Consider the following 111,355-nt stretch of genomic DNA (forward strand, 5'->3'; position numbering starts at 1 on the left):
AGAGAAACCTGCTTCGACCCATGCTCCCTCACGGTCTCGTAACCAAAGGGAACCACGGTCTGAAGCAGGTTGAATTTAGCTTACAAGGGGACCCGAAGCGAAGCGCAGGGCCCAGGTGGGGGCTAGACCTTTTGGGTACTTTTGGGGCAATGCCAAAAGTGCCTCGCGCGTAAGGCGCGAAACAAAAAAGCTCAGCGCACGCGGTAATGTAGAAAAGCAAAACCTCAAAGGCAAAAGCGCTGTGTTGGCTTTCGGCTCAATGGTGTTTCTTCTTTACCGCGTGCGCTAGGCGTTTTATTTCGCGCCTTACGCGCGACTAACTTTTGGCATTGCCCCAAAAGTCAGCAAAAGGTCTAGCCCCCGGCATACGGCCTTCCGCTGCGCTCCAGGTACCCTCGCTCCGGCACTGCTCCGGGGGCACGCCACGACGGGCCGTCCCTGGCCCATCGTGGCTCTCGCGGCGTCCCTGCCGCTCAACCCCCTGCGCAGCACCTCCACTCGGCCTCCTGAAGGGGCGAGGTAGATCAACAGCCAGATCAAGATCACAAGCAGATCACAAGCAGATCAAAAACCTCGCTGTTGCTGGGGCATCCGGCCTTACGTCAAAAAGTCCTGTAACCAAACCTGCACAATCACCGTAATGGCACTACGCTCAAACAGGGTGCCTGTTCTGGCACCTGCAGCAAACGCTCTATGTCGCAGCAAGCAAATGCAGCAAGCCTCAGGTGATGGGCCTTCGGGTCTGTCGCGACGTCAGTGCAGTCAGCTGGCAGCAGCAATGGGAAAGCGGTCAATCCATCCATCGCATGTGAGGGGGTCGCATCATGAGCACAGCAAGCCCAAACGACATCAGCAGTAATGTTCTGCGCCGGATGAAAGAGGGCGGCTTCGATTTCGCCCGTATCCACCCGATCGAGTTCTACGCCATTTTTCCCGATGAGGAGCGGGCCCGTGAGGTGGCGAAGAAATTCCGCAGTGAAGTATTGAATGCTCAGGTGAGCGTACGTGATGACGGCGCCTGGCACGTGTTGATCAGCAAGGTGATGTACGCCACCTACGACGGTATTGGTGCGTTCGAGCACGACCTGGAGTCCATGGTCGCCCCCTTGGGTGGCGTTCTCGACGGCTGGGGTGTTACGCAGGAACTCAAAGGGTTGCGGGTCTGACCCGGCGTAAAACTGGCGCCAAACCTCGGATGCGTCGGCTGGTCCTCAGGCTGGCCGGCGCTCTGTAGGGTTTTTCTGTAGAGCTGCCCCGACCTCGGCACGGCGTTTGCCTCAAGAGGTTGAAAAAAAGAGGCGGTTCAGTAATGAGCGATATTCTGATACTCACCCATGTCGACTATTGCCCGGCCGGCCATCTGGCCCGGGTGCTGGATGAGCGACAGCTGGATTTCACCGTCTTGCGTGTGGACCTTGGCGAACTCGACGGTTACGACCTCGACCGGCCCAAGGCCGTGGCGATCATGGGTGGGCCCATGAGCGTCAACGACCCCTTGCCCTGGATTGGGGCGGAGGTCGACGCCCTGCGGTATTTCATCGAGCGCGACATTCCCTTGCTCGGCCATTGCCTGGGCGGCCAGCTGTTGGCCAAGGCCTTGGGTGCAGCGGTGCACCGCATGCCGTACCGGGAAATCGGTTGGCAACCGCTGTGGCAGGCCAGCCAGGCCGAAGGCAACCCGTGGTTGGAACACCTGCCGGACGAATTCCCGATCTACCAATGGCACGGCGACACCTTCGATATTCCCCCCGGCGCGCAGCGTCTGCTGTCCAGCCCCTGGTGCCCGAACCAGGCGTTTGCCTGGGGCGACAAAGTGCTTGGTCTGCAAGGCCATCCGGAAATGACCGAAGAACTGGTGCGTTTGTGGCTGACCGACTGGGCGCACCTGCTGGACGAAACCCAGCCGAGCCAGCAGTCGATGCGCAAGATGCTGGATGAGTTGCCTGAAAAGGTGGCGGCGTTGAACCAGGTGGCGGAGGGGTTTTATCGGCGCTGGTTGGAACTCGCGGCCCTCTAACCAAAACACCGTCGCACTAAAACCCCGTCGTCCCAGCGCAGGCTGGGACCCAGAATTGGCCAGGTAACGGTGTTCGTCACAAGAGTCTGGGTCCCAGCCTTCGCTGGGATGACGGCGGCAGAGAACGAAAGGGTGGAACCACCGGCGGCACAGAACGAGAACCGTGGAGCGGCACAAAAAAACGACCGCCTTGTGAGCGGTCGGGAGCGGGTGGCCGTAAGGGGAGTCGGCCAAGGACAGGAGCAATATCGCAGGCCTTGTGGGCCGTGGGCTACAGCACTGGCGGGCAGCTTCAAGGAAGATGCCCGGCGGCGTGATGGGCGCAATTATCTGGGGCACAAGCATTTTGTTGAAATCAACCCTGACTATGCTGGTCATAGGGAAACAGGTTGCCTTGGCGTTTCGCTTGAGGCTCGGCCAGCAGTTGCCGCGCAACAGGGCGTGGCCGCGTACAGCGGCAGATGGAATGCGCGTTATTGGTGCGTAAGGCTTGTGTCTTATTTACAAGTAACTGATTTATAACGAATAAGACGGATGGCTCGGGCTTTGCAATGGCTATGCACGTCCGGGTGACAAGGAGTACGGCATGACCCGCACCTTTTATGACGAGATGTACCTGGCGAACGGCGAATGTCGTCCGCATTACCGAGAATTCGCCCGTTGGCTGGCGGATACCCCGGATGAGTTACTGGCCCAGCGCCGCCGCGAAGCCGACCTGTTGTTCCATCGGGCCGGTATCACCTTCACCCTGTACGGCGACGACCAGGGCACCGAGCGTCTTATTCCCTTCGATATCATCCCGCGCAGCATTCCGGCCAGTGAGTGGCGGATTGTCGAGCGTGGCTGCATCCAGCGGGTGCAGGCGTTGAACATGTTCCTCGCGGACCTCTATCACGACCAGCGCATCATCAAGGCGGGCATTATTCCGGCTGAGCAGGTGCTGGCCAACGAGGGCTACCAACTGGCGATGCAGGGCTTGAACTTGCACCGCGATCTGTATGCGCATATCTCCGGGGTCGACCTGGTGCGCGACGGTGACGGCAGTTACTACGTACTCGAAGACAACCTGCGTACGCCCAGCGGTGTGAGCTACATGCTCGAAGACCGCAAGATGATGATGCGTCTGTTCCCGGAGCTGTTCGCCGCGCAGCGCGTGTTGCCCATCGACCACTACCCGAGCCTGCTGCTCGACACTCTGAAAAGCTCCAGCCCGTTGGACAACCCGACGGTAGTGGTGCTGACGCCAGGGCGTTACAACAGCGCGTATTTCGAACACGCCTTCCTGGCGCGCGAGATGGGCGTGGAGTTGGTGGAGGGCGCCGACCTGTTCGTGCGTGACGACAAAGTCTTTATGCGCACCACCGCCGGGGCCAAACCGGTGGACGTGATCTACCGCCGCCTTGACGACGCTTTCCTCGATCCGCTGGCGTTCAACCCGGACTCCATGCTCGGCGTGCCGGGCCTGCTGTCGACCTACCGCAGCGGCAATGTGGTGCTGGCCAACGCGATCGGCACCGGCGTGGCGGATGACAAATCGATCTATCCCTATGTCGGCGAGATGATCCGCTTCTACCTCGACGAAGAACCGATTCTGAAAAACGTGCCGACCTTCCAGTGCCGCAAACCGGTGGAACTGCAGCACGTGCTGGCCAACCTCGAGCACCTGGTGGTCAAGGAAACCCAAGGCTCCGGCGGCTACGGCATGTTGGTGGGGCCAGCGGCGAGCAAGGCGGAAATCGAAACCTTCCGCGCCCGCCTGATTGCCCGTCCGGAAGCGTATATCGCGCAACCGACCCTGTGCCTGTCGACCTGCCCGACCTTCGTGGAAAACGGCATCGCCCCGCGCCATATCGATTTGCGCCCCTTCGTGCTCTCCGGCAAAGACACCCGAGTGGTTCCAGGCGGCTTGACCCGCGTGGCGTTGCGAGAGGGGTCGCTGGTGGTGAACTCGTCGCAAGGCGGTGGCACCAAAGACACCTGGGTGGTGGAGGACTAATTATGCTGAGCCGCACTGCCTCTGACCTGTACTGGATGTCCCGTTACCTGGAGCGCGCCGAGAACCTCGCGCGCATGCTGGAAGTGAGTTACTCGCTGTCGCTGATGCCCCAGGACGGGCGCGGCAATGGCCTGGAAGAGCTGGCGTTGCCGCTGTTGATCACCGGCACCCTGGACGAATACCTGGAGCGCCACGGCCCGCTGCATGCCGAGCGCATGCTGCACTTTTTTGCCCTGGATGCGGAAAACCCGGCGAGCATCTATTGCTGCCTGCAAGCGGCGCGCACCAACGCCCATGCCGTGCGAGGGCGGATCACCGCCGACATGTGGGAAAACATCAACGCCACCTGGCTGGAGATTCGCGGCATTGCCGAGCAGGGCCTGGGCCGCTACGGCATCAGTCGTTTCTGCGAGTGGGCCAAGGAGCGTAACCACCTGTTCCGCGGCGCCACCTTCGGCACCATCATGCGTGGCGACCCGTACCGCTTTATCCGCCTGGGCACCTTTATCGAACGTGCCGACAACACCCTGCGTCTGCTCGATGCCCGCTACGAAATGCTCGGCGAAGACATCGACGAAAATGATGGTCGCCCGGCGCGCAGTTACTACCAGTGGACCGCCTTGCTGCGGGCACTTTCGTCGTACGAGGCATTTGCCGAGATCTACCGTGGCTCGCCCAACACCCGCAAGGTGGCCGAGCTGTTGTTGCTGCGCGCTGAAGTGCCGCGTTCGCTGCGCTCGTGCATGGACGAACTGAACCTGATGCTCTCCAGCCTGCCGGGTGATAACGGTCGTCCGGCCCAGCGCCTGGCGGCAGAGCTGGAAGCGCGCCTGCGCTATACCAGCATTAATGAAGTACTCGATGAGGGCCTGCATGGCTGGCTCACCGATTTCATCCTGCTGGTGCGCCAGCTAGGCCAAGCCATTCAAACGTCTTACCTGGAGGTCGCATGAGACTCTCAATCAGCCATGACACCACCTATCACTACGAAGATCAGGTGCGTAACAGCATCCAGTACCTGCGCATGACCCCGCACGACAGTGAGCGTCAGCAGGTGATCAGCTGGGAACTCAACCTGCCGCGCCCGGTGCGCGCCCAGGTCGACCCCTACGGCAATATCCTCCATGTGCTGACGTTGGACGAACCGCACGAAAGCATCATTCTCGGTGCCCGTGGCCAGGTGGAAATCGACGAGCAACGCGAGTGCGAGCACGAAGACCAGTCGCCGCTGCCGTTCCTGCGTACCACCCGGTTGACCGAGGCCGACCAGGCGCTGCGTGATTTCGCCCAAAGCGAATGCGCCAGCCGCCGTGATCGCTCGTGCATGATCGATTTGATGAACCGCCTCAACGCCCATATTCGCTATCAAGCCGACGTCACCGACGTCAAGACCAGTGCTGCTGAAGCCTTCGCCAGTGGCAAGGGTGTGTGCCAGGACCAGACGCACGCCTTTATCGCCTGTGCGCGCAGCCTCGGTGTGCCGGCGCGTTATGTGTCGGGCTACCTGTACACCGACAGCAGCGATCACCTGGCCAGTCACGCCTGGGCCGAAGCCTGGCTGGACGGCGCCTGGTACAGCTTTGACGTGACCAACTGCCTGACCCGTGCCGAGCGCCATTTGAAGCTGGCGGTCGGTCTGGACTACCTGGACGCCTGCCCGGTCCGTGGTATGCGCCGTGGCGGTGGGGTAGAGCAGATGCACGCGCATGTGGAAGTGTCGCCCACCCGTGTTCAGGTGCAACAACAGTAAAACCAAACCGTGACTAGTATGGTCAACACCCTAGCGCCCGAACCGGCTTGAACTGGTTCGGGCGTCTTCGTCTTTATGGATCGGATGCCAACATGACCTATTGCGTAGCACTGAACCTGGCCGAGGGCCTGGTGTTTGTCTCCGACTCGCGCACCAACGCCGGGGTCGACCATATCGCCACTTTTCGCAAACTCCACGTATTCGCCGTGCCGGGGGAGCGCCTGATTGTGCTGCAAACCGCTGGCAACCTGGCGACCTCTCAGGCGGTGATCAACCTGCTGCGCACGCGTTTGAGCCATGACGGCGTGCACCTCAACAACGTGGTCAATCTGTACAACGCGACCACCCTGGTGGGCGACACCATGCGTGAGGTGATGGCCCGCGATACCAACTCGCCGATGGCCGCCGGGGTGGACTTGAGTTGTTCGTTTCTGGTCGGCGGGCAGATCGCCGGGCAGGAGCCGGAGCTGTACAACATCTACCCGCTGGGCAACTTCATTGCGGCCACGGATGACACGCCGTATTTCCAGATTGGCGAGAGTAAATACGGCAAGCCGATTCTTGATCGGGCGCTGAATTACCACACTGATCTGGACAAGGCGTTGCGCTGTGCGCTGGTGTCGTTTGATTCGACCATTCGCAGTAATTTGTCGGTGGGGTTTCCGTTGGATGTGGTGGTGTACAAGGCCAACAGTTTGCAAGTGCCGGCGGGGTTTCGGGTGTTGGAGAACGACCCGTATTTTATGGGCGTGCGGGAGCAGTGGTCGGTGGGCTTGAGTCAGTTGCTGGATGAGTTGCCGCCGTTGCCGCCGGAGTATTCGGCGTAGGGCGGATATCTGCGCTATAGGGAGCAGGCGGCGTTCTTCATAACCGCGTGCGCTGGGCGTTTTGTTTCGCGCCTTACGCGCGAGTCACTTTGCCAGTCGCCGCAAAGTAACCAAAGGGCTTGCCCCAACCTCGGCCCTTCGCTGCGCTACGGGTCCCCTCGACTCCATCATTGCTCCGGGGGCCGGCACAACGGGCCATCCTTGGCCCGATGCGCCTTTCGCGGCTCCTGCCGCTCAACCCCCTGCTCAATGACTCCGCTCGGCCTTCGCCCAAGGGGCGGGTAGATCAACAGCCGGATCAAGATCACGAGCCAGACCGAGATCAAAAACTCGAGGCTGAAGCCTCTCCTGCAGGGGAATGAGGTTGGTTGTGGGAGGGGCTTTAGCCGCGATGCTTTTGATCGTGAGTCTCGGCAATTTGCCAGCCGCCACCTAACGCTTTGTATAAAGCGATTGCTGCCTGCATACGCGCCAGCCTTAGCTGCACACCACTCTCTTGTGCCTGGTACAGCACCCGTTGGGTTTCCAACACGCTGAGTAGGGTTTCGGCGCCGGATTGGTAGCGGTTCTGGGCGAGGTCGAAGGCGCGTTGGGCGTGGTGGCGTTCTTGTTCTTGCCAGTGGCGTTGCTGGTCGACGCCGGCGATGGCGGTCAGCGCCTTCTCCACGTCGGCGAAGCCGGCGTCGATGGCGCTGCGGTAGTTGTACAGCAGTTCGTTCTGGCGCGCCTGGCTGAGGTCGCGGCCGGCGGCCAGTTTGCCGGCGTTGAAGATCGGCGCGCTGAGGCCGGCGGCCAGGGTGTAGAAGGGGTTTTGCACCAGGTCGTGGAATTTGTCGGCGCCGGTGCCGAAGGTGGCGGTGAGGGTCAGGCTCGGCAGCATGGCGGCGCGGGCCACTGTCACGTCGGCAGCGGCAGCGGACAGGCGGGCTTCGGCGCTGGCGATATCGGGGCGGCGGCTGAGCAGGTCGCTGGGAACGCCAGCGTGGATCGCCGGCCACTGCAGTTGATTGAAGCGTTCATCCGTCAGCGCCAACTGCTGCACCGGGCGACCGAGCAGCAGCGCCAGGGCGATGCGCGCTTCCATGGCCTGTTGGCGTAGCAGCGGCAGTTGGCGTTGCTGGATAGCCACCAGGCTGCGTTGTTGCGCAAGCTCCAGCTGAGTAGCGGCACCAGCCTGGTAGCGTTGCTCGACCAGGTTGAGCACCTGCTGCGCATTGGCCAGGTTCTGTTCGGCGATCTGCAGTTGTTCGGCCAGGGCCAGGCTGTTCAGGTAGCTGCTGGCGACGCTGCTGAGCAGGGTCAGGCGCACGGTGGCCAGGTCGTATTCGCTGGCTTGCTGGGCCAGCAAGGCACTGTCTCGCGCTGCCGCGCGGCCGCCCCAGAAGTCCAGTTCGTAACTGGCGCTGAGGGTGCCGGTGTACGAATCCACACTGCGGTCGTAGCTGTCGCTGTCCAATTGGCTGTAGCCGTCACCCCGCAACAAACGTTCGCGCCCGGCTTCGAAGCCGCCTTTGAGTTCCGGCCACAGCGGCGCGCCGGCAATCACGCTGCTGGCGCGTGCCTGGTGGACTCGTGCTTTGGCGGCGGCCAGGTCATGGCTGTCGCGTTCGGCGCTGGCGATCAACTCGTCCAGTTGCGGGCTGCCGAACTGCCTCCACCAGTCGCTGTGCACGGCGGCGCCGTTCTCGGCAGTGGGCGCTTGCCATTGTGCCGGGGGCGCAGGCGTAGCGGTTTCCAAGGGCGGAGTGGTGCAAGCGCTGAGCAGCAGGCACAAGGGCACGAGTCGTTTCATGGGCTGGTCAACGCAGTCACGGGGTCGAGTTGAGCGGCTTTGCGCGCGGGCATAAAGCCGAATACCACCCCGGTGATCAGGGCACAGAAAAACGCGCCGGCCATGGCCGTCAGGGAAAACACCACCGCGATCTGGCTCAGCTGCAGCAGACCACCGATCAGCAATGCCAGGCCGATGCCGGCAATGCCGCCGACCACCGAGAGCAGCACCGCTTCGGTGAGGAACTGGCGCAGGATGTCGTGCTGACGGGCGCCGGTAGCCATGCGAATGCCGATCTCGCGGGTGCGTTCGCGCACGGTCATCAGCATGATGTTCATCACCCCGATGCCGCCCACCAGCAGCGAGATGGCGGCGATGGCGCCGAGCATCAGCGACAGGCTGTTCTGCGTGTGCGCTTCGGCCTGGATCATGGCGGCGTTGTTGGTCAGCTGAAAATCGCGCACGCCACGGTGCAGGCGCAGCATCAGCCGGTCGATGGCTTGCTCGGTCTCGTGCACGCGCTTGGCGTCGGCGGCGGCGAGCACCACGAACTCCGGATTGTGTTTGCCGAACAGGCGAATGCTGGCGGTGGAGTAGGGCACCACGATCTGCTTGTCGCTGTCGTCATCGCCGGAACTGGCGCCTTTGGCGCTGAGCACGCCGATCACTTGGAACGGCACGTTCTGAATCAGGATGTAGCGGCCGATCGGGTTGGCGATGCCGGCGAACAGCGCGTCGCGCACTTTCTGGCCGATCACGGCGACCGTGGCCGCGCGGTCTTCGTCGGCCTGGCTGAAGAAACTGCCTTGCGCCACCGGCCAGTTGAGGATGGTTGGGAAGGCCACGCCGTTGCCGCGGGTGTAGGCGTAGAAGTCGATGTTGCCGTAGCGCACCACCGTGTCGCCGCCGTTCACCGGCATGATCTGCTGCACCTGCGGCAGGGTGCCGACGGCGGCGAGGTCGTCGAGGCTGACCACGCCTTCCGGCGCACGCGGCACCGGGGCAATGCCGGAGAGGTAAATGATGTTCGAACCGAAGGCGCCCATTTGCGCCATCACCTGGCGTTTGCTGCCCTCGCCAACGGCCAGCATCACCACCACCGAGGCCACGCCAATGATGATGCCAAGCAGGGTCAGGGCGGTGCGAAAGCGGTTCACCCACATCACCCGCCAGGCCGCTTTGAGGGCATCCACGAGTTCCCCGGCCCAGGACGCCGTGCTGGTTTGCGGCTGACACAATCGCTGCTGCAACTGCGCCACCTGCTGCTGCCCTTGGGCATGGCTGAGTGGCGGATGGGACGTGGCGCTGTCGCTGATCACCAGGCCATCGCGCACTTCGATAATGCGCCGGGCGCGGGCGGCGACGTCGCGGTCGTGGGTGATCAGCACCACGGCGTGGCCCTGGTCGGCCAGCTCATCGAGCAAGGCCATGACCTGCGCGCCGCTGTGGGTGTCGAGCGCGCCCGTGGGTTCGTCGGCGAGGATGATATGGCCGCCATTCATCAACGCGCGGGCAATCGATACCCGCTGCTGCTGGCCGCCGGATAGTTGATGCGGGCGGTTGCCGCGCCGGCTGCCCAGGCCCAGACGTTCCAGCAACGCCGCGGCGCGCGCCTGCCGTTGGCTGTGGCTGAGGCCGGCGTAGATGGCCGGCATCTCGACGTTTTCCTGGGCGCTGGCGGAGGGAATCAAGTGGTAACCCTGGAACACAAAACCGAAGGCTTCGCGGCGTAGCCAGGCCAGCTCATCGGCCTGCATTTGGGCGACGTCGACACCGCTGAATTGGTAGCTGCCTGAGCTGGGGCGGTCGAGGCAGCCGATGATGTTCATCAGCGTCGATTTGCCCGAGCCCGAAGCGCCGACGATGGCGACAAATTCACCGGGGTAAATCTGCAGCGACACCCCACGCAGCACCTCGACCACCGGCGCGCCGTTGCCGCCGTATTGCTTGCGCACATCGTTGAGGGCAATCAGGGCGGTGGCGGGGTTGGCGTCCAATGCCTGGGCAGTCATTCAGCCGCTCCGCCAGGTGGGCCGATCAGCAGGCGTTCGCCTTCGTCGAGGCCGGCCAGCACCTCGACGAACATGCGATCACGCAGGCCGGTGCGCACGTCGCGGCTTTCGATCTGGCCGTTTTTGCCCAGCACCAGGGCCTTGTAGGTGTCCGGCGTGGCGGTGGCATCCTGCAGGGCGGCGAGGGGGATGGTCAGCACGTCGTCGGCCTTGCCGGCGACGAAAAATACCTGGGCGGTCATCTCCGCCATCAGCGCGCCGTCCCGGTTGTCGACATCCAGCAGCACGGTGTACAGCACCACGCGCCCGCCGCCCTGGGCATTGGGGCTGCCGCCGCCCTGGTTGGCTTGGTCCAGCGGGGTTGGCGGCAGCGGCAACACCTGGCGCACGCTGCCGTTCCAGCGTCGGCCATCGCCGCTCAAGGTGGTGAACCAGGCGTGCATGCCGGGTTTGATCCGGCTGATATCGGCCTCGGACACCTGCGCCCACACGGTCATCGGCGACAGCTTGGCGATGCGCATGATCAGTGGGGTTTGCTGTTGGGCATTAAGGGTCTGGCCGACGCGGGCATCAACCGCGACCACGGTGCCAGCCATAGGCGCATAAATTCGCGTGTAACCGAGCTCGGCTTCGTCGCTGCGCAAGCTGGCTTCGGCCTGGCGGATGCGGGCCTGGAACATGGCGATGCGTGCGTGGCTGGCGCGCACCTGGGCGGTGGCGACTTGTACGTCTTCGGTGCGGGTGGCGCCGCCCTGGGCCAGTTGCTGCTGCCGCGCCAACTGCTGTTTGGCCAGCTCGTTCTGTGCCCGTTGCTCGTCCAGTTCGGCTTTCAGTTGGTCGATGGAATATCGGCTGGCATCCACCTTGGCTTGCTGGGTGGAAGGGTCTATTTCCACCAGCAACTGGCCTTCTTCGACCTGCTCACCAGGCTCGGCATGCAGCTTGATGATCTGCCCGGAAGCCTGCGCGCCGACGTCGACATAACGCCGCGGCTGCAAGGTGCCGAGGGCGCTGACGCTGCTTTCGATAGTGCCGCGCACCACCTGCACGGTCGCCAGTTCATCACTGCGAAACGGCAGCGCCTGCCAGGTGGCAACGGCCACCAACGGTGTCAGGCAGAGCAGGGTGAGGAGAATACGGCGGGGGGTGATCAGGGCACTCATTGGCAGGCTCGTCAGGGTCTGCCAGATAAACGAAGGTGCGCTTAAGAAATTTAGGCGTTACAGGCGGGCGTTGCGGTTGCGGATCAGGGTGGTGCCGTCGCTTTGCGGCTCGAGCTTGATCGGCAGCACTTTGGGCAGCGCCTTGACCAGGCTGGCGATGTCGCGGGTGCTGTAGATGCCACCGATGCGGATGTCGGCGGTGCTCTGGTCGGCGAGCAGCAGCGGCTCGTCGAGGTAGCGGTTGAGCATCGGCACCGCTTCGCCGAGGGTGATGTTGTTGAGGATCAGCTTGCCGTCGCGCCAGGCCAGGGCGGTTTGCGTGTCCACCGAAACCACCTTGGGTTTGAGATCGCCGGACTTGAAGCTGGCCTGCATGTTGGGTGTCAGGGTGCTGTCGTTACCCTGGCGCTCGCTCTGCACCCGCACCGAGCCTTCGGTGACGGTGACCACCACGCTGTCCTGGTATTTCCACACGTTGAAGCGCGTGCCGGTGACGGTGATCGAACCTTCGCCAGCGCTGACCACGAAGGGGTGGGCACTGTCGTGGGTGACGTGGAAATACGCTTCGCCGGTGTTCAGGCTGACGTGGCGTTGGTCGCGAAAGTTGCTGAAGCTGATGTCACTGTTGCTGTTGAGCTCGACTTCGCTGCCATCGCCAAGGGTGATGCGGCTGATGTTTTGCTCGGTCTCGTAATGTTCGTACGAATTCGGTAGCCAGCCCATCATCCAGCCGCCGTAGGCCGCCAGTGGCAGGGCTACCACCGCCAGGGCGATGGCCCGGGCCTGCGGCCGCCAGCCACGCCGACGCGGGCGCACGGGGAGGGTGGGAACTGGCAGGGCCTGGCGCAACGCCGGGCGCTGTGAGGGGGAAGGTTGGCTGGCAGGCAACTGCTCGCTCAGGTCCCAGATTTCCAGCATGGCTTCGTATTCGATGGCGTGGCTGGGGTGTTCCTCAAGCCACAGCTGGAACTGTGCGCGCTCTTCATCCGTGCAATCTGTGGCATGCAAACGCATGCACCAGTGTGCGGCGACTTCGACCAGAGGGTCGTCGTTGGCGGGAGAAGGGGCGTTATTCATCAGGGAATACCGGTTACCTGGTACTGAAGCGGCGAGGTGACATGCTGGCAGGTGAGAATAAATCTTGATGAGAATTATTATAAAATGAATAATTCCATACTGCCAGTATGACGGTCAGGGTGCTCAACCTTATCGCAATGTTCGCCGTCACGTCTGTGGCCGGGGGTTGTTTTGGAGATTTACTATCGGGAGCTGGTGCGCTTTTTGAGCGCCAAGCTGGGGGACCGACACGCCGCGGCGGACGTCGCCCATGACGCTTATTTGCGCGTGATGGAGCGATCCAGTCAAGCGCAGATCGAGTCGCCCCGGGCCTTTCTCTACCGAACGGCGCTCAACCTGGTGATCGACGAGCACCGCCGCAACGCCTTGCGGCGCACCGAAACCCTGGATGTGCTGGATCAGGAAGAACAGTTTTTCTGCCCCTCGCCACACCGCTCGCTGGCCCAGGATCAACGCCTGCAATTACTCCAGCGTGCCCTCGATGAATTGCCCGCGCTGTGCCGCGACGCCTTTTTGCTGCGCAAGCTCGAAGGCCTCAGTCATGACGAAATCGCCCAGCGCCTGGATATCTCCCAGAGCCTGGTGGAAAAGCACATCGTCAATGCCATGAAGCACTGCCGCGTGCGGATGCGCGAGTGGGATGCCGAATAAGCCGCGCTCAGCGTTTTCAGGTCCAGCCTTTCGCGGCTAAAGCCGCTCCTACAGTCCCCACCTAAATTTCATTTCCCCGTCCTCGTCCTTACACCACAGGCGACTTTCGCAGCCGCCACCCGATACTCCTGCCACCCTCGCGCGTGGCTTCTCCAGAGGACGCTGGACATGACCCCATCTGTAGCACCTGCCGCCATTCACGACCTGATCGGCATCGGTTTCGGCCCCTCCAACCTGGCTCTGGCCATTGCCCTGCGTGAACGCGCGCAGCAGCAAGGCGCGCTGGACGTGCTGTTTCTCGACAAACAGGCCGACTACCGCTGGCACGGCAACACCCTGGTGACCCAGAGCGAGCTGCAGATTTCCTTTCTCAAGGACCTGGTGACCCTGCGCAACCCGAGCAGCCCGTACTCGTTCGTGAACTACCTGCACGCCCACGACCGCCTGGTGGACTTCATCAACCTCGGCACCTTTTACCCGTGCCGCATGGAGTACAACGACTACCTGCGCTGGGTCGCCGCGCAGTTCAGCGAGCAGAGCCGTTATGGCGAAGAGGTGCTGGCCATCGAGCCGCTGCTGCATAACCAGAAGGTCGAATCATTGCGGGTGATTTCCCGCGACAGCCACGGCGAAACCTTTGTGCGCCAGACCCGCGCGGTGGTGGTCAGCGCCGGCGGCACGCCACGAATTCCGGAAGCATTCCGCAGCCTGAAGGGCGATGCCCGGGTGTTCCACCACGCGCATTACCTGGAGCGCATGGCGCAGCAGCCGTGTGTCAGCGGCAAGCCGATGCGGGTGGCGATCATCGGCGGCGGGCAGAGTGCGGCGGAGGCGTTTATCGACCTCAATGACAGCTTCCCCTCGGTACAGGTCGACATGATTCTGCGCGGCTCGGCACTCAAGCCGGCTGACGACAGCCCCTTCGTCAACGAGGTGTTTTCCCCCGAGTTCACCGACCTGGTGTTCAGCCAGACCGGTGCCGAGCGCGAGCGCTTTATCCGCGAATACCACAACACCAATTACTCGGTGGTGGACATCGATCTGATCGAACGCATTTACGGGATTTTCTACCGGCAGAAAGTCTCCGGCGTTCAGCGCCACGCCTTCCACCACCTGCGCACTGTCGAGCGCGCAACCGCCCATGGCGATGGCATCGAATTGGCCCTGCGCCACAGCGCCAGTGGTGAGCTTGATGTGCACCGCTACGACGCCGTGGTGTTGGCCACCGGTTACGAGCGGCAGATGCACCGCCACCTGCTGGAGCCGTTGAGCCAGTACCTGGGCGACTTCGACGTGGACCGCGACTACCGGGTGATCACCGACGCGCGTTGCCAGGCGGCGGTGTATATGCAGGGCTTCTGCCAGGCCAGCCATGGCCTTAGCGACACCCTGTTGTCGGTGCTGCCGATTCGCGCGAACGACATCGCCAGCTCGCTGTACGACTACCTCGGCCACCAAAGCCTGAGCAGCGCACCCCGTGCGCCGCTGTTGGCCACCGCCAGCTGAGGCTACCTCACGAAGCGCGCGCCAGCTCTCGGCGGCGCGCTTCTTCACGCACTGCGGGAATGATCCAGCGGCCGTAGTCGACGGTGTCGTACAGCGGGTCATAACCCCGGTTCAAGAACGTGGTAACGCCCAGGTCGACATAATCCAGCAAGGCTTCTGCCACCGTTTCCGGCGTGCCCACCAGCGCTGTGGTGTCGCCATAGGCACCCACCGCCGAAGCGGTCGGCATCCACAATGCGCGATCGTGGCGATCGCCTGCCGCCGCTGCCGCCAATAGGCGTTCGGAGCCAGTGCCCTTGAGCCGTTTGGACCAGGCGCTGCCTTCGGCAAACTGCGGGTTCTGCTTGATCTGCGCAAGGATCTGGTAAGCCCGTTCCCAGGCCAGCTCCTCAGTAGCGCCGAGAATCAGGCGCACCGACAGACTCACCCGTGGCGCTGCCACGCCGGCCTGTTGCGCGGCGGCGCGCAGCTTGGCGATCTGCTCGGCAACCCCACTCAACGGCTCGCCCCACAACGCATATAAATCGGCATGTTTGACCGCGATCTGGTAGGCGATGTCGGAGGAGCCGCCAAACGAAATCGGGATCGCCCCGGCCGGTTTTACCGGCGAAAACGCGCCCTTGAGCTGGAAAAATTTACCGTCGAAATCGAAGGGTTCGTCGCTGGCCCAGGTGCGCCGAACGATCTCCAGGTATTCATCCGTGCGTTGGTAACGCGCGGTTTTATCCAGGAGGAAATCCCCTTCGCCCGGCTCAGCAGTGATGCCGGTAATGGCGTGCAGGCGAATGCGCCCGCCGCCGGTGGTGTGGTCGAGGGTGGCGAAAGAACGGGCTGCCACGGTGGGCGAGGTGAGCGCCGGGCGGTGGGCCACCATAAAGCCCAGGCGCTCGGTTTGCGCGGCGGCAAACGCGGCGATCTGCAAGCTGTCGGCGCCCCCCGGGCCGCTGGCAATCAGCACCCGGTCGAAGCCGGCGTTTTCATGGGCGCGGGCGTGGTGGCGCAGGTAGTCGAGGTCAAAGCCTGCAGCGCGCGGGCCTTTGCTCTCGGACCATTGGCTGGGAAACACCATGCCGACAAATTCAATGGACATGCTCAGTTCCTCAGGCGCCGTTGACCGCGTGCAGGCCGACCGGGGCATCACTGCCACGGCTCAGCGCGGCGCGTTCGCTGCGAAAGTGCGGGAGGATGTGCTCGCCCAGGCGGTAGGTTTCTTCCAGGTGCGGGTAGCCTGCGAGGAAGAACAAGTCGATGCCCACCGCGTTGTACTCGCGGATGCGCGCCACCACGTTGTCGTAGCTGCCGACCAGTGCCACACCCGGAGGCAAACCGATGTAGCCGAAGCCGGACCAGACGTTGGGGTAGATGAAAAAGTCGTCATAGGCCTGGGTTTCGCCTTTCTCGGCGTACTCGTGTTCGAAGCTCAGCTTGCGTGCCGAACGCAGCCCCGAGTGGGCAGCCAGGGCCTTGACCACGCCTTTGGCCAGGCCTTCGTCGAAGAAGCGTTTGGCCTCGGCGCGGGCTTCTTCCTCGGTGGGGCGGGTGATCACGTCAATAGACAAGCCGAAGCGAATGCTGTGGTTGCCGTACTTCTGCGCACGGGCTCGCACGTCGTCGATCAAGGCGCGGATATCTTCCGGGCGCTCGGCGCGCATCAGGTAGTAATCGGCGTGCTTGGCGGCCAGTTCGCGGGCAGCGTCCGAGGAGCCTGCGGTGCAGATCAGTGGCAACTCGGCTTTTTTCTGTGGGCCTCGCAGGCCACCGCCTTCGGCTTTGTAGTACTTGCCGGCGTAGTGGAAGTTTTCGTTGTGCCAGTAACCCTTCACCACGTCGAGGAATTCGCTGGCACGCAGGTAGCGGTCGTCGTGCTCGGTGAAGTCGCCGACCTGACGCTGGATCACTTCCGAACCGCCGTTGATGATGTTCCACACCAGGCGATTGCGCGAGGCGCGCTGGTAGGTCGCGGCCATTTGTGCAGCGGCGAAAGGCGAGAAGTGGAAGGGTTGGAACGCGGTGACGAATTTCAGCTTGCGGGTTTCGCGGACCAGTAGCGAGCACACCGTCCACGGCTCTTCGCCGCCCGGCGCGTTGACCATCAACACCCCGCCAAAGCGGTTGATCTCGGCGGCTCGGGCGATCTGTGCCAGGTAGTCGATATAGGTGAAGTCGTCTTCCGCGTCGAAGGTCGACACGGCGCCGGTGCTATTGGGGTTGTTCGACCAGTCACCGCGGTTGCGCGGGTCGCCAGGGAGGAACTGGGTTTCGCCATGCAGGGGCAGGCGGGTGAAAAATTCGATGCTCATGGGCAGGTCTCGGAAAAATGGAAGAGGGGACGCAGCGACCGTCAGGGGTTGCTGCTGACTTGGCCTTTAAGGCTCGGCCAGTAGTCTTCCAAGTGCAGGTTGATCAGCGCCTGGTTGGTAAAACGGGTGTCGAAGGACTGGCTGAGGTCCACTTCGTCGCGGATCAGCTTGTTCTCGAACGCGTAGTGGGACAGCGCCTGGTAGTGGGCTTTGAGCTGCGCGTTGCTCTTCGGCGCCCAGCGATCTTTCCAGGCCACCGGGTCGCCCTGGTCATCACGGCGCAACACGCTTTCGGCGGTACCGGCTTTGGACGACAGCAGGTAATAGGCGTCGCGGTTCTGCTCCTGGGAAATCCACCAGGCCGCTTTGATCCAGGCGGTGGCAAGAAGTTGGGTGACTTCGGGGTACTGCTGGATAAAGGTGTCGGTACCCCACAGGTCCGAGACCAGGCGCCAGGAGTTGTCGCCCTGTTTGGTCGACCAGATGATCTTGCCGACGCCTTTGTCTTCCAGCGCGTAGGCCTCGCTGAGCAGCACCGCGGCATCCACTTTGCCGGCAGACACCGCCGCCGCACCCACTTGTGGATTGAGGTTGGCGATTTTGAAATCGGCCAGGCTCAGCTGTTTGCTAGCGAGGAAGTTAGTGAAGGCGAATTCCCATGGGCGCCCACGGTGCAGGGCGACGCGCTTGCCTTTGAGGTCTTCGATGCTGGTGGCCGTGGAACCGGCTGGCACCACCAGGTACACGTTGTTGCCGCTGCCGCCAGGCACGATCAGTTTGCCCGGCACACCGCCAGCGCCACCGATGACCGAAGGTAGGTCGCCACGCACGGCGAAGTCGATGCTGTTGTTGGTGAAGCCTTCATTGATCTGCGGCCCGGCGCCGGCGTGGGGCAGGGCGATCCAGTGGAGCTTGATGCCTTGTTTGGCCAGCTCCTGTTCCAGCCAGCCTTCCTCGATCACACGGCCGGGAATGCCACCAAAGGTCGGTTTGCCGCCCTGGGTGTAGGCCACGATGGCGATCTTCACCGAGCTCGGTTGTTCTGCTGCCAGCACACTCAGGCTGACGGCCAGGGTGGCCAACGCCGTCAGGCTGCTACGCCAAAGTCTGTTCATGTCGCTCTCCTTTCGGCGGAACATCCGCGCTTTACAGGCAGACAGCAGAATGCATGCCAGGCGCTGCAGGCCTTGTATTAGCTGGGTTTGGCGGGTTTTTAAGCTATTGCCGATGGGGCTCTTGCTGTTGCCTGGGCAGCCGCTGCTGGCCGATTGCTGCTCCAGCAGCAGCGTTTAACCAATAGATGCAAATCGAATATATAAAGATTAATTAATAATTTTTGGATCTATGTTGCCTTCGTGCATGATTGCCGCCAGCGCCCTTTGCCCGCAGGTATGCACTATGTCGTTGCTCACTCATCCCAACGCCCGCGAACTGACCAAGTCGGTACGCGCCACCGTGCTGGTTTTCAAGGACCCCCGTTCGCAGGAGTTGCTCAGCCGCATCGAACGCCTGGCGCCGAGCGAGGCCAATGCGTTGATTATCGGCGAGACCGGTACCGGTAAAGAGCTGGTGGCGCGGCATATCCATAACCTCAGCAATCGCAGCAAAGAACCCTTTGTTGCGGTGAACTGCGGCGCCTTTGCTGAAACCCTGGTGGAGAGCGAGCTGTTCGGCCATGAGAAAGGCGCCTTCACCGGCGCCACCAGCAGCAAGGCCGGCTGGTTCGAAGCGGCCAAGGGCGGCACGCTGTTTCTCGATGAAATCGGCGACCTGCCGCTGAACATGCAGGTGAAGTTGTTGCGCGTGCTGCAGGAACGCGAAGTAGTGCGCCTGGGCTCACGCACGCCCATCCCGATCAATGTGCGCCTGGTGGCTGCCACCAACGTCAACCTCGCCGACGCGGTGGTGGCCGGGCATTTCCGCGAAGACCTGTTCTACCGTCTGCATGTGGCCACCATCCGCCTGCCGCCACTGCGCGAACGCCCGGGCGACATCATGCCGCTGGCCGAGTTTTTCATGGAAGAACACTGCCAGCGCTTGGGTTATAAACGCGCCAGCCTGAGCGTCGAGGCCGAACACAAACTGCTGAACCATAGTTGGCCAGGCAACATCCGCGAGCTGGAAAACGCCATTCACCACGCCTTGCTGGTGTGCCGTAACGAGCGGGTGCAGCCCAATGACTTACACCTGGTCGACATGCGCACCGCTGGCATACGCCACGACGCACCGCCGTCTCAAGCGATCAGCCACAGCCCGGCCGTGGCGGCAGCGGCGCCGGTAGACCTGGAGACGGCGCTGACCGCGCTGTTCGAGCAGAACCTGCCGGACCTGTATGAGCACATTGAAGAGACGGTGTTTCGCACCGCCTACCGCTTCTGCCACGGCAACCAGTTGCAGACCGGCCGCCTGCTGAATATCAGCCGCAACATCGTCCGTGCGCGGCTGGAAAAGATCGGCGAAATCGCCCCGTCGGCACCGCGGGTCGGCAGTCTGGGGTAGGGCGCTTAAAGCGCTGGCAAGTCGAAGAACGCGCGGGCACACGCGGTGGTATGGGCGGCCAAGTGTTCGGGCGTTTCTTCGCGATGCCGAGCCACTTCATTGAGCACTTCCAGCAGATACGCCGGTTCGTTGCGACCATTCTTCGGCTTCGGTCGCAAGGTGCGCGGCAGCAGGTAGGGCGCATCGCTTTCCAGCATCAGACGGCCCACTGGAATTTCCTTCACCAGCGGATGCAGGTGGGTGCCGCGGCGCTCATCGCAAATCCAGCCGGTGATGCCGATGTGCAGGTCCTGATCGAGGTAGCTGAACAGCGCACGTTTCTCCCCGGTGAAGCAATGCACTACGGCGGCCGGCAAGCGGTCGCGGTAGTCACGGAGGATTTCCAGCAGGCGCTGGTTGGCGTCGCGCTCATGCAGAAACACCGGCATCTGCAATTCCACCGCCAGCGCCAGCTGTTCTTCCAGGGCTTTTTCTTGCTGTGGACGTGGCGAGAAATCACGGTTGAAATCCAGCCCACATTCGCCCACCGCGCGCACCGAGCTCTCTTTTAATAGCGCCCGCAATTGCGTGGCGCTGCTGCTGGTCCAACTGCTGGCGTCGTGGGGGTGAACCCCGGCGGTGCTGAACAAGCGGGTGCCATGCTCATCGGTTTGCCGGCACAGGTTCAGGGCTTTTTCGCTGCCCTCCAGGCTGGTGCCGGTCAGCAGCAGTTGGCAGACACCGGCCTCGTAAGCCCGGGCGAGCACTGCTTCATAGTTCTGGGCAAAGCTGTCGTGGGTCAGATTGACGCCAATGTCGATGAGTTGCATGGTGCTACCTCACTGCGAAGCGGTGCAGCTTAGCATCTCCGTGGTCGTATCTATAAAGCTATAAAATACAATCAGTTATGGCGTGTTGTTAAAGCGGTTACAGACTTTGGCTGGCATCCCGCTGCCAGCTGTGCGACCCTCCGCGCCCTTTTTGCCAGGGAACTAGCCACTCTTCACTGGGGAACTAGTCCTTGGACCCGCCACTCTGAGGCGATCGGAATTTTACGGTGACCGCTGCCAGCCCCTCTGGCCCGGCACCTGGAGATTGAATGACGCGTGTCTTGCTGCTCCTACTCAGCCTGCTGTTGCTGCCCTTGCCGGCGGCTGCACGCCTGGCCGGGCCTCAGGAAGGCTGGCAGCACCCGAGCGAGGTCCGTGACCTGAGCAAAATCCGCAGCAGCGGGGTCTTGCGGGTACTGGTCAACCAGAGTCGCAACAGCTCCGGTGAAGTCAAAGGCCAGGCCATCGGCCTGGAATACCACCGCCTGAAAGCCTTCGAGCAATACCTCAATCGCAATGCCCATGATGGTCGCCCGCTGACCCTCAAGATCATCCCCAAAGCCAAAGACCAACTGCTCAGCGCCCTGCAGCGCGGCGAGGGCGACTTGGTGGTGCCCGGCGAGCTGCTCAACGCCCGCAGCGGCCAGGACGTGAGTCCGAGCATGGCGATTCGCGCCCACGTGCCGTTGGTATTGGTCGGCCGCCAGGGCAACAAGCGTTATCAGCGTATCGAGCAACTGGCCGGTCGCAGCCTGGCCTTGCCGGCAGGCAGTGCGGCGGCCGAGGCGCTGGAAGAGATCAACCAGCACCTGGCGCTGCGCAAGCTGCCGCCGATCAGCATCGAATGGGTCGACCCGAGCCTGGCCGTGGAAGACGTGCTGGAAATGGTCGAAGCCGGCATCTTTCCCTATACCGCCGTGGAACTGCCGATTGCCGAGCGCTGGAGCAAGGTCATGCCCAAGCTGCGGATCGAACGGCAACTGGTGCTTACCGAGCAGGGCGACATCAATTGGTTCGTGCGCCCGGACGCGCCGATGCTGCGCGCCGCCATCGACCGTTTTCTCAGCGGTTACAGCAGCCCCACCGACCAGGATGTAGCGTTTCAGCGCATCTACCGGCGCCTGTACAAGGTGCATTACCCGCTGGACCGCGGTGATCGCCAGCGCCTGGAAAAAGTCCGCCCGGTGCTGCAACGCTATGGCGACGAGCAAGACATCGACTGGCTGGCCCTGGCCGCGCTGGCTTTTAAAGAGTCCACCCTCAACCCGGCCGCGCGGGGCAGCGGCGGCGCCACCGGCCTGATGCAGATCACCCCGGCCGCCGCCCGCAGCGTTGGTATCAGCGACGTGAAGGGCCTGGAGGGCAACGTACAGGCCAGCGCCAAGTACCTCGCGCGCATCCGCCGCAACTTCTTCAACAGCGCGCAGATCAACGAGCGCGAGCGCATGGCCTTCGTCCTGGCCGCCTACAACCTCGGCCCGCAACGGGTACAAGGCTTCCGCGCAGAAGCCCGGCGGCGTGGCCTGAATGCCAACCAGTGGTTCTTTCAGGTCGAACGAATTGCCATGGAGCAGGTAGGAATGGGCGTAGTCAGCTACGTTAATGCGGTGAACAAGTACTACCTGGCCTATGACCGAGAGCGCGAGCAGTTGGTGCCTAAGGGCAAAGTGGCAAGTTCCAAGAAGTGACGCAGACCGTGTGAATACTACTGCGCGCGGTTTAGCGGCGTTAAACACAGGCGAAAAATGCTCATTGACTACGTGTCAACTGCGCTTTTTCGCCTGTGTTTGCCTTGCTAAACCTTCGCTCGCTACGTTTTCACACGGTCTGGAGAGAGGTTTTGTTATCTAATTTATCGATAAGTATTAACCGAAAATGCCGCTAGTCGTATCGATATTATTATTTAAACTACGCCCACCAACACCTACTAAGCCTCCCATTAAGGAATGCACCATGAACAAACTGATCAACACCGTACTGGCTACCCGCGCTGGCTTCGGCATCACCATCCTGCGCGTGATCACCGGTCTGACCTTCGCCTCCCACGGCTCGCAAAAGCTCTTCGGTCTGTTCGGCGGCTACGGCCTGGAAGGCACTGGTCAGTGGATGGCGAGCATCGGCATCACCCCGGGTTACCTGATGGCCCTGCTGGCCGGTAGCGCTGAATTCTTTGGCGGTCTGGCCCTGGTAATCGGCCTGCTGGTTCGCCCGGCTGCTGCCTCGCTGATCGTCGCCATGCTGGTGGCAATTTTCGCGGTGCACATCGGCAATGGCTTCTTCATGGCCACCAACGGCTTTGAATACGCCCTGATCCTGGCCACCATCAGCGCTGCGCTGCTGGTAGAAGGCGCCGGCAAGTTCTCCCTGGATCGCAAAATCGCTGGTTGATCAGCTGCCATAAAAAAGCCCCGCCTGGTGCGGGGCTTTTTTGTGCGTGGTAACTCGGAAGGTGTAGAAGCGGCACCAACCCTAATTACTCGCCGACAACTCCACCGCTGCGTCTAGCCGCAGCCGTTCGTTTTCGTTGAATTGCTCGTTTGCCAATTGCTGGATGGCGGCTTGTTTGTCGCCGTCGCTCAGGCCTTTCTGGTTTTCGATCTGTGCTTTGGCGGCGGCGAAGGTGGTGACGCGCTGTTTCCAGCCAGCGCGTTGCTGGTCGAGGGTTTCCAGGCGGCTAGTGGCTTCGGCGCCAACCAGTTGCTGGCGCAAGGCCCGTACTTGTTCGGCACTGGCACCCTCGGCGCGCAGTTGCTCGGTTTGTGTGTGCAGTTCGTTTTGCAATTGCGGCAGTACGCTTTCCTGCAACTCTTCCGGCAGGCTGGCGCGCAGTTGGTCCATGGCCACGCCTTTGGCGGTAGCGTCGAGTTTGTCGTCGTGCTGGATGGCCAGGCGCTGCAGGGTGAATTGGTTGTAGGCCTCTTCGCCGGCGAAGAAGGCTTGGTGCGCTTCAGCGCTGAACAGTCGCGCGCGCAGGGCTTGCACGGCGCTTTCGCGTTGGCGCAGGGCGTCGAGGTTGGCCATTTGCGGCAGGTCACGCTCCAACTGCACCAGGTCGCGCTTGTAGTCGAGGTACTGGGTCAGCAGGGTTTGCGCCTGCTCTTGCGCGGGTTGCGGCAGTTGGCTGGCGATGTACGCACGCAGGCGTTTGACGCTGTCTTTCAGCGACTCCTCACCGTAGGAGCTGAGGAAGTAATCGAAGATGTGGCGGATGTCGGCAGTAATCAGCAGGTTGCCGGCGCCGTCGACCTGAAAGCTGCCGTCCACTTGCGTGCCTTTGAACGACGAAGGCAGGGGCGCGAGGGTGGCGGGCAGGGCGGCGATCTGTGGGGCGACCAAATCGGCAGCAGGCTTGGAAGCAGCCGCTGGCAGTGGTTTTTTCACGGCGCTGGTCACAGCAGGTTCTGCGGCGTTTTCCAGGGGTTGCAGGTAGAGCATCACCGCCACGCAGACGGCAAAGGAAACGGGCAGCAACAGCAGCAGTTTTTTCATCGGTGTTCGCTCCAGCCGGTGGACCTGATGGCTGAGCCCATTGCGGGCTCAGCCATTGTCAAAGGCCTTACAGGCCGACGTTTTTCAAGCGGTTGGCTTGCTGGCGGTACACGGTGACCGGGTCGGTCTCGAACAGGCTAGTGAGGCCGAAGGTCTGGTTGACCTCGTCGAGGTGGTTCATTCGGTAGTCATCGCGAATAACCTGACCCAGGTGCGAGCTGCATTTACCCACCAGGCCGTCATTGGCGGTGCTGCCGAACGTCAGCGACGAGGCGCCGAGCAACAGGTCGCTCGGGTCCAGGGCGTTGGTCAGCGGACTGGTGCCACCCCAGGAGTAGTAACGCACGCCGTTCACGCTGTAGGCACCTTCGCCGCACGCGCTGGTGGGAATGCCTTGCGGGTACTTGGCGTTGAACACTGTCGCGCCCGCCGTGTTCAGCGACTGCAGTGCGCCCAGGGCGTTTTGCGGGGTGGTGCTGGAGCTGGCAGAAAGGAAGTTGATCAGCGCGCCGAGGCCGTTGACGATGCCGGCGACGACGGTTTCCCCGGCTGAGCCCGGAGGAATCTGACGCAGGAAGTCGGCGGTGGCCGAGCCTTTGTGCGGAGCGCCGACGCTGGTCGCCGACGCCACCAGGTCCGGGCGCACAGCAGCCACGTAGCGGATGGTCGGGCCGCCATGGCTGTGGCCAATCAGGTTGACCTTGGGTTTGCCGCTGATGGCGACGATTTCTTCCACTTGTGCCAGCAGTTGCTCGCCGCGTTTTTCCGAGGTGTCGAGCTGGCTGACTTCAGTGATGTACACCTTGGCGCCGTCGCTGCGCAGGGCCGAGGGAATGCCGTACCAGTAATCCACGCCAAGAATGCTGTCGAAGCCGAGCATGCCGTGGGCCAGAACCACCGGGTATTTGGTCTGGGTATAGCCGGTGGAGCCGAACAATCCTGCATCGGCCTGGTTCGACAGCAGCAAACCAGAGGCAAGGCAGAGGGCGAGCAGAGTTTTATTGTTGTTCATATGCGCTCTCGCAAGGGGATGAATAAGGCAGTTGTCGCCATCCAGGGCAAGCCCCCACGCCCCTCCAGGGCGCGTACATCAGCGCAAGCGGTAGTACAGGATTCATGCCACTACAAGCGCAGCGCCTGGGGTGGCTCTAGTTCGGTGTTTTCCTGCTTGTTCGTGCGTTTTGTCCGACAATTTCAGCTGTTTCCCCTGTTACTGGCTGAAACGTTAAACGCGGTGTTTGGCCACTTTCGCCTGGCGCGGCGAGGGCCCGGTTGGCCGGCCAGGAGGGCGGAAAATTGCCGCTAACGTAGCGGACCTAACCTAAGGATGGGTTGGCAGCCGGCACGCCGCAGGGTTGACAGCGCGGCGCCTGCTTCCCTAGGATTGCCGCCAGCGCCGATTTAAACAGCTACTTGCGGGGCGCTCAGCGAAGTCAGATGTACCTGAACAAGGGACCTGCTTCGAAATACCGCTAAAGCGCTGGTTCGGTGTTGCCTCTCACCGCTTCCTGCGAAGCTTTTGAGGCGAGAGACCCGTACATGAATGCCCCCACTGCGTTGAACACCCCCGTTACCCTGGCCCTTGCGCCGACTCCTGTTGCTGCCTCGCTGAATCTCCGCCCCTTGCTGCGTCTGGCCCCGATCACCAGTGGCCTGGCTTTGCGCAACCCGAAAATCCTCCTCGGCGGCCATCACCAGCCGACCCTGCTGCGCTACCTCGAAGGCTGGCCGAAGCGCTGGGGCGGGCCGCGTACCTTCCAGATCCAGTTCGTCGGTGACGACGAGTCGCTGCAGCGCTTTGCCCGCGACAGCTTTGACCTCGCCGTGGTGCAGGCGCCGAGTGCGGCCAATCTGGAAAGCTGCGTGCGCGATCTGGTGCGCGTGGCGCGGCAGGGCCTGATCACTCGCCGCTAGAATGCATCGAGCGCTGTGGCCGAATGGGTCAACCCACCCTGAGCACTTGCGTCATTGAGCCCTGCGCTGAGCGGCGCCTACCCTGCGGAACAATAAATTCGCAGGGAGCCCCACATGCAACGCATCCATTTCGACACCGAACACAACCTGTTTCGCGACGCCTTTCGCGCGTTTCTGCAGAAGGAAGTGGTGCCTCATCAGGACGCCTGGGAAGAAGCCGGGGTGGTCAGCCGCGAGGTGTGGCTGAAGGCCGGCGAGATGGGCTTTCTGCTGCCCTGGGCTGATGAGGAATACGGCGGCAGCGGCCTCAAGGATTTTCGCTACGAGCAGATCATGTGCGAGGAGCTGGCCAACATTAACGAGGCTGGCTTTATGTTGCCGCTGCACTCGGCATTGTGCGGCCCGTATATCGCTGACTACGGCAACGCCGAACAGAAGGCGCGTTTTCTGCCGGGCATCATTCGCGGCGAATGCATCCTCGCTGTGGCGATGACCGAACCGAGTGCCGGTTCCGACCTGGCGGGCATGCGCACCACCGCCGTCGACAAGGGCGACCACTACGAACTCAATGGCTCCAAGGTGTTTATCTCCAATGGCCTGCTCGCCGACGTGGTGATTGTCGCGGCCAAGACTGACCCGGCGAACAAGCACGCCATGGGCCTGTTCCTGGTGGAACGTGGAATGGAAGGTTTCGAGCGCGGGCGCAACTTGAAAAAACTCGGCATGAAGAGCCAGGACACCGCCGAACTGTTCTTCAATAACGTCAGAGTGCCCAAGGAAAACCTGCTCGGCGATGCCAAGGGCGGCTTCTTCTACCTGATGAACATGCTCGCCCAGGAACGCTTGACCAACGCCTGTGGCGCAGTCGGTGGGGCTGAGGCGGCGCTGCAGGTGACCATCGATTACGTCAAAGAGCGCAAGGCCTTCGATCGGCCGATTTCGCACTTCCAGAACACCCGATTCAAGCTCGCCGAAATGCGCACCCAGGTGGACGTCGCCCAGGTCTTCGTCGACCGCTGCGTGATGGACCACAACCAGAAAAAACTCACCCCGGAAGTTGCCGCCGAGGCCAAACTGTTTACCACCGAATTGCTTGGCAAGGTGGTCGACGAAGGTGTGCAACTGCATGGTGGCTGGGGCTACATGTGGGAATACCCGATCTGCAAGATGTACGCGAACGCCCGTATTCAGCGGATTTTTGCCGGCACCTCGGAAATCATGAAAGAGATCATCAGCCGCGGCATGAAGCTCTGAAATAAGGAGGCTACGTCATGAATGCCATCGACGCCTGGGCCCAGGTCGCCACTGGCCGCACCCATCAGGAGCTGCCGGAAGTGGCGCGCCTGTTCGAGAAATCCGGCTCGGCGCACTTGCTCGATCGGCATCTGGACCCGGCGCAAACCGTGGCGCTGATGGATCAGGGCGGGGTCGACAAATTGATGCTCGCCGCCTGGTGTCGCCCCGAGCGCTGGCTGTGCACAAACGATGAAGTGGCGGTGTTTACCCGCGCCTTCCCCGAGCGTTTTGTTGGCGTGGCGACGGTGGATCTGAGCAAGCCGGTAGCTGCCGTTAGGGAGCTGGAGCGGGCGGTCAGCGAGCATGGCTGCAAGGCCCTGCGCATTGTGCCGTGGCTGTGGAAACTGCCGCCCAACCACCGCCTGTATTACCCGCTGTACGTGAAATGCATCGAGCTGGATATTCCGTTCTGCACCCAGGTGGGCCATACCGGTCCGCTGATGCCGTCGGAAACCGGGAGACCGGTGCCGTATCTGGATGAAGTGGCGCTGGACTTCCCCGAGCTGCGCATTGTTGCCGGGCACATCGGCCATCCGTGGACCGATGAAATGATCGGCCTGGCCTGGAAGCACGACAACATCTATATCGATACTTCGGCCTATCTACCGCGTTACTACCCGCCGCAGCTGCTGCAGTTCATGCGTAGTTATGGCCAGGACAAAGTGCTGTTTGGCAGCAACTTCCCGCAGCTGTCCCTGGAAAAATGCATGGGCCAGGTGCACGAACTGGGCTTGAGTGAGGACGTGCTCGGCAAGTTCCTCCACGGCAACGCTCGTCAGGTTTTTAAGCTGTAGGTCAGGCAACCCAACAATAAAAAGGAATGCGCCATGAAAGGCCCGCTGTCGTCGCTGAAGATTCTCGATTTCTCCACGCTGCTTCCCGGCCCCTTTGCCTCGCTTTTGCTGGCCGATATGGGCGCCGAGGTGCTGCGGGTGGAATCGCCGAGTCGCATGGACCTGGTGCGGGTATTGCCGCCCCACGACAACGGCGTGGCTGCCAGCCATGCCTACCTCAACCGCAACAAACGTGGCATCGCCCTGGACCTGAAACAGGCGGCGGCGGTGGAGGTGGTCAAGCAACTGGTGCAGGACTACGACATCGTGCTTGAGCAGTTTCGCCCGGGGGTGATGGACAAGCTGGGCGTCGGCTATGAGGCGCTCAAGGCCATCAACCCCAAGCTGATTTATGTGTCGATTACCGGCTATGGCCAGACCGGACCTTACAAGGATCGCGCGGGCCACGACATCAACTACCTGGCGCTGTCCGGCATCGCCGACCAGACCGGGCGTCTGGACAGTGGCCCGCTGCCGTTGGGCATCCAGGCGGCAGACATTGCTGGCGGTTCGCTGCACGGGGTGATGGGTTTGCTGGCGGCAGTGATTCAGCGCCAGGTAACGGGGCAGGGGCAGTACATCGACGTGAGCATGACCGACTGCGCCTTCAGTCTTCACGCCATGGCGGGTGCGGGTTTCCTCGCCTGCGGTGAAGAGCCGAAGATGCAAAGCCAGGCGCTGAACGGCGGCAGCTTTTATGACTACTACCGTACCCGCGATGGCCGCTGGTTTTCCGTGGGCAGCCTGGAGCCGCAGTTTATGCAGCAGCTCTGCGCGGCCATCGGCCGGCCAGAATTGGCTGCCCATGGCCTGTCGCCCAAACCGGAGCAGCAGAAAGCACTGAAACAGCAGATCCAACTCGAGTTCGAGAAGCGCAACTTCGCCGAGTGGGGCGAGATTTTTTCCGCCCTGGATGCCTGCGTCGAGCCGATGCTGAGCCTGGCGGAAGCCGTTGAGCACCCGCAACTGCAGGCTCGTGAATTGGTGGTGGAGGTGCCGCGCGAAGGCAGCACGCCGCAGCGGCAGATGGCGTGCCCGATCAAGTTCTCCAGCGGCTTGCCGGCGCCTCGACATATCGGTGCGCCAGTCGGCGCCCATACCGCCGAGGTGTTGGCGGAATTGGGTTACAGCATTGAGCAGGTCGCTACACTGCGCGCCGGTAAAGTGGTGGCCTGATCGGCTCCTGTGCTAAAAAGCGGGTTCCACGTAGGGCGAACACGCCCTACGAAACCGGCGCACAAGGAGCAATATTGATGGGCAAGCTTTCACGGACAAGCATGGCGCTGGCACTGCTATTGGGCGCCGGCATGGTCTGCGCCGAAGAGCCGGCGGGCGAGGGCAGTACTCTCAAGGACTCTGCCAAGGCCGCAGTTTCATCGGCCATTTCGGCGGGAAAAAACCTGCTCGGCGGCGCCTCTGAAGGTGTGACCGAAGGCCGCAAATCGACCCAGGGTGCCGACGGTGCGGTGATCATCTCGCAGTACGATCAGTTGGCCGGCAAGGTCGAGGTCAAGCTGCTGAAAGTCGAGGCGGTCGAGGGCAACCTGAGCGTGTTGATCGGCTTCAAAAACCTCACCGAGCAACCGGTGCGTCTGATCAACCTGTGGGACAACGGCGCCCTGCTCGCCATTGACCAGGAAGACTACGCCAGCAACCTGGCCCCCGACAGCGCCAACCCGGAAGAACTGACCGTACCGGCGAAGATCGGCGTGCGGCAGAAATTTATCTTCGAAGGGCCGGTGGAAGGGCCGAAGGCCGTGCGCTTGTGGGGAAAGGATTTCCCGGTCAAATAGACCAACAGCCTCGATTTCCGCCAACACCGTTACTGAGATAAACCCGATGGTCACCTGCTACCTGCGCTACGTGCTCGACCCAAACAAGCTCAAGGAATTCGAGCGCTACGGCAAACTGTGGATTCCGTTGGTAGAGCGCTTCGGCGGCCAGCATCACGGCTACTTTCTGCCGTCCGAAGGCGCCAACAACATCGCCCTGGCGCTGTTCACTTTCCCCAGCCTGGCGACTTACGAGCAGTACCGACACGACTCGATGCAAGACCCCGAGTGCCTGGCCGCGTTTCAGTACGCGCAGGACACCCAGTGCGTTCTCAGTTATGAACGCAGCTTTTTCAGGCCGGTGTTTGAGTAATGTTTCAAGAGCATCGCGGCTAAATCCACTCCTACAGTTAAACGGTGATCCCCTGTAGGAGCGGCTTCAGTCGCGATGCTTTTTACTCTTCCCGCTGCTCACCGCTAAACACCAAGGTCGCTTTGCAGCTGCGGCAGTAGTAGCGCCGCCCTTTGCGTACCAGGGTGTGGCGCTGGGCGGAGAAGGGGAAGTCGCGGTCGGGGCAGGCGCAGCTGTAGACATAGCGGGTCACGCTGCGGCGCTGGATCTCGTAGGTGTGGCAGCGGTCGGCCGGCAGTTCGTAGACGCCCTGCATGATCAGTTGCCATTCCTCGCCGTGGGGCTGAATGTGCGGGCCGAACATTTCGCGGGCGATCATGTGCGCGACCTCATGGGCCACGGTTTGCTTGAGAAAGTGTTCCTGGTTTTCGCGGTACAGCTGGGGGTTGAAGCGCAGCAGGTTTTCATCGAGATGGGCCACCCCGGCTTTTTGCCCACGTAACTTGAGGCTGACTTCGGGGCGGGTAAAGCGGCGTCTGAAAAACGCTTCGGCTTGTTGGTAGCAAGCCTCGACACGAGCATTAAGCAGTTCGGGCATCGAGTTCCTCCGGATAACAGGCGCGATTATGCCCAAGCGCGCCGCCGGCCACTTGCCTAAAACAACGAAACCGCCAAACGGCGGTTTCGTTGTGTCGCTCAGGCAGGTGTCAACTTGTGTAGACAGGGCCTACACCCATCTCCCAGAAGATCACGGACATCGCGATCATTGCCACCAGCACCACCAGGCCCACTGCCAGCACCGAGCTGGAGAACAGGAAGCCTTCGTCCTGGTGAATGTTCATAAAGGTCGGTATGCCAACGTAGAGCAGGTAGACCGTGTAACAGATCGCGGCGGTGCCAACGAACATGGCCAGCCACAGGTTGGGATAGAGGGCTGCGAGCCCGCCGATGAATAACGGTGTTGCCGTGTAAGCAGCGAAGACCACGCAGCGGCCCATGTCCGGGCTTGCATCGTAAGTTCGCGCCATCCAGTTGATGAAGGCGCCCATGACGGCCACGCCACCGAGCATCGCCAGGTACGTCATGACAGTCATCCACAGCGCGCTGGCTTCGGTCAGCATCACCGGGGAGCCGTTGCCCACGGTCCAGCCGACCTGGGTGGTTCCTATATAGGCAGAAACTGCGGGAATCGCGGCGAGAATCAGCACATGGGTGAGATACATGTGACTGATGCTTTCTTCTTCGCCACGGATCTCTTGCCACTCTTGGTCAGGATGCGCGAAAAGCCCCCAAACGTGATGGATCATACGAGACACCTCCTCTTGTTATAACGGTCGCCCCCCAGCGTAGCGCCCGGCGTGCGTGAGTAGCTGCGCAGGGTGCAGGGCCGAACCAATGCGACCGTATGTCGCAGTATAGGCAGGGGCTGGAGGCCGCGTGGGGCGTGGTTTTAGAGCAAATCAGTCTCTAAATGTCAGCGGTAATAGCGGGCAAGAATTTCCATGGCCAGATTGATCGACTGCAGCCGCGAAGTGCTACCGCCGCGATCCGGATGGTGCTGGCTGACGAGCTGACGGTAACGCTGTTTGATAGTGGCGAGATTGAGCGCCTCGGTGCTGTTGTCGAGTTCGAACAACTCCAGTGCCGCACGCTTTTCGTCACCGCCCTGCATGCGCTTCCAGAAACTGGTGAGAAGTTTCTCTACATCACCCTCGCTGGTGTCGCGTAAATGCCGCGTATCGAGGTAGTACTCGCGCAACGGGTCGGCTTCGCTGAGGCTGGCCTGGCCAGCGCTATAGGGCAGCAATTGCACGCATAACGGGTTGATCGCCAGGTGCGCGCTTTGCTCTTGCCACAGGCGGTCGCGTAATTGGTACAGCGCGTTGAACAACAGGAAGTGGGTGCGAAACAGCACCAGTTTGTCGGCCAGGCCGAGGTTGGGAATGTGGGTGGAGTGGCGTTTTTTCAGCTGCTGAATCAACTGGTATTCACTGCAGCCATCGGAGGCTTCGCGCAGCAATAACAGCACCTGATCGGCCAGATCCAGGCTGTTATCCAGTTCAACGGGCAGGGCGGAGGAGGGGGTGGCAGTCATGGCCGCAGCCTAGCACAGCGAACGGACGGGCTTGTGTGGCGGAACTCGCAAGGTTCGGACCTGTCCCACGCAGCAGACTACGGTCCGTGTAGCCGTTATGGAGAATTATCGTATGCGCCGGTTGCGCACCTTGTTCGTCACTGTTTCTCTGCTGTTCGCTGGCCTGCTCTCTGGTTCTGCGTGGGCCGCACCTTCTGCCGATTTGTGGGACATGTGGAATGCCAGCGACGAAAGCCGCGCCGCCCACATCGACCACAGCGCCTGGCAGGAACTGCTGACCCGCTACCTGAAGACCAGCCCGAAAGACGGCATTGCCCGCTTCGACTATGCCCATGTCGATTCGGTGCACCGCCGTTTGCTCGACGTCTATATCGAGCAGCTCAGCGACCTCGACCCGCGTCAGTTCACCCGCGCCGAACAGTTTGCCTATTGGGTCAACCTGTACAACGCCCTGGTCACCCAACTGGTGCTGAAGAAATACCCGGTGGACTCGATCACCAGCCTGGGCGCCTGGTACCAGTTCGGCCCATGGGACAAGAAGGTCACCGAAGTGGCTGGCCAGAAGCTCACCCTCAACGATATACAGCACCGCATCCTTCGCCCGATCTGGAAAGATCCGCGGGTGTTTTACGTGCTCAACTGCGCGAGCCTCGGTTGTCCCAATCTGCCGGCCTTTACCCTCAGCACCAAGAACACTGAACAACAGCTCAACGACGGCGCTCGCGCCTATATCAACGACCCGCGCGGCGTGGCGTTTGAAGATAAACAGCTGGTGCTATCGCGCATTTACGACTGGTACGCCGATGACTTTGGCGGCGAGCAGGGCGTGCGCGAGCACCTGCTGAAATACGCCGAACCGGCCCTGGCGCAGAAGCTCAAAGCCTTCGACGGCAAGACCCGCTATCGCTTTGACTGGGATTTGAACAAGCAATAAGCGCCGCACGGGGTAGGGGAAATGCTGCTTTCTGCGTAAAATGCGCGCCTTCGCGTTCAGCACTTCCGGACCTTTCGCACCATGGGCACCCTTTCGGTTAATCAAAGCAAACTGCAGAAACGCCTGCGCCGTCAGGCCGGCGAGGCTGTTACCGACTTCAACATGATCGAAGACGGCGACAAGGTGATGGTCTGCCTGTCGGGCGGCAAAGACAGCTACACCATGCTCGATGTGCTGCTGCACCTGCAGAAGGTGGCGCCGATCCAGTTCGAGATCGTCGCGGTGAACATGGACCAGAAGCAGCCTGGCTTCCCCGAGCACGTACTGCCGCAATACCTGGAAAGCATCGGCGTGCCGTACCACATCGTCGAAAAAGACACCTATTCGGTGGTCATGGAAAAGGTGCCGGAAGGAAAAACCACCTGCTCGCTGTGCTCGCGCCTGCGCCGCGGCACGCTGTACACCTTCGCCGACGAGATCGGCGCGACCAAGATGGCCCTCGGGCACCACCGCGACGACATCCTGGAAACCTTCTTCCTCAACATGTTCTACGGCGGCACCCTCAAGGCCATGCCGCCCAAGCTGCGCGCCGATGACGGCCGCAACGTGGTGATCCGTCCGCTGGCCTACTGCAGTGAGAAGGACATCGAGGCCTACTCCGAGCTGCAAGGTTTCCCGATCATTCCGTGCAACCTCTGCGGCTCGCAGGAAAACCTGCAGCGCAAGGTGGTCAAGGAAATGCTGCTGGAGTGGGAGCGTAAAACCCCGGGCCGCACCGAGATCATGTTCCGCGCCCTGCAGAACGTGATGCCCTCGCAACTGGCTGACCGCAAGCTGTTCGACTTCGAGAACCTGCGCATCGACGAAAGTGCGCCGTCGCGGTTTCTTGATGTGATGAACCTGTAATTCACCGACTTCACGACACTTCGCCTCTATATATAGAAGGACGCTGAATGCGCGACTACAAATGGCTGAACGAATACTGTCTGAACCGCTTCGGTTCGCAGGCCAAACTGGACGCGCAACTGCCCACCGTCAAAACCCCAGCGCAATTGCGCAACATCACTGACGACCGTTATTTGTCCTTGATTGCTTTACGGGTTTTTCGTGCCGGGCTGAAGCACAGCCTGGTCGACACCAAATGGCCGGCGTTCGAGCAGGTGTTCTTCGGTTTCGACCCAGAGAAGGTGGTGCTGATGGGCGCCGACCACCTCGAACGGCTGATGCAGGACGCGCGCATCATCCGCCACCTGGGCAAGCTCAGGAGCGTGCCGCGCAACGCGCAGTTCGTGCTGGATGTGGCCAAGGAAAAGGGCAGTTTCGGCGCGTTGATTGCCGATTGGCCGGTCACCGATATCGTCGGCCTGTGGAAGTACCTGGCCAAGCACGGCAGCCAGTTGGGCGGGCTGTCGGCGATGCGCTTTTTGCGCATGGTGGGCAAAGACACCTTTATCCCGGCTGAAGATGTGGTCGCGGCACTGAAAGCCCAGGACATCATCGACAAAGCCCCCACCAGCCTCAAAGAGCTGGCCGCTGTGCAGGCGGCATTCAACACCTGGCATGAACAGAGCGGCCGGCCCATGGCGCAGCTGTCGTGGATGTTGGCGCACACCGTCAATCATTGAGTCATTGGTTAATTGTGGGAGGGGCTTCAGCCGCGACTCCTGCAAACGCAAAAATCAGACGCGTCGCGGCTAAAGCCCCTCCCACAGGATGAGGTGTTTGTTGACGGACCCACGTCTAGTTGAAGCCCTGCAGCGCGCCGAGCGCTTGCTGATTATCACCGGAGCCGGATTGTCGGCTGACTCAGGCCTGCCCACCTATCGTGGCTTGGGCGGCCTGTATAACGGCGAAACAGCTGAAGGCATTCCCATCGAGGCGGCGTTGTCCGGGCCCATGCTGCAGCGCGATCCGGCGCTGTGCTGGAAGTACCTGGCCGAACTCGGGCGCGCCTGCCTGAACGCCAAACCCAACGCCGGCCACTATGCGATTGCCGAGCTGCAGCGGCGTAAACCCGGATGCTGGGTGCTGACGCAGAACATTGATGGCTACCACCGCCAGGCCGGTTGCGACCCAGAGCGCTTGATCGAAATCCATGGCGAGCTGGCGCCGTTGTCCTGCCAATCATGCGGGGCGGTGAGCGAGGAATTGGCGGGGCACTTGGACCGCCCGTTGCCACCGAGGTGCGAACAATGTGCGGGCGTTCTCCGACCGCCGGTCGTTTTATTTGAGGAGATGCTTCCCGAAAAAGCCATCGAAACGCTCTACGACGAGCTTCGCAAGGGTTTTGATCTGGTTATCGCGGTGGGTACTACAGCGAGCTTTCCGTACATTGCCGAACCGGTGCTGCGCACGCGCCAGGCGGGGGGCTTTACCGTTGAAATCAACCCGCAGGACGGGGCTTTGAGCCCGTATGTGGACGTCCATATTCGCGGAAAAGCGTTAGATGTGTTGCCGATACTACTGAGTCACACTCTGGCCAATTAAATTTGCATATAACCGTTATGGAAGGCATATTCGCGCCTTCATAAATTTTTCGTCCACGGTCGTGCCCATGCTCAAACGCTCTGCACCCCTCGTGCCCCTCGCACTCTCAGTGTTCCTTGTGGCATGCGCTGGCTATCAGCCGGCCCCACAAAACGCTGAAGTTCCTAAGCAAACCAGCAGCCAGCAAGTTGCTGATCAAGATGTCGACGATGATGGCCTTGACCCATTGCCGGACTTCGCTCAGGACCAACCGTACGAACTTCCGACCTTCGCTGACAGCATCCTGGCCCATGGCCTGTCGCTGGTGGGCACCCGTTACCGCTTCGGTGGTACCTCGGCCAACACCGGCTTCGACTGCAGCGGCTTTATCGGTTATCTGTTCAAGGAAGAGGCGGGCATGAGCCTGCCGCGTTCTACCCGCGAAATGATCAACCTGGACGCGCCGCTGGTGGCCCGTGATGATCTGCAACCGGGCGATCTGTTGTTCTTCAGCACCCGTGGCCGTGGCCGCGTCAGCCACGCCGGTATCTACCTGGGCGATGACCAGTTCATCCACTCCAGCAGCAGCAAAAGCGGCGGAGTGCGGGTAGACAGCCTGGACGACAAGTACTGGAGCCGCACCTTCATCGAAGCCAAACGCGCTCTGGCCCTGGCCTCGGTGAACACCGCGCAGACCAGCCGTAACCCACTGCATCCATAAGCCAGTCGGTTACCGACAAAACCCCCGTTAATCGGGGGTTTTGTGTTTCTGGCGGTACACAAAGTCAAAAACTCGAGGCTTCAGCCTCGATTCCTGCAAACGCCAATTCTCAACCAACCCTTGCGCCACGCGCTTCTCAAGGGCAGAGTACGCCGAACCACCTCTGAGCCGCCTCGCTTATGCCCGCTCCGGCCCGTCTGCTACTCGTATTACTCGCTGCGCTGCTCACGGCATGCGCCAGCTCCCCACCCCCCGCAAAACCCATCGTTTATGCCCCGCCCAGCGCTGAACAGCCTGCTGCGGCGGATGATGTGCTGTTCCGCGCACTCGGCCTTGTCGGCACGCCGTATCGCTATGGCGGTAACACCCCGGACAGCGGTTTCGATTGCAGCGGCCTGATTGGCTATGTGTACCGTGACGCCGCCGGTATCTCGTTGCCGCGCTCCACCCGCGAGCTGATCAGCATGCGCGCGCCAAGCATCAAACGTGAGGCGTTGCAGGCCGGCGACCTGGTGTTCTTTGCCACGGCCGGTGGCGGCAAGGTCAGCCATGCCGGTATCTACGTCGGCGAAGGGCGCTTCGTGCATGCGCCGTCCAGCGGCGGCACCGTCCGCCTGGACAGTCTGTCCACCGCCTATTGGCTGAAAAGCTATGTCGACGCCAAGCGCGTGCTGAGTCCCGATCGGTTGGCACGCACACCGTGACCCGCCGGCAATAACAGTGGTGCGCTAGACCCTTCGTTTTTTCTGCCCAGGATGGACTGCATGACTGCCCGCACCCTCTCGCTCGATGATGCGCTGTACAGCTATCTGCTCGATGTGTCCCTGCGTGAAACCCCGCTGCTCAAACGCCTGCGTGACGAAACCCAGGCCATGCCCATGGCGCGCTGGCAAGTGGCGCCCGAGCAGGGCCAGTTCCTCGCGCTGCTGGTGAAGCTCACCGGCGCCAAACGCCTGCTGGAAATCGGCACCTTCACCGGCTACAGCGCCCTGTGCATGGCTAGCGCCTTGCCCGAAGACGGCCACCTGCTGTGCTGCGACCTGCCGGGCGACTACAACCACATCGCCCGTCGTTACTGGTTCCAGGCCGAGGTGCAAGAACGCATCGAGCTACGCCTGGCGCCCGCCCTGGAAACCCTCGGGCAACTGGAGCGCGAAGGGCGCGGCGAAAGCTTCGACCTGATCTTTATCGATGCCGACAAAGCCAACTACCCGGTGTACCTGGAACACGCTCTGGCCCTGGTGCGCAAAGGCGGGGTGATTCTGTTCGACAACACCCTGTGGAGCGGCCGGGTGCTTGAGCAGTCACCGGACAGCGCCGACACTCGCGCGATCCAGACCCTCAATCGGCGGCTGAAGAATGACCAGCGTGTCGACCTGTCATTACTGCCCATCGGCGACGGCCTGACCCTGTGCCGCAAACGCTGATACAGCTCGCCCATGCCTGAACCGATACGCCTGCCACCCCAGCCGGACCAGTGCGAACTGTGCCGGCGCCCCGTGCCGCTGACCCGCCACCACCTCATCCCCAAGGCGCTGCACAACAAACCCTACGTGCAGAAACAGTTCGCCAAGAGCGAACGCATCACCGCCACGCTGTGGGTGTGCCGGGCGTGCCATAACCAGATTCATCGGTTGTTCAGCGAAAAAGAGCTGGCGTTGACCTACAGCAGTCGCGAGGCGCTGCTCAGTGATGAGCGCTTGCAGACGTTTGTTGAGTGGTTGGCGAGCAAGCCACCGGGGTTTATGCCCAGGCATTGAAAAGATTTCAGCAGCGGGCCCATCAGCCAATTTGACGCTCAACCCCCAACCCTCTACCCTGCCAGCCTTGCTTCAGGTGCCTCTTCTAGAGGTGAAACAGGGAAGTCGGTAATGGCACCTCTCGTGCCTTCAATCCGACGCTGCCCCCGCAACGGTAATTGAGCTGAAAACCCGCAAAGCCACTGTGATTCGTCATGGGAAGGCGCGATTTTCTGTTGGCCGCATCCGGCCACGCTCATAAGCCCGGAGACCGGCCTGTCGCAGTTCCATGGCATTGCGGAGGGCTTTGCTTGGCGTCGTGTGGCTTCCTGCCACCCGTGCGTCTGTAATTCTCCGCTAGCCTCAAATCAGCTTCGACCCTGGGTCCAGCAGAGGTAAGCAATGAGCGAATCCGCAGAGCGCGACGCCCGCCACAAAGCGCGCATGGCCCGCAAAAAAGCCCTGATCGACGAAAAGATCGCCCAAGCCCAGGACGAATACGGCTTGCTGCTGGTGCACACCGGCAACGGCAAAGGCAAAAGCAGCTCGGCGTTTGGCATGGTTGCCCGCGCTCTGGGGCACGGCATGAAAGTCGGCGTGGTGCAGTTCATCAAAGGCGCCGCCAGCACTGGCGAAGAGAAATTTTTCCGCCGCTTCCCCGAAGAAGTCAGCTACCACGTGATGGGCGAGGGCTACACCTGGGACACCCAGGACCGCCAGCGCGACATCGACAAAGCCGTGGCCGCCTGGGTCGTGGCCAAGCAATTGCTCAACGACCCGGCCATCGGCCTAGTGGTGCTCGACGAGCTGAACATCGCCCTCAAGCACAACTACCTCGACCTCGACACCGTGCTTGCCGATATCGGCGGTCGCCCGGAGTTGCAGCACGTGGTCGCCACCGGCCGTGGCGCGCCGCCGGCATTGATCGAAGCGGCGGACACCGTCACCGAAATGGGCATGCTCAAGCATGCGTTCAAATCCGGGGTTAAAGCCCAGGCCGGGGTGGAGTTTTGAGCCACGCTGCCGCCCACGCTTGCCCGGCGTTGCTGATCGCTGCGCCAGCCTCTGGCCAGGGCAAAACCACCGTTACCGCCGCCTTGGCGCGCCTGCACACGCGCCAAGGCAAGAAGGTGCGGGTATTCAAATGCGGGCCGGACTTTCTCGACCCGATGATTCTCGCCCGCGCCAGTGGGGCGCCGGTGTATCAGTTGGACTTGTGGATGGTTGGCGCCGCCGAAAGCCGGCGTCTGCTCTGGGAAGCCGCGGCCGAGGCCGACCTGATTCTGATCGAGGGCGTGATGGGGCTGTTCGACGGCACGCCGTCGGCCGCTGACCTGGCGCGCCATTTCGGCGTGCCGGTGCTGGCCTTGATCGATGGCTCGGGCATGGCCCAGACCTTCGGCGCCATGGCCCACGGCATGGCCACCTACCAGGCTGACCTGCCGTTTTCCGGCGTGCTGGCCAACCGCACCGGCAGCGCCCGTCACGGTGAAATTCTGCGCGACTGCCTGCCAGCCGGTATCAAGTGGTACGGCGCTTTGCCGCGTAGCGCTGCGATCGAGCTGCCGAGCCGCCACCTGGGCCTGGTGCAGGCCGAAGAACTGGAAGACCTCGACGCTCGCCTGGACGCTGCGGCCGATGCCTTGGCCGCCAGCGCCGACACCCGCCTGCCGCCGCCGGTGACCTTCGCCGCCCCTGAGACGGCGCGGCATATTCCGGCCTTGCTAGCCGGCATCCGCATTGGCGTGGCGCGCGACACCTCGTTCGCCTTCCTCTACCAAGCCAACCTCGACCTGCTGCGTGAGCTGGGCGCCGAACTGATCGAGTTCTCGCCGTTACGCGACAACGCACTGCCCGAGGTCGACAGCCTGTACCTGCCCGGCGGTTACCCCGAGCTACACCTGGCGCCGCTGCAGGCCAACCAGGCCATGCGCGCCGCGATCCATGCCCACCATGCGGCCGGCAAACCGCTGCACGCCGAATGTGGCGGCATGCTCTATCTGCTCGACGCCCTGACCGACAAGGACGGCGCCCGAGGCGAGCTGCTTGGCCTGCTGCCCGGCAGCGCGCAGATGCACAAGAAGCTCAAGGCCCTGGCCCTGCAGGAAATCGACCTGCCCGAAGGCCGCCTGCGTGGCCACACCTACCACTACTCGGAACTGGACTGCGCCCTGACGCCGCTGGCCCGTGGCGTGTGCCCAACCTACAAGCGCACCAGTGAAGCGGTGTACCGCATCGGCCGCCTGACCGCCTCGTACATCCACCTGTATATGCCCTCCAACCCAGCAGCGGCTGCCGCGCTATTTTTACCGGGCGCGGCACCTGTAGCGTTACAGGCCACCGAACGCGGAGAGCAGCAGCCGGCATGAGTGAGCACGCCTACAGCGACGCCGAGCGCGCGGCGGTCTATCGCGCCATTGCCGAACGGCGAGACATGCGCCACTTCAGCGGCGGCTCGGTGGCACCCGAAGTGTTGGCGCGGCTGCTGGAAGCGGCCCACCACGCCCCCAGCGTCGGCCTGATGCAGCCGTGGCGGTTTATCCGCATCACCCGTGCCGAGCTGCGCAGTGCCATTCATGGCCTGGTGGAAGAGGAGCGGGTGCGCACTGCCGAGGCCCTCGGCCAGCGCGCCGATGAGTTTATGCGCCTGAAGGTGGAAGGCATCCGCGACTGCGCCGAGCTGCTGGTGATCGCCCTCGGTGATGGCCGTGAAGCCCATGTGTTCGGCCGCCGCACCCTGCCTGAGATGGACTTGGCCTCGGTGTCCTGCGCCATTCAGAACCTGTGGCTGGCGGCGCGTGCCGAAGGGCTGGGGGTGGGCTGGGTGTCGTTGTTCGAGCCGCAGGCCTTGGCCGAACTGCTGCATTTGCCGGTCGGTGCCAAGCCTGTGGCGGTGCTGTGCCTGGGGCCCGTGCCGGAATTCTATGCGGCGCCGATGCTGCAACAGGAAGGCTGGGCCACGCCACGGCCGCTGGACGAATTGCTGTTCACTGACGGCTGGGTGGAAAAACCATGAGCATCGCCTTGCTCAGTGTTGCCGGTGTGGCCTTGGACGCCTGTTTTGGCGAGCCAAAACGCTGGCACCCGCTGGTGGGTTTCGGCCGACTGGCCAATGCCCTGGAGCGCCGCTTCAACCGCCCCTATAGCGCGGCCGAAGACGACAGCGGCCGCGGTTGGCGCAGCCATGGCGTTACAGCCTGGGTGATCGCGGTATTGCCGCTGACCATGGCGGCCTGGCTGCTGAGCCTGCTGCCCTATGTCGGCTGGCTGGTGGAAATCGCCGCGCTGTACCTGGCCCTGGGCCTGCAAAGCCTGACCGAGCATGCGCAGCCGATTATCCAGGCCCTGCGTGATGGCGACCTGACCAAGGCGCGGGAGCGCGTGGGGTATATCGTCAGCCGCGACACTTCGGCATTGGACGAGCAGGGCGTAGCCCTGGCCGCCACCGAGTCGGTGTTGGAGAACGGCAGCGACGCGGTGTTTGCCGCGCTGTTCTGGTTTGTCCTGCTCGGTGCGCCGGGTGTGGTGCTGTACCGCCTGAGCAATACCCTGGATGCCATGTGGGGTTACCGCAACCCGCGCTTCGAACGTTTTGGCTGGGCGGCGGCGCGTATCGACGACGTGCTCAACCTGATTCCCGCGCGCCTGGTGGCGCTGACCTACGCCGTGCTCGGCAACACCCGCCTGGCCCTGCGCTGCTGGTGGCGCCAAGGCTTCACCTGGTACAGCCCGAATGCCGGCCCGGTGATGGCGGCCGGGGCCGGTGCTCTGGGCGTGGCCCTGGGTCGCCCGGCCATGTACCACGGCGCCCTGCGTGAGCGCCCGCCATTGGGCGAAGGCCCGCCGGCCGACGCCGATGCCATCGAACGCGCCGTGCGTCTGGTGCGCCGTGGTGTGCTGTTGTGGCTGTTGGTGTTGCTGCTGGGAGGGCGCCTGCTTGCGTGATCCGGTCGAAGGCGGCCTGCCGCACGGTGGGCGTTTGCAGCAGGTAGCGTGCGACTACGGCATCGCTCTGGGTGACTGGCTGGACCTGTCCACCGGCATCGCCCCCTGGCCCTTTGAGCTGCCGCCGATTCCCCTGCGTGCCTGGGCGTGTTTGCCGGAAACCGGCGATGGTTTGCATGCCGCCGCGTGCGGCTACTACGGCGTTAGCCAGCTGTTACCGGTGGCTGGCTCGCAGGCGGCGATTCAGCTGTTGCCACGGCTGCGCGAACACAGCCGGGTGGGCGTGCTGTCGCCGTGTTACGCCGAACATGCGCACGCCTGGCACCAGGCCGGGCATCAGGTGATCGAGATAACCGACGCTGAGGTCGAGGCGCAGTTGCCCGGTCTGGATGTGCTGGTGGTGGTCAATCCGAATAATCCCACCGGCCGTCTGTGCCGCCGCGAGCAGTTGCTGGCTTGGCACGCTGTGCTGGCCGAGCGCGGCGGTTGGTTGCTGGTGGATGAAGCCTTTATCGACATCACCCCGGAACTCAGTCTGGCCGCCGAAAGCGAGCGCGACGGGCTGATTGTGCTGCGCTCGTTCGGCAAGTTTTTTGGTTTGGCCGGGGCGCGGCTGGGCTGTGTGCTGGCGGCAACGCCGCTGTTGCAGGCGCTGGCCGATAGGCTGGGGCCATGGACCATCAATGGCCCGACACGCACGGTGGCGGCACATTGCTTTGCCGATATTGCGGCGCAACAACAGCAACGCGAACGCGCGCTGCAGGCCAGTCAGCGCCTGGCCCAGTTGCTGGCTGCCCACGGTTTGGCGCCCAAGGGTGGCTGTGCTTTGTTCCAGTGGTGGCAGGGCGCGCAGGCTGCTGCACTGCACGATTTTTTTGCCCGCCGTGGCGTGCTGCTGCGTCTGTTTGCCGGCGATAGCAGCCTGCGGGTTGGCCTGCCCGCCGATGAAGCGCAGTGGCAGCGGTTGGCCGGTGTTTTGAAGGAATGGGTTGATGAGTAGTTTGCAGGCGCAGGCCGCCACGTTAATGGTGCAAGGCACCACGTCCGATGCCGGCAAAAGCACCCTGGTCGCCGCGTTGTGCCGCTGGTTGCAGCGTCAGGGCGTGGCCGTGGTGCCGTTCAAACCGCAGAACATGGCGCTCAACAGCGCCGTGACCGTGGACGGCGGCGAAATTGGCCGTGCCCAGGCCGTGCAGGCCCAGGCTTGCGGCCTGCCGGCGCACACCGACATGAACCCGGTGCTGCTCAAACCCAACAGCGACACCGGCGCCCAGGTGATTATCCATGGCCGCGCCGTTACCAGCATGGAAGCGGCGCAGTACCACGACTATAAAAAGGTCGCCATGCAGGCTGTGCTGCAGTCGCATCAGCGCCTGAGCGGCGCCTACCAGGTGGTGATGGTCGAGGGCGCGGGGTCGCCGGCAGAGATCAATCTGCGTGCCGGCGATATCGCCAACATGGGTTTTGCCGAAGCGGTGGATTGCCCGGTGATTCTGATCGCTGACATCGACCGCGGCGGCGTGTTCGCCCACCTGGTCGGCACCCTCGAACTGCTTTCCGAGAGTGAGCAGGCGCGGGTCAAAGGCTTTGTCATCAACCGCTTTCGTGGCGCCCTGAGCCTGCTGCAACCCGGCCTCGACTGGCTGGAGCAGCGCACCGGCAAACCGGTGCTCGGCGTGCTGCCGTACCTCACCGACCTGCACCTGGAAGCCGAAGACGCCATCGACACCCGCCAGACCGTCAAGGCCGAGCAGGTGCTGAAAGTGGTGGTGCCGGTGCTGCCGCGGATCAGTAACCACACCGACTTCGACCCGCTGCGCCTGCACCCGCAGGTGGACCTGCAATTTATCGGCCCCGGCCAGGCCATTCCGCCCGCCGACCTGATTATCCTGCCGGGCTCGAAAAGCACCCGTGGCGACCTCAAGGTGCTGCGCAGCAATGGCTGGGAAGCGGCGATCAACAAACACCTGCGCTACGGCGGCAAGCTGCTCGGCATTTGCGGCGGACTGCAGATGCTCGGCAGCCAGTTGCATGACCCGCTCGGCTTGGAAGGTGCTGCCGGCTCCAGCCCGGGCCTGGGCTTGCTGGACTTCGATACGGTGTTGGCCGAGCACAAACAGCTACGCAATGTGCAAGGCCGGCTGTGCCTGGAAGACGCGAGCATCAGCGGTTATGAAATTCACGCCGGGGTCAGCAGTGGGCCGGCCCTGGAACAGTTCGCCGTGCAACTCGACGACGGCCGCTGTGACGGCGTACGCAGCGCCGATGGGCAGATTCTCGGCACCTACCTGCACGGCCTGTTCGAAAGCCCAGAGGCCTGCAGCGCGCTATTGCACTGGGCCGGGCTGAGCGATGTGCAGCAAGTGGATTACCACGCCCTGCGAGAGCGTGACCTGGAGCGCTTGGCGGATTTGGTTGAGCAGCATCTGAACACCACTCGGTTGAAGGAGCTGTGCGGGATTTGAATGACATTCGCCATTCAGGTGGGAGGGGCTTTAGCCGCGAGCTCTTAAAATCAACAGCATCGCGGCTGAAGCCCCTCCCACAAAAACGCTACGCAAAATATCAGGAGCAGGTGTGGGTTATGAGCGTCCGTGCGTCTTCTTTGGGTTATGCGGTCAAGGGAGTGAACCATGCATGAACTGATTCTCGGCGGCGCCCGTTCGGGCAAGAGCCGTCTGGCTGAGCGCCTGGCCACGGAAAGTGGCTGGCCGGTGACCTATATCGCCACCTCCCAGGCCGGCGATGGCGAAATGAGCGCGCGAATTCTCCAGCACCGCGAACGCCGGCCTGCCTACTGGGACCTGGTCGAAGAACCCGTGCGTCTGGCTGAGGTTCTGCAGGCCCACGCCGCCCCCGAACATTGCTTGCTGGTGGACTGCCTGACCCTGTGGTTGACCAACCTGCTGATGCTCGACGACCCCCAGCGCCTGGCCGCGGAACGCGAGGCGCTGCTGGCCTGCCTGGATGGGTTGCCAGGGCGCCTGCTGCTGGTCAGCAATGAAACCGGATTGGGGGTGGTGCCGCTGGGCGAGCTCACCCGCCGTTATGTCGATGAGGCCGGCTGGTTGCACCAGGCCCTGGCTGCACGTTGCCAGCGGGTGATTTTCACCGTGGCTGGGTTACCGATGATTCTCAAAGGAGCGCCGTTATGAGTTTGTCCTGGTGGGCTGCACCCTGTCAGCCGCTGGATGCAGTGGCCAAAAGCAAGGCCACGGCACGTCAGCAAGTGCTGACCAAACCCGCCGGCTCGCTGGCCGCGCTGGAGCAGGTGGCCATCGACCTGGCCGCCATGCAGGGCCGCGAGCGACCGGTGATCGACAGCCTGTGGATCGCCATTTTTGCCGGCGACCATGGTGTCGTCGCTGAAGGCGTGTCGGCCTACCCGCAGGAAGTCACCGGGCAGATGCTGCGCAACTTCATTGGCGGCGGTGCGGCCATCAGCGTGTTGGCACGCCACCTGGATGCGGCGCTGGAAGTGATCGACCTGGGCACCGCCACACCGCTGGATCCACTGCCGAATGTGCGCCACCTGAACCTCGGCGCCGGCACCTTCAACTTCGCCCAGGGCCCGGCGATGACCCAGACCCAGTTGTACATCGCCCTCGAAGCCGGGCGTGACAGCGTGCGCCGGGCCAAGGCCGGCGGCGCCCAGCTGTATATCGGCGGCGAGATGGGCATTGGCAACACCACGGCGGCCAGCGCCCTGGCGGCTGCCGCGCTGGGCTGCCCGGTGAAGTTGATCGTCGGCCCCGGCACGGGCCTGAACGCGCAAGGTGTCGCCCACAAGGTCGCGGTGATCGAGGCGGCGCTGCAGCTGCACGAGGCGCACCTGAGCGACCCGGTGGCGCTGTTGCAGCACCTCGGCGGGTTTGAGATTGCGGCCCTGGTCGGCGCTTACGTGGCCTGCGCCCAGGAAGGCGTGACGGTACTGGTGGACGGCTTTATCTGCACCGTCGCTGCGTTGCTCGCGGTGCGCCTGAATGCCGATTGCCGGCAGTGGTTGCTGTTCGCCCATGAAGGGGCTGAGCCGGGTCATCACGCGGTGCTGGAGGCGCTGCAAGGGCAACCGTTGCTGCAGTTGGGCCTGCGCCTGGGCGAGGGCAGTGGCGCGGCGTTGGCGGTGCCGTTGCTGCAGATGGCCTGCTGTCTGCACAGCGATATGGCGACCTTTGCCGAAGCGGCTGTGGCGGATCGCCCGGCATGACTATCCAGCTCAGCCTGCTGCGCCACGGCGTCACCGAACTCGCTGGCGGTTTTCGCGGCAGCATCGATGACGCCCTGACCCGCGAAGGTTGGGCACAGATGAGCGCAGCGGTGGCCGAGGCGGGCCCCTGGGACTTGATCGTCAGTTCGCCGCTGCAACGCTGCGCGGCGTTTGCCCATGAACTGGCGGCCGAGCGGCGCACGCCGTTGTTGTTCGAACCGGATCTGCGCGAACTGCACTTCGGTGCCTGGGAAGGCCGCACGGCGCTGGCATTGATGGCTGACCAGGAAACCGAGCTCGGGCTGTTCTGGAACGACCCTTACGCCTTTACTCCACCCGATGGTGAGCCGGTGCAGGCCTTCGCCCAGCGGGTGCTGGGCGCTATCGAAAGACTGACCACCGACCACGACGGCAAGCGCGTGTTACTGATCAGTCATGGCGGGGTAATGCGCCTGCTGCTGGCCCAGGCCCGCGGTTTGCCCCGTGAGCACTTGCTGCTCGTGGAGGTGCAACACGCCAGCCTGCACCACCTGAACGTGCAGGCGCCTTGCCTGCTGACGGAGGCCTGATGATTCCGCTGCTGATCGCGGTGCAGTTTCTGACCAGTTTGCCCGTTCGTTTGCCGGGGATGCCCAGCCCGCAGGAGTTGGGGCGGTCGCTGCTGTGGTACCCCGCGGTGGGGTTGCTGATCGGGGTGCTGTTGTTCTGTCTGAATGCATTGCTCAGCGGCGCGCCCTTGCTGCTGCATGCGGCGTTGTTGTTGGCGGCCTGGGTCGCGCTCAGTGGGGCGCTGCACCTGGATGGTTTGGCCGACAGTGCGGATGCCTGGCTAGGTGGCTTTGGCGACCGCGAGCGCACCCTGACCATCATGAAGGACCCGCGCAGTGGGCCGATTGCGGTGGTGGTATTGGTGATGGTGTTGCTGCTCAAGTTCGCCGCGTTGGTGGCGCTGGTGGAGCAGGGGCATTCGAGTGTGTTGCTGCTGGCGCCCTGGTTGGCGCGGGGGTTGTTGCCGGTGCTGTTTATGACCACGCCTTATGTGCGGGCGGGTGGGTTGGGGCAGGCGCTGGCCGAGCATCTGCCGCGAGATCGGTTGCCGCTGGTATTGGCCGCGCATGCGCTGGCGATGCTGTTGTTTGGCTGGAGCGCGGTGGTCATTCTGGTGGGAGGGTTGCTGCTGTTTGCCTGGTTACGCCGGGTGATGATGGCGCGATTGGGCGGCACTACCGGCGATACGGCTGGGGCGATGGTTGAACTCGTCGAATGCGCGGTGCTGGTGTTGGTGGTTTTGTAGGGTGGGCTGTGCGCACCGGCTTTTCGTTTTTCTGTATTGCGTGTGTGCTGGGCGTTTTGTTTCGCGCCTTACGCGCGACTCACTTTTTGCCAGTCGCGGCAAAAAGTAAGCAAAAAACGCTCGCCCCCACCTCGGCCCTCCGCTGCGCTGCGGGTCCCCTCGCGCCATCGCCGTTCCAGGGGCCGTCACGACGGGCCGTCCCTGGCCCATCGTTCCTTTCGCGGCGTCCCTGCCGCTCAACCCCTTACACGGCGATTCTGCTCGGCCTTCGCCCAAGGGGCGGGTAGGTCAACTGCCAGATCACAAGCCAAATCAAGATCAACAGCCCGACCTCGGTCCCTTGTAGGAGCGACTTTAGCCGCGAGCTTTTGATGTTAAGAGTTCGCTATTGCTTAGCTATTGCCACTCGCTGCTCTGTTACGCCAGACCATGGGGTTTATCCCTTCGGTTTTGGTGAAGGTGCGGGAGAAGTGGGCTTGGTCGCAGAAGCCGCATTCGGCGCTGATTTGGGTCAGGGTCATGTCGGATTCCTGGATCAGGCGTTTGGCTTGGGCGATGCGTTGGCGGTGGATCCAGTCTTGCGGGGACATGCCGGTGCTGCGTTTGAAGGCGCGGGAGAAGTGGCTGCGGGAGAGGGCGCAGGCTTGGGCCAGTTGGGGGACGGTGATCTTTTCGCCGAGCAGGGTGTGGATGAGGTTTTTCGCCAGGCGTTCGCGCCAGGGGGTCAAACCGCCAGTGACCAGGGTTTCAGCATCGTTCTCGTCATGGGTGTTGGCGGCGCAACGGGGCATCCATTGGAAACTGGTCATGGTTCTTCCTCTGTTCAAAGCTGCCGTTGATTCTGGCAGGCGTTGAACAGCGAAGCGGCGTCAATGAAGGCCCGTGGCGGCCAACGAGGTGCGCAATACGGACACCCTCTAGGCCGGGTGCTCTAGCCAAATTGCTGGCGGTATTGAATTGGCGTCAGGCCGAGCTTTTCACTGAACAGAAAACGCATGTGCCGGGTGCTGCCCAAACCGGCGCGGTAGGCCACGGTTTTCAGTGGCAGGTCGGTGCTTTCCAGCAGGCTGCGGGCGCGATCAATGCGGGCGTGCTGGAGGAATTCCATCGGCGTCATCTGCACTTCGCGGCTGAAGACGCGGGCGAAATGCCGAGCGCTCATGCCGGCCAGGCTGGCCATACGTTCGACGGAAAACTCTTCGTCCAGGTGCGCCAGCACGTAGGTCTGCACTTTGTTGACCGGTGAATCCTGTTCGGCCAGCGCTGCCAGCATGGGGCTGAATTGGGCTTGGCCGCCCTGGCGTTTCATTGCCACCAGCAGCACTTTGGCAACGTCGACGGCGATGGCTTTGCCATGGTCTTCAGCGACAACTGCCAACGCCATGTCGATGCCGGCGGTGACGCCGCCGGAGGTCAGCAGGCGGCGGTCTTTGATGTAGATCTGGTCGGTGCCGATGCGCGCTTTGGGGTAGCGCTTTGCCAGGCGCTCGGTGTAGTTCCAGTGGGTGGTCACCTGGTGGTTATCTAGCAGGCCGGCCTCGCCGAGGATAAACGCGCCGGTGCAGATCGAGCCGTACAGCGGGCAACGTTGCACGGCGTTTTTCAGCCAGCGGGTGACCGCCGGGTAACGCTCGTTGTAAGCGCCGGGGCCGCCGGGAACCAGCAGCAGGTCGTAGGGTTCGCAGCCGTCGTCGAGGGTCAGGTGGCTTTGCACCGTCACGCCGTTGGAGGCGCGAATCTGCCGGTGCTCGCTGCCGATGGTCACCAGCTGGTACCAGTCGTTTTCCGCGAGAAAACGGTTGGCCACCGAAAACACTTCGAAGGGGCCTGCCATGTCGAGCAACAAAAAGTCGGGGAACAACACCATCGCCACGGTTTTCATTGATTAACTCGTTGGGTAGTTAATGTGCAAGGATGCCCTGGTATCGCATGAAACCATTTGTTTTTAAAGAGAAAAGTTTCTCAAAGCAAGCGCTTCGTCTGAGCGCTGTGCGCGGCTTTGCACTGGACAAAGGATGGCAGTGCCGTGGCGGTGGGCAAAGGCGCGCATACTCGGGACCTGTGCTGGCGCTTCGTCAGCGCGCGACACAAGGAACATCCCATGAGTCAGCGCACCTTTGCCCATCACCTGGTCTGGAACGCGGCGAAACTGGTCGGTAAGGAACCCCAGGCGTTTTTAGCCATCCGCCGCCAGAGCGGCGGCAGCGACGCGGTGTATCACCGCATTCTGGCGGACCAGCATTTCGAGTACAAAATCGATGCCGAAACCGCAGCGCTGGGCGAGCTGGCGAAGGTGGTCAGCATCGACAAAGACGACAATCCGGTGTTTTGAATAAACGTGTGTGCGGCGTAGGTTGGGCTGAGCGCAGCGAAGCCCAACGATTCACTCGCTTAACGTCAGCAAAATATCCGAATACCAGGCGCAGTTCAGCCCCAGGGCTTCGTCGATCTCCAGGTCGCGGTTCACGTCCAGGCGCGAGGAGTGCACGCCGAGCAGCAGCCACGGTAGCTCACGTTTGTCGTCGGCCGGCAGGCGCATGACGATTGGCGCGCCGCTGGAGCCGCGGTGAGTGCGGGCGTCGGTGAGAAAGTAACCCTCGCCCTTGAAACGCAGGCCAAAGGCCGAGGCGATGCTGGCCTGCCGTGCGACCGGCATGTGGTGCAGGGTGTCGTGAAAGCCCAGAGGGAACCCCACCACCAGCAAGGCACTGCCGATTTCGATGCTCTTGGTGATGTCCGCCAGGTGCTCGGGGGTGAAGGCTTGGTACACCGTGGTCGGCGGCAGGGCGCTGCGGTCGATCTCGACCAGGGCGATATCGATCTCGCCGCCCGAATCGGTGCCCTGGCGCCACAGGCTTTTGCCATCTTCGAACAACGGAATGGAGAACCCGGTGGACTCGGCCAGGTTGTCCTCGTTGGTGTGCAGTTCGATTTGCAGATGGCTGGGGTGGTGGTCGGTGGGTTCGTCGATCACCACGTGGCGGCTGGTGACCAGAAACAGGCGCTCATCGCGGGCGAAGAAAAACCCGCTGGCGTTGGTCAGCGGCCGTTCGAGGTCGAAGGTGGAGACGCGGGCGGTGGCGAGCAGCAGGGGTTCCAGCATGATGCGATACATCCTGTAGGGGGGGCGGCGGTGTTAGTTAAGAAGGCCGCGCGGGCTGGAAGGTTCGAGGGAAATTTTGTGGGGCCATGATGGGTTTCGCCCAGGCGCGCGCAGCGGAACCCATGCGGTTATTTGTCGACCACCGGCCGGTGCATGTGGAAACGCTGGCTTTCGCTGATGCTGAAGTAGTCGGTGGGGCCACCGCCGCGCATGATTGGCTGGGCCAGCACAGTGTTGTATACGCCGTCTTCGAGCACCGCAGTGTCGATGTGCACGGCCACCACTTCACCCAGTACCAGCCAGGTATCCAGCAGGTCGCCATTGGCGCTTTGCAGTTGCACGATATCGCTGAGGCGGCATTCGAACGACACCGGACTTTCCAGTACCCGCGGCGGTTTCACCAGACGCGACGGCGCGGTGGCTAAGCCGGCCAACTCAAATTCGTTGACCTCAGGGGCGACCAGCGCCGAGCTGGTGTTCATCTGCTCGGCCAACGGCCGGCTGGCGAGGTTCCAGACGAACTCCTTGCTGGCGGCAATATTACGCACGCTGTCCTTCCAGCCAATGCTGGAAAAACCAATGATCGGTGGCGTGTAGTTAAAGGCGTTGAAGAAGCTGTAAGGCGCCAGGTTCAACACGCCCTCAGGGCTCTGTGAGGAGATCCAGCCGATGGGCCGAGGCGCAACGATGGAGTTCAGCGGGTCGTGTTTCAGGCCATGGCCGAGCTTGGGTTCGTAGAAGTGGAATTCACGCATCAGAGGGCCTCGGACAATGGGTGGTGATGAAGCGATTAGCTGTTAATCACCCGATAACACGGCACGTACGCCGCGCCACCCGGCAATTTCATCCGGTGTTGTTCGACGAAGGCCTGCAGCAAACGGTCCAGCGGCTCCATGATTTGCGGGTCGCCATGGATTTCATAGGGGCCGAATTCTTCGATCAAACGAATGCCGGTGGCCTTCACGTTGCCGGCGACGATGCCGGAAAACGCTCGGCGCAGGTTGGCCGCCAGTTCATGCGGGGCCACGTGGCGGTTCAGCTGCAGCGCAGCCATATTGGCGTGGGTTGGGTCGAACGGACGTTGGAAACCTTCGTCGATCTTCAGCAGCCAGTTGAAGTGAAAGGCGTCGGCGCGCTCGCGGCGGAACTGTTTCACCTCCTTGAGGCCAGCAGTCATCTGCCGCGCCACTTCGGCCGGGTTGTCGATGATGATCTGGTAATGCGCTTGCGCGGTTTCGCCCAGGGTTGCGCCGATAAAGGCGTGCAACTGCTCGAAATAGGCTTTGGCGCTGCGCGGCCCGGTAAGGATGACCGGGAAGGGCAGGTCCTGGTTATCCGGGTGCATCAGAATGCCCAGCAGATACAGGAACTCCTCGGCCGTGCCGGCGCCGCCTGGGAAGATGATGATGCCGTGGCCCACCCGCACGAACGCTTCAAGACGTTTTTCAATGTCCGGCAGAATCACCAGCTCGTTGACGATCGGGTTCGGCGCCTCGGCGGCGATGATGCCGGGCTCGGTCAGGCCCAGGTAACGGCTGCCGGTGATGCGCTGTTTAGCGTGGCTGATGGTGGCGCCTTTCATTGGCCCTTTCATCACACCGGGGCCGCAACCGGTGCAGACGTCGAGGCTGCGCAGGCCCAGTTCGTGGCCGACCTTCTTGGTGTACTTGTATTCCTCGGTGCTGATCGAGTGGCCGCCCCAGCACACGACGATTTTCGGCTCTACACCGGGGCGCAGGGTGCGGGCGTTGCGCAGCAGGTGGAAGACGTAATCGGTGATGCCCTGGGAGGTTTCCAGGTCGATGCGCTGGCTGTCGAGTTCGTTCTCGGTGTAGACGATGTCGCGCAGGGCGCTGAACAGCATCTCGCGGGTGCTGGCGATCATCTCGCCATCGACGAAGGCGTCGGCCGGCGCATTCAGAAGTTCCAGGCGCACACCACGGTCTTGCTGGTGGATGCGCACTTCGAAGTCTTTGTAAGCGTCGAGAATGGTCTTGGCGTTATCGATATGCGCGCCGGTGTTGAGGATAGCCAGGGCGCACTGGCGGAACAGGGCGTAGATGCTGCCGGAACCGGCTTCGCTGAGTTGCTGCACTTCGCGTTGGGACAATGTCTCCAGGCTACCTTTGGGGCTGACTGAGGCGTTGATTACTTGTCTGTGGCGCATTCTGAATTCCATGAATGAGGTGCGATGGTGTGTAGGTTGGGTCGGCCCGCGCTCGGGTGAGCAAAGCGAAGCCCAACAAGGGCCTTCCCAACGTACGCAGGCGTAAAGATACGCCATCCTGAGACCGCGTTGGGCTTCGCTTTGCTCAACCCAACCTACGAGGAGTGTGTAGGGATTGCGACAAGGGGGTGTCAGGCGGGAAGGTACATACCAAAGGTGTTGACGCCATCGCGGCTATCCACAAACACCTCGCCGCCATGCATCAAGGCAATCGCCTTGACGATCGCCAAGCCCAAGCCATGGTTGGCGCCGCTATTGGTGCGCGCTGCGTCCACCCGGTAGAAGCGCTCGAACAGGCGCGGTAAATGCTCGCCGACAATCACCTCGCCCGGATTGGCCACGCCAATACTCACCCGCTGCTCCTGACGGTCGATATGCACGTTGATGGTCTGCCCGGCCGCCGTGTGTTGCACGGCGTTGTTGAGCAGGTTGATCAGCGCGCGGCGAAAGTGTGCGCGTTCGATCAGCACCTGGGCGTCGCCGTGCACCTGCACCTGCACGCCGGCGTCTTCGAGGATGAAGTCGAGGTAGTCCACTGCCGTCGCCACTTCAGCCGCCAACGAGGTGCTGGTCAGTTGCGTGGCTTTGTCGCCCTGGTCGGCGCGGGCGAGGAACAGCATGTCGTTGATGATCGAGCGCAGGCGTTCGAGCTCTTCCAGGTTGGATTGCAGCACTTCGAAGTAGTGTTCGGCGGAGCGGCCACGGGTGAGTGCCACCTGGGTCTGACCGATCAGGTTGGTCAGCGGCGAGCGCAGTTCGTGGGCGACGTCGGCGTTGAAGGATTCCAGGCGGGTGTAGGCCTGTTCGACACGGCCGAGGGTGGTGTTGAAGGCACTGGCGAACTGCTTCAGCTCCGGCGGCAGGCTCGACAACTGCAAGCGCCCGGACAGCCGTGGCGGCGTAAGTTTCTCCGCTTCGGCAGACAGCTTGATCAGCGGCCGCAAGCCCACTCGCGCCACCCAGTAGCCCAGCGCCGAGGCCAGCAGCACACCCACCACCGCCAGGCTGATCAGCGCTATGAGCAGGTGGTGCTGGGTTTGCCAGAAGGTTTCGGTGTCGATGGCAATCAGAAAACGCAGCGGTGGGCGGCCGTCTTTGGCCTGAAATTGGCTGACCAGCACTTTCTGCGGGTAGGCGCGGTCGTCTATTTCCATATCGCGAATACCCAACGAGCCAGCAGCAAATTCACGGATGGCGTCGTCGGGGTTGCCGAATTCGAAGTGGGGGTTGCCACTGACCACCCAGAAGCGGATGCGCTTGTCTTCCTCGCTCAGCAGCGTGAGTTTGTTGGTGATCTTGGCCCAGTGCTCGTCCGTGCCAAAGCGGTCAATGGCCGACTCCAGTACGCTGTAACGCGCATCCAACTCAGCCTCGGGCAGCATGTTCATGCCCTTGTCGACTTGCTGGTAGAGGGCGCCGCCAATCAGCAGAAACACCAGCAGCGCCACCAGGGTGAACAGCGCACTCATGCGCAGGGCGATGGATTTGCTCAGCCCTGCATTTATCGCGGGGGCCTCATTCGCCATGGCGGCTCTCCAGTACATAGCCCATGCCACGGATGGTGTGCAGCAGCTTGCCGGGGAAGGGGCCGTCGAGCTTGGCGCGCAGGCGCTTGATCGCCACTTCGACGACATTCGCGTCGCTGTCGAAATTGACGTCCCAGACCATTTCCGCCAGCGCGGTTTTCGACAGGATTTCGCCCTGGTGGCGGGCCAGCGCGCTGAGCAGGGAGAACTCTTTGGCGGTCAGGTCCAGACGCTGCCCGGCGCGGCTGGCCTTGCGGCTGATCAGGTCGACGGCGAGGTCGGCAATGGCGATCTGCACCGGCTCGTGGCCGCCACCACTTCGGCGGGTCAGGGCTTGCAGGCGAGCCACCAGCTCGAGGAAGGAGAACGGTTTGCCCAGGTAGTCATCGGCGCCCTCGCGCAGGCCGCGGATGCGGTCTTCCACCCGTTCGCGGGCGGTAAGCATGATCACCGGGGTCTGCTTGCGCGCCCGCAGTGCGCGCAGTACGCCAAAACCGTCGAGGCCGGGCAGCATCACGTCGAGCACGATCACCGCGTAGTCGTTCTCCAGCGCCAGGTGCAAGCCTTCGATGCCGTCACGGGCGACGTCTACCGCATAACCTTGCTCGGTGAGGCCGCGGTGCAGGTAGTCGGCGGTCTTTTCTTCGTCTTCGATAATCAGGATGCGCATGGCCAATCTCAATGTTCAGTGGCGGTGTGCAACGCGTTCTGGCTGCGGTGGAACCACCGCTCCAGGGCCAAGTATATGACCGGCGTGGTGAACAGCGTCAGCGCCTGGCTGACCAGCAGGCCGCCGACCACGGCAATCCCCAGTGGTTGGCGCAGCTCGGCGCCGGTGCCAAATCCGAGCATCAGCGGCAGCGCGCCGAGCAGGGCGGCGAGGGTAGTCATGATGATCGGCCGAAAGCGCGTGATACAGGCTTGGTAAATCGCTTCTTCAGGCGTCAGGCCACGTTCGCGCTGGGCTTCGAGGGCGAAATCGATCATCAGAATGCCGTTCTTTTTGACGATGCCGATCAGCAGCACCAGGCCGATCAGCGCCATGATGGAAAAGTCCTGGCCGCACAGCCACAGCATGATCAGCGCACCGAGGCCGGCCGAGGGCAGGGTGGAGATGATGGTCAGCGGGTGCACGAAGCTCTCGTAGAGCACGCCAAGAATGATGTACACCGCCACCAGCGCCGCCAGAATCAGCCACGGCTGACTGGCCAGGGAACTCTGGAAGGCCTGCGCGGCGCCCTGGAAGTTGCCGGCGATTTCGGCCGGCATGCCGATGTCCAGCTTGGCCTGGTTGAGCTCCCGCACGGCATCGCCGAGGGCCACGCCAGGAGCCAGGTTGAACGACAGGTTGGCGGCCGGAAACATGCCGTCATGGGCAATCGACAGCGGCCCGCTAGTGGGCGCATCGACCTTGGCCAGCGCCGACAGCGGGACCATCTCCTGGGTGAGCGGCGAGCGCAGGTAGAAATAATTCAGGCTTTCGGCCTTGCCGCGTTGTTGCTCATTGAGCTCGAGAATCACCTTGTACTGGTTGGTCTCGGTCTGGAACTCGCTGATCTGCCGTTGGCCGAAGGCGTCGTACAGGGCCTGGTCGACGTCGCTGGTGGTCAGGCCAAAACGCGCGGCGGCGCTGCGGTCGATGCTGATGTGGGTGATGCTGCCGCCCAACTGCAGGTCGTTGGACAGGTCGCGGAAAATCGAATTGCTGCGTAGCTGTTCGGTGAGGCGCTGGGTCCACAGATTCAGGCTCGGGCCGTCGTTGCTTTTCAGCGTGTACTGGTACTGGCTGCGGCTGGGGCCGGCGCTGAGGTTGATATCCTGGCCGGCGCGCAGGTACAGGACGATACCCGGCACGGTCATCAGTTTCGGGCGGATGCGGTCGATAAATTCGCTGGCCGACACATCCCGCTCGCCACGGGGTTTCAGGGTGATCCAGAAGCGCCCGTTGGCGATGGTCTGGTTGTTGCCGCTCACGCCAATCGAGTGAGAAAACACCGCCACGGCCGGGTCGGCGGCGACGATCTTGGCCAGCTCCTTGTGCTTGGCCAGCATGTCGGGGAACGAGACGTCTGCCGCCGCTTCCGTGGTGCCCTGCACAAAGCCGGTGTCCTGGATCGGGAAAAAGCCCTTGGGAATAAACACGTAGCCAATGATCGCCAGCACCAGGGTGACGCTGAACAGGCTGAGCATCAGCCGCTGGTGGTTGAGGGCACGGCGCAGGCCATGGTCGTAACGGCTGAGCAGCCAGTCGCCAAAGCCTTTGCGGGGTTCGCCGTCATGCGCCGGCACCTTCATGAACAGGGCCGCCAGGGTCGGCGCCAAGGTCAGCGAAACCACCACCGAAATCAGAATGGTCGAGGTCGCCGTGAGGGCGAACTCCTTGAACAGCCGGCCGACCACGCCACCCATAAACAGCAACGGAATAAACGCGGCCACCAGCGAGAAGCTGATGGACACCACGGTAAAACCGATCTCGCCAGCGCCCTTGATGGCCGCCTCGCGCATGCCGTCGCCAGCCTCCAGATGGCGGTGAATGTTTTCCACCACCACGATGGCGTCGTCCACCACAAAACCCACCGCGACCACGATGGCCACCAACGTCAGGTTGTTGAGGCTGAAGCCCATCACATACATCAGCGCAAAGCTGGCAATCAGCGACACGCCGAGCACGCTGGTCACGATCAAGGTCGCCGACCATTGGCGCAGGAACAGCGCCATCACCGCCACCACCAGAATCACCGCAATCAGCAGGGTGATTTCCACTTCATGCAGGGAGGCGCGGATGGTTTGCGTGCGGTCGTTGAGTACGGTGACATCCACCGACGCCGAGAGCATTGCCTGCAAACGCGGCAGCTCGCTCTGGATGCGGTCGACGGTTTCCACAATGTTGGCGCCGGGCTGGCGGAAGATCACCAGGTTGAGCCCCGGCCGCTGGTTGGAAAACGCCTGCACATAGGCGTTTTCCGACCCATTGATCACCCGCGCAACATCGTGCAGGTGCACCGGCGCGCCGTCTTTGTAGGAGACGATCAGCTGGCCATATTCCTCGGGTTGAAACAGTTGATCGTTGGTCGACAGGGTGGAAATGCTCGAATCGCCGTACAGCGCGCCCTTGGCCAGGTTCAGGCTGGTTTGCTGCAGGGCCACGCGGATGTCCGCCAGGGTCAGGCCGAGCGCCGCGAGTTTGTCTGGCGAGGCCTGCACCCGAATGGCCGGGCGCTGCTGGCCGGAGATGTTGATCAGGCCGACGCCATCAATCTGGCTGAGCTGGCGGGCGAGAATGGTTTCGGCCTGGTCACTGAGCTCGGTGCCGGGCATCTGGTCGGAGCTGACAGTAAGGATCAGCACCGGGCTGTCGGCCGGGTTGACCTTGCGCCAGGTGGGCAGGCTGGGCATGTCTTGCGGCAGCTTGCCGGCAGCGGTGTTGATCGCCGCCTGCACTTCCTGGGCGGCGGTGTCGATGCTCTTGTCGAGGGTGAATTGCAGAATCAGGTTGGTCGAGCCCAGGGCGCTGGTGGAGGTCATCTGGGTCATGCCGGGGATGGCGCTGAACTGCACCTCCAGTGGCGTGGCCACCGAGGAGGCCATGGTGTCCGGGCTGGCGCCAGGCAACAGGGCGTTGACCTGGATGGTCGGGAACTCGGCTTCGGGCAACGGCGCCAGGGGCAGGCGCGGAAAGGCGATGACGCCGAGCAGCACCAGGGCGAAGGTCAGTAGCAGGGTGGCGACGGGGTGGTCAACGCACCAGGCCGACACCGAGCCACGGCCTTTCATGGCTGCACCTGAACGGTGGTCACGGGTGGCGGTTCATCACTGAGCACTTCGATTTTCGCGCCGGGTTTCAAACGCGATTGGCCGTCACGAATCAGCACGGTACCGGCCTGAATATCGGCAGGCGCCACACCCTGGATGATGTTCAGCTCGCTGTCCTGATACAGCACTTTCACCGGCACGCTTTCCACGGCATCGCCGTTGACCCGGTAGACGAAGTACTGCTCCAACCCGCGCTGCACCACCTGTGGCGGCACCACCAACGCGTCTTTGTCGACCGTGGTCTGCACCTTCACCGTCACCAACTGGCCCGGCCACAAGGTTTGCCCGCCATTGGCGAATTCGGCCTTGGCACGCAGGGTGCCGGTGGTGGCGCTAACCTGGTTGTCGATCAGGCGCAATTGGCCCTGGGCCAGCAGGGTGCCGGTTTGTTCGTGGTCGCTGAGGTAGGCATTTACCAGCGCCGGAGTGGGACCATTGAGCAATTGCTGCAAGGTCGGCAGCAGGTTTTGCGGCAGCGAGAACTCGACGGCAATCGGGTCGATCTGGGTAACGCTGAACAGGCCCTGGGCATCGCTCACGCGCAGAAAATTACCGGCGTCCACGGTGCGAATGCCGACGCGACCCGCCACCGGTGAACGGATTTGCGTATAGGACAGCTGCACCTGCGCTGCAGCGATAGAGGCCTGGTTGCCCAGCACCGTGGCTTTCAGTTGGTCGTACAGCGCCTGCTGCTGGTCGAGGGTTTGCTTGGACACGCCGTCATCGACGCTGAGTACCTTGTAACGCTTGAGGTCCACCTCGGCGACATGCAACTGCGCCTGGCTTTGTCCAAGCTGCGCCTTGGCCTGGTCGAGGCTGGCGCGAATGGCGCGGTCATCGATCTGCGCCATCAGGTCGCCGGCTTTCACCCACTGGCCTTCTTTGACCAGCAACTGGGTCAGCACGCCATCGATCTGGGTGCGCACCACCACACTGTGCAGCGACAGTACCGTGCCGATGCCGCTGATATAACGCGGCACATCCTGCTGTTTGACCGCCACCACATGCACCGGAATACCCACCGGGCCGGTACTTTTGCCGGCCGCCGATTTGGGCAGAAAGCCTTTCACCGCAACGGCGACCACCACCAGGGCCAGAACGGATACCACGAGTTTGCTGCGAGTGCGCATGCCAATGACGCCAGACCAGGAAATAGGGAAAAGGTAGCGTGCCCTTATACCTGTTCAAGACGGTCATCAGGGTGACGGCTAAATGACCGGATTGTCAGTTTCGTGCCGCTTCGGGTGTACCGGTTGCCTACAGGATTTCAACGTGTAGGTGAGATAAGTGCGTCGCGGTGTTCATTTCCGAGCACATCCATTCACCTTCCCACAGTCGCCTCGGCTCGGTCCGGCAGCCAGCGACGCCGCTCAGTCCGTAAGTTTTGCAGCCTCGCCACGCTGCCAAAACGAGACGCCTACATGGATGTGCACAGTCGTTTTTCCCGCTGCATCGCTCGCCTGTTGGTAGGCGTGCTGGTTGCAAATCCGCTACTCAGCACCGCCGCTGAACTCGCCGTAGATGCCGCCGGGAGCGCCACTTCAATTACCCAGGCCGCCAACGGCGTGCCGGTGGTGAACATCGCCACACTCAGTTCTAATTTCACCAAGTCGTACCGTTATTTTTTGGAGGTACGAGACGACTCGTACTAAAAGTTGCTATGTTTTTTAATGTCTTGTACGTGAGTTAATAGAAGGGTAAGGCGTTTTTAAATTGACTAAAAAATGGGGGCATGAAAAAAGGGGGCAGATCTGTCCCCTTTTTCCTATAGGTTTAAAAGTATCCCTGATAATGCCATTTAAAATCTCTTTTCTACTATGGATAGTAATTAACTCAATGATGATGCCTGATGTCCTCATGGTTAGCGCTTCAGAAAAAATAGGCTCATTTAAAAATGGAAAATATATGAATAAAGATGAATTTTGGGTGCTGGTCGAGTCCTTCAAGAAGACTAGTGCAGGTGATCAGGATGTTTTTCTGGACGTTGCTGAAAATGTACTGGAAGGAATGTCAGATGAAGAAGTAACTGATTTTAGGTTGTACCTTAGCGCTTATTTTTCTGCAGTTGAGAACAATATATGGTTGATGTTGGCGCAAAAAGTGATAAACGGTGCAGTAACTGATGATACAAATCAACACTTTGTTTTGTGGCTTATATCCCAAGGAAAAGATGCTTATTTTTCAGCGCTAAAAGATCCTGACTCATTGGCTAGTCTGGAAGAAATAGATTTTGGAGTCGGCGAATTTGAACAATTGATGTTGATTGGAGGCATTGAAAGTCTCCAACGATTTGCTCCCTCTCCATCCAGAAGGGAGGCTGTTGATCAGGACGCAAGGTTCGATATTGTTTATAAGGATGAGATTCTCGGGGATCCTGTTGATGGGGCTGTTTTTGACGCTTATTTCAATAGTATCCCTAAATATCTTCCCAGGTTGGTCGAGCGGGCTAAAAAAGAAGGCTTTAATTGGCAATCACGTTAGGCGTGAGGCTACCCTTTACGTATCATGTGGATTAACTCTGATCTTACCCAGCAATCGAAAAAAAGGGGGCCGATTCATTAAGTTTCTATAATTCAGGGTTGAATAATAAATCTGAACCACCCCCGATATTTCGGACACCTATGAAAGGGGGCGATCCCCGAGGAGGTGTTTGGTGGAACAACGTAATCGGTTTACAGCAGAGTTCAAGCGCGAAGCTGTCCGTCTTCTGAAGACATCCGGCAAGCCAGCCGCCGTCGTCGCTCGCGAGTTAGGCATCCCGCGAAACCGGCTCTACAAATGGACCCAAGACATGCAGGACAAGGGCGATCAAGCGTTCCAAGGCAGTGGTCGTCCGAAAGCCAGCAGCGATGAGCTAAGTGCGTTGAGGCGCGAGAATGCGCGGCTGAAGGAAGAGAACGAGATTCTAAAAAAGGCGGCGGCGTACTTTGCGCGAGAGCTGTCGTGAAGTACGCCTGGATCAGAAGCCAAAAGACTTACTCAGTACGCAAGATGTGCCAGGTACTCTCGGTTTCCACCAGTGGTTACTACGCTTGGGCCGGGCGTAAACCAAGCGCCAGCAACCTAGATAACGCCCGACTGTTGAGCCAAATACGGCTGCTGCATACGCAAAGCCGAGAGGCTTATGGAGCAGAGCGGATATGGCATGCGCTGCGTCGAAAGGGAGAGACGTGTGGGCGAAATCGAGTGCAACGGTTACGTCAGATCAACCAGATCCAAAGCCGCCGCCGGCGGCGTTATGTGCATGCAAGAGCGCCTTATCAGCGTCAGGCCGTTGCACCAAACAGATTGAAATGGCCATTTGTTAGCCCCGGTCGTGATCGAGTTTGGGTAGCGGACATTACCTTCATACCGACTCGTCAGGGCTGGTTGTATCTGGCGGCAATACTGGACTTGTACACACGCCGAATCGCGGGCTGGGCAATGGGCGAGCGAGCGGACCAACAGCTAGCCAGCGCCGCCTTGAATATGGCTTTGCAAGGACGTAAGCAGGTGGAAGAAACGATTCATCACAGCGATCAAGGTGTGCAATACACCAGCAACGCGTATCGGCAGCAACTCGAAACCGAACAGCTAGTGGTAAGCACCAGCCGCAAAGGTATGCCGTATGACAACGCCGTTATGGAGAGTTTTTTCGGCTCGCTGAAACAAGAGCTGACGCACCACGAGGACTTCGCAAGCCGTGACCAGGCACGCGTTCAGGTTTTTGATTACATCGAGGTCTTTTACAACCGTCAGCGGATGCACAGTGCTCTCGGATACCGTACACCGCTGGAGTTCAGCGCGATGAATGAAGTGCGTAATTAAACTGTCCGAGAAATCGGGGGTGGTTCAGATTGACCCCCCCTTTTCCCTTGCAGGCAAAAACTCGGTCCGCTTTTGTGGGAGGGGCTTCAGCCGCGATTCGTCGGACCTGAAAACGCTGCTGGTTCGACACGCTGAGATCAGATGCATCGCGGCTGAAGCCCCTCTCACAGGGACCGAATTAGGCCATCAATGCCCGGTCAGCTCATTCAACAATTCATCTTTCAAGCGCTTCAATTCCGGCGAAGCGCGGTCACGCGGATGCGGCAGGTCCACGCGGATTTCGTGTTTGATCCGCCCTGGGTAGGAGTCGAGCACGATCACCCGGTCGCCGAGGTACAGGGCTTCTTCCACATCATGGGTGACCATGATCATGGTGCTGCGCTGCTGCACCCAGATGCGTTGCAGCTCGCCTTGCAGGTGCACGCGAGTCAAGGCGTCCAGGGCGCCAAGTGGTTCGTCGAGGAGCAGAATCTTTGGCTGGGTGATCAGCGCCCGGGCAATTGCCGCCCGTTGTGCCATGCCGCCAGATAGCTGGTGTGGGTAGGCTTGCTCGAAGCCGGTGAGGCCGACCAGGGCAATGTGCTCGGCGACCAGCCGTTGTTTTTCCGCCTTGGCCAGCGGCTGGTTTTTCAGCGCCAGGGTGATGTTCTTTTCCACCGTCATCCATGGGAACAAACGGTGGTCCTGGAACACGATGCCGCGCTCCAGGCTGGTGTCGGTGATGCGCTCACCGTCGAGCAGAATCTCGCCGCTGTAGTCGTTGTCGAGGCCGACGATAAGGCGCAGCAGGGTGGATTTGCCGCAGCCGCTGGCGCCGATGATGCTGACAAATTCACCCGGATTGACGTTCAGGTCGATGTTCTGCAGCACCTGCAGGGGCTGCCCTTCGATGCGGTACTGCTTGGACAGGCCCTGAATCTGCAGGGCGCCCGGTAGCGCGGCAGCAGTGGCCAGCGGAGCATGTTGGAGTTGTGCGTTCACGGCGTTCACCTATCCACGAATATTGCGCCAGCGCAGCAGGTAGCGGCTCAGGCGGGAAAACAGCAAGTTCATCAGGTAGCCACACAGGCCGATGCACAGCACGCAGACCACAATGATCTCCATGCGCGCGCCAGCCTCGGCGTTCATCATCAGGTTGCCCAGGCCGGCACCGGAGGACAGGAACAGCTCACTGCCCACCGCCGTCACCCAGGCAAACGCCAGGGCGTGCAATACACCATTGGCAATACTCGGCAGCGCGGCCGGCAGCAGGACGTAAAAAAACTGCTGCAGGCGGCTGAGTTCCAGCACCCGGCCGACCTCGCGGTAACGTTTGTCGACGCCGGTAAAACCCTCGTAGGTGTTGAGCACCATGGGGTAGAAGGCGGCGAGGGTGACGATCAGCACCTTGGAGGTTTCGCCGTTGCCAAACCACATGGCGATCAGCGGAATCCAGCCAAGCATCGGCACCTGGCGAATCGAATGAAACAGCGGGCCAACCAGGCGATCAGCGATTGTCGACAGCGCCATCAACACCCCGACGCTGACCCCAAAGACGATGCCCAGGGCAAGGCCGCTGCTGGTGCGCGCCAGGCTGGCGAGCAGGTTAGTGAGCAGCTCGCCATTGCCCAGCAGCTCGACAAAGGCGGCGCCGATGGTATTCACCGGCACCAATGCATAAGCCCAGGTGGCGCCCTGACGCGACAGGGCGTCCCACAGCAGCACCAACATCAGCGGTAGCACCAGGCCGCGCAGGCCCTGCAAACGGGTTAGATATTTCATCGTCATCTCCTAGCGCGCTTGCCAGCGGAACAGACGGCGTTCCAGCAGACGGAAGCCGAAATCCAGCGCAAAACCAATCACCCCGGTGACCACCACGCCGACCATCACAATGTCGATGCGCAGCATTTGTCGGCCCATCTCGATCATCTGCCCCAGGCCACTGTCGGCCGCCAGCAATTCAGCCGCCACCAGCACCACCCAGGCGCGGGTGAGGCTGATACGCAGGCCGGTGATGATGGGGGGCGCGGCAGCGGGAAACGCGATCTCGCGCACCAGGGTCGGCCAGGGCAGGCGGAACACATTGGCCACCTCGAAATAGCTGCGCGGAATCGCCTTCACCCCTTCGCTGGCCGCCAGCGCCACCGGGAAAAACGCGGCCTTGGCGACGATGACGATCTTGAAGGTTTCTTCGATGCCGAAGAACAGCACGAACATCGGGATCAGGGCGATGCTCGGCACTTGGCGCACCGCATGGAACAGCGGCCCGCAGTACACCTGCACGGTCTTCGACAAGGCCATCAGCACGCCGAAGGCCAGGCCCGCCAGGGAGCCGATGACAAAGCCGAAACCGAGGCGGCTGAGGCTGTTGCTCAGGTGCTCCTGCAACTCGCCATTGGCCAGCAATTCCTCAAAGGCTTGCAGCACATACAACGGCGGAATCAGCAGGGTCTTGGGGAACAACCCGGCGCTGGTCACCGCGCTCCACAGCGCGAGCAACGCCAGGGGCGAAATCAGCCAGGTAAGCTTTAGCGCGTAACGGGACAACAGGCTCATTTCACACCTCACTCAACAACACGGGACGCGTTTGCCGACGCAGCGCACGCAGCCGGCAGACCAGGGCCATGACCAGCACCACCGGGATCCAGCAGAGAAACAGATTGGCCAGGCCCAGGTAGTGGCTGAGCACGCCGCCGAGCATGGCGCCGCTGAAGCCACCGAGCATGCTGGCCAGGTTGAACAGGCCGGAGATCTTGCTTTTATCCATGGCGTGCTCGCTCATCTGGGTCATGTTCACCAGGTGAATCAGCGCGGTTCCGGTGCTCAGCAACACCCCGCCAAGGGCCAGCAGCCAATAGCTCTGGGCAAAACCCAAGAGCGTCAATGCCGCCAGTGCCGCTCCCAGGCTGAGCACATAGGCCACCGGCCGGCCGATGCGTTGCAGCAGGTAACCGAGGCTGAACAACGCCACCACCGAGGCCAGGCCCTGGACCATCACCAGGCTGACGGCCTGGGTCTGGCTGAGCTTGGCGACGTCCATCGCCAACAGAATGATGAAGGTGCCGAACAACGAGCCGGTGGCGCTGCCGACCAGCTCGATCAGGCAGCTCTCGGCGATTTCGACATTGGCCACCATCGCTTTGATGTCGGCCAACATGCCCAGCGCCGGCCCCTGTGCCAGCTCGGTGGCCGGCGCGGCGGGTGCATCGCTCCAGAAACCCAGGCTGTAGCCGGCCATGGCGCCGAAGGCGAGGCCAATCACGACAAAGCCCAGGGTGAAGCTGGTGCTGGAACTCAGCCAGTTGCCCAGCAACGGGCCGATCAAACCCATGCCCACCGTCAGCGCACCGCGGTACCAACCGGCCTTGCTGCTGCCGATATGGCGCAGTTGCTGAAGAAAGGCGCTGTTCATCGACACGATGCGAAATGGAATGCACAGGCCGATCAGCAAGCGCGCAGCGGCCAACCACAACCAGTGGCCGAACAGCGGAATCGCCAGGTTGAGCAACATCGGCCCTAAGCTGGCGAGGAAATACACCCGCCGCGCGCCGTAACGGGCAATCACGAAACCGGCCGGCAGGGTGAGGAAGATCATGCCCAGCGACTCCATCGCCGAGATGATCCCCACCTGCATGGAATTGGCCCCCAGGTGCAGGGCATACAGGGTGGTGACGATCTTGGCCATGCCGATGGTGGCGCCACTGAAAGCGGCCAGCAGCATGAAATTGAGCAGAAAGGTGTGGCGTGGGTTGTTCACGAATCAGGCCGTCTTCAATAAGGCAGACGGTCGCGCTGCAAACAGGGGAACGGCACGTTCGACGGCCAGCTGAATACGCGCCTGCAGGGGCTCGCTGGTGATCTGGTAGTTACTGAAATCCGCCTCGCTGGCATACACCCCAATCGGCAGGGTCAAGGCCTGGAAGAAGCTGAACAGCGGGCGCAGTTGGTGATCGATTACCAGCGCATGGCGTTCACTGCCGCCGGTAGCGGCGAGCAGCACCGGGGTGTCGATCAGGGCGTTCATGTCGATCAGGTCGAACAGGTGCTTGAACTGCCCGGGGTAGGTGCCGCGGTACACCGGGGTGGCGACCAGCAGCAGGTCGGCGTTTTCGATACGTTGCAGTTGTTGCTCGATGTCGTCGCTCAGCTCGCTGCGGCTCAGCGCGCCGCCGACCTGACGGGCGATGCTACCGAATTCGATCAGGTGGCTGGTGATCGGCAACTGGTTATCCAGCTCGGCGAGGATGGCTTGGGTCAGCACGAGGGTGCGTGAAGGGGTGAATGTGCTGGCCGCTATGGCGACCACATTGATGGGTTTGGGCATGGGGTGTTCCTTGGGTTTTTTCTGCTAATGCAGGGGTAGAGCAAGAGCTGTACCAAGGGCTGCGAGCCAGGTGTGGCGCGGGGTTGCGGGGAGGGTGTTGGTGGGCGGGCAGGGTGGGTGCTGGTGGGGTGTTGCTGGGGCAGCAACGTGGGGAGTGTTTTTGCTTTGAGATCGGCGCTGATCTGCTTTGTCGCGTGCGCGGGGCATTCTGTTTCGCGCCTTACGCGCGACCTACTTTTCCAGTCGCCGGGATGCCGGCCACCGAAAAGTAGGCAAAAGGCTTGCCCCAACCTCGGCCCTACGCTGCGCTTCGGGTCCCCTCGTTTCGGCGCTGCTTCAGGGTCCGGCAAAACAGACCATCCTTGGTCTGTCTTTGCCTTTCGCGGCTCCCGGCCGCTCAACCCCTTACGCAGCGCCTGCACTCGGCCTTCGCTAACGGGGCGGGTGGAGCAAGATCAACAGCCAGATCAAGATCACAAGCCAGATCAAAATCAAAAACTCGAGGCTTCAGCATCGATTCCTGCAAACGGTGGGGCAAAAAAAACGGAGCGATTTCTCGCTCCGTTTTTATTTAGCCAGTCACTCCTCAGAACCGGCTGGTAACGCTCACGCCAACTGTGCGCGGGTCGCCATAGGTAATCACGTATTGGCCGCTGCCCACGGCACCGTTGGGTCGGCCATGCACTTGATATTTGCGGTCTGTCAGGTTGTTCACAAACCCTGTCACGCTCAGTTTCTCGTCATGGTTGAACCAGCTCAACCGGGCGTTGGCCAGGGTGTAGTGGTCCTGACTGAGGGTGTCTTCGTCCTGGCGGTCAGCGAGGAAATACTCTTTGCCGCGGTAGCTGGCATCCGCACCTGCCACCAGCTTGCCGGCGCCGCCCAGTGGGATGGTGTAGTCGGCCCCTAGGGAGATCACTTGCTCTGGTGAGCGGACGAAGCGGTTGCCGCTGTAGTCGCCGGTTACCGCACCGGTGTTGGGGTTGACGTTTTTGAAGTCGGTGTATTCGGTGTCCAGGTGCGACAGCGCTGCACGCAGGTGCAGGTAGTCGGTGGCCTGGGCTTCGAGTTCCAGTTCGGCGCCTTTGACCTTGCCGGCTGCGCCGTTGGTGAGGGCGGTGGTGAGGATGCCGTTGCTGACGGTCAGCAGGTTCACCTGGATGTCGCTGTAGTCGTAGTAGAAGGCGGTGGCGTTGGCGATCACCCGGCCGTTGAGCCATTCCGACTTCAGGCCGATTTCGTAGGAGTCCAGCTCTTCCGGGTCCACCGTGGTCAGCCCGGACAAGCCACCTGACAAACCGGTGTTGTAGCCGCCCGAGCGGAAGCCGTGGGCGTAGCGGAAGAACACCCGCAGGTTGTCGTTGATGCGGTATTCGGGAGTCAGGTCGTAGGTCCAGGCTTCCCAGTCATCGCCTTTTTTCGAGTTGCCGTTGTTGTCGGCGCCCAGCACTGGCGAGCGCACACCGGCGACGCTGCGCAGTTGCACCAGGTTGAGGTCAATGTCTTTGTATTCCTTGGTCCAGCGCAGGCCACCGGTAACGGTGAGGTTCTCGGTGAAGTCGTAGGTGAGGTTGCCGAACAGCGCGTAACTGTCGGTTTTATGGTCGTAGTTGAGGTCGCGGTAGACGGTGCCGGTCTGGTTGCTGGCAGCGCCGGTGGCGGCCGGGCCGGGCACTACGTTGCGCACGGCGGAGCTGTCGAGGTCTTCGTGGAAGATATGCGCGCCGGCCAGCCAGCGCAGAGTTTCCTGTTGTGGCGAGGCGAGGCGGAATTCCTGGCTGTACTGTTTGTATTCGTTGTCGGTGTCGGTGCGCCCGGCTACCTCATAGGGGCCGTAGTCGGCGTCCGCCAGCGACTGGTTGCGCAGGTAGTCGTAGGCGGTGATCGAGGTCAGTTTGTAGTCGCTGAGATCCCAGTTGAGGGTCAGCGAGGTGCCGTCATGGTCGAGCTTGTAGTCTTCGTTGACGTTCAGCTCGATCTTGCGACCATCAGGGCGCTGGTAGTTGGTCGGCGGGTAGTAGGTGCCAACCGGCAATGAGCCGCTGCTGCCGTCGCCTTTGAACTGGCGGCCGTGGACCTTCCACAGGGCTTCGAAGTTGTCGCCGAACTTGCCCAGTAGCTGCGCGCGGAAGGCCTTCTTGTTGACGTCGCCGTAGCTCTGGTTGGCGGTTTCGTTGCGGGTAAAGCCGTCGCGTTCTTCCGAGTAGATCGACACCCGGCCAGCCAGTTTGTCGTCCACCAGGGCGCCACCGATGGCACCGTTTACGATGCGTTCGCTCTTGGTGCCGACACCCAGGGTGCCGTAGCCGTCGGTGTCGAAGGTGGGCTTCTTGGAGATCACGTTCACGGCACCGGCGGTGGTGTTCTTGCCGTACAGGGTGCCTTGCGGGCCACGCAGGATTTCGATGCGTTCGAGGTCGAACAGCGGGCCGCCGCCAGCCACTGGCGCGTTCAGGTAAACATCGTCGGCATAGATGCCCACCGGGTAGACGGTGGCAGCGCCGGTGTCACCGGTGCCCAGGCCACGGATGTACCAGCGCGGGCGGCCATCGCCGTCGGGGTTTTTCGCTGCGGCGTTGGGCACGAAGGTGGTGATGTCGCCCATGGCGCGCACGCCGTCGGCGGTAATGCTGCTGCCGTTGATAGCCGATACGGCCACCGGCACTTCCTGCAAGGTTTCTTCTTTGTGCTGGGCTGTGACGGTGACGGTTTTCAGGGTCGGCGCGTTGTCGGTTTCGGCCGTGCTGCTATCGGCAGTTTCGGCCGTGGTCTTGGCCGGCTCGGCAGCCAGCAACTGGCCGCTGGCGGTGGCGCTGGTCAGCACAAATGCCAGCCAGATGCCTTTGGTGATTGGGTTGATCTTTAACATGTTCCCTCCCGGACAACAGTAATAAACGCAGGGTCTGGCGAATAGGTTTTCGCTCTGCTGTGGTGTTGATTAATTGCAGTACTGAGAGGGAGATAGCAGGGACTGTGCCAAGAGTTTTTATTATGTTGGGTGTCGCGTTATTAAATTTATAAGTGGCTGTAAATAAAGGGTTTTATAAATACAAAAAAGAAAATTAAAACAGAAAAAAAGCAACTGCGTGGTTACCCTGAAAGTTCCTCCTTGGAATTATCAGGGTAACCACGCAGTTGCCGCTAAGGCCAGCAGCAGAAGTTGCTGCAGGGGTGCTTCTGGAGAAGCAATAAGTTGTGTGTGTTGCTACAGCAGCAGCGCTTAAATCGCCCGTCGGGTGGTGGCGCTGATCACGTGTTCGAGCACCCGGGTATCGATCCAGTCGCGGACATCGAAGCGCCGTGGAATGAAGTCCCAGCGATGGAGGAAATCGGTGAAATCCTGCAGGGAATGGATCGAGCGTTCATCGAAGTTGGTGCGCAGGCGGCGATGGGCATCTTCGCCGTAGGCAGCTGCCACCCAGTACTCGCTGGTGTTCAGTTCGCGGGCGAGAAAACGCCGGGTTTCCTCCGGGTTGGCCCAGGCCCATTGCTCGGTACGCAGCACGGTATCGACGATGCGCACCGCGGCATCGAAATGCTCTTCGAGCAGGTTGACGTCGACCGTGAGGGTGCGCGGTGTGCCGTTGTTGGAGCGGATCAGCGGGTCGGGGTGCGAGCCGGTGTCGACCACCACGCGCAAGCCAAATTCGTTGGCCAGTTGCGCGGCGTGGGCGCCCTTGAGAAAGATCGCGTCGATGTCGCCACGCAACAGGCCGATCAGTTCGTTGTTGCGGCGGCTGTGACGGCCGTTGTTCAGCGCCACTTCCGAGCCGTACAGGTGGTGTTTCTGCTCGTCGCTGTAGGTGCCGCCGTAGGGGTAGTCCACCAGCTCCACGTCGCGCACTTCCAGGCCTTCGAGTTTCAGCGCGTTTTCCAGGCCACGCAGGGCTTGGGCGCGGGTGAAGTCGATCTGCACGTTGGCCCATTTCGGCACGCCGAAGCGGCGGTTCTTGAGGTCGCGAATGCTGCGCACGCCGCTGTCTTCGGTGGTCAGAATCAGCTGCACCTCATCGCTCCACGACAGGCCCAGCACGCGGGTTTCCACCCCGGCGGCATAGGCCCAGATGGCGGGGATGTTGCCGCCATGGCGCACCGAGTTCTGCAGGTGATGGTCGTAGTGGGCCTCGCGCACCTCACGTTCGCTGGATTCACGCAGCGACTGAATATTGGTGCCGAACGGGCGAAAGGCTTCGGCCAGGCGCCCGGATTGCGCGGCAATACCGAGGCCCGTGGGCACGGGGCTGTGGGTGTACCAAAGGGTTTCCAGTGAGCTCATGAATAATTCCTGTTGAGCCCGGCCGATCAGCCTGCCAGTGCCGTGTGGGCACTGCGCAGGGTGTCTAGCGGTCGGGTATCGATCCAGTCGCGCACATCGAACTGCTGGGGAATGAAGTTCCAGCGGTGGAGGAACGCAGTGAAGTCTTGCAGGGCGGCGATGGCGCTGTCGGCGAGTTCGGTTTTCAGCCGCAGATGGGCGTCTTCGCCATAGGCCGCACGCACCCAGTACTCGCTGCTGTTGGTTTCGCGGGCGAGGTAGCGGCGGGTGTCGTCGGGGTGTTGCCAGGCCCATTGCTCGGCGCGCAACACGCTGTCGAGAATGCCCACGGCAACGTCGTAATGCTGGTCCAGCAGGTGCTGGTCGACGCTGAGGGTGCGCGGCGTGCCGTTGTTGGAGCGGATCAGCGGTTCCGGGTGCGAGCCGGTGTCGATCACGGTGTGCAGGCTGAGATCGTGGGCCAGTTGCGCGGCGCTGGAGCCTTTGAGGAAGATCGCGTCTACCTCGCCGCGCAGCAGGCCAAGCAATTCGGCATTGCGCCCCTCGGCGCGGTGGCTGCTGGCCACCGGCGTGCCGGCGATGTCCTGCACCTGGTTGTCGCTGAAGGTGCCGCCATAGCGGTAGTCCACCAACTCGACGTCACGCACCTCCAGGCCTTCCAGTTTCAGCGCGTTTTCCAGGCCACGCAGGGCTTGGGCGCGGGTGAAGTCGATCTGCGCGTTGGCCCAGTCCGGCAGGCCGAATGTGCGGCCCTTGAGGTCTTTGACGGTTTTGATACCGCTGTCCGGACGGGTGAGGATCAACTGCACCTCGTCCGCCCAGGACAAACCGATTACACGAGTCTGCCGGCCCTGGGCGCGGGCCCAGATGGCGGGAATGTTGCCGCCATGACGTACCGAGTTCTGCAGACTGTGGTCGAAGTGCGATTCGCGCACGGCCTTGTTGGCGGATTCGCGCATCGATTGCACTTGGGTGCCGAGTGCACCGAGGGTCTCGTCCAGCCAGCCTTTTTGCACGGCAATGCCGAGGCCGGTGGGCACCGGGCAACGGGTGTACCAGAGGGTGTCGAGCGGTTGGCTCACGGTGGTTTGTTTGGCAGTCGTCATCAGGCACTGGCCTTCTGGCGGTCATCCGCAGCGGTACTGGCGGCGGGGCGCTGGTGCACCAGGGGCAGCACTTCCTGGCCGATGCGCAGGGCCTCTTCCAGGTGCGGGTTGCCGGCCAGAATAAAGGTCGAGAAACCGGCGTCGCGGTACTCCACCAAGCGCTCGGCAATGTTCTCGTGGCTGCCCACCAGGCCCACGGTCGGCCCCGGTTTGGCCTTGGCAAAACCGGCCCACAAGTTCGGGCCGAGAATCAGGTCTTCGAAGCGGTCGACGTTTTGGTGGTAGGCGGTTTGCCGCGCGGCGCCGACCGAATCGGAACCGCTGGTGAAGTTCTTCACCAGGGCACTGCTCTTGCTGCTTAGACGGTCGTATTGCGCTTTCAGGTCGCGCCAGGCGGCTTCTTCGGTTTCACGGGCGAACAGGTCGACACGCAGGCCAAAGCGCACGGTGCGCCCTTGTTTGTCAGCCAGTTCACGCACGCGCTCGATATGCGGTTTGAGCTTGTCCACCGGCTCGGCCCAGTTCAGGTACACGTCAGCGTGTTTGGCGGCGACATCCAGGGCGGCATCGGAGAAACCGGAAAAGTACACACCTGGCTTGCGCTCGTTGTGCAAGCCAGGGGGCAGGGCGCCGTTGTCGAGTTTGTAGATATCGCCTTCGTAGGAGAATTTTTCGTTGGCCCACAAGCCCTGGATGATGTCGAGGAACTCGCCGGTGCGCTTGTAGCGCAGGTCGTGTTCAAGGTAGTCGCCATTGGCGCGCTGGCTGGCCGGGTTGCCGCCGGTGATGATGTTCCAGTCCAAACGCCCGCGGCTGAGGTTCTGCAGAATCGCGGCTTGTTGGGCTGCGTAGGCGGGCAGGGTCCAGGTGGCCTGGAAGGCGATCAGAAACTTGATCCGCCGGGTTTCACGGGCCAGGGCTGCCGCCACCACCCATGGCTCCGGGCCGGTGGGCAGCAGTGCGCCTTCGAAGCCAGCCAGCTCGGCGGCTTTGGCCACCTGGGCGATGTAGTCGATGTAGGTGAAATCATCCGGCTCGCCATTGGGTAGGCGGCCGGGGGCGATATTGCCGGGACGATGGCTGTGGGCACCGCGGTTGTGGTTGTCGGTACTCAGTTGTGGGCCGTCGGTGCCCAGTGGCAAACGCCAGAAGAATTCAGTGCTCATTGCTGCTCCTAAGGGTGGCTGGAAAAGCCGTGGTAGCAGGATTGCAACGCCCATGCCACGGCCTTGCACGGCGCTGCAGGCCGCGCCTTCCGTGGCCTGGAGCATTAAGCGAGGGTGCGTGCAGGAGAAGGCTGCTGGTGGAGCAGCAGTCCAGCAGCACTTTCATGCTTGGCAGGCAACAGAGCCGCCGCGCGGCAGGCTGAAAAGCCCGAGTTACGGGGCCTGCGGGCGCTGGCACAAGTTCTGCTCTAGGGCTGTCATGGCCACTAATCCAGTGGTACCCCCAACAGGAACCGAGCATGAGCCAGCCCTCGTTGAACTCCGCGCAACTCGACTTCGTTGCCCAAGCCAAACGCGATTTCGCCAAGGCTTTCCGTGTACTGCAGGAAACCCGCACCCTGACCGCCACCAACACCTTGCAGGTTTATCTGCGCCTGCCGGAAACCGACCTGGTGGTGGCCTTGCGTGCACCCAGCCCGTGGGCTGATGAACAGAAGATCGGCGTTTCGGTGGTCAGCTACGACGGCGTGGTGTTTCTGGATGAATCGTTGGCGCCGGGCGCACCGCTGAGCGAAAGCAAGGAAGCCGGCAGTGGCAAACGCTATGGCCAGGTGCTGCGCGAGCGCGCCGACGTCAACGTGGTGGCCCACGTGCACACGCCCTACCTCGGCGGCTGGGCTGGCGCCCATCGCGTGCTGCCGCTGCGTTACGCCGCCTCGCAACGGGTGACCCTGGCGCGTGAGTTGCCGCTGTACCTGGACCGTACGCAGATCGAGTCGGACTTTATCGTCGAGACCCTCAAGCGCGACGCCAACATTCCTGCGTTGTTGGAAGCCAACGGCGGCGCGACCTTCTGGGGCGAAGGCATCATCCAGGTGGCCAAGCTGATTCTGCTAATCGAAGAGGGCGCGTACTTCCAGGCGCTGGCCGAAAACCTCGGCGGTTCGCAAGAGTTCGGGCCTGGGGTGCTGGAGCAGCAGTGGAAAATGACTGGGCTTTGGCCGCAGGGGAAGAAGTTGTTGGAGCAGGTGGTCTGATTCACCCTGACATCTGCTAATCGGCGGATATCGCCTGCGGCGATATTCGCCCTACGTCGAGGTACGGCACTGTAGGGCGGATATCCGCCGCGTCTCGGTCGTGAGCCTTACGCTTTGGGCTTGTAACTCAAATACGGCGTCACCAGCAGCAACCCCAAAGCGGCTACTGCCACCGCTGCACTCACCCAGATCACCAACGGGTTCTCGGCAATCCGCTCCGGGTAAATCTTCCACACCGCCCCCAGCCCGATGGCATTGCCGCCGGCCACCAGCACCACGCTGGCGTAGTCGTGGAAACGGCGTGCCTTGTTGGCACCTTGCGCCCACTGTGGGTCGGTGTTGTAGCTGGGCAGTTGTTCGTGCAGCTCGCCTAGCTGTTCGAGGCTGGAGAGAAAGCGGCGGAGGTTGCTGATCGCCCGTTCGGCTTTAAAGTTGAGAAAGGCCAGGCTGGTGGAGGCCACCGGAAAGCCCAGTACCAGCCACTCGATCGGCAGCTCGGCGCCATTGGTACCCGGCTTCAACGCCACCAGGGCTGCCAGCAGCGCCACCACCAGCGACACATACAGGTTCAGCGATTGCTGGCGCTGGCTGATGCGCGCATTGACTTCCTGGTAGGCCGCGACAAAGCGGTAATTGGCGTCGACAACGTATTTGCTCATGGCCGGGGGCTCTTGGTTGAGGGACCGGCATCTTACGTAATTCGATTGGGGATGGGGGATGCCTGGGGTTTGCGTTTGCTGCCCCTGGATTCCCGCCTTCGCGGGAATGACGGAGGTTTTTATCACGGATACCGTCGTCCCCGCGCAGGCGGGGACCCAGAATCGCGCCAGCGATACGTCTTACTTCTTCGTCGCACCTTCCGCCTGCTTCGCATTCAAAATCGCCGTGTATTCACCCGGATCCACCCCATTGAGGTAGTAGTTGCCGACGTGGTGCAAACGCCAGCGGATCGGGTCGTGGGTGGTGTGCACGCGGGCGTTGCGCCAGAAGCGGTCGAGGTTCCATTTGATTAGCGAGGAGCTGGCGCCGAGTAGCGAGAAGATGTCGCTGGAAATCTTCAGCGAGGCGCTGTCGGAGTGGGCGCGGGCGGTGGCGACCGAGAGGATCAGTTCGTCCTGCAGTTCTTTGTTGTCCGGGTCCTGTTCGTGGGCGTCGAACACCCGTGCGGCGTCGCGTAGCAAGGATTCAGCCGCGCGCAGGGCCACGGCGTATTCGCCGATCTGTTTGATGATGTGCGGCTCTTCATTGGCGTGCTCGACGCCACTTTCCACCCACGGTCGGGCGTGGTTATTGAGGTAGTGCACGGCGGCGTCCAGGGCGCCGGCAGCGATGCCGGTGTCGATGGCGGCGTGGAGAATTTGCGGGAAGGTCAGGCCGGTGCGTTTCATCGGACCCTGGCGGTACACCACGTAGGCTTCATCCAGCTCGATGTTGTCGAAAATCACCGTGCCGCTGACCGAGTTCTTCTGCCCGTAGGCGTCCCAGTCATCCACCAGCGTCAGGCCTGGCGCATTGCGGTTGACCAGCACGCCGACGCCGCCGTCATCGGAGGTGGCGGTGAGGGAAATCCATTCGGCCAGGTAGGCCCCGGTGGAGTAGAACTTGCTGCCGTTCAGCACCAGCTTGCCGTCGGCGCGGCGCTCGACCCGGGTTTTCAGGGCGAATTTGTTCTTGCCGCCGACTTCGGCCAGGGCATTGCCCAAGCGTTTACCGGCCAGCACATCGGCGATCAGGTGGTCGCGTACCTCGTCGCTGTAGCCGCTGAAAATGCCGCGCAACATGACGTTGTGAATCTGCAGCAACTGGCCAACGCCGCCGTCGGCCACCGAGATGATGCGCACGGTTTCGACGATGGTCTGCACCGAGGCGCCGAGACCGCCAAACTGTTTCGGCACGCCAATCGCAGTCAGCCCGCTGCTGGACAGCAGTTCGGCCTGGCGCCGTGGCAGCTGGCCGTTCTGGCTGCTGTCGGCGGCGATGGCGGCGATCTCTTGGGCAATCTCCCTGGCCACGGCAATCGCCTGTTCTTCACTGATCAGCACCACGCTCGCCTGGCTGGCGACGGTGCGTTGGGCCTCACTCATGTTTCACCTCAACTGACTGGCTGCCGGGTTCGGCAGGCTCCTGAACAGGGTGGGAGCAGGTTCTATGCCATGGGGCTGCAAGCCAGTAATGGCGAGGCTTTCGCCGTTATTTGTGCGGGCCTTTGTTGCTGACGCAGCAGTGCCCGCCTGGTTGCTGCCTGTGCAGCAGCAAGGGTTGCTGGCGACGCAGCAGCAGTGCCCGTCGAACTCGTCAAAGCCCCGCCTGGCGGGGCCTGCCGCCGTTGGCATGGGCGCTGCACTGTAGCTGCCAATCAGCCATTGCCAGGAGTTCGTGTATGTCCACTGCCGCTATTGCCACCGCCCAGAGCTTGAGTCTCGACACGATCTGGTTCACCCGTTGCCCGGTGCCAACCGCCTCGGGCATTGCTTATAACCTCGGTTGGCTTGGTGAAGAATTTTCCGCCGATGGCCTGCCGGTGGAGACGCTGCAAGAAGCTCGGCAACTGGGCCGTCACCATTACGATCACGACTTGCCGGGGCTGTTTCGCGAAGGCGGCAACGTCCCGGCGCTGGCAGCCCGTGCCGCCGGCGCACCAAGCCGATTGATCGGTCTGACCTGGATCGAGGAATGGCAAACCATTCTGGTCCGTCCCGACTCCGGCATTCGCAGCCCGGCCGACCTCAAAGGTAAACGCCTGGCTTTGCCCGCCTGGGCCGACAGCCGTGCTGGCAGCATCGCCCGGGCCATGAGCCTGCATGGCTATAAAGGTGCCTTGGCGCTGGCCGGGCTGGGTTTTGATGATGTGCAGTTGGTGGAGGTGGCGCTGACTGCACAGGAAGGCGCGCCGACGCCGCAGGAGAACCTGCAGCGGCTGTGGTCGGGGCTTGATCATCTGGTGCAGGGGCGGGTCGACGCCGTTTACGTCAAAGGTGCTTCGGCCGCCGATGCGGCCCGACGTCTAGGCCTGGTGGTGGGTATCGATCTGGACCTGATCGCCGAGCCGAGACAGCGCATCAATAACGGCACGCCACGGCCGATCACCGTGCACCAGGACCTGCTCGACAACCACTTCGACCTGGTGGTGCGCTTTCTGGCCCAGACCCTACGTGCTGCCGATTGGGCCAGTGACAACCGTGACGACCTGCTGGCGATTTTGCAGGCCGAAACCAAGGCTGGGCGTGAAGGGGTGGCCGAGGCCTATCGCGGTGATTTCCATCGCTCGCTGGCGCCGAGTCTTTCGGCTGAACGCTTGGAGTTTCTGCGCATCCAGAAGGACTTCCTCAACCTGCACGGCTTTCTCGAAGGTGACGTCGATATTGACGCCTGGGTCGATGCGCGGCCGTTGCAGGCGGCACGGGAGTTGTTGTTGGCGCGAGGACGCTGAGTTATTGACGGAGGTAGGTTGGGTTGAGCCGCAGGCGAAGCCCAACAGGGATCTGCACGCGGAGCCCCTTGGGCTCCTTGTTGGGCTTCGCGGGGCTCAACCCAACCTACCCCAGTTTGGCCAACAACGCTTCGACATCGACGGTGTCGATCTGCCCCGGCTGCAGGAAGCGTTGGGCGTATTGCATGTGCAGGTCACTGCGCACGAACAGGGAAAACAGCGCTTTGTCGATGTGCGCGCCTTTGCACATGCCAACCATGATGTTCAGCGCGTCGGACAGGGTTTTGCCCTTTTTGTACGGGCGGTCGACGGCGGTCAGGGCTTCGAAGATGTCGGCAATCGCCATCATCCGTGCCGGCAGGCTCATCTCTTCCTGGCGCAGGCGTTTCGGGTAGCCGCTGCCATCCATTTTCTCGTGGTGCCCACCGGCAATCTCGGCGACGTTGGCCAGGTGCGCCGGGAAGGGCAGGTGGTTGAGCATGAGGATGGTTTGCACGATGTGGTTGTTGATGATGTAGCGCTCTTCCGCCGTCAGCGTGCCGCGGGTAATGCCCAGGTTGTACAGCTCGCCTCGGTTGAATTTGTATTCCGGCTCGTTGAGTTTGAAGCCCCAGGGGTTGTCTTCCGGCATGCGGTCTTTTTCGCCGCGCTCGAACAGGTGCTCGGGTTTGTCCGCCAGCAAGGGTTCGCTGACCGGCAACGGCGGCGCGGGAGTACGGCTCTGGCGCTGGTTCTCTTCCCAGGACACGCCGAGGCGGTCGTCGAGGGTGCGGGTCCAGGTGCGCATGCCGATCTGCCGCAGGCGTTCAAGGTCGGCATCGGCCATGGCTTCGCCACCCAGGTTGCTGCGGGCGACAAAGGCGAACTCATCGTCCAGGGCGGCCAGCAGTTCATCACGCAAGGTGGCTAACTGCGCCTTATCGCCACCGCCGGCAACGCTCTGCCAGTAGCTGATCCAGGCATCGCGTTTGAGCACTTCGAAACGGGTGCGTACTTCGTGGATGCGGTCGTACAGGGTTTCCAGTTTGGTCGCTTTGTCTACCACGTATTCCGGGGTGGTGACCTTGCCGCAGTCGTGCAGCCAGGCGGCGATGTGCAGCTCCTCCCATTGGTCGTCGTTGGGTTGGTAGGCGGCGAAGGCTGGCTCCTCGCTGTCGGCGGCGGCACGGGCGAGCATCAGGGTCAGCTCGGGTACCCGCTGGCAGTGGCCGCCGGTGTAGGGACTCTTCGCGTCGATGGCGCCGGCGATCAATTGAATGAATGCATCGAGCAGCTTCTTCTGGCTTTCCAGCAGACGCTGGCTCTCGATGCACAGCGCCGCGACGCCGGAAACCGCTTCGACAAAGGCGATGCGTTCCGGCCGCAGCATGGCTGAGTCGTCGATATGGCCGGTGTCGCGCTGCAGCAACACCAGCACGCCGAGGGTCTGGCCTTGACGGTTATGCAGGCCGGTGGCAGCCAGGTGAATGCGCGGGCAGTCGAGGGTCAACAGGATTGGCTGCAACACCGCCGCCTCGTCAAAGCCTAGGCTCAGGGTAGCGCTGCTGCCGCCATGGGCGGGGCCTTTCAGCCAGCTTGGCATGTCGTCGGCACCAGCCTGGTACTGGGGTAACGCCAACTCGCCGAGATCGCGCGCCTGTTTGTCGAGAATCAGGCCCTTGGGTTCCAGGCTGCCGCTGTCGGCGTCGAACAGGTAGAGCAGGCCGCCCTGGGCGCCGCTGATGTCCACGGTTTCTTGCAGCACCCGCGCCAGCAGGGTGTCGAAACGGGTTTCGGCGGACAGGCTGGAGGCGATATTGAGGAAGCTGGAAATGGTCTCCTTCATGCGCGACATGGAGGTGGCCAGTTGGTCGATTTCCAGCACCGGCGAATGGCCGCTGCTCGGGTGGCTGAAGTCGAAGCGGCGGATCGCTTCGGCTTCCTGCACCAGGCTGCGCAGCGGGCGAATGATGATTCGTGAGCTGAGCCAACCCAGCGGCAGACACAGCAGCAGAATCGCCAGGGTGACCAGCGCGCCTTGCCAGCGGATGCGGTAAGCGTCGGCCAGCAGTTCGTCTTCGGGCACCACCAGGGCCAGCTCCAGACCTTGCGGGCCGCCCTCAATCAGGTGGGTACGGGAAACCACCCAGTTGCGCTGCGCCAGGCTCAGATTGCCGGTGGGCGCGCCAGCCAGGTCGTGGTCGATCAGGGCCGCCAGGATTGGGCTGAGGTCGCGGGCCTTGGCCAACTGGGCTTTGTCCGCCTGTACGATCAGGCGGCTGCTGTCGGGATAGGCGATAGCGTTGCCGTTGGCGTCGTAGAGCACCACTTCGCTAGAAGGGGTGATCTTGTGTTTGCTCAGGGTGGCGGACAGGTCGTCGAGGGTCAGGTCGGCGGCGATCACCGCGTGCTCTCCGCTGGCGCGGGCCAGGGTGGTGCCGACATTGCCGGTGGAGAAAAACACATAGGGGGCGGTGGTGATCTGCTCATTACGCGCACGGGCGCTGGCAAACCAGCTGCGGCCCCGTGGGTCGTAACGTTCCTTGAGGTTCTGCCGGCGGGTGATCAACTGCATGTCGGCGTCGAAGTAGGCCGACTCCGATTGCACCGATTCGGTTTGTGCCGACTCACCCATGCGATCGATGGTCCACACCTGGTAGGCGGCGTTTTTCGGCGCGTCGAATTTGTCTTTCTGCGTTTGCGTGTTCAGCGGCCGGACCATGAAGAAATCGCCGTCGTCATAGCCGAGGTACAGCGAGGCGAGCTTGGGGTTGTCGCGCAGAGCCTGGACGAAGGAGGGCAGCAGCGCCATGCGCTCGTAGTGGTCGGCGGCCTGGTTGCTCTCCTGCAGCGCCAGCAGGCTGAGCAGGTGGCGGATCGGCTGGTAGGTGTTGAGCAGGTCGTGCTGCACATCTTCCTGGATGCGGCTGAACAGCTCGTTGCTGCTGGAGTAGATGACCTGGGTGGTTTGCCGGTAGTTGAACAGCCCCAGGACCACGCCGGTGACCAGCAGTAAAAAAGTGAAGAGCACACTGATGTGCACGTGCAGCGAATAGCGACGTTCGACACGACGGGACTTGCTCATTGCGCATCACTCCTTGAACAGCGCAGAGGGTACAGGCAGGTACTGCTGGGTAACGCGGGGCGGCATGGGTATCGCTGCGCTCAACCCCTCGCCGAAGCAAGAGCCAAGCATAGTGAAGGGTTGGCTTTCCTGCCGCCGAAATAACGTGCTTTTGTCACTCTTCTGAAACGGTCTTCACCGGGCTTTCGTTGCTTAGCGTTTTCCCTGCCTGGCGTTGGTTCAGGTACTGGTTCAGGTAATGCCGCACGCCATGCATCAACAACGCCACTGACAGGGCGATCGCCACCCCGCTGAGGGTGTTGAGCACGCGCACCTGGCCCAGGTGCCAGTCTTGCGAGAGGCTTTCGGTAAGCAGCAAAAAGCACAGGGTGGTCTGCAGCACGAACAGCCCGTAGTGGTGCGCCTGGAAGGCGCGGCTCATGGCGATCAACGGCAGCATCACCGCCACCATCACCGGTGGGCTTTGCAGGCTGTGACCGAAATAGATCAGCAGGGAAGCGGCGCAAAAACTCGCCAGGCTGGCTTGCAGCGCGCGCACCAGGCTGCCCTGAAACTCCAGCTGCAAGGTGGCGACCACGGTGATGGTCAGCCAATAGCCGCGCGGCAGGTTGGCGAGCTCGACGGTGAGGCCGGCCAAGGCAAACGCCAGGGTGCAGCCGATGGCGTGCAACAGCCATTGCCGCCGCGGTTGGCGTTTGGCGTGGCGCCGTAGAACTTTGAGGATGCCCAGTAGGCGCGGGATGCGTGGCCACATGCGCAAGCCATGCACTCCGCGCAAGGCGAATGCCAGCAGGGTCACCCACAGACCACCGAGAATAAACAGCATGCCCACCGCATAGGGATTGCTGAGGGTGCCAACGCCATGCTGGCCCTGGCCCAGGCACAAGCAGATCGCCAGGCCGATGCCGAGCTTGCCGGCCTCGGCGCCGAAGCGCTGCAGCCAGGCCAGCAGAAAGCCGAACACGGCGAACAGGCCAAGGCTGACCAGTGGGTGGTCAGCGCCCCAGAAGCCCAAGCCTGCGCTCCAGGCACCCAGGCCGATCAGCAGCAACATGCGCAGCATGCCGAAGCGGTGCAGGGGGTTGGCCTTGGCGGCCTGGAACGCGCCCACCGAGGCCCAGAGAAACCCCGGGTGGCCACTGAACAGGCCGAGAATCAACGGCAGGGCGCAGCCGAGCATGGCCACCATTGCCGGGCCCCAGGCGGGTGGGCCGGACTGCCAACTGAACACTTGCCGCAAGAGCGTACGCATAAGCCTCTCTAGTCGTTTGCCGTTATACCGGGCTGGAGCGCCCGGTCATTTCGGCGGCCATTTCGGTAGCGTAGCTGTCGGTCATGCCGGCGATGAAATCGATCATGCGCAGGAACGAGCGGTGCAGGGTCCAGTCGGCCTTGGGTGCGTTATGGCCGAGCAGATCGAGAATGCGCTGATTCTTGAACGACAGGCCGCCGCCTGAGTGCAGTTCGAGGGCCGCACCGCAGAAATTGTTCAGCAGAATTTCCAGGGTGGTGTAGGCGCCGATCTCGTGAAGGGTTTTGCGTTTGTCCTGGAAGATTTTCTCCCGCGCCATGTTTTTTGCCCCCAGCACGCAGCGCTTGGCCGGGCCGTGCATGTGCTCCACCAGGTCGCCTTGCAGGGTGCCGGCCAGCAAGGCGTCCTGCTGTTCGACGAAGGCCTGTGCGGCGGCATTGGTCAGATGCTCGATGGCCTTGCCACGCAGGATCGCCAGCTTGCGCCGTTGCGAGTCGTGGGGGCCGAGCAGGCGGTAGGTTTCCGGCAGGTCGTCGCCGACCAGACCGAGCAGCACGGCTTCTACCTCGGGGTAGTCGAGCAGCTCCATTTCCAGACCGTCTTCGAGGTCGATCAGGCCGTAGCAGATGTCGTCGGCGGCCTCCATCAAGTACACCAGTGGGTGACGCGCCCAGCGCTCGTTATCGATCTTTGGCAAGCCAAGTTTGCTGGCGATCTGTTCGAGCAGTGGCAGCTCGCTGCGGTAGCAACCGAACTTGTGCTTCTTGTAGCCCAGGGCTTCGGCGTGTTGCGAGGTCCACGGGTATTTGAGGTAGGTGCCGAGGGTGGCATAGGTCAGCCGGGTGCCACCGTCGAACTGGTGGTACTCAAGCTGGGTGAGCACACGAAAGCCCTGGGCGTTGCCTTCGAAATGCAGGAAGTCCTGGCGCTCCAACTCGCTCATGCCATCCAGCCAGCCGCGCCCGGCGGCCTGGTGGAACCAGTGGCGGATGGCGTCTTCGCCGGAGTGGCCGTAAGGCGGGTTACCGATGTCGTGGGCCAGGCAGGCGGACTGCACGATCATGCCCAGGTCATTTGGCTCGCACCAATCGGGCAGGGCGTCGCGCAGCATCTCGCCAACGCGCATGCCCAGCGAACGGCCGACGCAACTGACTTCCAGGGAGTGGGTCAGGCGGGTGTGGATGTGGTCGTTGCTGGAGACCGGGTGCACCTGGGTCTTGCGCCCCAGGCGGCGGAAGGCGCCGGAGAAGATGATGCGGTCGTGGTCTTTGTGAAACGGGCTGCGCCCCAATTCAGTGGCGCTGTGGGTCGGTTTGCCGAGACGTTCGCGGTTGAGCAGTGTGTGCCAGTCCAAGGCCAGTCCTCGCCGTTCAGTGGCTGATGGGGGCTAGCTTCCCGGTTCCGCGGCCGGGCTGCAAGGGTGGGTATTCGAATCTCCCGTAGGAGCGGCTTCAGCCGCGATGCTCTTGGGGTCGACGAAGATCAACAGCATCGCGGCTGAAGCGGATCGCCGCCCGGCCGTTCCTACGAGGTCGGCGTTGAGGCCTTACAACCCCGCCACGTCAATATCCAACAGCAGCAAACGCTGGCCGTCGTCGATGAATTGGCCGGCGGTTAGGCAATATTGGTTGCTAGTGGCGTCGCGGTAGGTGGACGACAGAATCAGCCGACGCTCATCCCAGCCTTCGGCGAGCAATTGGTAGAAGTAAGGTCGCCACGACCAGTTGTGGCCCAGGTATTTGCCGTCTTCACGCCAGCCGCTGCCAGTCCATTCCAGGTTGGGGGTGAGCTGGGTGCCGTTGCGGTCGCATTGGTATACCCGCAGCAACCAGGGGTAGGCGGTGGGTGCGGGCAGGTTGGCCAGCGGCACGTCGGCTTCGGCCCAGGCTTTCAAACTGTTCATCAGGCCGGTGAGCTGTTGGCGCAGCGACATCAGCCGCGCACGCTCGGCCAATTTGTTATGGACGTAACGGTTGCGCAGCTCGGCGAAGCGCTCGACGAAGGCATCGGCCGGGAAGAACTCGCGCTCGGGTTTGGCGAACAGAAAGCCCTGCACGTAACGCGAACCGCATTCGAGGGCGAAGTCCAGTTCGGCCTCGGTTTCCACCCCTTCGGCGATGATCCAGCAGCCGGTTTTTTCGGCCATCTGCGCCAGGGCTTTGACCACTTCGCTGCTCGGACCACCGCGGGCGGCTTCCTGGAACAGGCGCATGTCCAGCTTGAGAATGTCCGGTTGCAGGGCCAGCACGCGGTCGAGCTGCGAGTAGCCGGCGCCGAAGTCGTCGATGGCGATGCGTGCGCCGGCTTCGCGGTAGCGCGCCACCACCTCCGGCAGGCGCAGGCTGCCGCCGCCCAGTTCGGTGATTTCGAAGACGATGCGCTCAGGCGCCACGCCATGTTTTTCCAGCTGCTTGAGGCTGGGCAGCGGCTGGTTCGGGCGCAAGCGGCCGATCCAGCGCGGGGAAATATTGATGCTCAGAAACCAGTCGGCCGGTGCTGCGTGAAAACGCTGCAATGCATCGGCACGAATCTCCCGGTCGAGGCGCCGCAGGGCGGTCATGGGGAATTTGGGGTCAGCGAACAGCGGCCCCACCGAAGCCAGACGGCCGTCGTCCTGTTGCAGGCGGCCCAATGCTTCGATACCGGCGATACGGCCGGTGGCGGTATCAATAAACGGCTGGAAGCAGGCAAGCGGTTGCCCGTCGATCACAGTCACATCCTTAGTAGCGGTTTGCAGTTCCGCCCGCGCAAGGCTGGGCGATGAACAGCGCAGGATTGCTGTTCATCCCATTCCTTTTGCAAGAAGGTGGCCAGTTGTAGGACAGACGGTAGTTAGCGTGGCGGACGATTCTTGAGAGCAACCGCCACCAGCGGATAAAGGCTGATACCGATTTTCAGCCAGCGGGTGAGCTTCTTGCTTTTACCGCCAAAAAAACCGAGCAAAGTCACCCCGGCCATGCCCCACAGTGGGGCGTGACCGCTGCTCAGGCTGCTCTGCCAACTCGTGGCGGTGCCACGCATTTTGCGTAGCGGTTGCAGCAGTTCCTGGGTTTCGTGGCGCAATTCGTGGCGGTGCATTTCCATGCGCAAGCGCACCAGCTGTTTGCGCAGTTCCTGGCGGGTGGGTTTGGTGGCTTGGCTCATGGCATCAGGCGCTCACGGTCACGGGCCAGCTCTTCGAGGGTGGCGCTGAATGGGGAGTGTTCATCGGTGACCTGATTGCGCAGCAGCATGGCAAAAATCAGTGTCGCCAAGGCATAGAACACACATAGCCCGACCACCCCGGCAATGCGGTAGCTGTCCCAGACCAGAATCAGCACCAAGGCAGAAAGGCCCAATAACAACAGCAGGGCAAACACCAGGGCTAAGCCGGCAAACAGCAGGAGGTTGAGGGTGCGGCTTTTCTGTTCTTGCAGCTCGATACCAAACAGCTCGATATGGCTATGCAGCAATCCAAGAAAGGCTGCGCTCAACCGTTTGGGCGAGGGGCCGCGACCTTGCAGTGGCGGTGGGGGCAGGGCGTCCATTCCGTCTCTCATATCAGCGGCGGGAGGCCAACAGGCCGAGGAGGAAACCAACGCCGGCGGCGATGCCGACCGATTGCCAGGGGTTCTGCTGCACATAGGCTTCGGCAGTGGCGACGGCTTCTTCGGCACGATCACGCACGCTGTGTTCGGTGAGTTGCAGCGTGTCGCGGGCGCGTTTGAGGCTGTCGTGAATGCTCAGACGCAGTTCATCGGCTTCGGCGCCGGCCAGGCTGGCGGTGTGATCGAGGAGTTTTTCGGTGTCGGCGATAAGGGCCTGGAATTCGGCGAGAAGCTCTTCCTGGGCGCGTTCGTTGGCCTTGCTAACCATGGTGAATCTCCTTGAGTTGAGGTCTTTGGGGTTCGAGTCGCCAGCCAGATGGATGGTTCCATCTACCGACGCCCGTGGCGGCCAGTCCTGCGGTCTGGGGCGCTTGGTATAACGCTTGCATTCTGCTGGTGCGTAATGGGCTGGATTTGCGCCGTAATCGCGCATATTAACCCTTGAACAAGGTGGCAACAGTGTTGCTCAACCGAATGAAAAATAAAGAAAAGAACTGATCGCTCAATTTTCCTGCCCGTTTTCCTGGTACTAAATCGGTTCGCTCGCCTGGGCAGAACTGGTGCGTTGTGGCGTCATCCTGGTGCGTGCGTGTGGAGCTTTGAGCTGCTTTGGTGCTTTTTTCGCTGCCGGAGTCGCTTCATCGATGGAAAACCTCAACAGCGCCGTGCAAACCCTGATCTCGGGTTCCAACACGGTCTTCACTCTGCTCGGCGCGGTCATGGTGCTGGCCATGCATGCCGGCTTCGCCTTTCTGGAAGTTGGCACAGTCCGGCAAAAGAACCAAGTGAATGCCTTGTCGAAGATCATTTCCGACTTCGCCATGTCGGCCTTGGCGTACTTTTTCGTCGGCTACTGGGTGGCTTATGGCGTGACCTTTCTGGTGCCCACCAGCGAGCTGACCGCCGAGCACGGTTACCCGCTGGTGAAGTTCTTTTTTCTGCTGACCTTCGCCGCAGCTATTCCCGCGATCATTTCCGGCGGCATTGCCGAGCGCGCCAAGTTCGGCCCACAGCTGTGCGCGACGATTCTGATCGTGGCTTTTATCTACCCGTTTTTCGAAGGCTTGATCTGGAATGGCAACTTCGGCCTGCAGGCCTGGTTGGCCGAGCGTTTTGGTGCCAGCTTCCATGACTTCGCAGGTTCAGTGGTGGTGCACGCCATGGGCGGCTGGCTGGCCCTTGGCGCGGTGCTGTTGTTGGGCAAACGCAACGGCCGTTACCGCGACGGCAAGTTGGTGGCTTTTGCGCCGTCAAATATTCCGTTCCTGGCCCTGGGCTCGTGGATTCTCATCGTCGGCTGGTTCGGCTTCAACGTCATGAGCGCGCAGACCCTGGGCAGCGTCAGCGGCCTGGTGGCGGTCAACTCGCTGATGGCGATGGTTGGCGGCACGGTGGCGGCGTTGTTCGTCGGTCGTAACGACCCAGGCTTTCTGCACAACGGCCCGCTGGCCGGGCTGGTGGCGATCTGCGCGGGTTCCGATCTGATGCACCCGGTGGGCGCGTTGATCACCGGGCTGGTGGCCGGCGCATTGTTCGTCTGGGCGTTTACCGCCACACAGGTGAAATGGCGCATCGACGACGTGCTCGGCGTGTGGCCGTTGCACGGCTTGTGCGGCGTATGGGGCGGGATTGCCTGCGGAATTTTCGGCCAGCAATTGTTCGGCGGCCTGGGCGGTGTGAGCTTGATCAGCCAGTTGATCGGCACCGGCCTGGGCGTGCTGGTGGCGCTAGTCGGCGGGCTGCTGGTGTATGGCGTGCTGAAGGCCACCACCGGTATTCGCTTGAATCAGGAAGATGAGTACTACGGCGCGGATCTGTCGATTCACAAGATTGGCGCGGTGAGTCAGGACTGATTAAAAACATCGCGGCTGAGGCCGCGATGCTTGGGCCTAACACACCAAACTATCCGCCTGCCGATACAGCATCAGCATCTTGCGCGTGATGGTCTGGTGGATGTCGTCGCGCTCGAACGTCGACAGGTGGGTGAGCTTGTTCACCTGCAAGCGATGCAGGTGAATGTAGGGCATCTGCTGGTCGAACTCGCGCAGGTCGCCCTTCATCATGATCGGCAGGAACACGTCGCCGAGCTTCTTCTGGCTGTTGATGATCTGCGCCAGCGCCGGTTTGAATGGCATGGTCTTCGGCGTGCTGCCGTCGTCCTTCATTTCGGTGCTGAGCAGCAGCCCCGGTTTTCCCACTAGCACCCCCGGCAACACACATAAACCAGTTTTGCGCACGGCCGCCGCGTCGATGCCATGCAGGGTGTCGTGGAAGGCGTAGGCGTTGGGCAGCACCACCATCTTGCGGCCCAGGTCGGTGGGGAAGTGCAGGGTGTAGTTGGTGTACAGCTGGCGCACCGACTCGGAATACACGCAGAAGCGGTTCTCGAACAGGCGGATGAAGCGCTCGGCCAGCTCGCGGCGGGCCATGCTCTCCATATCCCAGATCAGATCCTGGTTTTCCGGCTGTTGGAGATTGATCTCCTGGTGTTCCATGCTCGTCATGCATTCCTCATACGCGAAATTGCCGCAACAGCCGGTTGAGTTCATCGGCCAGTTGATTCAGGTGTTGGCTGGCGCTGCTCGATTGCTCGGCGGCCATCGCCGTGTTGTGCGCCAGACTGGCCGCGTCGGTGACGTTCTGATTGATGTCCTCGACCACATGCGCCTGCTGCAACGTGGCGCTGGCGATGGAGGCATTGAGGCTGGTCAGATTGCGTAGCGACTGGCTGATCAGGTTCAAACTTTCCCCCGCCTGACGCGCCTGTTCGACGGTCACTTGCGAGGCTTTGCTGCTTTCGTTGATGACGTTCACCGCCGCTTCGGAATTGCTCTGCAGGCGTTCGATCATCACTTGAATCTCGGCCGTCGACTTCTGTGTGCGCTGGGCCAACAGGCGAACCTCATCGGCCACCACGGCGAACCCGCGCCCCTGTTCACCGGCCCGCGCAGCCTCGATGGCGGCGTTGAGGGCGAGCAGGTTGGTCTGTTCGGCGATGGAGCGTATCACTTCCAGCACGCCGCCGATCTGGGTTGTTTCCTGAGCCAAAGTTCGGATCACTTCGACGGCTTCGCCAATGGTGCCGGAAAGCTTGTCGATCTGCTGCAGACTGCGTTCGATATTGGCCTGGCCCTGCTGCGCATTGCTCTCGGCGCCTTGCACTTCGCTGGAGGCCTGTTCAGCGTTCTTGGCCACATCCTGCACGGCATAGGTGACTTCATTGATGGCGGTGGCCACCTGTTCCATCTGCATGGCTTGCTGCTGGCTGTCCTGTTGGGATTTGCCGGCCACGCCGCCCAGGGTGTCGGCGGATTGGTTGAGAGCGGTCGCCGCCTGCAGCATCTGGCTGATCACCGAACGCAGTTTGCTGGTGAAGGTGTTGAAGTGGGTGGCGAGGGCGGCCAATTCGTCCTGGCCGTCGCTGCTCAGGCTGCGGGTCAGGTCGCCTTCGCCGCTGGCGATATTGGCCATCGCACTGACCACCTCGCGCAGTGGTCGGGTGATGCTGCGGCTGATGTACAGCACCAACAGCGCCATCAGCACGGCGATGCCCAGGCCCAGCAGCGAGGCGCGAATGGCCTGCTCGCGGAACTCGGCCTGCATGTCATCGATGTACACGCCGGAGCCGACGATCCAGCCCCAGGGCTGGAACAACTGTACATAGGAAACCTTGGGTACCGGCTCGCTGGCGCCCGGTTTCGGCCAGCGGTAGTCGACCATACCGGCGCCTTTGGCTTTGGCGATGGCGACCATCTCGTTGAAGAGGAATTTGCCGTCCGGGTCCTTCAGGCCGCTGAGGTCCTGGCCTTCGAGTTTCGGGTTGGTGGGGTGCATGACCATCTTCGGACCGAGGTCATTGATCCAGAAGTAGTCATCCTTGCCGTAGCGCAGGCCACGGATCGCTTCCATGGCCTGTTTCTGTGCTTGCTCGCGGGTCAGGGTGCCGGCGCTTTCCAGGGCCTGAAAATAAGTCAGCACGCCTGCGGCACTTTGCACCACATGTTGGGTCTTTTGAACCTTGGCGCTGTACAGGTCGTGGTTGATCTGCTGCAGCATCAACAAGCCAAGGCTGACCAGCATGACCAAGGCCACGGCCAGAATCAGCCACAGCCGACTGTGAATCGGTAGTTTGCGCAGGCTTTGCATGATGCGGAACTCCAGGCGTTTTTGTTGTTGTACAGCCTTGAAAGTAGGCGCTGGTGATGGCTTTGCAACACTACAGGGGAATTGTGCTTAAAGGCAGCAGCATCGGTGTAAGTTGTCTGCTACATTTCGGCGCCAAAGCGGCATTCCCAAGCGCCTGAAGCTCGGTTGGTCTTTGGTTTTCTTTCTGCCGACACCTTTTCGTCGACAACATTATCTGGCGATGCGGGGCATCGCCCATTGGGGGAAGTTGCATGGATCTTTGGAGCGCTGCGCAGGCGTTGATTCTGGGTATTGTCGAAGGGCTCACCGAGTTCCTGCCGATTTCCAGTACCGGGCACCAGATTATCGTCGCCGATCTGCTGAATTTCGGCGGTGAACGGGCCATGGCGTTCAACATCATCATCCAGCTCGGCGCCATCCTGGCGGTGGTCTGGGAATTCCGCAAAAAGATCTTCGACGTGGTTCTCGGCCTGCCCAAGGACCGCCAGGCCCAACGCTTTACCGGCAACCTGCTGATCGCCTTCTTCCCAGCGGTGATCCTCGGGGTGATCTTCGCGGACATGATTCACCATTACCTGTTCAACCCGATTACCGTGGCCGCGGCTCTGGTGGTTGGCGGCGTGATCATGCTGTGGGCCGAGCGCCGCCAGCACACCGTGCATGCTGAAACGGTCGATGAGATGACCTGGAAGGATGCCCTCAAGGTCGGCTTCGCCCAATGCCTGGCGATGATTCCCGGCACATCGCGTTCAGGCGCCACCATCATCGGCGGCCTGCTGTTCGGCCTGTCGCGCAAGACCGCCACCGAGTTCTCGTTCTTCCTGGCGATGCCGACCATGGTCGGTGCGGCGGTGTATTCGGGCTACAAGTACCGTGACCTGTTCCAGCAGAGCGATCTGCCGGTGTTCGCCATCGGCTTCGTCACCGCCTTTATCTTCGCCATGATCGCCGTGCGCGGCCTGCTGAAATTCATCGCCAACCACAGCTACGCCATGTTCGCCTGGTACCGCATCGGCTTTGGTCTGCTGATTCTGGCTACCTGGCAGTTTGGCTGGATAGATTGGAGCGCCGCTCAGCCGTAAACTGCGAACTGCCATGCAGTCAGGTAGATCAGATGACCCGCAGCCCCAACTTTCCGGTTTCGCCCACCGAGCGGTTTGACAGCCCGGAGCAGACCGCTATCACCCGCGACGTGGTGCTGCGTTATCACCTTTGCTGGAAATACCGCGACCTCGACGGGGTGATGGCGCTCTATCACCCCGACGTCGAGTACAACGACTTTTTCCAGGCTCGCGTGCTGCGCCTGGAGGAGTTGCGTGAGTACGTACTCGCCACCATGCCGCGCGACCCGGAAGAGGCGCTGGAGCACAGCGACCGCATTCGCGTGGACGGCGACACCGCCTTTATCCAATACCGCATCACCCTGCGCGGCGGCGAAGGGCTGGTGTCGTTTCGCACCAGCGAGGCGCTGACCGTGCGCGACGGGCTGATCTGGCAGGTCAACGAATACGCGTCGTTGATGCACGAGGCCAGCGCCACCCACTCCGAGGTCAGTGACAGCCGCCCGGCCATCAGCCGCCTGGGTTTGTCGGCGCGCCAGTTGGGCTTTCTCGCCGACGACCTGCAGCATTATTTCCAGCAACACCAACCCTACCTGGATGCCGAGCTCAACCTGCAACACGTGGCCACCGCTACCGGCTACAGCCGCAACCAGATTTCCTACCTACTCAACCAGGTGCTGGGCCAGAGCTTCTACCGCTACGTCAACCAGGCGCGCCTGCAGCACCTGCTGGCGGCCGTGGAGAAGGCCACGGCGCCGGTGCGCATCGATGAGCTGGCCTTCGCTGCCGGCTTCAACTCGCTCTCGGCCTTTTATAGCTGCTTCCGCCAGCACACCGGGCTGACGCCCAAGGCTTATCTGAAGCAGAACGCCAAGCAGGGTGTGGCCAGGCAAATTTCTTCGCGGGCCCGCGCGCAAGACAAGCCAGGAATCTAGCCTCTAGTCTCTGCGCCATAAGTTGGCGAATAGATACTGGAGCTGGGCATGAGCGCATGGCGCAACGTTAGTCTGTGGATGGATCAGCTCGAGGAGCCGTTGATTCCGCGCGCGCCGCTGGTGGGTGCAATGGAAGCCGACGTGGTGATCATCGGCGCCGGCTACACGGGCTTGTGGACCGCGTACTACCTCAAACGCCAGGCCCCGGAGCTGCGCATTGTCATCGTCGAAGCGGAGATTTCCGGCTTTGGCGCGTCCGGGCGCAACGGCGGCTGGCTGATGGGCAACCTGCTCGGCGAAGACCGTCTGTTGGCCAGCCTGCCACTGGCAGCGCGGCAGGAATCCCATCAACTGCTGCACGGCATACCCGATGAAGTGGCCACCGTGCTGCAGCGCGAAGGCATCGACTGCGACTACCGCAAAGCCGGCATCCTCTATACCGCCGCCCGTTACCCGGAGCAGGAAACCAGCCTGCGTGGCCAGTTGCGCGCGTTGTACGAACAGGGCCTGACCGAAGCGGACTACCGCTGGATGTCGGTCAATGAGCTCAACGAGCAGCTGCGTATCGCCACGCCGTATGGCGCCATTCATACGCCGCATTGCGCCACCATTCACCCAGCCAAACTGGTCCGCGGCCTGGCGCGTACCGTTGAACGCATGGGCGTGCAGCTGTTCGAAAAGAGCCGTGTCCGGCATTGGCAGCCTGGCCTGGTGCGCACCGAACAAGGTGAGGTCCGCGCCAACTGGGTGGTGCCGGCAATCGAAGGGTACTCGGTGACCTTGCCGCCGTTGGGCAACCACCTGCTGCCGGTGCAAAGCCTGATCGTCGCCACCGCGCCGTTGCCGGCGGCCACCTGGGCTGAGATCGGTCTGGAGCGCGGTCAAGCCTTCAGCGAAGCCAGTCGCCAGGTCACCTACGGCCAGCGCACCAAAGACGATCGCCTGGTGTTCGGCGCCCGTGGTGGCTACAAGTTCGGCGGCAAACTGCGCGCTGACGCCAGCCTCAGCGACGAAGAAGTAGCGCTGCGCCGCTACCTGTTTGGCGAGCTGTTTCCAATCCTGAAAAACGTGCCCATCACCCATTCCTGGGGCGGCAACCTGGGCATGTCGCGCAGCTTCCACCCGCACATGATTTGCGACCGCAAAAATCAGGTGGCGTTGTCCGGCGGTTATGGCGGCGAAGGCGTGGGGGCCAGCAACCTCGGAGGTCGTACCCTGGCGCAGTTGATTCTCGGCGAAACCAGCGTGCTCACCCGCCAACCCTGGGTGCAACTGGACAGCAGCATCCGGCAGGGCTTGCGCACCTGGGAGCCGGAACCCTGCCGCTGGCTGGGCTACAACGCCATTATCAAAAGCTTCGTCAACGAAGACAAAGTGCTCGCCGACCCCAGTAGCGCGCCGTGGAAACGCAGCGTTGCCAGCGGTCTGGCGCAGTTCATGGAAGGTTTTATGAAGTAAACCCAACAGACTCAGCGGCTCTACACCCCTCTCCAGCACGCGGGAGAGGGGACTGATCACTTTCATTTGAACGAATAACGAGTGCCCTATGAACATCACCCATTTCAAAAACACCCCCGCCGCCGTGCTCGAAGAGTCCTTCCCGGTTGCTGTGCCGTTGAGCGACGTCGTCGCCGTGGCCTCGACCACCAGCGTCGAGCGCACCGATGGGGTGGAAACCGGTATCTGGGAATGCACGCCCGGCGTCTGGCGTCGGCAGATCGTGCAACAAGAGTTCTGCCACATCATTTCCGGCCGCTGCACCTTCACCCCCGAAGGCGGTGAACCGATGGAAATCAACGCGGGCGACGCCTTGATGATGCCGGCTAACACCCTCGGCATCTGGGATATCAAGGAGACCGTGCGCAAAACCTATGTGCTGATCTTCAAGTAAGTAAGGCTTGCGGGGCGCCTGCCTGGCTCTAGCCCCGAAACCCTTTGTATGCAGTACCTCCCAAAAACAAAAAGTACAGAGAAGTCCCATGTTCAAACTCATTGCTCCGCTCATGCTGGTGGCGTCGGTCAGCCAGGCTGCCGACACCGTGAAGATCTACAACTGGTCCGACTACATCGCGCCGGACACCTTGAAGAACTTCCAGGCCGCCAGCGGCATCACGCCGATCTATGACGTCTACGACAGCAACGAAACCCTCGACGGCAAGTTGATGACCGGCAAATCCGGCTACGACGTGGTGTTCCCCTCCAACCACTTCATGGCCCGGCAGATCCAGGGCGGGGCGCTGAAGAAGCTCGACAAGAGCCAGCTGCCCAACTGGAACAACCTCAATCCGGTGCTGCTCAAGGCCCTGGAAACCAACGACCCGGGTAACGAGCACGGCTTCCCGTACCTGTGGGGCAGCACCGGCATCGGCTACAACGTGGCCAAGGTCAAAGCCGTGCTCGGCGATGTGCCGCTGGATTCATGGGACCTGATCCTCAAACCCGAGAACATGAAAAAGCTCAGCCAGTGCGGCGTGGCGATTCTCGACAACGGCCCGGAAGTGCTGCCGATCACCTTGCATTACCTGGGCCTGCCGCATCACAGCAAAGACCCGGCTGACTACAAAAAAGCCGAAGCGACGCTGATGCAGATCCGCCCCTACGTGCGCTACTTCCATTCCTCCAAATACGTCAGCGACCTGGCCAACGGCGAGATCTGCGTGGCAGTCGGCTTCTCCGGCGACATCATGCAGGCCGCCAACCGCGCCAAAGAGGCAAAAAATGGCGTGGACATCGGTTACGTGATTCCGAAAGAGGGCGCGCCGATGTGGTTCGACATGGTCTCCATGCCCGTCGACGCCCCGGATGAAAAAGCCGCTTACGCCTTTATGAACTACCTGCTCGACCCGAACGTGATGGCGCAGATCAGCGACTACGTGCGCTACGCCAACGGCAACGAAAAAGCCGACGGCCTGGTGAGTGCGGACCTGAAAGCCGACACCAAGGTGTACCCAAGTGCCGAAACGATGAAAACCATGTTTGCCCTGGAGGCCATGCCGTTGGCCACCGACCGCATCCGCACACGGTTGTGGAACAAGGTTAAATCGGGGAACTGATTAACCCCGATTTAACAACGGCGCCCCTCGCAAGAGCGGCGCCGTTTCCATGTCCGCACTCTGCTCCTACGAAAACAGCGATGTTCTTGTAAGCTGCGCGGTTCAATGGGATTGCTGGAGCCAGAAGGGATGGAACTACGCGGCTCGATCAAGAGTTGGAACGACGACAAGGGCTTTGGCTTTGTCACCCCCGAAGGCGGGGGCCCCGCAGTATTTGTACATATCAGCGCCATGCATGGCGACCGTCGCCCGCTGGCCGGCGATGGGGTGTTTTATATCGCCAGCAAGGACGAGAACGGCCGGTTGCGGGCCGAGCATATGCGCCTGCAGGGGTTGAGCCTGGATCAGCCTTCCATTCGCATTAAACCCCGGCAAGCCGCGCCGCGTGTGGCAGCAGCCAGGAAACCGGCACGCCAACGTCTACCATCAAGCATGGCGATGCCCCGGCAACTGGGCTTCAAACTGGTGGTGTTCGCGTTGCTCTGTGCTGCACCGGCGCTAGGTGCCTGGCAGCTATTCGTAATCCAGCACTGGGCCTGGGCATTGGCGCTGTACCCAGTGGCCAGCGTGCTGACTGTGGGTTTTTACGGCTATGACAAACACCGCGCCATGGCCGGTGAATGGCGCACGCCGGAAAACCGACTGCACCTGCTGGAGTTGATGGGCGGTTGGCCCGGCGCCTTGGTGGCGCAACAGTTGTACCGGCATAAAACCCGCAAGGTCGATTTTCAGCTGGTGTTCTGGGGGATTGTGCTAGCCCATCAGGCGCTGTGGCTGGAGTGGCTGCTATTTGGCGGGAAACATCTGCTGCGCGTGTTGCGGTGACCCCTGTGGGCGCTCAAGCGCATCGCGGCTGATCAGCGCGACCGGCCGCTCCTACGGCAGTGCGTGGGTCGTAGAAGCGGCAGTGTGTGGCTTACTGGCTAACCTCGATCACCCGACCATTCAACGGCTGCACCGGCCGTGCATTCATCGGATACAAGGCGCGGAACGCAGCGATCTGCGCTTTGGACACTTCAACCGGCTCGCGGAGTACCTGCCAGCTCACACCGTCACTGCACGGCGGGGTGGTCAGCGAGCCCTGGAAGCGGAAGTAGCGTTGGTCGCTTGGCAGCAGCCCGGCGGGGTCGAATGTCGCCAGCGGGTGGTTTTTACCGGCTGCCGGCAACGCGGCAAGGATGGGTTTGAGCGCCTGGTTTTCTTGACCTTCCTTGAACAGTACGGCTACGACCGACAGCTTGCCGTCGGCAGTTTTGTGCACCAGGTGGGCATCCATGGGATAGGTTTTGCCGTCGAAGCGTTCTTCGCTGGGCGCATGGAAATGGAACTGCAGCAGCTCGGCGCTCACATCACCGACTTTCAGCTGGCTGCCGGCAGGCAGGTTGACCTGCACGGTATGGCCGTTGTTGATCACCTCGGCACTGCTGCTTTTGTAGTTGAAGATCAGCGCCGGCAGCTTGGCCGCCAGGCTTTCGCCGGCTTTGATATCAACCGGAGACTGTTCTTTGCTGGCGTTGCAGGCGGCGTTTGCAGGGTCGAGTTCGGCCCAGTGTTCCGGGCCATGCGCGCCTTCGTAGCTCCAATGGGCGCCGTCGGCAGCCTGGGCGTTGCCCATCAGAATGCAGGTGGCCAGCAGGCTGATGGAAAGGGCGAATAGAGGTTTCATGGCGTGCTCCAAATAGAAATGAAAAAGCTGGGCAATCATTTCTGTTCGGGTGCAGTGCGACTGTAGGCGGGGTGGCGGTGGGTTGTGCGAAAACGCTTACCCGGTTGCGGGATACGTCCTGCCGCCTAGAGCGGGTCGAGCAGTAAACCCACCTGGCGGATCTTGGGGAGCTTGCGCACCACGAGCTGGTGGGAGCAGGTGAGCAGTTCTTGCAGCTCGGCGGTACTGACCACCTCGGGTTTGTCCAGGCGGATCCAGTGGGCGCGCGCCAGATATGGGGCAGGGCGGATGCCGGGGCGGTCGACGTAGCCGAGGAACAGCTCCTTATCGACCTTGAAAGCCAGGCCTTCGCCCATAAAGTTGATGACGGCGATCATCTTGTTCTGCGCGATGGAGAACACGCGGTTGTCCCCCCATTTCAGGTCTTCGCGCACGCCGGGTAACTGCAAGAGAAAGGCGGCGGTTTGTTCGTTGTTCATGTGAATTCCTTGTCAGGCTTTCTTCGAATCGTAAAGACGGGTCTCAGACAGGCTGGGTCCAGTCACCGCGAAACGCTTCGGTGATGTGTTCGATCCAGGCGCGCACCGCCGGCAGCATACCGCGCCGGTGCGGGTACACGGCCTGCAGATAGCCGCCGGGCAGGTTCCACTGTGGCAGCAACTGCACCAGGCGACCGTCGGCCAGCTCTTCGTGGCAATTCATCAACGGCAACATGGAAAAGCCCAGACCGGCCATGGCGGCGTTTTTGCGCACCATAAAATCTTCGATGGCCAGACGCGGCTCCAGGGCGATCTCACGCTTGTTGCCTTGGTTGTCGACCAGGCGGAAGTGCACTTTGCGGTCGGGGTCGAGGGCTCCGAGTACGGGCAGCGAATGCAGGTCCTGCAGGTTGGCGATCTGCCGGCCGGCCAACAGTGACGGCGCGGCGACCAGCACCGCCGACGCTGGGCGCAGCTTGCGCGCGATCAGGGCTGGGTCTTCGTCGCCTTCGTCACGTACCCGCAGAGCGACATCGATGCCTTCGGCGAGCAGGTCGACGCGGCGGTTGAGCAGGACGATTTCCAGCTGCACCTGCGGATAGCTGCCGAGGAAGTCATTGATGATCGGCGACAGGTAGGACTCAGCCAGTGCCGTCGGGCACGACACCCGCAAGCGTCCACGGGGTTCGCTGGAGTGCGTGGCCACCGCTTCGTCGGCCATATCGGCAGCCAGAATCATGGTCTGGCAGTGGCGGTAGTAGTGCTCCCCAATGTCGGTCAGCGCCAGTTTGCGCGTGCTGCGTTGCAACAGGCGGGCGCCGAGGCGTTCTTCCAGCTCGGCAATGCGCCGCGACAAACGCGACTTGGGAATGCCGAGCAGGCGTCCGGCAGCGGCGAAACCACCGGCTTCTACCACTTTGGCGAAATAGAACAGGTCGTTGAGATCTTGCATAAAAGGCTCAGGGTGAAAGTTATCGTCCTACCAGTGGGACGAACTATCACATTTTTGCTGACTATTAGGCTATTGGTTTCACCAGTAGGATTGCCACCATTCCATCGCCAAACGGCGATTCTTACTTGGAGAACGCCCCATGAAACTTCTGCACATCGATTCCAGCATCCTCGGCGACAACTCGGCTTCGCGCCAACTGAGCAAAGCTGTGGTCAGCGCCTGGCAAGCCAGCGACGCCGGTATTCAGGTCAGCTACCGCGACCTCGCCGACGACGCTTTCAGCCACCTGTCCGCTGCCAGCCTGGTTGCCGGCGGTACCCCAGCTGAGCTGCGTGATGCTGCGCAAAAGCATGAAGCGGATCTGGCCGAAGCCACTCTCAACGAATTCCTGGCTGCTGACGCCATCGTGATCGGCGCGCCGATGTACAACTTCACAGTGCCGACCCAGCTCAAAGCCTGGATCGACCGCATCGCCGTCGCTGGCAAAACCTTCACCTACGACGAGAACGGTCCTAAAGGCCTGGCCGGCGGCAAGAAAGTGGTGATCGTCTCCACCGCAGGCGGCATCCACGCTGGCCAAGCGAGCGGCATCGCCCACGAAGACTACCTGCAACTGGTGCTGCGTTTCCTCGGCATCACCGATATTGAAGTCGTTCGCGCTCAAGGCCTGGCCTACGGCGAAGAGCCGCGCGCGCAAGCACTGGCAGCGGCTAACCAGCAAGTTGCCGATCTGTTCGTTGCTGCTTAAGTAAGCCGCCAATAAAAAATCCCCGCTTCGGCGGGGATTTTTTTTGCTTGCGTAGCGCTGACTCAGGTTTTTTAGACGCTCAGGCTCATCCCGAGATTGACGCTTTGCTGGCTGCGGTCGACGGCTTGGTTCAGCCCGTAGCGGACCTGTGCGTCGAAGCGCCGATTTTGGCCTGCCGAGCTGGTCGGTACTATCGGAGCGGGCTTTTTGTCCTGACACCAGTGGCCCGCAAGGGGGGCGGCTGCACGGGGATTTTTCTGGCACAAGTCATGCTTTTGTAACCGACATGTGTTTGCACAACCGCGGTATCGAGCTCATGCTCACCGCCGCTGTGCAGACGTTTGCAGGTAATGAAGCTGGCTGTGGAGGTGAGGGGTGAGCACCTTTTTTGCGCGTGGGTTGCTGCTGTTGCTCGGTTTGGTGGCCATTGTTGCGCCGACGTTGGCGGCGACCGGCAGCGGGCGGATGACCGTCGGCTTCCACCAGATGACCCTGCGCGACCCCCTCGATCAGCAACCGATGCAGGCGGTGGCGTTCTACCCAGCCTTCGCCCATGCCACCGTCAGTAACATCGGCCCCTACCATATTGCTGCCGGCCAGGATGCGCCGGTGGCGCCCGGTCACTATCCGTTGCTGGTGTTGTCCCATGGCAACAGCGGCAGCCCGCTGGCCCAGCACGATCTGGCCACCTACCTGGCCAAGCATGGTTTCGTGGTGTTGGCGGTGGTGCACCCTGGCGACAATTACGCCGACCAGAGCCGCCTCGGTACGCTCAGCAACCTCTACGGTCGACCCATGCAGATTTCCCAGGCGATCACCGACGCCTTGCAGGACCCCTGGCTGGAGCCGTTTCTGGATGAGCAGCGAATCGGCATGATCGGTTATTCCGCCGGTGGCGAAACCGCGCTGATCGTCGGCGGCGCGCAACCGCAGATGCAGCTGCTGCGTGACTACTGCCAGGTTCACCCCGGCGATCAGGACGCCTGCCGCACCCAGGGCGAATTGGTGGCCGACCGCGATGACCTGGTGGCGGAAAGCGACCCGCGGGTGAAAGCGTTGATGCTGCTGGCACCACTGGGACTGATGTTCGGCAAGGACGAATTGCAGGACGTGAAACTGCCGGTGCTGATGTACGCCGGTGCCAACGACCAACTGCTCGCCATCGAAACCAATGCCCTGGCGCTGACCCACAGCCTGCCGCAGCCGCCCAACTACCAACTGCTGGATGGCGCCGGCCATTTCATCTTTATGTCGCCGTGCTCAGCCGAGCAGGAACAGATGATGCCGATGCTGTGCAAGGACGCTGAAGGCGTGGACCGTCAGCGCATTCACCGGCGCATGAACGCCGAAGCGGTGGAGTTTTTCAGTACGGTGCTGGGCCCTGATCTGACCGATCACCAGGCCTCACTGCATTAAGTCTGCGAACGTTGTGCGCGGCGCGCCAGCCACAGGCTGAGGGTCAAGCCAAGCACGGCTAACAGCGCGGCGGCGAGGAAGATGCCGTTGTAGCCAAAGCCATACGCGACGGCGCCCATCAGCGGTCCGGCGATCGCCAATGCCAGGTCGAAGAACACCGCGTAGGCACTGAAACCGGCGCTGCGGCTGCTGTCGGGAATCTGCTTGATCGCCTCCACCCCCAGCGCCGGATACACCAGCGACAGGCCGCAGCCGGTCAGCGCCGCCCCCGCCATCGCCCACAGCGGCGAAGGCGCGAACCACAGCAACAGCAAGCCCAGGGTTTCAATGCCCATGCAGCCGATCGCCACGCTGTAACCGCCGTAGTGCTTGATCGCATCGATCAACAACACCCGCGCGCCAATAAACGCCACGCCAAACGCCGACAGGCTGTAAGCCGCGCCGCTCCAGCCTTTGCTGGCGAAGTACAGGGCGACAAACGTGGTCAGCGTGCCGTAGCCAATCGAACCCAGCGCCAACCCCACGCCATACGGCGCGATGCGCCCCAGCACTGTGCTGAACGGCAGCCGCTCGCCCTTCAATACCGGGGCCGAGGCCCGTTTGCGGATCAGCAGCAAGCCCAGTAGCGCCAAGGTGGTGAGGGCGCATCCCATGGTCCAGAAACCCCAGGCGTCGACCATCAATACCCCCGCCGGCGCGCCGATGGCGATGGCACCGTAAGCGGCGATGCCGTTCCAGGAAATCACCCGCGCGGTGTATTCGGTACCGACCTGATTGATGCCCCAACTGATGGTACTAACCCCGAGCAAGCCTTGGGTTACGCCCAGTAGCAGGCGCGCGACGAGCATGACCACCAGGCTCAGCAACGGCAGGTGAGTGAGCTCCGTCGACAGCAGCGTCAACAGACCGCTGACGGCGATACCACAGAGCCCATACACCAGCGCCGGTTTGGTGCCGAGGCTGTCGGCGAGGCGCCCGGCCACGGGGCGAGTGAGGAGAGTGGCGAGGTATTGCGAGGCGATGGTCAGGCCGGCCACTACCGCCCCATAACCTAGTTCGTTGTGCACAAAGCCAGGCACCACCGCGATCGGAATGCCGATGCAGAGAAAGCCGAGAAAGGTATAGAACACGATGGACAGAATCTGCCCCGTGATCGCCAGGGAGCTGGGCGCTTGGGTATGCATGCTGAAACTTCACCGAAAACCTGCGGCAATGATGGCGGCAGAATCGGGAGAAGGAAAGGCAGCTAACGATTGGATAAGGCGAGTGAATGACGGGGTCGAGGCCAAAGCCAGCGTCGCCCCAGCGCAGGCTGGGGCCCGGAATGGCGCAAGGGAATGCTGCTCTGCGCATCGTCTTGGCTGATGCCCTCTTACCCCGAAATCCCTTCCGGCGACAGCTCCACGGTCCGTTCACGGAACGTCTGCTCATAGGTGGCAGTGTCCACCTCGCTAACCTGAGGCAGGCTGCCCACCTCGCGAATCGCCTGCACCGCCGCCTGATCGAACGCGCTGTCGCCGCTGCTTTGGCTGACCTCGGCAGTCTCGACCCGACCGTCGCGGCTGATCCGCACTAACACATGGGTAACCATGCCATTGCGCGCCGAAGGCGGGCGCACCCAGTGGTCCACGATCTGCTCGACGAAGCTCGCGATGATCTGCTTGGCCTCAGCCGTGGGCTGACCGGCAAACGCCGAAGGTGCACCCGCCAGCACGATCAGCAGCGCCGCTGCTATCAGTTGTTTTCGACTGAACATTTTCCCCTCCATGGCCCTTACAAAAACGCCCCGCAAAAGCGGGGCGTCGATGACAGCGAAATGGGGTTAGATCACCACACCCTGGCTGCGCAGGTAGTCGTCGTAGGTGCCGCTGAAGTCGACCACGCCGCTAGGCGACAGCTCGATGATGCGGGTGGCCAGGGACGATACGAACTCACGGTCGTGGCTGACGAAAATCAGTGTGCCCGGGTAGTTTTCCAGCGCCAGGTTCAGCGCCTCGATGGACTCCATATCCAAGTGGTTGGTCGGTTCGTCCATGATCAGCACGTTGGGCTTTTGCAGGATCAGCTTGCCGAACAGCATGCGGCCTTGCTCACCACCGGAGATCACTTTCACCGACTTGAGGATTTCGTCGTTGGAAAACAGCATGCGCCCCAGGGTGCCACGAATCATCTGCTCGCCCTGAGTCCACTGGCCCATCCAGTCGAACAGGCTGACGTCGTCTTCGAAGTCGTGCGCGTGGTCTTGGGCGTAGTAGCCAAGCTCGGCGCTGTCGGTCCATTTAACGTTACCGGCATCTGGGGTCAGCTCGCCGACCAGGGTGCGCAGCAGGGTGGTCTTGCCGATACCGTTCGGGCCGATGATCGCCACGCGCTCGCCCGCTTCGACCTGGAAGCTGAAGCCCTTGAACAGGGTCTTGCCGTCAAAACCCTTGGCCATGTTCTCGACCATAACGGCCTGGCGGTGCAGCTTTTTGGTCTGCTCGAAACGAATGAACGGGCTGACGCGGCTGGATGGCTTGACCTCGGCCAGCTGGATCTTGTCGATCTGCTTGGCACGGGAAGTGGCCTGCTTGGCTTTCGAGGCGTTGGCCGAGAAGCGACTGACGAAGCTTTGCAGCTCGTTGATCTGCGCTTTTTTCTTGGCGTTGTCCGACAGCAGTTGCTCGCGCGACTGGGTGGCGGCGGTCATGTATTCGTCGTAGTTGCCCGGGAACAGACGCAGCTCGCCGTAGTCCAGGTCAGCCATGTGGGTGCACACGCTGTTCAGGAAGTGACGGTCGTGGGAAATGATGATCATGGTGCTGTTACGGCTGGTCAGAATGTTTTCCAGCCAGCGGATGGTGTTGATGTCCAGGTGGTTGGTTGGCTCGTCGAGCAGCAACACTTCCGGATCGGAGAACAACGCCTGGGCCAGCAGCACCCGCAGTTTCCAGCCTGGCGCCACTTCGGTCATCGGGCCGAAATGCTGTTCCAACGGAATACCCAGGCCCATCAATAGCTCACCGGCGCGCGATTCGGCGGTGTAGCCGTCCATTTCGGCGAACTCGGTTTCCAGCTCGGCCACGGCCATGCCGTCTTCTTCGCTCATTTCCGCCAGCGAATAGATGCGGTCGCGTTCAGCCTTCACTTTCCACAATTCTTCGTGGCCCATGATCACGGTATCGATCACGGTGAACTGCTCGTAAGCGAACTGATCCTGACGCAGCTTACCCAAGCGCACGTTCGGCTCGAGCATTACCTGGCCACCGGAAGCCTCCAGATCGCCACCGAGAATCTTCATGAACGTCGACTTGCCGCAGCCGTTTGCACCGATCAGGCCGTAGCGGTTACCGCCGGCAAACTTGACGGAAACGTTTTCGAACAGCGGCTTGGCGCCGAACTGCATGGTGATATTGGCGGTAGAGATCACGGTGGGAATCCAGGGGTATGCGCAAAAAAGGACGCGATTGTAGCGGTTTGGGCGGTGGAGCGCTGCTCTATTACGCTCGGCGGCGGCTGTTGCATGCCTACCCATCGAGGCGTCTGTGCGAGACCGGGGTTATCACGGCGTTTGTGGCTGGAGTTTCAGCCACTGCCGGCGGGTGAATGCGACATATCGGCCATATGGTTATGCATAAACGATATTTAAAATAAGATTTTTATATCTATAGAGTTTGCTCTCCACGCGTACCTGCCGATCAATCGGCGCGCCGCTCCATGAACCTTTGCGGTTACCCCGCAGTTCTAGACCGAAGCGCGCCACGAACGCGCCGTTACCTGGAGAGTCGTCATGCTGATGGCACATATCCCCGCGCTGGTTCGCCCAGGCACATCGAAGTATTCCCTCGCATTTCCACGCGACTGCCGGTCGACGTGATCCAGCACATCCACTGCTGAATGCCTGCTCGCCTGTTTGGCCTTGCCGCCGAGCGGCAAACCCTTTTTGCCCATTTAGGCGCCTGCCATGCCCTATAGCTATCTGTCCCATCTGCATTGCCCGAAGACCAACGTGCGTTACGACGCCAGCCAGATTCAGCAACTGAGCGAGGTTGGCGCGCCGCTGCTGGTCGATTACGACCTTGATGCGCTGCGCAGCGCCTGGAAGCCGACCGATCTGCTCGGCCGCGAAGCCAGCCTGTGGCGTTACCACGAACTGTTGCCGGTGCTGGACCCGGCCAACGTGGTCAACCTCGGGGAAGGGTTTACCCCGTTGTTCAGAACGCCACGCATCGGCCAGGACCTTGGCATCGACGATCTGTGGCTAAAGGACGAGGGCATCATTCCCACCGGCTCCTTCAAGGCGCGTGGTGCGGCAGTGGGGGTGTCCAAGGCCAAGGAGTTGGGCGTGCGTGCGCTGGCGATGCCCACCAACGGCAATGCAGGAGCCGCTTGGTCGCTGTATGCCGCCCGCGCCGGTATCGAAGCCACGGTGGTGATGCCGCAGGACGCGCCGCAGATTACCCGTTTGGAAACCGCTATTTCCGGTGCGCATCTGTACTTGGTCAACGGGCTGATTTCCGATGCCGGCAAGCAGGTGGCCGAGGCGGTGGCCGCCGGTGGTCTATACGACGCCTCGACGCTGAAAGAGCCGTACCGCATCGAGGGCAAGAAGACCATGGGCTTCGAGATTGCCGAGCAGTTCGGTTGGCGGCTGCCCGATGTGATCCTTTATCCCACCGGCGGTGGTGTGGGGCTGATCGGTATCCACAAGGCGTTTCAGGAATTGCGTGCGTTGGGCTGGCTGCCAGCCGAGCAGCCACTGCCGCGGCTGGTGGCGGTGCAAGCCAGTGGCTGTGCGCCGATTGTCAAAGCCTGGCAAGCGCGCGCCGAGGCCTCGGAGTTCTGGCCGGATTCGCGCACGGTGGCCTTTGGCATCAACGTGCCGAAGGCGCTCGGCGACTTTCTGGTGTTGCGAGCGCTGTATGAAAGCGACGGTTATGCCATCGCCGTGGATGACGCCGACCTGCTGGCCGAACAACGCAAGGTGGCCGAGCTGGAGGGCGCGTTCGTTTGCCCGGAAGGCGCGGCACTCTATGCCGCCGCGCGCCAGTTGCGCGAGGCCGGCTGGATTCGCGCGGGCGAGCGGGTGGTGGTGTTGAACACCGGCACTGGCATCAAGTACCCCGACACCTTTGCGGTGGACGTGCCGCTGTTGCAGCCCGGGGAGCGTCTGCCGCGATGAGCTTCGATTGGAATTTTGTCTGGTCCACCTTGCCGGCGTTTGCCAAGGCGGTGCTGGTCACCTTGCAGGTGGGCGTTATCGCCATCGCCACCGGGTTGCTTGTCGCGCTGCTCAACACGTCGATTCTGGTTCTGCGCGTGCGGGTGTTGAGTACGTTGGTGAAGGGCTATATCGAAGTAGCGCGCAACACGCCGCTGCTGTTGCAGCTGTTCTTTATCTACTTCGCGCTGCCCAGTGTCGGTATCCGGGTGTCGGGGTTCAGCGCGGCAATTATTGCGATGACCTTTCTCGGTGGCGCCTACCTGACCGAGGTACTGCGCGCCGGGGTGGAAGCAGTGCCGAAAACCCAGATCGAATCGGGGCTGTCCATTGGCCTGTCGCGCTGGCAACTGCTGCGTCACGTGGTCTTGCCACAGGCGGGGATTCTCAGCCTGCCGGCGCTGTTCGCCAATTTCATTTTTCTGCTCAAGGAAACCACCATCGTTTCCGCAGTGGCGGTACCGGAGATTCTCTACACCACCAAAAGCTATATCGCCCTGTATTACAAAACCTACGAGATGCTTGCGGTGATGACGGCCATCTGTGTGCTGTTGTTCCTGCCGCTGTCGCTGTTGCTGGTGCGCGTGGAAAGGAGGTTGCAGCATGCCCAGTTCGGGTCTTGATCTGCTGCTGGTCTCGGCACCGCAACTGGCCAAGGGCGCGTGGCAGACGCTGAGCATTTCCGTGGCGTCGATCGTGTTCAGCACGCTCGGCGGGTTGCTGTATGGCGTGCTGCGCGACCTGCGCAACCGGTGGCTGGAGTGGCCGCTGCGGATTTACCTGGAGCTGTTTCGCGCCATACCGGTGCTGGTGTGGTTGTACCTGCTGTTTTTCGGCCTGCCGATTTTCCTCGGCGCCACGCTATCGAGCTTCAGCTGCGCGGTGTTGGTGTTGTCGTTATGGGGCGCCAGCGAGGTCGGCGAGGTGGTGCGCGGCGGCTTGCATTCGTTGCCCCGTGGCCAGCGCGAAGCGGCCCTGGCCATCGGCCTCGACAGGCCGCGGCTGTACACGCAGATCCTGCTGCCGCAGGCGCTCAAACGCATCACGCCGCCGACCATCAATGTCTACACCCGCATCATCAAGACCAGTTCCCTGGCGGTACTGATTGGTGTGGTGGACGTCATCAAGGTGGGCCAGCAGATCATCGAACGGACCTATGAGTCGGTGCTGATCTACGGCTTTCTCTTCGCCTTTTTCTTTCTGCTGTGCTTTCCGCTATCGGCCGTGTCTCGCGTGCTCGAACGTCGTTGGAGTCATGCATGACCGCTCTGTTGGAACTCACTCAATTCACTAAAACCTTCGGCGCCACCCCGGTGCTGAACGGCATCGACCTGCAGGTGCGGCGCGGCGAAGTGGTGGTCATTCTCGGGCCTAGCGGGTGCGGTAAAAGCACCTTGCTGCGTTGCCTCAATGGCCTCGAAGAGGGGCAGGGCGGCCACCTGCGTTTTGCCGGCGCCGAACTCAACGGCACCACCTATTGGCGTGCGGTGCGCCAGCGCATCGGCATGGTGTTTCAGAGCTACCACCTGTTCCCGCACAAGACCGTGCTGGAGAACATTCTGCTCGGCCCCTTGCAGGTGCAGAAGCGCGCCTTTGGCGAAGCGCTGGCCCAGGCCGAAGCGCTGCTGGCCCGGATCGGCCTGTTGGACAAACGCAACGCCTACCCGCGCGAGCTTTCCGGCGGCCAGCAGCAGCGCATTGCGATCGTCCGTGCGCTGTGCATGAACCCCGAAGTGATGCTGTTCGATGAGGTCACCGCGGCGCTGGACCCGGAAATGGTCAAGGAGGTGCTGGAAGTCATTCTCGGCCTCGCCGAGGGCGGCATGACCATGTTGATTGTGACCCACGAAATGGCCTTCGCCCGAGCGGTGGCCGATCGCATTTTGTTCATGGACGGCGGCGTGATTGCCGAACAGAACGACCCCGAAAGCTTTTTCAGCAACCCGCAAACCGCACGCGCGCAGCAGTTTCTGCAGAAGTTCTCCTACTTGGAAAACATGTCTAGAAGGAAAGCATGATGAAACGTTCAACTGCCCTGTTATTCCCCGTGCTCGCGGCCAGCATTCTGCTCGGATGTGGCAATTCGGAAGCGCCGAAACAAGCCAGCAAAGAGGCGAGTGCCGAGCCTGCCAAAGAGGCTGCGCCGAGTGCCGGTTACCTGGACAAGATCAAAGCCCGCGACAAGCTGGTGGTCGGTGTGTTCAGCGATAAACCACCCTTTGGTTTCGTCGATGAGCACGGCACTTACGTCGGGTTTGACACTGACATCGCCAAGCGTTTGGCCAAGGACCTGCTCGGCGATGAAAGCAAAGTCGAGTTCGTGGTGGTCGAGCCCGCCAGCCGCATTCCGTTCCTGCAGAGCGACAAGGTCGACCTGATTCTGGCCAACATGACCGTCACCCCCGAGCGCGCCGAAGCGGTGGAGTTCACCAACCCCAACCTGCGTGTAGCGGTGCAGGCCATCGTCGCCGATGGCAGCAGCGTGAAAAAGCTTGATGACCTGGCGGATAAAACCACCATCGTCACCACCGGCACCACGGCCGATATCTGGCTGACCAAAAATCACCCGGACTGGAAACTGCTCAAGTTCGAGAAGAACTCCGAGTCCCTGCAAGCCCTGGCCAACGGCCGTGGCGACGCCTACGCGCAGGACAACCTGGTGCTGTTCAGCTGGGCCAAACAAAACCCCGGCTACCGCGTGCTGGCAGACAAACTGGGCAGCGAAGCACCGATTGCTCCAGCGGTGAAGAAGGGCAACATCGAGCTGCGTGACTGGGTCAACGTCGAGCTGAGCAAACTGGGTGAAGAGCAGTTCCTGCTCAAGCTGTACGACCAGTACGTGCGTGCGCAACTGGCTGACGGCACCGATCCGAAGTCGGTGATCGTCGAAGGCGGCAAGTGGGAAGGTTAAGAACCTGCGTTGCCAAGGAGCCCGCCTTGCACGGCGGGCTTTTTTCGCCATGAACCCTGGCGTTCAGGCCCAACGTACTCTCTGATTTCGTCCCTTTGGGACGCCGGATTTTATGCATATCGATCTTCGTCAGCTCCGCCACTTTATTGCCCTGGTGGAGCATCGCAATTTCACCGTTGCGGCCCAGGCGGTGAACATTTCCCAATCGGCGTTCAGCCGCAGCATTCAAGCTTTGGAACAAGGCTTTGGGGCGCGACTGGTGGACCGCACGCGCAACCTCGAACCGACCCGCAAGGGCTTGGTGGTGCTCGGCCATGCACGACGCCTGCTGGGTGATGCCAACGAGCTGCTTAACGATGTGCGCCAGTTCAATGAGAAGGAAGCCGGTGAGCTGCGTTTTGCCTGTGGCCCGGCTCCCGCCGCCTGGGTGATGCCGCAGGCCATCGGGCTGTTTACCAAACGCTTGCCGAAAGTGCGGCTGCGCTTTCAGGTGGATAACTGGCAGGCGTTGGGGCAACGCCTGTTGGCCGAAGAGTTCGAGTTCTTCGTCGCTGATGCGCGGCATTTTGAGGTCAACCCGGATTACCAGGTGCAGTTGCTCAGCGCCCATCGCTGGGGCTTTTGCTGTCGCAGCGAACACCCCCTGGCGGCGTTTGCCGAGGTGTCCCTGGAGCAGCTGTTCAGCTACCCGTTGGCGGGCACTGTGCGCCCACCCAACCTGCGCAAGGCGCTGGTGGGCTTGAGCGGCCGGCCGGATTTTCAAACCTCCATCGAGTGCGACAACGGCCATAGCCTGATCAATGTGGTGCAGCATTCCGATGCCATCGGCACGACCAACGTCAGTGCCAGCAACCCGTACCTGCGCGATGGCACCGTCAAGCTACTCAAGGTGCAGGGCCTGGATATGCAGGGTGAAGAGTTCTTCACCCACTACGGCATTGTCCGTCGTGCCGGGCATCGCTTGTCGTACCCGGCGCAAGTCTTGATGGACTGTTTTCTCGAGGCCGACAGCGAGCTGCTGGCCCGTGATCGGCCGGCCAGTTGAAGCGCGCGGTCATGGCCGTGCTGGGGCTGTTGAGCTGCGGCGCTGGCCACGCCACTGACGATGTGCCGGCATTCAGCGCCGGCCTGGGCATTGCCGCCACGTTGCAGGCGGGGGACGCCGGGCCGCTGCGTGAGGGTGAGTTTGCCGGCGGCGTGCGTGCCATTACCGATGTGCCGTATGTGCCCTCGGCGGGTGCGTCACAGCGTCTGGATCTGTACCTGCCGCCGCACATTGCCGATGGTCGAGCGGCGCCGTTGCTGGTGTTTATCCATGGTGGTGGCTGGTCAGCCGGCCATCCCCGTGCGCTGGGCACCTTCGCGGATTTCCCCCAGGTGCTGGCGCGCTTTGCGGCGCGTGGTTACGCGGTGGCTTCACTGGGTTACCGGCGCAGTGGCGAGGCACCGTTTCCGGCGGCGCTGGAGGACATTCACGCAGCCCTGGCGTGGCTGCGCGCCGATGCTGGTTTTTATGCCATCGACCCCAATCGAATTGCCCTTTGGGGTGCGTCGGCCGGTGCCCATCTGGCCGCATTGGCAGCACTGAATGGCGGGCAACCACTGGGGGTCAAGGCGCTGGTGGGCTGGTACGGCATTTACGATCTGCAGCGTTTGCAGGCCACCCCCGGTTACCCCGCTATCGTCGAGGCCAGTGGCCAATGGCTCGGTTGTGTGCCGGCTCGTTGCACCGCGCAGCAGCTGGCCGCTGCCAGCCCCATTGCCTACCTCGCGGCGCCGCTACCGCCGACGTTGTTGATCTACGGCGATGCGGACCGGGTGGTGCCACCTGAACAGTCGCAATTGTTTGCCCAACACCTGGCGGCGCAGGGTGCCCGGGTTACCCTGCTGCAGGCGCCTGGCCTTGGCCATAGCCTGGTGGGGGGTGACCAGGCGGCCACCGCCGCCGGCAATCGGGCGGCGTTGGAGGCGACCCTGCGGTTTCTCGACCGCGAGCTTTAGGCGTCGGGAACCCGCGTTACGCGAAAATCGCCGATGGCCTGACGCGAGGTCACGGTGCGAAAGCCAAAGTAGCCGCCGCGTGGCACGCCGTGATGGCGGGCGTGAAAAAACAGCTCGTCATCCACCCACAACCCGGTACCCAGACCATCCACCCGAATGCGCACCCGGTAGGTACGATTGGCCTCAAGCAAGTGCGCGGCGTCGGTGTATTCGCCCAGCAGTAACCGTTCGCCGTGGCCGTCGTAGCGGCGGAAGCGCGTGGTGCTGTTGTCGTTGCCGCCCATGCCGACGTAGTACAGGTCGAGGTTGTCGTACTCGGCCAGAGCGCCGCTGCGGGTAAACAGCTGGGCGTTCTGCGGGTCGTGAGCGGCCCAGAAGATATTCAGGTCGGAAAGCCGGTCGTGGCGCCCGCCGTCGACTAGCACCTGACGGCTGAATTCAATCTGGTAAGCGCCACTCAGCGGCTGGCTCAGCCAGACGGTCACGCCCTCGGCGCTGTCGATCAGCAACTGGCCATGAGCGGCGCTTACCTGGGTGTCAGGATGCTGCGCTTCGATGGTCCAGCGCTGCGGGGAAAACTGCTGGAAATCGTCCTCGACCAGGATGAGCGGTTGGCGGGCTGCGTGATCGGTTTGCAGCTCGGGGGACTGTTGAATAGGCATGCACACATTCTCGAAAAAGGCTCGGAAAACGCCGGCGATACCGGCGCGTAACGTTCAGGTGTGAGGCGGTGGGCCAGCGAGGGCGAGCAGGGCGATGGCGGTCAGGCCCCACTGCGCCACGGCGTTGGTGGACAGGTTGGCGCTGCTGGTGCTGCCGGAGTTCTGGTCGATCACCGACACCGGTTCGGCTTCCACCAGCGGGTACAGGTAGGCGGGTGTAGGCATCTGGCGGAAAGTGCGGTTGGGCGTTGGAATGCCGCCGCTGCCGCCGCTGAACTCCTGCCAGGCGCGGCGTTGCAGTGCCGCGTCGTGGCGGTAGTTGCCGACAAAAGCGCTGAGCCGTGCGTGGGCCTGGGTCAGGTTGGTTTTCGGTAAGGCCTGGCCCAACGCGTGTTGCTGCTCGGCGGCCGGTGCGTTGTACAGCCGGCAGTAGTCCAGCCAGGCATGCTCGAAGGCGGGCGAGGGCAGTAGGCGCAGCAGCTCGCCACAGATTTCCGCCAGGCCGAACACGGCGCTCAGGTGCAGCACATACAGCTGGCCGCTGGTGTTCCGGTCGAAGGTGCCGCTGGCGATATGCATGTCTGCCGAACCGCTGAAAAAGCCCAGGGGCTGGTTGCCGATGCTGTCCATGCTGTTGAGCAGGCGCTGGCGTATCGCTGGGTCGCCCGTGCGCTCCCATTCGGTCAGCCACGCGGCGGCGACAGCGCCCCAATCAATGCCGAAGTACAGATTGACCTTGTCCGGGTCTTGCGCGCTTTTCTGCCCGATCTTGCGGGCCGGCACCACCGTGCGCAGGGTGTTCAGCGCTTCGACTTGCTCGCGCAGCAGGTCGCCCACGCGTTCGTCGGCGGTCAGGTAGTAGAGAAACCGTCGATTGGCGGCGGTAGAAACCCGCAGCTGCTTGGCGCTGTCGCCCCAATGCCGCACGTTATGCCGCGAACCCAACGGTGCGAAGGGGCCGAGGTGGTGCACATCGACTTCGCCGGTATGCCG

At 62.0% G+C, this 111,355-nt stretch carries 108 protein-coding genes, 1 pseudogene and 1 riboswitch (1 of these 110 cut by a window edge); of the genes and pseudogenes, 58 read left to right on the forward strand and 51 right to left on the reverse strand.

Annotated features, from left to right (window positions below; translation table 11 throughout):
* Positions 1–824: 824 nt before the first annotated feature.
* The 6 genes from C8K61_RS17525 (at position 825) to C8K61_RS17555 (ending at position 6,590) form a co-directional block, all read left to right on the forward strand.
* The gene (locus C8K61_RS17525; protein ID WP_108097568.1) at positions 825–1,166 is read left to right on the forward strand and encodes a ribonuclease E inhibitor RraB; all 342 of its coding nucleotides are present in this window, start codon (positions 825–827) and stop codon (positions 1,164–1,166) included.
* Positions 1,167–1,309: 143 nt separating this feature from the next.
* Positions 1,310–2,017 carry a type 1 glutamine amidotransferase gene (locus C8K61_RS17530; RefSeq protein WP_108097569.1) on the forward strand — a complete coding sequence of 236 codons (708 nt, stop codon included), beginning with the start codon at positions 1,310–1,312 and terminating at the stop codon, positions 2,015–2,017.
* 586 nt (positions 2,018–2,603) lie between these two features.
* A complete protein-coding gene (locus C8K61_RS17540; protein WP_108097571.1) occupies positions 2,604–4,013 on the forward strand; it encodes a circularly permuted type 2 ATP-grasp protein in 1,410 nt (469 codons plus the stop codon).
* A gap of 2 nt (positions 4,014–4,015) precedes the next feature.
* Complete coding sequence (locus C8K61_RS17545; RefSeq protein WP_108097572.1) at positions 4,016–4,966, forward strand: alpha-E domain-containing protein; 951 nt, start codon at positions 4,016–4,018, stop codon at positions 4,964–4,966.
* On the forward strand, positions 4,963–5,763 hold the full coding sequence (locus C8K61_RS17550) for a transglutaminase family protein (protein ID WP_108097573.1): 801 nt from the start codon (positions 4,963–4,965) through the stop codon (positions 5,761–5,763). Before C8K61_RS17545 ends, C8K61_RS17550 begins: the two co-directional genes overlap by 4 nt.
* 92 nt (positions 5,764–5,855) lie before the next feature.
* Positions 5,856–6,590: a proteasome-type protease gene (locus C8K61_RS17555; RefSeq protein ID WP_108097574.1), complete on the forward strand. Its 735-nt coding sequence runs from the start codon at positions 5,856–5,858 to the stop codon at positions 6,588–6,590.
* 382 nt (positions 6,591–6,972) lie between these two features.
* Here C8K61_RS17555 and C8K61_RS17560 read toward each other — a convergent pair whose 3' ends face one another.
* From C8K61_RS17560 to C8K61_RS17575, 4 genes are read right to left on the reverse strand one after another with little or no spacing between them, the layout of a single operon-like run.
* A complete protein-coding gene (locus C8K61_RS17560) occupies positions 6,973–8,382 on the reverse strand; it encodes an efflux transporter outer membrane subunit (protein WP_108097575.1) in 1,410 nt (469 codons plus the stop codon).
* Positions 8,379–10,373, reverse strand: coding sequence for a MacB family efflux pump subunit (locus C8K61_RS17565; RefSeq protein ID WP_108097576.1), 1,995 nt, complete (start codon positions 10,371–10,373; stop codon positions 8,379–8,381). Before C8K61_RS17565 ends, C8K61_RS17560 begins: the two co-directional genes overlap by 4 nt.
* On the reverse strand, positions 10,370–11,536 hold the full coding sequence (locus C8K61_RS17570; protein ID WP_108097577.1) for an efflux RND transporter periplasmic adaptor subunit: 1,167 nt from the start codon (positions 11,534–11,536) through the stop codon (positions 10,370–10,372). The genes C8K61_RS17565 and C8K61_RS17570 overlap by 4 nt, the downstream gene beginning before the upstream one ends.
* A gap of 57 nt (positions 11,537–11,593) precedes the next feature.
* Complete coding sequence (locus tag C8K61_RS17575; RefSeq protein ID WP_256589477.1) at positions 11,594–12,613, reverse strand: FecR family protein; 1,020 nt, start codon at positions 12,611–12,613, stop codon at positions 11,594–11,596.
* A gap of 171 nt (positions 12,614–12,784) precedes the next feature.
* Here C8K61_RS17575 and C8K61_RS17580 point away from each other — a divergent pair, with 171 nt between their 5' ends.
* Positions 12,785–13,264, forward strand: coding sequence for a sigma-70 family RNA polymerase sigma factor (locus C8K61_RS17580; protein ID WP_108097578.1), 480 nt, complete (start codon positions 12,785–12,787; stop codon positions 13,262–13,264).
* A gap of 168 nt (positions 13,265–13,432) precedes the next feature.
* The gene (locus tag C8K61_RS17585) at positions 13,433–14,770 is read left to right on the forward strand and encodes a lysine N(6)-hydroxylase/L-ornithine N(5)-oxygenase family protein (RefSeq protein ID WP_108097579.1); all 1,338 of its coding nucleotides are present in this window, start codon (positions 13,433–13,435) and stop codon (positions 14,768–14,770) included.
* Positions 14,771–14,777: 7 nt separating this feature from the next.
* Here the strand turns inward: C8K61_RS17585 and C8K61_RS17590 are convergent, their stop codons facing one another.
* From C8K61_RS17590 to C8K61_RS17600, 3 genes are read right to left on the reverse strand one after another with little or no spacing between them, the layout of a single operon-like run.
* Entirely contained in the window at positions 14,778–15,860 is a 1,083-nt protein-coding gene (locus C8K61_RS17590; protein ID WP_108097580.1) for an LLM class flavin-dependent oxidoreductase, read from the reverse strand.
* Between the two features lie 10 nt (positions 15,861–15,870).
* Entirely contained in the window at positions 15,871–17,070 is a 1,200-nt protein-coding gene (locus C8K61_RS17595; protein ID WP_108097581.1) for an LLM class flavin-dependent oxidoreductase, read from the reverse strand.
* A 41-nt stretch (positions 17,071–17,111) separates the two neighbouring features.
* Positions 17,112–18,185 carry an ABC transporter substrate-binding protein gene (locus C8K61_RS17600; RefSeq protein WP_108097582.1) on the reverse strand — a complete coding sequence of 358 codons (1,074 nt, stop codon included), beginning with the start codon at positions 18,183–18,185 and terminating at the stop codon, positions 17,112–17,114.
* Positions 18,186–18,468: 283 nt separating this feature from the next.
* Here C8K61_RS17600 and C8K61_RS17605 point away from each other — a divergent pair, with 283 nt between their 5' ends.
* Entirely contained in the window at positions 18,469–19,569 is a 1,101-nt protein-coding gene (locus C8K61_RS17605; RefSeq protein WP_108097583.1) for a sigma-54-dependent Fis family transcriptional regulator, read from the forward strand.
* Between the two features lie 5 nt (positions 19,570–19,574).
* Here the strand turns inward: C8K61_RS17605 and C8K61_RS17610 are convergent, their stop codons facing one another.
* Positions 19,575–20,378: a TatD family hydrolase gene (locus tag C8K61_RS17610; RefSeq protein ID WP_108097584.1), complete on the reverse strand. Its 804-nt coding sequence runs from the start codon at positions 20,376–20,378 to the stop codon at positions 19,575–19,577.
* Positions 20,379–20,647: 269 nt separating this feature from the next.
* On the opposite strand from C8K61_RS17610, the gene C8K61_RS17615 reads away from it, so the two are divergent.
* Both C8K61_RS17615 and C8K61_RS17620 read left to right on the forward strand, forming a co-directional pair.
* Positions 20,648–22,066: a transglycosylase SLT domain-containing protein gene (locus C8K61_RS17615; protein WP_108097585.1), complete on the forward strand. Its 1,419-nt coding sequence runs from the start codon at positions 20,648–20,650 to the stop codon at positions 22,064–22,066.
* Between the two features lie 265 nt (positions 22,067–22,331).
* Entirely contained in the window at positions 22,332–22,766 is a 435-nt protein-coding gene (locus C8K61_RS17620) for a DoxX family protein (protein WP_108097586.1), read from the forward strand.
* Positions 22,767–22,847: 81 nt separating this feature from the next.
* Here C8K61_RS17620 and C8K61_RS17625 read toward each other — a convergent pair whose 3' ends face one another.
* Positions 22,848–23,867 (reverse strand): lipase secretion chaperone, encoded by a 1,020-nt coding sequence (locus C8K61_RS17625; protein ID WP_108097587.1) that lies wholly within the window; start codon positions 23,865–23,867, stop codon positions 22,848–22,850.
* Between the two features lie 67 nt (positions 23,868–23,934).
* Complete coding sequence (locus C8K61_RS17630; RefSeq protein WP_108097588.1) at positions 23,935–24,879, reverse strand: triacylglycerol lipase; 945 nt, start codon at positions 24,877–24,879, stop codon at positions 23,935–23,937.
* Positions 24,880–25,406: 527 nt separating this feature from the next.
* Between C8K61_RS17630 and C8K61_RS17635 the strand changes: the two genes are divergently transcribed.
* From C8K61_RS17635 to C8K61_RS17660, 6 genes are all read left to right on the forward strand, one after another.
* Positions 25,407–25,781 carry a class I SAM-dependent methyltransferase gene (locus C8K61_RS17635; protein WP_371920004.1) on the forward strand — a complete coding sequence of 125 codons (375 nt, stop codon included), beginning with the start codon at positions 25,407–25,409 and terminating at the stop codon, positions 25,779–25,781.
* A 114-nt stretch (positions 25,782–25,895) separates the two neighbouring features.
* The gene (locus tag C8K61_RS17640) at positions 25,896–27,035 is read left to right on the forward strand and encodes an acyl-CoA dehydrogenase family protein (RefSeq protein WP_108097589.1); all 1,140 of its coding nucleotides are present in this window, start codon (positions 25,896–25,898) and stop codon (positions 27,033–27,035) included.
* Between the two features lie 17 nt (positions 27,036–27,052).
* A complete protein-coding gene (locus C8K61_RS17645) occupies positions 27,053–27,871 on the forward strand; it encodes an amidohydrolase family protein (RefSeq protein WP_108097590.1) in 819 nt (272 codons plus the stop codon).
* A 33-nt stretch (positions 27,872–27,904) separates the two neighbouring features.
* Positions 27,905–29,086, forward strand: coding sequence for a CaiB/BaiF CoA-transferase family protein (locus tag C8K61_RS17650; RefSeq protein ID WP_108097591.1), 1,182 nt, complete (start codon positions 27,905–27,907; stop codon positions 29,084–29,086).
* A 77-nt stretch (positions 29,087–29,163) separates the two neighbouring features.
* Positions 29,164–29,703, forward strand: a complete 540-nt coding sequence (locus C8K61_RS17655; protein WP_256589478.1) for a hypothetical protein — start codon at positions 29,164–29,166, stop codon at positions 29,701–29,703.
* Between the two features lie 46 nt (positions 29,704–29,749).
* Positions 29,750–30,055 carry an NIPSNAP family protein gene (locus C8K61_RS17660; protein WP_108097593.1) on the forward strand — a complete coding sequence of 102 codons (306 nt, stop codon included), beginning with the start codon at positions 29,750–29,752 and terminating at the stop codon, positions 30,053–30,055.
* 82 nt (positions 30,056–30,137) lie between these two features.
* Here C8K61_RS17660 and C8K61_RS17665 read toward each other — a convergent pair whose 3' ends face one another.
* The 3 genes from C8K61_RS17665 to C8K61_RS17675 form a co-directional block, all read right to left on the reverse strand.
* Positions 30,138–30,632, reverse strand: a complete 495-nt coding sequence (locus C8K61_RS17665) for a SprT family zinc-dependent metalloprotease (protein ID WP_108097594.1) — start codon at positions 30,630–30,632, stop codon at positions 30,138–30,140.
* Between the two features lie 109 nt (positions 30,633–30,741).
* Positions 30,742–31,341, reverse strand: a complete 600-nt coding sequence (locus tag C8K61_RS17670) for a Yip1 family protein (RefSeq protein WP_108097595.1) — start codon at positions 31,339–31,341, stop codon at positions 30,742–30,744.
* Between the two features lie 167 nt (positions 31,342–31,508).
* On the reverse strand, positions 31,509–32,129 hold the full coding sequence (locus C8K61_RS17675) for a DNA-J related domain-containing protein (RefSeq protein WP_108097596.1): 621 nt from the start codon (positions 32,127–32,129) through the stop codon (positions 31,509–31,511).
* A gap of 112 nt (positions 32,130–32,241) precedes the next feature.
* Between C8K61_RS17675 and C8K61_RS17680 the strand changes: the two genes are divergently transcribed.
* The 18 genes from C8K61_RS17680 (at position 32,242) to C8K61_RS17765 (ending at position 47,435) form a co-directional block, all read left to right on the forward strand.
* Entirely contained in the window at positions 32,242–33,063 is an 822-nt protein-coding gene (locus tag C8K61_RS17680) for a DUF547 domain-containing protein (protein ID WP_218277821.1), read from the forward strand.
* A gap of 81 nt (positions 33,064–33,144) precedes the next feature.
* Positions 33,145–33,969 (forward strand): tRNA 2-thiocytidine(32) synthetase TtcA, encoded by an 825-nt coding sequence (ttcA, locus tag C8K61_RS17685; RefSeq protein WP_108097597.1) that lies wholly within the window; start codon positions 33,145–33,147, stop codon positions 33,967–33,969.
* A 47-nt stretch (positions 33,970–34,016) separates the two neighbouring features.
* Positions 34,017–34,688 carry a DNA-3-methyladenine glycosylase I gene (locus C8K61_RS17690; protein ID WP_108097598.1) on the forward strand — a complete coding sequence of 224 codons (672 nt, stop codon included), beginning with the start codon at positions 34,017–34,019 and terminating at the stop codon, positions 34,686–34,688.
* Positions 34,689–34,776: 88 nt separating this feature from the next.
* The gene (locus tag C8K61_RS17695) at positions 34,777–35,550 is read left to right on the forward strand and encodes an NAD-dependent deacylase (protein ID WP_108097599.1); all 774 of its coding nucleotides are present in this window, start codon (positions 34,777–34,779) and stop codon (positions 35,548–35,550) included.
* A 67-nt stretch (positions 35,551–35,617) separates the two neighbouring features.
* Positions 35,618–36,250: a C40 family peptidase gene (locus C8K61_RS17700; RefSeq protein ID WP_108097600.1), complete on the forward strand. Its 633-nt coding sequence runs from the start codon at positions 35,618–35,620 to the stop codon at positions 36,248–36,250.
* A 179-nt stretch (positions 36,251–36,429) separates the two neighbouring features.
* Positions 36,430–36,954, forward strand: a complete 525-nt coding sequence (locus C8K61_RS17705; protein ID WP_108097601.1) for a C40 family peptidase — start codon at positions 36,430–36,432, stop codon at positions 36,952–36,954.
* A gap of 60 nt (positions 36,955–37,014) precedes the next feature.
* Positions 37,015–37,677, forward strand: a complete 663-nt coding sequence (locus C8K61_RS17710; protein ID WP_108097602.1) for an O-methyltransferase — start codon at positions 37,015–37,017, stop codon at positions 37,675–37,677.
* A 12-nt stretch (positions 37,678–37,689) separates the two neighbouring features.
* Entirely contained in the window at positions 37,690–38,010 is a 321-nt protein-coding gene (locus tag C8K61_RS17715) for a hypothetical protein (protein WP_108097603.1), read from the forward strand.
* A gap of 57 nt (positions 38,011–38,067) precedes the next feature.
* A riboswitch (cobalamin riboswitch) is annotated at positions 38,068–38,284 on the forward strand.
* 107 nt (positions 38,285–38,391) lie between these two features.
* Positions 38,392–39,003 (forward strand): cob(I)yrinic acid a,c-diamide adenosyltransferase, encoded by a 612-nt coding sequence (gene cobO / locus C8K61_RS17720; RefSeq protein WP_108097604.1) that lies wholly within the window; start codon positions 38,392–38,394, stop codon positions 39,001–39,003.
* Complete coding sequence (locus C8K61_RS17725) at positions 39,000–40,358, forward strand: cobyrinate a,c-diamide synthase (RefSeq protein ID WP_256589479.1); 1,359 nt, start codon at positions 39,000–39,002, stop codon at positions 40,356–40,358. The genes cobO and C8K61_RS17725 overlap by 4 nt, the downstream gene beginning before the upstream one ends.
* Positions 40,355–41,005 (forward strand): 5,6-dimethylbenzimidazole synthase, encoded by a 651-nt coding sequence (bluB, locus tag C8K61_RS17730; RefSeq protein ID WP_108097605.1) that lies wholly within the window; start codon positions 40,355–40,357, stop codon positions 41,003–41,005. Before C8K61_RS17725 ends, bluB begins: the two co-directional genes overlap by 4 nt.
* Positions 41,002–41,934 (forward strand): adenosylcobinamide-phosphate synthase CbiB, encoded by a 933-nt coding sequence (gene cbiB, locus C8K61_RS17735; RefSeq protein ID WP_108097606.1) that lies wholly within the window; start codon positions 41,002–41,004, stop codon positions 41,932–41,934. The genes bluB and cbiB overlap by 4 nt, the downstream gene beginning before the upstream one ends.
* Positions 41,927–42,934 (forward strand): threonine-phosphate decarboxylase CobD, encoded by a 1,008-nt coding sequence (gene cobD / locus C8K61_RS17740; RefSeq protein WP_256589480.1) that lies wholly within the window; start codon positions 41,927–41,929, stop codon positions 42,932–42,934. Before cbiB ends, cobD begins: the two co-directional genes overlap by 8 nt.
* Entirely contained in the window at positions 42,927–44,399 is a 1,473-nt protein-coding gene (locus C8K61_RS17745; protein ID WP_108097608.1) for a cobyric acid synthase, read from the forward strand. Before cobD ends, C8K61_RS17745 begins: the two co-directional genes overlap by 8 nt.
* A gap of 168 nt (positions 44,400–44,567) precedes the next feature.
* The gene (cobU, locus tag C8K61_RS17750; RefSeq protein ID WP_108097609.1) at positions 44,568–45,089 is read left to right on the forward strand and encodes a bifunctional adenosylcobinamide kinase/adenosylcobinamide-phosphate guanylyltransferase; all 522 of its coding nucleotides are present in this window, start codon (positions 44,568–44,570) and stop codon (positions 45,087–45,089) included.
* Positions 45,086–46,141: a nicotinate-nucleotide--dimethylbenzimidazole phosphoribosyltransferase gene (gene cobT, locus C8K61_RS17755; protein WP_108097610.1), complete on the forward strand. Its 1,056-nt coding sequence runs from the start codon at positions 45,086–45,088 to the stop codon at positions 46,139–46,141. Before cobU ends, cobT begins: the two co-directional genes overlap by 4 nt.
* Positions 46,138–46,710, forward strand: a complete 573-nt coding sequence (gene cobC, locus C8K61_RS17760) for an alpha-ribazole phosphatase family protein (protein WP_108097611.1) — start codon at positions 46,138–46,140, stop codon at positions 46,708–46,710. Before cobT ends, cobC begins: the two co-directional genes overlap by 4 nt.
* Complete coding sequence (locus tag C8K61_RS17765) at positions 46,710–47,435, forward strand: adenosylcobinamide-GDP ribazoletransferase (RefSeq protein WP_108097612.1); 726 nt, start codon at positions 46,710–46,712, stop codon at positions 47,433–47,435. The genes cobC and C8K61_RS17765 overlap by 1 nt, the downstream gene beginning before the upstream one ends.
* Positions 47,436–47,827: 392 nt before the next feature.
* Here C8K61_RS17765 and C8K61_RS17770 read toward each other — a convergent pair whose 3' ends face one another.
* Positions 47,828–48,226 (reverse strand): AraC family transcriptional regulator, encoded by a 399-nt coding sequence (locus C8K61_RS17770; RefSeq protein WP_108097809.1) that lies wholly within the window; start codon positions 48,224–48,226, stop codon positions 47,828–47,830.
* A 140-nt stretch (positions 48,227–48,366) separates the two neighbouring features.
* Entirely contained in the window at positions 48,367–49,317 is a 951-nt protein-coding gene (locus tag C8K61_RS17775; protein WP_108097613.1) for a GlxA family transcriptional regulator, read from the reverse strand.
* Positions 49,318–49,536: 219 nt separating this feature from the next.
* Between C8K61_RS17775 and C8K61_RS17780 the strand changes: the two genes are divergently transcribed.
* Positions 49,537–49,767, forward strand: coding sequence for a hypothetical protein (locus C8K61_RS17780; RefSeq protein ID WP_108097614.1), 231 nt, complete (start codon positions 49,537–49,539; stop codon positions 49,765–49,767).
* Positions 49,768–49,818: 51 nt separating this feature from the next.
* Here the strand turns inward: C8K61_RS17780 and C8K61_RS17785 are convergent, their stop codons facing one another.
* From C8K61_RS17785 to C8K61_RS17815, 7 genes are all read right to left on the reverse strand, one after another.
* The gene (locus tag C8K61_RS17785) at positions 49,819–50,538 is read right to left on the reverse strand and encodes a serine protease (RefSeq protein ID WP_108097615.1); all 720 of its coding nucleotides are present in this window, start codon (positions 50,536–50,538) and stop codon (positions 49,819–49,821) included.
* 128 nt (positions 50,539–50,666) lie between these two features.
* Positions 50,667–51,293, reverse strand: a complete 627-nt coding sequence (locus C8K61_RS17790; RefSeq protein WP_371920005.1) for a flavin reductase family protein — start codon at positions 51,291–51,293, stop codon at positions 50,667–50,669.
* A 35-nt stretch (positions 51,294–51,328) separates the two neighbouring features.
* Positions 51,329–52,705, reverse strand: coding sequence for a nucleotide 5'-monophosphate nucleosidase PpnN (gene ppnN / locus C8K61_RS17795; RefSeq protein ID WP_108097617.1), 1,377 nt, complete (start codon positions 52,703–52,705; stop codon positions 51,329–51,331).
* Between the two features lie 191 nt (positions 52,706–52,896).
* Entirely contained in the window at positions 52,897–54,291 is a 1,395-nt protein-coding gene (locus tag C8K61_RS17800; RefSeq protein ID WP_108097618.1) for a heavy metal sensor histidine kinase, read from the reverse strand.
* Positions 54,281–54,961, reverse strand: a complete 681-nt coding sequence (locus tag C8K61_RS17805; RefSeq protein WP_108097619.1) for a heavy metal response regulator transcription factor — start codon at positions 54,959–54,961, stop codon at positions 54,281–54,283. The genes C8K61_RS17800 and C8K61_RS17805 overlap by 11 nt, the downstream gene beginning before the upstream one ends.
* 8 nt (positions 54,962–54,969) lie before the next feature.
* Positions 54,970–58,065, reverse strand: a complete 3,096-nt coding sequence (locus tag C8K61_RS17810) for a multidrug efflux RND transporter permease subunit (RefSeq protein WP_108097620.1) — start codon at positions 58,063–58,065, stop codon at positions 54,970–54,972.
* A complete protein-coding gene (locus C8K61_RS17815; RefSeq protein ID WP_108097621.1) occupies positions 58,062–59,234 on the reverse strand; it encodes an efflux RND transporter periplasmic adaptor subunit in 1,173 nt (390 codons plus the stop codon). The genes C8K61_RS17810 and C8K61_RS17815 overlap by 4 nt, the downstream gene beginning before the upstream one ends.
* Before the next feature lie 291 nt (positions 59,235–59,525).
* On the opposite strand from C8K61_RS17815, the gene C8K61_RS17820 reads away from it, so the two are divergent.
* The 4 genes from C8K61_RS17820 (at position 59,526) to C8K61_RS17835 (ending at position 61,911) form a co-directional block, all read left to right on the forward strand.
* The gene (locus tag C8K61_RS17820; RefSeq protein ID WP_108097622.1) at positions 59,526–59,756 is read left to right on the forward strand and encodes a hypothetical protein; all 231 of its coding nucleotides are present in this window, start codon (positions 59,526–59,528) and stop codon (positions 59,754–59,756) included.
* A gap of 61 nt (positions 59,757–59,817) precedes the next feature.
* Positions 59,818–60,585, forward strand: a complete 768-nt coding sequence (locus C8K61_RS17825; RefSeq protein ID WP_146174302.1) for a DUF4240 domain-containing protein — start codon at positions 59,818–59,820, stop codon at positions 60,583–60,585.
* A 172-nt stretch (positions 60,586–60,757) separates the two neighbouring features.
* The gene (locus tag C8K61_RS17830; protein WP_158272518.1) at positions 60,758–61,051 is read left to right on the forward strand and encodes a transposase; all 294 of its coding nucleotides are present in this window, start codon (positions 60,758–60,760) and stop codon (positions 61,049–61,051) included.
* Positions 61,048–61,911 (forward strand): IS3 family transposase, encoded by an 864-nt coding sequence (locus tag C8K61_RS17835; protein WP_108097625.1) that lies wholly within the window; start codon positions 61,048–61,050, stop codon positions 61,909–61,911. Before C8K61_RS17830 ends, C8K61_RS17835 begins: the two co-directional genes overlap by 4 nt.
* A gap of 186 nt (positions 61,912–62,097) precedes the next feature.
* Here the strand turns inward: C8K61_RS17835 and C8K61_RS17840 are convergent, their stop codons facing one another.
* The 9 genes from C8K61_RS17840 to C8K61_RS17880 form a co-directional block, all read right to left on the reverse strand.
* Entirely contained in the window at positions 62,098–62,892 is a 795-nt protein-coding gene (locus C8K61_RS17840; protein WP_108097810.1) for an ABC transporter ATP-binding protein, read from the reverse strand.
* A gap of 9 nt (positions 62,893–62,901) precedes the next feature.
* Positions 62,902–63,672: an ABC transporter permease gene (locus tag C8K61_RS17845; protein ID WP_371920006.1), complete on the reverse strand. Its 771-nt coding sequence runs from the start codon at positions 63,670–63,672 to the stop codon at positions 62,902–62,904.
* Positions 63,673–63,681: 9 nt separating this feature from the next.
* Positions 63,682–64,446 carry an ABC transporter permease gene (locus C8K61_RS17850; protein WP_108097627.1) on the reverse strand — a complete coding sequence of 255 codons (765 nt, stop codon included), beginning with the start codon at positions 64,444–64,446 and terminating at the stop codon, positions 63,682–63,684.
* 1 nt (position 64,447) lies between these two features.
* Positions 64,448–65,647, reverse strand: coding sequence for an MFS transporter (locus tag C8K61_RS17855; RefSeq protein ID WP_256589481.1), 1,200 nt, complete (start codon positions 65,645–65,647; stop codon positions 64,448–64,450).
* Positions 65,648–65,650: 3 nt separating this feature from the next.
* A complete protein-coding gene (gene msuE / locus C8K61_RS17860; RefSeq protein WP_108097628.1) occupies positions 65,651–66,214 on the reverse strand; it encodes an FMN reductase in 564 nt (187 codons plus the stop codon).
* Between the two features lie 586 nt (positions 66,215–66,800).
* Positions 66,801–69,083, reverse strand: coding sequence for a TonB-dependent receptor (locus C8K61_RS17865; protein ID WP_108097629.1), 2,283 nt, complete (start codon positions 69,081–69,083; stop codon positions 66,801–66,803).
* Between the two features lie 351 nt (positions 69,084–69,434).
* Positions 69,435–70,490 carry an ABC transporter substrate-binding protein gene (locus C8K61_RS17870; protein ID WP_108097630.1) on the reverse strand — a complete coding sequence of 352 codons (1,056 nt, stop codon included), beginning with the start codon at positions 70,488–70,490 and terminating at the stop codon, positions 69,435–69,437.
* A gap of 26 nt (positions 70,491–70,516) precedes the next feature.
* Positions 70,517–71,572, reverse strand: coding sequence for an ABC transporter substrate-binding protein (locus C8K61_RS17875; protein WP_108097812.1), 1,056 nt, complete (start codon positions 71,570–71,572; stop codon positions 70,517–70,519).
* A gap of 23 nt (positions 71,573–71,595) precedes the next feature.
* Positions 71,596–72,762, reverse strand: coding sequence for an LLM class flavin-dependent oxidoreductase (locus tag C8K61_RS17880; protein ID WP_108097631.1), 1,167 nt, complete (start codon positions 72,760–72,762; stop codon positions 71,596–71,598).
* Positions 72,763–73,061: 299 nt separating this feature from the next.
* On the opposite strand from C8K61_RS17880, the gene C8K61_RS17885 reads away from it, so the two are divergent.
* Positions 73,062–73,799 (forward strand): class II aldolase/adducin family protein, encoded by a 738-nt coding sequence (locus C8K61_RS17885; protein ID WP_108097632.1) that lies wholly within the window; start codon positions 73,062–73,064, stop codon positions 73,797–73,799.
* Positions 73,800–73,906: 107 nt separating this feature from the next.
* Here C8K61_RS17885 and C8K61_RS17890 read toward each other — a convergent pair whose 3' ends face one another.
* Positions 73,907–74,458: a hypothetical protein gene (locus C8K61_RS17890; protein WP_108097633.1), complete on the reverse strand. Its 552-nt coding sequence runs from the start codon at positions 74,456–74,458 to the stop codon at positions 73,907–73,909.
* Between the two features lie 180 nt (positions 74,459–74,638).
* Positions 74,639–75,883, reverse strand: a complete 1,245-nt coding sequence (locus C8K61_RS17895) for an acyl-CoA dehydrogenase family protein (protein ID WP_108097634.1) — start codon at positions 75,881–75,883, stop codon at positions 74,639–74,641.
* Between the two features lie 296 nt (positions 75,884–76,179).
* Between C8K61_RS17895 and C8K61_RS17900 the strand changes: the two genes are divergently transcribed.
* A complete protein-coding gene (locus C8K61_RS17900; RefSeq protein WP_108097635.1) occupies positions 76,180–77,229 on the forward strand; it encodes an ABC transporter substrate-binding protein in 1,050 nt (349 codons plus the stop codon).
* A 106-nt stretch (positions 77,230–77,335) separates the two neighbouring features.
* Here C8K61_RS17900 and C8K61_RS17905 read toward each other — a convergent pair whose 3' ends face one another.
* From C8K61_RS17905 to C8K61_RS17935, 7 genes are all read right to left on the reverse strand, one after another.
* Positions 77,336–80,293: an HD domain-containing phosphohydrolase gene (locus tag C8K61_RS17905; RefSeq protein WP_108097636.1), complete on the reverse strand. Its 2,958-nt coding sequence runs from the start codon at positions 80,291–80,293 to the stop codon at positions 77,336–77,338.
* 154 nt (positions 80,294–80,447) lie between these two features.
* Positions 80,448–81,545, reverse strand: a complete 1,098-nt coding sequence (locus tag C8K61_RS17910; protein ID WP_108097637.1) for an FUSC family protein — start codon at positions 81,543–81,545, stop codon at positions 80,448–80,450.
* Positions 81,546–81,567: 22 nt separating this feature from the next.
* The gene (locus tag C8K61_RS17915; RefSeq protein ID WP_108097638.1) at positions 81,568–82,899 is read right to left on the reverse strand and encodes a deoxyguanosinetriphosphate triphosphohydrolase; all 1,332 of its coding nucleotides are present in this window, start codon (positions 82,897–82,899) and stop codon (positions 81,568–81,570) included.
* Between the two features lie 192 nt (positions 82,900–83,091).
* The gene (locus C8K61_RS17920; protein WP_108097639.1) at positions 83,092–84,255 is read right to left on the reverse strand and encodes an EAL domain-containing protein; all 1,164 of its coding nucleotides are present in this window, start codon (positions 84,253–84,255) and stop codon (positions 83,092–83,094) included.
* Positions 84,256–84,377: 122 nt separating this feature from the next.
* Entirely contained in the window at positions 84,378–84,689 is a 312-nt protein-coding gene (locus tag C8K61_RS17925) for a hypothetical protein (protein WP_108097640.1), read from the reverse strand.
* Positions 84,686–85,072 carry a phage holin family protein gene (locus C8K61_RS17930; RefSeq protein ID WP_371920007.1) on the reverse strand — a complete coding sequence of 129 codons (387 nt, stop codon included), beginning with the start codon at positions 85,070–85,072 and terminating at the stop codon, positions 84,686–84,688. Before C8K61_RS17930 ends, C8K61_RS17925 begins: the two co-directional genes overlap by 4 nt.
* A 13-nt stretch (positions 85,073–85,085) precedes the next feature.
* The gene (locus tag C8K61_RS17935; protein ID WP_108097642.1) at positions 85,086–85,400 is read right to left on the reverse strand and encodes a YqjD family protein; all 315 of its coding nucleotides are present in this window, start codon (positions 85,398–85,400) and stop codon (positions 85,086–85,088) included.
* A gap of 376 nt (positions 85,401–85,776) precedes the next feature.
* Here C8K61_RS17935 and C8K61_RS17940 point away from each other — a divergent pair, with 376 nt between their 5' ends.
* The gene (locus C8K61_RS17940; RefSeq protein WP_108097643.1) at positions 85,777–86,985 is read left to right on the forward strand and encodes an ammonium transporter; all 1,209 of its coding nucleotides are present in this window, start codon (positions 85,777–85,779) and stop codon (positions 86,983–86,985) included.
* 36 nt (positions 86,986–87,021) lie between these two features.
* On the opposite strand, the gene C8K61_RS17945 is transcribed toward C8K61_RS17940, so the two are convergent.
* The 3 genes and pseudogenes from C8K61_RS17945 to C8K61_RS27290 form a co-directional block, all read right to left on the reverse strand.
* Positions 87,022–87,636 carry a hypothetical protein gene (locus C8K61_RS17945; protein ID WP_108097644.1) on the reverse strand — a complete coding sequence of 205 codons (615 nt, stop codon included), beginning with the start codon at positions 87,634–87,636 and terminating at the stop codon, positions 87,022–87,024.
* Positions 87,637–87,643: 7 nt separating this feature from the next.
* A complete protein-coding gene (locus C8K61_RS27285) occupies positions 87,644–88,474 on the reverse strand; it encodes a methyl-accepting chemotaxis protein (RefSeq protein WP_371920008.1) in 831 nt (276 codons plus the stop codon).
* A 27-nt stretch (positions 88,475–88,501) separates the two neighbouring features.
* Positions 88,502–89,278, reverse strand: a pseudogene (locus tag C8K61_RS27290) (cache domain-containing protein); the annotation flags it as partial.
* Between the two features lie 251 nt (positions 89,279–89,529).
* Here C8K61_RS27290 and C8K61_RS17955 point away from each other — a divergent pair.
* From C8K61_RS17955 to C8K61_RS17980, 6 genes are all read left to right on the forward strand, one after another.
* Complete coding sequence (locus tag C8K61_RS17955) at positions 89,530–90,360, forward strand: undecaprenyl-diphosphate phosphatase (protein WP_108097646.1); 831 nt, start codon at positions 89,530–89,532, stop codon at positions 90,358–90,360.
* A gap of 32 nt (positions 90,361–90,392) precedes the next feature.
* Positions 90,393–91,274 carry a nuclear transport factor 2 family protein gene (locus tag C8K61_RS17960; RefSeq protein WP_108097647.1) on the forward strand — a complete coding sequence of 294 codons (882 nt, stop codon included), beginning with the start codon at positions 90,393–90,395 and terminating at the stop codon, positions 91,272–91,274.
* Between the two features lie 48 nt (positions 91,275–91,322).
* Positions 91,323–92,732: an FAD-binding oxidoreductase gene (locus tag C8K61_RS17965; RefSeq protein ID WP_108097648.1), complete on the forward strand. Its 1,410-nt coding sequence runs from the start codon at positions 91,323–91,325 to the stop codon at positions 92,730–92,732.
* Positions 92,733–92,820: 88 nt separating this feature from the next.
* Complete coding sequence (locus C8K61_RS17970) at positions 92,821–93,165, forward strand: cupin domain-containing protein (protein WP_108097649.1); 345 nt, start codon at positions 92,821–92,823, stop codon at positions 93,163–93,165.
* A gap of 88 nt (positions 93,166–93,253) precedes the next feature.
* Entirely contained in the window at positions 93,254–94,327 is a 1,074-nt protein-coding gene (locus C8K61_RS17975; RefSeq protein ID WP_108097650.1) for a polyamine ABC transporter substrate-binding protein, read from the forward strand.
* Positions 94,328–94,456: 129 nt separating this feature from the next.
* Positions 94,457–95,152, forward strand: a complete 696-nt coding sequence (locus tag C8K61_RS17980; protein WP_108097651.1) for a cold shock and DUF1294 domain-containing protein — start codon at positions 94,457–94,459, stop codon at positions 95,150–95,152.
* Between the two features lie 91 nt (positions 95,153–95,243).
* On the opposite strand, the gene C8K61_RS17985 is transcribed toward C8K61_RS17980, so the two are convergent.
* The 3 genes from C8K61_RS17985 to C8K61_RS17995 all read right to left on the reverse strand — a co-directional run bounded on the left by C8K61_RS17985 (position 95,244) and on the right by C8K61_RS17995 (position 97,424).
* On the reverse strand, positions 95,244–95,993 hold the full coding sequence (locus tag C8K61_RS17985) for a carbonic anhydrase (RefSeq protein WP_108097652.1): 750 nt from the start codon (positions 95,991–95,993) through the stop codon (positions 95,244–95,246).
* A gap of 125 nt (positions 95,994–96,118) precedes the next feature.
* Positions 96,119–96,472: an MmcQ/YjbR family DNA-binding protein gene (locus C8K61_RS17990; protein WP_108097653.1), complete on the reverse strand. Its 354-nt coding sequence runs from the start codon at positions 96,470–96,472 to the stop codon at positions 96,119–96,121.
* Positions 96,473–96,515: 43 nt separating this feature from the next.
* The gene (locus C8K61_RS17995) at positions 96,516–97,424 is read right to left on the reverse strand and encodes a LysR substrate-binding domain-containing protein (protein WP_108097654.1); all 909 of its coding nucleotides are present in this window, start codon (positions 97,422–97,424) and stop codon (positions 96,516–96,518) included.
* A gap of 139 nt (positions 97,425–97,563) precedes the next feature.
* Between C8K61_RS17995 and C8K61_RS18000 the strand changes: the two genes are divergently transcribed.
* Together C8K61_RS18000 and C8K61_RS18005 are read left to right on the forward strand one after the other, a co-directional pair.
* Positions 97,564–98,172 carry an FMN-dependent NADH-azoreductase gene (locus tag C8K61_RS18000; RefSeq protein ID WP_108097655.1) on the forward strand — a complete coding sequence of 203 codons (609 nt, stop codon included), beginning with the start codon at positions 97,564–97,566 and terminating at the stop codon, positions 98,170–98,172.
* Between the two features lie 465 nt (positions 98,173–98,637).
* The gene (locus C8K61_RS18005) at positions 98,638–99,588 is read left to right on the forward strand and encodes a dienelactone hydrolase (protein WP_108097813.1); all 951 of its coding nucleotides are present in this window, start codon (positions 98,638–98,640) and stop codon (positions 99,586–99,588) included.
* On the opposite strand, the gene C8K61_RS18010 is transcribed toward C8K61_RS18005, so the two are convergent.
* The 3 genes from C8K61_RS18010 to C8K61_RS18020 form a co-directional block, all read right to left on the reverse strand.
* Positions 99,585–100,772, reverse strand: a complete 1,188-nt coding sequence (locus C8K61_RS18010; protein WP_108097656.1) for an MFS transporter — start codon at positions 100,770–100,772, stop codon at positions 99,585–99,587. The genes C8K61_RS18005 and C8K61_RS18010 overlap by 4 nt on opposite strands.
* A 188-nt stretch (positions 100,773–100,960) precedes the next feature.
* Positions 100,961–101,344, reverse strand: a complete 384-nt coding sequence (locus tag C8K61_RS18015) for an energy transducer TonB (RefSeq protein ID WP_158272519.1) — start codon at positions 101,342–101,344, stop codon at positions 100,961–100,963.
* 66 nt (positions 101,345–101,410) lie between these two features.
* Entirely contained in the window at positions 101,411–102,997 is a 1,587-nt protein-coding gene (locus C8K61_RS18020) for an ABC-F family ATPase (protein ID WP_108097658.1), read from the reverse strand.
* A gap of 534 nt (positions 102,998–103,531) precedes the next feature.
* Here C8K61_RS18020 and C8K61_RS18030 point away from each other — a divergent pair.
* The 7 genes from C8K61_RS18030 to C8K61_RS18060 all read left to right on the forward strand — a co-directional run bounded on the left by C8K61_RS18030 (position 103,532) and on the right by C8K61_RS18060 (position 109,700).
* Complete coding sequence (locus C8K61_RS18030; RefSeq protein WP_108097660.1) at positions 103,532–104,749, forward strand: threonine synthase; 1,218 nt, start codon at positions 103,532–103,534, stop codon at positions 104,747–104,749.
* Positions 104,746–105,411 carry an amino acid ABC transporter permease gene (locus tag C8K61_RS18035; RefSeq protein WP_108097661.1) on the forward strand — a complete coding sequence of 222 codons (666 nt, stop codon included), beginning with the start codon at positions 104,746–104,748 and terminating at the stop codon, positions 105,409–105,411. Before C8K61_RS18030 ends, C8K61_RS18035 begins: the two co-directional genes overlap by 4 nt.
* Positions 105,392–106,051 (forward strand): amino acid ABC transporter permease, encoded by a 660-nt coding sequence (locus C8K61_RS18040; protein WP_108097662.1) that lies wholly within the window; start codon positions 105,392–105,394, stop codon positions 106,049–106,051. The genes C8K61_RS18035 and C8K61_RS18040 overlap by 20 nt, the downstream gene beginning before the upstream one ends.
* Positions 106,048–106,806, forward strand: a complete 759-nt coding sequence (locus tag C8K61_RS18045; RefSeq protein WP_108097663.1) for an amino acid ABC transporter ATP-binding protein — start codon at positions 106,048–106,050, stop codon at positions 106,804–106,806. Before C8K61_RS18040 ends, C8K61_RS18045 begins: the two co-directional genes overlap by 4 nt.
* Positions 106,806–107,699, forward strand: coding sequence for a transporter substrate-binding domain-containing protein (locus C8K61_RS18050; RefSeq protein WP_108097664.1), 894 nt, complete (start codon positions 106,806–106,808; stop codon positions 107,697–107,699). The genes C8K61_RS18045 and C8K61_RS18050 overlap by 1 nt, the downstream gene beginning before the upstream one ends.
* A 112-nt stretch (positions 107,700–107,811) precedes the next feature.
* On the forward strand, positions 107,812–108,744 hold the full coding sequence (locus C8K61_RS18055; protein ID WP_108097665.1) for a LysR family transcriptional regulator: 933 nt from the start codon (positions 107,812–107,814) through the stop codon (positions 108,742–108,744).
* Between the two features lie 11 nt (positions 108,745–108,755).
* Positions 108,756–109,700, forward strand: coding sequence for an alpha/beta hydrolase (locus C8K61_RS18060; protein ID WP_108097666.1), 945 nt, complete (start codon positions 108,756–108,758; stop codon positions 109,698–109,700).
* On the opposite strand, the gene C8K61_RS18065 is transcribed toward C8K61_RS18060, so the two are convergent.
* On the reverse strand, positions 109,697–110,362 hold the full coding sequence (locus C8K61_RS18065) for a DUF6250 domain-containing protein (protein ID WP_108097667.1): 666 nt from the start codon (positions 110,360–110,362) through the stop codon (positions 109,697–109,699). The genes C8K61_RS18060 and C8K61_RS18065 overlap by 4 nt on opposite strands.
* A 54-nt stretch (positions 110,363–110,416) precedes the next feature.
* Positions 110,417–111,355, reverse strand: the final stretch of a protein-coding gene (locus tag C8K61_RS18070; RefSeq protein WP_108097668.1) for a Tat pathway signal sequence domain protein. Its footprint extends 1,815 nt past the window's final position; the window shows 939 of its 2,754 coding nt (coding positions 1,816–2,754); its start codon lies beyond the right edge, outside the window; its stop codon occupies positions 110,417–110,419.

The sequence above is a fragment of the Pseudomonas sp. GV071 genome (assembly GCF_003050835.1).
Taxonomy (GTDB): Bacteria; Pseudomonadota; Gammaproteobacteria; order Pseudomonadales; family Pseudomonadaceae; genus Aquipseudomonas.

What these genes read in the sequence shown, in the direction of transcription:
- cobO (WP_108097604.1), top strand. Translation starts at nt 38,392, where the DNA reads ATGAGCGAATCCGCAGAGCGCGACGCCCGCCACAAAGCGCGCATGGCC.
- C8K61_RS17820 (WP_108097622.1), top strand. Translation starts at nt 59,526, where the DNA reads ATGGATGTGCACAGTCGTTTTTCCCGCTGCATCGCTCGCCTGTTGGTA.
- C8K61_RS17895 (WP_108097634.1), bottom strand. Translation starts at nt 75,883, where the DNA reads ATGAGTGAGGCCCAACGCACCGTCGCCAGCCAGGCGAGCGTGGTGCTG.
- C8K61_RS17785 (WP_108097615.1), bottom strand. Translation starts at nt 50,538, where the DNA reads ATGCTGGAACCCCTGCTGCTCGCCACCGCCCGCGTCTCCACCTTCGAC.
- C8K61_RS17955 (WP_108097646.1), top strand. Translation starts at nt 89,530, where the DNA reads ATGGATCTTTGGAGCGCTGCGCAGGCGTTGATTCTGGGTATTGTCGAA.
- C8K61_RS18015 (WP_158272519.1), bottom strand. Translation starts at nt 101,344, where the DNA reads ATGTTCAGTCGAAAACAACTGATAGCAGCGGCGCTGCTGATCGTGCTG.
- C8K61_RS17610 (WP_108097584.1), bottom strand. Translation starts at nt 20,378, where the DNA reads ATGCAACTCATCGACATTGGCGTCAATCTGACCCACGACAGCTTTGCC.
- C8K61_RS17695 (WP_108097599.1), top strand. Translation starts at nt 34,777, where the DNA reads ATGAGGTGTTTGTTGACGGACCCACGTCTAGTTGAAGCCCTGCAGCGC.
- C8K61_RS17960 (WP_108097647.1), top strand. Translation starts at nt 90,393, where the DNA reads ATGACCCGCAGCCCCAACTTTCCGGTTTCGCCCACCGAGCGGTTTGAC.
- C8K61_RS17780 (WP_108097614.1), top strand. Translation starts at nt 49,537, where the DNA reads ATGAGTCAGCGCACCTTTGCCCATCACCTGGTCTGGAACGCGGCGAAA.
- C8K61_RS17790 (WP_371920005.1), bottom strand. Translation starts at nt 51,293, where the DNA reads ATGCGTGAATTCCACTTCTACGAACCCAAGCTCGGCCATGGCCTGAAA.
- C8K61_RS18060 (WP_108097666.1), top strand. Translation starts at nt 108,756, where the DNA reads ATGGCCGTGCTGGGGCTGTTGAGCTGCGGCGCTGGCCACGCCACTGAC.
- C8K61_RS17545 (WP_108097572.1), top strand. Translation starts at nt 4,016, where the DNA reads ATGCTGAGCCGCACTGCCTCTGACCTGTACTGGATGTCCCGTTACCTG.
- C8K61_RS17925 (WP_108097640.1), bottom strand. Translation starts at nt 84,689, where the DNA reads ATGAGCCAAGCCACCAAACCCACCCGCCAGGAACTGCGCAAACAGCTG.
- C8K61_RS17565 (WP_108097576.1), bottom strand. Translation starts at nt 10,373, where the DNA reads ATGACTGCCCAGGCATTGGACGCCAACCCCGCCACCGCCCTGATTGCC.
- C8K61_RS18050 (WP_108097664.1), top strand. Translation starts at nt 106,806, where the DNA reads ATGAAACGTTCAACTGCCCTGTTATTCCCCGTGCTCGCGGCCAGCATT.
- C8K61_RS17870 (WP_108097630.1), bottom strand. Translation starts at nt 70,490, where the DNA reads ATGAGCTCACTGGAAACCCTTTGGTACACCCACAGCCCCGTGCCCACG.
- C8K61_RS17640 (WP_108097589.1), top strand. Translation starts at nt 25,896, where the DNA reads ATGCAACGCATCCATTTCGACACCGAACACAACCTGTTTCGCGACGCC.
- C8K61_RS17945 (WP_108097644.1), bottom strand. Translation starts at nt 87,636, where the DNA reads ATGACGAGCATGGAACACCAGGAGATCAATCTCCAACAGCCGGAAAAC.
- C8K61_RS17800 (WP_108097618.1), bottom strand. Translation starts at nt 54,291, where the DNA reads ATGGCGAATGAGGCCCCCGCGATAAATGCAGGGCTGAGCAAATCCATC.
- C8K61_RS17900 (WP_108097635.1), top strand. Translation starts at nt 76,180, where the DNA reads ATGTCCACTGCCGCTATTGCCACCGCCCAGAGCTTGAGTCTCGACACG.
- C8K61_RS17910 (WP_108097637.1), bottom strand. Translation starts at nt 81,545, where the DNA reads ATGCGTACGCTCTTGCGGCAAGTGTTCAGTTGGCAGTCCGGCCCACCC.
- C8K61_RS17980 (WP_108097651.1), top strand. Translation starts at nt 94,457, where the DNA reads ATGGAACTACGCGGCTCGATCAAGAGTTGGAACGACGACAAGGGCTTT.
- C8K61_RS17530 (WP_108097569.1), top strand. Translation starts at nt 1,310, where the DNA reads ATGAGCGATATTCTGATACTCACCCATGTCGACTATTGCCCGGCCGGC.
- C8K61_RS17655 (WP_256589478.1), top strand. Translation starts at nt 29,164, where the DNA reads ATGGGCAAGCTTTCACGGACAAGCATGGCGCTGGCACTGCTATTGGGC.
- C8K61_RS17810 (WP_108097620.1), bottom strand. Translation starts at nt 58,065, where the DNA reads ATGAAAGGCCGTGGCTCGGTGTCGGCCTGGTGCGTTGACCACCCCGTC.
- C8K61_RS17600 (WP_108097582.1), bottom strand. Translation starts at nt 18,185, where the DNA reads ATGAACAGACTTTGGCGTAGCAGCCTGACGGCGTTGGCCACCCTGGCC.
- C8K61_RS18010 (WP_108097656.1), bottom strand. Translation starts at nt 100,772, where the DNA reads ATGCATACCCAAGCGCCCAGCTCCCTGGCGATCACGGGGCAGATTCTG.
- C8K61_RS17905 (WP_108097636.1), bottom strand. Translation starts at nt 80,293, where the DNA reads ATGAGCAAGTCCCGTCGTGTCGAACGTCGCTATTCGCTGCACGTGCAC.
- C8K61_RS17620 (WP_108097586.1), top strand. Translation starts at nt 22,332, where the DNA reads ATGAACAAACTGATCAACACCGTACTGGCTACCCGCGCTGGCTTCGGC.
- C8K61_RS17670 (WP_108097595.1), bottom strand. Translation starts at nt 31,341, where the DNA reads ATGATCCATCACGTTTGGGGGCTTTTCGCGCATCCTGACCAAGAGTGG.
- C8K61_RS17890 (WP_108097633.1), bottom strand. Translation starts at nt 74,458, where the DNA reads ATGAGCAAATACGTTGTCGACGCCAATTACCGCTTTGTCGCGGCCTAC.
- cobT (WP_108097610.1), top strand. Translation starts at nt 45,086, where the DNA reads ATGAGTTTGTCCTGGTGGGCTGCACCCTGTCAGCCGCTGGATGCAGTG.
- C8K61_RS18040 (WP_108097662.1), top strand. Translation starts at nt 105,392, where the DNA reads ATGCCCAGTTCGGGTCTTGATCTGCTGCTGGTCTCGGCACCGCAACTG.
- C8K61_RS17940 (WP_108097643.1), top strand. Translation starts at nt 85,777, where the DNA reads ATGGAAAACCTCAACAGCGCCGTGCAAACCCTGATCTCGGGTTCCAAC.
- C8K61_RS18045 (WP_108097663.1), top strand. Translation starts at nt 106,048, where the DNA reads ATGACCGCTCTGTTGGAACTCACTCAATTCACTAAAACCTTCGGCGCC.
- C8K61_RS17595 (WP_108097581.1), bottom strand. Translation starts at nt 17,070, where the DNA reads ATGAGCATCGAATTTTTCACCCGCCTGCCCCTGCATGGCGAAACCCAG.
- C8K61_RS17650 (WP_108097591.1), top strand. Translation starts at nt 27,905, where the DNA reads ATGAAAGGCCCGCTGTCGTCGCTGAAGATTCTCGATTTCTCCACGCTG.
- C8K61_RS17715 (WP_108097603.1), top strand. Translation starts at nt 37,690, where the DNA reads ATGCCTGAACCGATACGCCTGCCACCCCAGCCGGACCAGTGCGAACTG.
- C8K61_RS17605 (WP_108097583.1), top strand. Translation starts at nt 18,469, where the DNA reads ATGTCGTTGCTCACTCATCCCAACGCCCGCGAACTGACCAAGTCGGTA.
- C8K61_RS17540 (WP_108097571.1), top strand. Translation starts at nt 2,604, where the DNA reads ATGACCCGCACCTTTTATGACGAGATGTACCTGGCGAACGGCGAATGT.
- C8K61_RS17680 (WP_218277821.1), top strand. Translation starts at nt 32,242, where the DNA reads ATGCGCCGGTTGCGCACCTTGTTCGTCACTGTTTCTCTGCTGTTCGCT.
- C8K61_RS17710 (WP_108097602.1), top strand. Translation starts at nt 37,015, where the DNA reads ATGACTGCCCGCACCCTCTCGCTCGATGATGCGCTGTACAGCTATCTG.
- cbiB (WP_108097606.1), top strand. Translation starts at nt 41,002, where the DNA reads ATGAGCATCGCCTTGCTCAGTGTTGCCGGTGTGGCCTTGGACGCCTGT.
- C8K61_RS18035 (WP_108097661.1), top strand. Translation starts at nt 104,746, where the DNA reads ATGAGCTTCGATTGGAATTTTGTCTGGTCCACCTTGCCGGCGTTTGCC.
- C8K61_RS17630 (WP_108097588.1), bottom strand. Translation starts at nt 24,879, where the DNA reads ATGAACAACAATAAAACTCTGCTCGCCCTCTGCCTTGCCTCTGGTTTG.
- C8K61_RS17805 (WP_108097619.1), bottom strand. Translation starts at nt 54,961, where the DNA reads ATGCGCATCCTGATTATCGAAGACGAAGAAAAGACCGCCGACTACCTG.
- cobU (WP_108097609.1), top strand. Translation starts at nt 44,568, where the DNA reads ATGCATGAACTGATTCTCGGCGGCGCCCGTTCGGGCAAGAGCCGTCTG.
- C8K61_RS17700 (WP_108097600.1), top strand. Translation starts at nt 35,618, where the DNA reads ATGCTCAAACGCTCTGCACCCCTCGTGCCCCTCGCACTCTCAGTGTTC.
- C8K61_RS17560 (WP_108097575.1), bottom strand. Translation starts at nt 8,382, where the DNA reads ATGAAACGACTCGTGCCCTTGTGCCTGCTGCTCAGCGCTTGCACCACT.
- C8K61_RS17555 (WP_108097574.1), top strand. Translation starts at nt 5,856, where the DNA reads ATGACCTATTGCGTAGCACTGAACCTGGCCGAGGGCCTGGTGTTTGTC.
- C8K61_RS17525 (WP_108097568.1), top strand. Translation starts at nt 825, where the DNA reads ATGAGCACAGCAAGCCCAAACGACATCAGCAGTAATGTTCTGCGCCGG.
- C8K61_RS17935 (WP_108097642.1), bottom strand. Translation starts at nt 85,400, where the DNA reads ATGGTTAGCAAGGCCAACGAACGCGCCCAGGAAGAGCTTCTCGCCGAA.
- C8K61_RS17575 (WP_256589477.1), bottom strand. Translation starts at nt 12,613, where the DNA reads ATGAATAACGCCCCTTCTCCCGCCAACGACGACCCTCTGGTCGAAGTC.
- C8K61_RS17990 (WP_108097653.1), bottom strand. Translation starts at nt 96,472, where the DNA reads ATGAACAACGAACAAACCGCCGCCTTTCTCTTGCAGTTACCCGGCGTG.
- C8K61_RS17550 (WP_108097573.1), top strand. Translation starts at nt 4,963, where the DNA reads ATGAGACTCTCAATCAGCCATGACACCACCTATCACTACGAAGATCAG.
- C8K61_RS17930 (WP_371920007.1), bottom strand. Translation starts at nt 85,072, where the DNA reads ATGGACGCCCTGCCCCCACCGCCACTGCAAGGTCGCGGCCCCTCGCCC.
- C8K61_RS17690 (WP_108097598.1), top strand. Translation starts at nt 34,017, where the DNA reads ATGCGCGACTACAAATGGCTGAACGAATACTGTCTGAACCGCTTCGGT.
- msuE (WP_108097628.1), bottom strand. Translation starts at nt 66,214, where the DNA reads ATGCCCAAACCCATCAATGTGGTCGCCATAGCGGCCAGCACATTCACC.
- C8K61_RS17635 (WP_371920004.1), top strand. Translation starts at nt 25,407, where the DNA reads ATGAATGCCCCCACTGCGTTGAACACCCCCGTTACCCTGGCCCTTGCG.
- C8K61_RS17675 (WP_108097596.1), bottom strand. Translation starts at nt 32,129, where the DNA reads ATGACTGCCACCCCCTCCTCCGCCCTGCCCGTTGAACTGGATAACAGC.
- C8K61_RS18030 (WP_108097660.1), top strand. Translation starts at nt 103,532, where the DNA reads ATGCCCTATAGCTATCTGTCCCATCTGCATTGCCCGAAGACCAACGTG.
- ppnN (WP_108097617.1), bottom strand. Translation starts at nt 52,705, where the DNA reads ATGCGCCACAGACAAGTAATCAACGCCTCAGTCAGCCCCAAAGGTAGC.
- C8K61_RS17585 (WP_108097579.1), top strand. Translation starts at nt 13,433, where the DNA reads ATGACCCCATCTGTAGCACCTGCCGCCATTCACGACCTGATCGGCATC.
- C8K61_RS27285 (WP_371920008.1), bottom strand. Translation starts at nt 88,474, where the DNA reads ATGCTGCAGGCGGCGACCGCTCTCAACCAATCCGCCGACACCCTGGGC.
- C8K61_RS17615 (WP_108097585.1), top strand. Translation starts at nt 20,648, where the DNA reads ATGACGCGTGTCTTGCTGCTCCTACTCAGCCTGCTGTTGCTGCCCTTG.
- C8K61_RS17865 (WP_108097629.1), bottom strand. Translation starts at nt 69,083, where the DNA reads ATGTTAAAGATCAACCCAATCACCAAAGGCATCTGGCTGGCATTTGTG.
- C8K61_RS18055 (WP_108097665.1), top strand. Translation starts at nt 107,812, where the DNA reads ATGCATATCGATCTTCGTCAGCTCCGCCACTTTATTGCCCTGGTGGAG.
- C8K61_RS18005 (WP_108097813.1), top strand. Translation starts at nt 98,638, where the DNA reads ATGACCGTCGGCTTCCACCAGATGACCCTGCGCGACCCCCTCGATCAG.
- cobC (WP_108097611.1), top strand. Translation starts at nt 46,138, where the DNA reads ATGACTATCCAGCTCAGCCTGCTGCGCCACGGCGTCACCGAACTCGCT.
- C8K61_RS17660 (WP_108097593.1), top strand. Translation starts at nt 29,750, where the DNA reads ATGGTCACCTGCTACCTGCGCTACGTGCTCGACCCAAACAAGCTCAAG.
- C8K61_RS17880 (WP_108097631.1), bottom strand. Translation starts at nt 72,762, where the DNA reads ATGAGCACTGAATTCTTCTGGCGTTTGCCACTGGGCACCGACGGCCCA.
- C8K61_RS17645 (WP_108097590.1), top strand. Translation starts at nt 27,053, where the DNA reads ATGAATGCCATCGACGCCTGGGCCCAGGTCGCCACTGGCCGCACCCAT.
- C8K61_RS17705 (WP_108097601.1), top strand. Translation starts at nt 36,430, where the DNA reads ATGCCCGCTCCGGCCCGTCTGCTACTCGTATTACTCGCTGCGCTGCTC.
- C8K61_RS17770 (WP_108097809.1), bottom strand. Translation starts at nt 48,226, where the DNA reads ATGCCCCGTTGCGCCGCCAACACCCATGACGAGAACGATGCTGAAACC.
- C8K61_RS17625 (WP_108097587.1), bottom strand. Translation starts at nt 23,867, where the DNA reads ATGAAAAAACTGCTGCTGTTGCTGCCCGTTTCCTTTGCCGTCTGCGTG.
- C8K61_RS17995 (WP_108097654.1), bottom strand. Translation starts at nt 97,424, where the DNA reads ATGCAAGATCTCAACGACCTGTTCTATTTCGCCAAAGTGGTAGAAGCC.
- C8K61_RS17975 (WP_108097650.1), top strand. Translation starts at nt 93,254, where the DNA reads ATGTTCAAACTCATTGCTCCGCTCATGCTGGTGGCGTCGGTCAGCCAG.
- C8K61_RS17765 (WP_108097612.1), top strand. Translation starts at nt 46,710, where the DNA reads ATGATTCCGCTGCTGATCGCGGTGCAGTTTCTGACCAGTTTGCCCGTT.
- C8K61_RS18000 (WP_108097655.1), top strand. Translation starts at nt 97,564, where the DNA reads ATGAAACTTCTGCACATCGATTCCAGCATCCTCGGCGACAACTCGGCT.
- C8K61_RS17965 (WP_108097648.1), top strand. Translation starts at nt 91,323, where the DNA reads ATGAGCGCATGGCGCAACGTTAGTCTGTGGATGGATCAGCTCGAGGAG.
- C8K61_RS17845 (WP_371920006.1), bottom strand. Translation starts at nt 63,672, where the DNA reads ATGAAATATCTAACCCGTTTGCAGGGCCTGCGCGGCCTGGTGCTACCG.
- ttcA (WP_108097597.1), top strand. Translation starts at nt 33,145, where the DNA reads ATGGGCACCCTTTCGGTTAATCAAAGCAAACTGCAGAAACGCCTGCGC.
- C8K61_RS17745 (WP_108097608.1), top strand. Translation starts at nt 42,927, where the DNA reads ATGAGTAGTTTGCAGGCGCAGGCCGCCACGTTAATGGTGCAAGGCACC.
- C8K61_RS18065 (WP_108097667.1), bottom strand. Translation starts at nt 110,362, where the DNA reads ATGCCTATTCAACAGTCCCCCGAGCTGCAAACCGATCACGCAGCCCGC.
- C8K61_RS17970 (WP_108097649.1), top strand. Translation starts at nt 92,821, where the DNA reads ATGAACATCACCCATTTCAAAAACACCCCCGCCGCCGTGCTCGAAGAG.
- C8K61_RS17665 (WP_108097594.1), bottom strand. Translation starts at nt 30,632, where the DNA reads ATGCCCGAACTGCTTAATGCTCGTGTCGAGGCTTGCTACCAACAAGCC.
- C8K61_RS17590 (WP_108097580.1), bottom strand. Translation starts at nt 15,860, where the DNA reads ATGTCCATTGAATTTGTCGGCATGGTGTTTCCCAGCCAATGGTCCGAG.
- C8K61_RS17850 (WP_108097627.1), bottom strand. Translation starts at nt 64,446, where the DNA reads ATGAGCCTGTTGTCCCGTTACGCGCTAAAGCTTACCTGGCTGATTTCG.
- C8K61_RS17815 (WP_108097621.1), bottom strand. Translation starts at nt 59,234, where the DNA reads ATGCGCACTCGCAGCAAACTCGTGGTATCCGTTCTGGCCCTGGTGGTG.
- C8K61_RS17775 (WP_108097613.1), bottom strand. Translation starts at nt 49,317, where the DNA reads ATGAAAACCGTGGCGATGGTGTTGTTCCCCGACTTTTTGTTGCTCGAC.
- C8K61_RS17570 (WP_108097577.1), bottom strand. Translation starts at nt 11,536, where the DNA reads ATGAGTGCCCTGATCACCCCCCGCCGTATTCTCCTCACCCTGCTCTGC.
- C8K61_RS17985 (WP_108097652.1), bottom strand. Translation starts at nt 95,993, where the DNA reads ATGAAACCTCTATTCGCCCTTTCCATCAGCCTGCTGGCCACCTGCATT.
- C8K61_RS17885 (WP_108097632.1), top strand. Translation starts at nt 73,062, where the DNA reads ATGAGCCAGCCCTCGTTGAACTCCGCGCAACTCGACTTCGTTGCCCAA.
- bluB (WP_108097605.1), top strand. Translation starts at nt 40,355, where the DNA reads ATGAGTGAGCACGCCTACAGCGACGCCGAGCGCGCGGCGGTCTATCGC.